Raw genomic sequence first — 100785 nt, 5'->3', positions numbered from 1 at the left:
AAAGTTTGCCATGTAATTCTCAGCCTTAGTCCTGAAGAGCATCTTAACAATGATGCTTGGCAGACAGCGATCGCCCAATATCTCAAAGAAATGGGATTTACCAATAATCAGTATGTGGCTGTAAAGCATACTGACAGAGAAAATCACGAACACATACATCTCGTGACCAGTCGGGTGCGGATGGACGGCTCAGTAGTTTCTGACAGTTGGGATTGGACGCGCAGCCAAGATATAATCCGCAAATTGGAGCAGGACTTTGGACTAGCGGCTGTACCATCTAGTTGGGAGAGCGATCGCCAAGAGCAAACCAAAAGTCAGATAGATAAGGAATTAGAAACGGGCAAAGTTACTGTAAAGCGTCAACTTGCAGACAAGATCGATGCAGCTCTGGTAAATACTGAGTCATTGCCAGATTTTATTGAAAAGCTAAATCTGGCAGGGATTGCAGTTAGGGTTGACCGAGATCGCAAAGGAAAACCGAAAGGGATTGCTTACAAATTTGATGAGGTGAGTATAGCTGGCTCCAGTGTGGGCAAAGCCTATTCCTTGCCGCGTATCTTAAAGCGGATCTCCAGCACCCCCGAACAGGTGATACATCCTAGCGTTGCTACTATGGCATCTCACATATCGCAGGTTATTAGAGAGCAAGTAAAAGTAGGAATGACCATGCCCCAGTTAATAGAGCAGTTGAAACATTCAGGAGTAGATGCTCATGTTAAATACACCCGCACCAAGAAGATTAAAGGTATTTCCTACAGTTTGGGAAATAACAGCATCCAAGGGAATGAGCTAGGCAAAGAGTATAGCTGGGGAGGACTTCAGAAGTATTTACAGGTTAGTTACGATCCAGCGCGCGATCGCTCGATTATTTTGGAGATGCAAAGTGCCGATCGAAAGGCGGTAATTCAGCCTATAGAATCTCTTCGTCAAGCCGAACAGGGTTTATCAGATAGTTTGTTAAATGAGCTTGTGGTTGAGTTAGAAAAACAGCGATCGCTTAAAGCACCCCAACTAACGCAATCTAAAAATATTGTTAAAGCGGACATCCCGATTAACTTAGAGCAGAATAGAAATGACCACGCTCAGATGGTCGCAGCGATCTGTCATCAACTCCTCAATGAGCTAGGGGCTGATAGTTTTGGAGAAATGGGTAAAAACTCTTACGGTATCCAACGAAGCGGAGATACTCTGACAGTTGAGAGATTACGAGGCGATCACCAGATCATCTTGCAGGTTAAGGGGCAGGAAATTGGGTTTGCCAATTTAAGCGAATTTGATATCCAACAATTTGAGCAGGCTTGGCAGCATCGATCTCAAGCACAGCAACAAAATATTGACTCACAAGCCAAAACTGTATGAGCTACCATGAGACGGTTTTAATGCACGTTACAAAATAGCGATCGCACTTGCCATACCCAGAAAACTAGGCGTTGCTGATTTAGGTTTAAAATAAGCAAATCTGAGAAACTGTTAGACTGTCAATCGTTAGCAAAAGAGCATTGACCGCAAATGTCATGAATTATGGTTGGCTACAACTTTTGGGAGGAATCATATTTTTGGTTCTGTATCTATTTTTCTCAGCCAAGACAGAAATGGGAACTAAGTTGTTTATGAGCCAAAATAGCGATAGCCTATTAGAAATCCTTAACTTTCTGCAAATCTCAGGCAAACTAGCCACAGCAGGACAGCCAACCGTCAAGCAGTTCCGAGCAATTGCTGATGCTGGTTATGAGACAGTGATTAATCTGGCTTTACCGACCTCTGACGGGGCGATCACCAATGAAGCACAACTAGTTCAAGCATTGGGTATGGAATATGTTGCCATTCCTGTGAATTGGGAAAGTCCGACAATGACGGATTTAGATAAGTTTCTGCAAACAATGGAACAACGCCAACAGCAAAAAATCTTTGTCCATTGTGCTAAGAATATGCGCGTTTCTGCCTTTGTCTATCTCTATCGTCGCTTGCATCTCAATTGTGATGATGAACAAGCGATCGCGGATTTACATAAAATCTGGCAACCCAACGAGACTTGGCAAAAATTTATTGACACAAAACTCACCTAGGATCGCAGCGTATTTCAATTAGAAATCCATCGGGGTCATAAAAATAAACGCCTCTACCAGTGGGACGAGTAACAGGCTCACCCTCAATTTGGACTTGATGAGATCGCAATACTGCCACCGCTTGCTCAAACAATTCAGGAGCAATATCAAAGGCTAGATGATTAGCTCGTGTAAATTGCCTCTGCGGATCGAGATCGGGCGGCGTAAGTTCTGGTTCCCAAAACAAATCGAGAACTGTACCATCGGGAGTTCTAAAATTAGCTACTTTGCCTGCTGCTACTAAATCGATTAGAGTACTCGGAACCTCTTCACCAATGAGTTGATGCAGTCCCAAAATGCCGCCATAAAAATCACAAGAGACTTGCATATCGCGCACATTCAAAGCAATGTGATGTACTCGTCGTAAAGCTCCATTCGCGATCGTAGATAGCATAGTTGAACTATTGGATGACATAAAATCAGTTCTAGCTAGGTTTACCAATAGTGTAAGACGGTTAGCGCAAAATTTTGTGATTCAACAAGTCTGAAAAGCTTCCTAGAGTCATAACTTAAGATTGAGGAGCGGCAAACTTTGCTAATCGCTTGGCAAGATAAGTATATCTATGCCGATCGCTAACTTGTCTGACCGCTAGTCCGATCGCCTTCGACTCTCCAACGATGATGGCAAGCTTTCGCGCACGAGTCAGCCCAGTGTAAAAAAGATTACGAGAAAGCATCAGAAAATGCTGCATAAACAGAGGCATGATTACCACAGGATACTCACTGCCCTGCGCCTTATGAATCGTCGTCGCCCTAGCGAGAGCAATCTCATTGAGATCGGCGTAATCATAGACCACTTGTCGATCGCCAAATACAACCGTGACTTCCCGCTCCTCCAAATCTACACCCGTAATCGTACCAATGTCACCATTGAAAACCTCACGATTATAGTCATTCACCTGCTGCATAATGCGATCGCCCAAACGAAAGATTGTATTCCCATACTTAATTTCGGGCTTCATGGCATCAGGGGGATTGAGAAGTTGTTGCAAGACAACATTAAGATTGCGCGTACCCACATCCCCTCTAGTCATCGGACAGAGAACCTGCATATCTTGCTGAGGGTCAAAGCCCAGACTGGGTAACAACTCCGTAATAATGTCACAAATACCCTGCTGACCAGCTTCAGCATTGGGCATTTCTAGCCAGAGGCAATCAGATTGAGGTTGATTAGAAACCTTTTCCATATTTGGAAACTTACCCGTATTGATACGGTGAGCATTCTGAATAATTTGACTTGCCTGAGCTTGACGAAATACCTCAGTAAGAGTAATCACTGGGACTTGCTGAGAATCAATTAAATCTTTAAGCACATTACCCGCACCGACACTGGGAAGTTGATCGGTATCGCCGACAAGAAGTAGTTGAGCGCCCAAGGGAATCGCTTTCACCAGAGAAAAGGCAAGAAACAGATCCAGCATCGATGCTTCATCAATACCAATCGCCTGAGCGGTTAGAGGATATTCCTGATTGCGTTTAAAACCCATTGATTTCGGGTCAAACTCTAGAAAACGGTGAATTGTCTTAGCTTCACAGCCAGTGACTTCCTGTAATCGTTGAGCCGCCCGACCTGTTGGTGAAGCGAGAGCAATCTCCTTACCCATCGCTTTCCAGAGTGCGACAATCGTGCGGGTGGTGGTAGTTTTACCTGTTCCCGGTCCACCTGTGAGAATAAGCACCGACGAATTTGCTGCCATCTCCACGGCTTCGCGTTGTTTGGGCGAGAGTTGGATATTTCTTTGGGTGGTGTAGCGATCAATCCAAGCATTGACCCGCTCAGGATCGGGGTGATGTTTGTGTTGCAATAGTTGATAAAACCGTTCGGCAAGATTTTGTTCCGTGTGGAAGTAAGTGGGTTTATAGCAGATGAACTCGCCTTCTAAGCCTTGCATCACTATGCGATCGTTAACGGAGAGATGGAGAACAATTTTAGAGATGGTTTCAGGATCTGGCTGATAGTCTTCGAGGGCAAGCAGTTTAATTGCTTTCTCTTCTAGTTCTGTACGGGGTAAATAGCAGTGTCCTTCTTCGGCGGCTTCCCCTAAACAGTGAAAGATACCCGCAATGCTGCGAAACTCAGAACTAACTTCAATGCCAATATTCCGAGCAATCTGATCGGCAGTAAAAAAACCAATGCCATAGATATCTGTCGCCAGTTGATAAGGATTTTCGGAAACTGTTTGAATAGAATCATTACCATAATGCTTGAAGATCTTGACTGCATAGGTGGTGGATACTCCATGTCCTTGCAGAAATACCATGACCTCCTTAATCGCCTTTTGAGTTTCCCAAGCAGTTTTGATCATCTTCACCCGTTTCTTGGCAATACCAGGAACTTCAATCAGACGGTCAATCTCATTTTCAATGATGTCAAGGGTATCCAAGCCAAAATGAGCGACGATGCGTTTAGCGGTGACTGGTCCCACGCCTTTAATCAGACCACTGCCAAGATATTTCTCAATTCCTGTAATCGTGGCGGGTTTAGTCTCACGGTATTGAGTGACTTGGAATTGGTCGCCAAATTTAGGATGCGATCGCCATGTGCCTTCTAGGGCAAGAGTCTGTCCTGCTTGGATATTGGCAAAGTTACCGACTACGGTGATTAGGTCTTGAGCCTTGGGTACTTTTAGCCGCGCCACGGTATAGCCTGTCTCTTCGGAGTGAAAGGTGAGGCGTTCGATGATGCCTTGGAGGTAGTCGATGTTGTCAGGCATAAGCCATAAGGACGGATGAGTGTAGCGAGCGTAGGTCAAAAATCTAACAAGATAATTAAACACTCAACAATAAAAATTACTCTGTCCTTTTCCTTTGCTCAAGCTGCTCCTTTGCCCATATTCTCATTAGTTCATCAGGATCATTAATTGACCGCTCCCTTAACAATTCTAGGCATCTAGGATGATCGGAGTATTGACTTAGAAGAGACTCCAGTGCAAGCTGGCGAGGGTTATCTTGCCCAGTATATTCACGAATAAATGGATCGTTTTGGACAGTATTGCAAAACAAATCAAAGGTTACAGAATTAGTGGGATAGTATCGAGAAGTTGACAAAATTGCTGCACAGCGCACAGCACGTTCTTCATCTTCTAGGATGCATTTGTGAAGTAATTGCAAGGTTTCAGCATCACACTCATAATTTTGAGGAATTGCCCATGCAGATGAACGCCTGACAGCCCAATTTGCTTCTCCAGCGAGGCTTTTTTTGAGCCACTCTAATGTTTCAGGAGATTTGTTATACTTTGCAATTGCATTTACCGCAGCACTCCGCACAGAGGAATCTTTATGGTCAACAACTTGTTTTTTAAGCCAATCTAATACTTCTGGGAAATTTTGAATAGTACGATTGAGTAATTCAAAAGCTGCTGTAAACCGTAGACGAGCCTCAGAGTATTCAACTTCAGTTTGAATCTTTTGAAGTAACTTTTTGCTTGCGGTAGCAGTTGCCATAGAGTTCCCTGCATCAAATAAGCAATCAGCAGCAAGTAGTAAATTAGCCAATCCTCCTACATCAAGCTCAGTATCATTGAAATATGTATTGTGACGCAAAAATTGATCCCTATCGCATTGTTGCTCGATCAAAAACTCAATTAACATTCCTGCAAACTTTGGATCGATCATTCCGCAAATTAATCGTAAAACTTCGTTCCAAGTGTCATCTTGCCAATGTTGTCCAAACACATCATCACGTAACTGCTCAAAAGACAGCGATCTTGTCTTTTCAAATTGCTGAACAATCTCGAATGCACAGAAATACTCTAGAAAAGTACGATGTACAAAGCCATATATGTCTGCTCCACGATAACAAAGTATAAAGTTTCGTTCTCGTAACTGTTGAATTAGCACACTTGCTTTTTCACGAGGTTCTGAGAAACCCTGCTCGAACAGATAGTCTTTGAGCACTCGTGTCAATCTACCAGCATCAATCGCATTTCCTTTCAGTCCTTCAGTTCCTGCTTGCATTTCATAGGCAACTAACCTCAACATTTCTTGCTTTTCTCGTCGTCCAATCGCATCCATCGGCACTTGTAATCGTTTGTGATCGACATCCCAGTTATGTAGCAACACCCGTGACGCTTGATCGTAGAGTTCGGCTCGGTCACGGGGTAACTCTTGTCTCCGATTTAAAATTGCCATCATTGTCAGCAGCAAAGGATTATCAGCAAGATTTGCAATAGCTTTGGAATTTGCAATTGCTTCTTTCAATCTTTCGGCTAATCGAATTTTATCTGTATCCTCTCCTAGAGCCAAGGTATACCAACGATCAATAAACTTATTGATTTCATTAATTTCCAAAGCTTGAATTGTGAAGTGCCGAAACCCTGAGTTTTGTAAATGTTCAGGGTTATATCCGATGATACGAGAAGTGACTACAATCTGAGATTTGGGATATTTCTGAGTAAAACGAATGATGTCATCGATAACAGTAGATTGACTAGAGCGATCAAATACTTCATCTAATCCATCAAACATTACGAGAGTTGGATAATTTTGTAAATGCTCATGTAATTGATGTTGATCAAACTGCCAATCAACTCCTCTTCCACTATGTAAAAACTCTAGAAAATTAGCAGCAGGAGCGATCGCATATTCTCGTAATTCCAGTAGCAAAGGTAATGATTTGATTTTTCCTTCAACCCATTCCAAAGCTAAATATTGCAATAGTGTTGATTTCCCAGAGCCAGGATCGCCTAAAATGACTGCATGATTAGAACCAAAAATTGCGGTAAGTGCTTTCTGTAAAGGTTGTTGGAAATACTCGTCGCGATAAAGATCTAATTCTTTAAGGGATAAATCAGATTCAATCCGTCCTTGCTCATGGAGTTGACGCTTCAGATCGGTAGGTAATTCATGTCGAGAAGGAGGCAATGCTTCCCTTACGGAAGGCTCGATGAACATATTCCATAACTTCATTCGATATTGCTGATCGGTATTGTCAATCGTATGAAGCTTCAGAACACTATAGCTGCTCTGTAGAATATCACGATATTTGATTACATCGAAACCAGGAGAAATATTACCTTGGCGATTTAGTTTCTCTAGGAGTTCGATTTCTAATAACGCTCTTAGTTCAGGTGTTTCTCTGATAATTTTTTGTACTTTTTTAATGTATTTACCGCCTATAGCAATCCTAAATGATTTGTGGAAAAAAGCCATACTTAAAGACCTTCTCAAAATTAAAGATTTGAAGATGAGTGACCAACTCAAATAATCTCTTCACATTGGCAAAGGTCTTTAGTAAATGGTAGTACTCACGAATAAAGCGTTTTGCTTGCAACCAGACATCCTCAATTGGGTTCTGAGTAGGATCGTTTGGAGCAAAACGGATACAAGTAAATTTCCAATCTGATTCGACTTTGCCATCATTGACTGTGGCTAAAAAATCCTTAACTTCTTGAGAACGATGATAACTCGCCCCATCCCAAAACAAGGCAATTTGACTATTTGGATGTGCCTCGACTAGATAGCGCATAAATGCAACTGTAGATACAGAGTTACCTTTGTCATAGGCTTGAATCAGACATACTTGGGTCTGGAGATTAAGCGCCCCATAGTAAGTTTGCCGTTCGCGCTCATTGGTTATGGGGACTTCTATACGGTCACCAGTCTTACCCCATACATATCCACAAACATCTCCCCATAATAAATGACACTCATCTTCAAACAATACGACTAATTCGCCCGAACTAATCTTTTCTCGATGGGTTTCTAACCATTCCGTGATTTCATCTTTTTTTTTGAACTAGGATTGGGTCTTTTTTGGGATTATATTTTTGGGTCTTTTTCCAGCTAATATCTGCGGCTTTGAAAATCTCATAGTAACTTTGCTTTGATGCAAATATCACTTGATAGCGGTCTTCAATTTCTGACATTAATTCTTGCAGATTCCAGTATTGCTTTTGTTGCAACCACTCAATTATTTCTTGCTTTTGGGCTGAGTCTAAATATCCTTGTGACCCCTGATACTTCAGCGTTAGACCTGCAATTCCATGTTCTTCAAACACCTGCTTCCACTTTCCGACAAAACTAGTGGATACGCATAGCATTTCTGCTATTTTCGCATAGGTCATATTTTGCTGTGTCATCTGTACGGCAAGAGCTCTTTTCAGTTCTTTGCTGTTTGGGTTACTCTCTATAAATTCAGTTAGTTCTGTCAAGTTTTTTGTTTGATTTCTTCCTCTCTATTTTTCCACAACTCATTTAGGATTGCTATATCACTTGCCAGTTAAACTCTGGTGGCATTTCTGGAAAGGGCTTATCTCTGAAGTTAGAATTTTTCCAAATTTCAGTTAATGCAATAGTATCGATTGCAGTGCAGTCTCTCTCAAAAGCTCTACCCAATATAGGCTTTACTAAGTCGTTCTTAACGAATTGAACTAGCGGACGATCGTAGAGATCGCGAATTTCAGCTTCAGAAATTTCCCAGTCTTCTAATTCTTTTTGCACTAATACAAGAAATTCTTTTAATGCTTGGGCAACAGCTTTCTTCGTTACTTCTGGCTTGGTAGACGTAATCCCTTCTTTAAGACAATCTTTGAAAAAATCTTTTACATAATCTTCAGCAGCAGATTGCCCCAACTTCAAAGCTTGCTCAAAGATTGCCTTGCCTAGTTCAGATGCGCCAATAGTAAGTAAGAATTCCAACATATCGCAATCTTAAGAGTAACTGAATGTTTGCCTAATATATCATTCACATTGCATAGGTTCGACCAATATCACTATTTATTTACTGAAAACTGAAACAGTGATCGCCCAATGCTTACTTCAAAAAACAGCCCAGCCACTCAATCAAGAAATGCACCTGCTTATCCCCAGGCAGAAGAGCCAGACTCGTGATCTTAATTCTCCCCTTCTCGAAAGAGAAACGATAATAGAACTCAATTGGGATCTTGGCATGAAGCAACTCCCAAAGCGAATCCGTAAGCTTTGATTCTAGAATCAGATCGCGCCCGTCCTCTGAAGCATAAATGCGAAACACCCCAACCTTACGCGCCACCAACTTCAATTCCATCACCCTAAGCAATACCTGAGTTTCTTCAGGCAAAGCCCCATACAGACCCTCCCAAACCGCAGCCAACTTGAGAATCTCCTCCTTCGACTTCACCTTCGCCAACGTCAAATAAGCATTAATCTTCGTCTCATTGTCCTCTATGTAACTATCAGGAATAAAAGCCACCAAACGCGGCAACTGAAGCTCAGTATCAGCAACTTCAGGTAGAATCTTTCCCCGCAACTCATTAATATATTCCTGAAGCAAATCCATGTATAGCGCAAAGCCAATCACATCTGCCTGACCCGACTGCTCCTCACCCAAGAGATCCCCCAATCCCCGAATCTCCATATCGCGCATCGCTAGTTGATAACCCGAACCAAGCTGACTAAATTCCTGAATCGCATCCAGTCTCCTCTTCGCTGAATCTGTCAATTCAAGATTAGGCGGATACAGCAAATAAGCATGAGCCTGAATCCCCGCCCGACCAACCCGACCGCGTAATTGATACAATTGCGCCAAACCCAACTTATGAGCATCCTCAATCACAATCGTATTCACACGCGGAATATCCAAACCCGACTCAATAATCGTCGTACAGAGGAGAATATCCGCCTCATTGTTATTAAAAGCAACCATCGCCGCCTCTAACTCTGACTCCAGCATCTGTCCATGCGCGATCGCTAATCTCACATTCGGCAACATCGCTTGCAAAGAAACAGCGATCGCCTCAATCCCCTCAATGCGCGGCACAACATAAAACACCTGACCACCACGGTCTAATTCATGACGAATCGCCGTTTTCACCAGTGATGCATCATAGGCAGACAAATGAGTTTGAATCGATCGCCTTGAGGGAGGAGGAGTGGCAATCACACTCATTTCCCGCACCCCAGAAAGAGCCGCATAGAGAGTACGCGGAATCGGCGTTGCGCTTAAAGTCAATAAATCCACATTCCCCTTCATCGTCTTGATTTTCTCCTTCTGCAAAGTGCCAAAGCGTTGCTCCTCATCAATGACTAATAAGCCCAAATCGTGAAACTCGACATCCTTAGACAACAGTTGATGCGTACCGACAATGACTTGAACTTTTCCATCCGCAACCTGTTGCAAAACCTGCTTGCGCTCCTTCGTAGGGCGAAACCGATTCACGATATCCACAGTGAAAGGATAAGCCGCAAACCGAGTTTGGAGCGTATGAAAATGCTGTTGCGCCAGAATCGTCGTCGGAGCTAATAAAGCCACTTGTTTACCCGCACAAACTGCCTTAAAAATAGCCCTCACCGCCACCTCTGTTTTACCAAAGCCAACATCACCACAAACCAGCCGATCCATCGGGCGATCGCTCTCCATGTCTTGCTTGACATCTTGAACAGCTTTGACCTGATCGGGTGTGAGTTGATAGGGAAAAGAATCCTCCATCTCCTGTTGCCAATCTGTATCAGGTGGAAAAGCATAGCCAACTAAATTGGCACGGCGGACATAGAGTTGCAGTAAATCCCTTGCTAACTTGTAAATCTCCTTTTGGCATTTGCTTAGAGCGTTATCCCAGCCCTTTGTATTTGTGATACTGCTTAACTTAGGAGGCTTATTAGAAGCACTGCGATAGCGGGAGAGGATCTTCTCATTTTCTGGCGCGATCGCCACCGCAGTTTTACCATCGGCAAACTCAACAATGTAATGAGGTTGTTTTTCTCCCTTCACTTCAATGGTTTCAAAGCGTGTAAACTTGCCAATTCCATATTTACGATGCACGACATAATCGCCAACATTTAGCTCGTCAGGATTAACTGACTTAGCCGTATTCATCCGTGAGGGATGCACAAAGGTTGGCGATGCTAATAATTGCTGTCCAAATAATTCGCGATCGGTCAAAAGCGCCAACTTGCAACTAGGCAAAACAAAACCTTGCATCTCCGTCAGTCCCGAATATTTCAAAATCACTGGTTTTCCAGCTTTCTGAATTCGCGCAATTGACTGTAAATCATCAGGATTACTGACAAAATTAGCAATGCAGTCATACTCCTTGAGCAAAGTTGGCACGCGCAAAGGTTGTGCCGAAATCAGCGTGACTTGATATTCCGAGTTGAGATATTCACGAATCAGCGCGGCAATCTGGTCAAACTGATGGGGAATTATCGGAATAGAAGTACTCGCAAAATCAAAAATATTGGCTTTGGGTTTAAGCGATCGCTCACTAAGTTGAAGCATCTGAAACTTCTTCGCCTCAGTCATGTACTTAGCAAAGTCCCAATGCAGTTTCGGTGTATCTGTTTGCGATTGATTTTGATAAAGTTCTTCCGCAGCTTCGTACCAACGATCGCTATAGCTCTGACATTGTTCGGGTTCATCAATAGCGACGATAAAGTTTTTGGGTAAGTAATTCAGTAATGTGGCTCTATGAGATGAGTTAAACTCATGTAAATCGACAGTGGCGATCGCGATGCTGGATAGGTCAGTGAAGCTTTTGGGATTAGTGGGGTCAAATTCTCTGATTTTCTCGACAGTGCCACGATTGCAGCTTAGGCGTACTGGTAGATTTCGATTAACGGGAAAAACCTCAAAACTAAATCCTTTGTGGCTCCATTGTTTTGATTCTTTTACTTCTTTGACTTCTGCATATCCCAATCTTGCCAGAGACGCAGCAAGTAATTTAACCGATTGCGAATCACCGATATTGAGATAGATGCTATATTTTTGGAAGGATTGAGTGGATGGTAGATGGGGCTGGAGCGCGTTAATGGTGGTAGCGATCGCTAAATTAGGCTGTGGTTTGGCAAGCAATTCCGCTAATATCTCAATCCTTGTCCAAGCAGTTTCTAAATCGATTTGGGCTGATTCGTAGGAAAATGTATCAAGGGGAGGATATAGATAGACTCGCCATGACATTGACTGGAGTTGTAAAGCCCATCGGGTTGCTTCTTCAACGGTGGCGGTGACGATGAGTAATGGTTTAGCTTGTTGTTGACATAGGTGGGTGCTAATCAGTCCTTTGCCTAAGCGTGATAGTCCTGATAGGGATATGCTTTTGGCTGTTTTGAGCTTGTCGCCTATTTTTGTGGCGATAGGCGATCGGGCTATATTCTCAAGGACTGATGTGAAGGTCATGGGTATAGTCATGAACAGACTAATTCAGGTTCATTGATAAGGCGTAATAGCTTGACAGGTTCGATTGTTTCCATAGCAAAGGTATCGCCTTTTTTATCGGTAAAGTCGATTAGGAATGCTTTGTTATCAAAGGATATTAAAACTGTTCCCATTTGTCCTCGTCGCAGTAGGATTTGCTTATGAGTGACTTTATGAGTAGCGATCGCATCTTCGGTTAAAGCAACAAGGTCATATTCATGGATGTCGTTCATAGTTGTTTTTCTAATCAATAGGCTAATTTCATTGGCTATGATTTGGAGATTGTGGATCATGCTTATTGTAGCAAGGTTGTTATAGGCGATCGCACAAGGTTAAGTTGTCATAGAACGAGAATACCCGTAGATATGCCTAGGTTTTTTGTAAGTGCTGCATTAAATGGTTGTACTATAGCTCTAGGCAAAGTGATTAAGATATAATGCTTAAAATAATCTAACTGAATGATGAATTTTCTGACTGACTCTACTGATATAAATAGACTTCATTTATCCTCAAAGATTAATATAGAGAAACGTAGTCAATTGGGACAGTTTTTAACACCTGCTCCAATTGCTCGTTTTATGGCAAGGCAATTTAATAATCTATCAGGACATATTAGTTTACTTGATGCAGGTGCAGGTGTTGGAGCATTAAGTGCTGCTTTTGTAGAACAATTGTTAGTTAGCACTAATCCGATAGAAAGCTGTTTTATAACTGCCTATGAGATTGAGCCAAGCTTTATTCCATCCTTAAAACAGCAATTGATCGAATGCTGTGTTGCTTTAGAACACAAAGGAATTAAATCTGGTTATTGCTTATATGAAAAGAACTTTATAGAAGATTCTGCTCAAATAAATTCACCACTTCTGACTAAATTTAAAAGCTTATTTAGTCATGTAATTCTAAATCCACCTTACAAAAAAATCAACAGTCAATCATCTGAAAAAAAAGCTCTCTTAAATCTTGGCATTGATACGGTTAATCTTTACAGTGCTTTTGTCTGGATTGCGATGTTGCAACTTGCAGAAAATGGAGAGATGGTTGCTATTACCCCAAGAAGTTTTTGTAATGGGATGTATTTTCGTCCTTTTCGTAAAGCGCTTTTACAAGATATGGGGATTCACAAAATCCATATTTTTAAGAGTCGTTCAACTGCTTTTATCGATGACGATGTATTGCAAGAAAATATTGTTTTTCAGGCTGTCAAAACAAAACTTAAACCTAATTTTATAGAAGTTACTAATCATACTGGAAATACTTTAGATGAATTTTCAGAAATAAGGAAAGCTCCCTACGATCAAGTAATTGATATAAACGATTGTGAGCAGTTTATTCACATCATCACTAACTCTCTAGAAGATGCATTAAGAATACAAATGCACAAAATGCCCTGTACTTTAAACGAACTTGGTTTAGATATATCAACTGGTCCAATTGTTGATTTTCGGCTCAAGGCTCATTTAAGAAGTTACTTAGATCATAAAAATATACCTCTACTCTATCCAGAATCCATCAAAACAGGAGTTGTTAACTTTCCTCCCAAAAATCCTCGGAAAGCGATCGCAATCGAACATAATTCTGCAACCCAGCAATGGTTAATCCCCAAAGGGTGGTACGTTATGACCAAGCGATTTTCAGCAAAAGAAGAAAAACGTCGCGTTACGGCTGCGGTTTGTCCTCCTATGGATGAACCGTTATTGGGTATAGAAAACCATCTTAACTACTTTCATGCTAAAGGGAAAAGCTTGCACCCTGATCTCGCAAGAGGTTTAACAGCTTTTCTCAATTCAACATTATTTGACAATTATTTTCGTCAATTTAGTGGTCATACACAAATCAACGCCACAGATTTGCGTAGAATGAAATATCCTTGTAAAAATACTTTGATGTCTTTAGGGAATCAAATTGATGACTCCATACTCGATCAAAAATCTCTCGATAATCTTGTCCATAAAACTCTGTCAATTATGAGCGAAGTAACTAACGCAATCCAAGCTAGTCAGCGCATTGAAGAAGCTCTTGCTATTCTCAAAAATATCTCTGCACCTAAAGAACAGCAAAATGAACGCTCAGCGCTTTGCTTGCTGGCATTGGCAAATATTCGTCCCGATCATCTTTGGAGTCAAGCGACAGCCCCAAGCCGCAGAATTACCGAAATGATGGATTGGTTTCGTGATTACTACGGTAAACAATATGCACCTAATACAAGGGAAACAGTAAGAAGACAAACGATGCATCAATTTGTACAAATGGGACTAGTAATAGAGAATCCAGATCGTCCAGACAGACCAATTAATAGTCCTAAGTGGTGTTATCAACTTCATCCACAAGCTCTTTATCTTTTACAATCGTATGGTTCTGAGCAGTGGGAAGAATCTCGGCAGAATTATGCTATTTCAGTCAGAAATATATTGCAGGATAAGGAACGAAATATATCGATGATTCCAGTTACATTACCTGATGGCAGCTCAATTCAGCTTTCGGCAGGCGGACAAAATTTATTAATAAAAAACATCTTAGAAGAGTTCTGCCCTAGATTTACACCGAAAGGAATCGTTTTATACGTTGGTGATGCGGGAGAGAAATTTATTGTTAATGCGACTCAAAGATTTAAAGAACTTGGTATCGAACTCGATCCCCACGGTAAAATACCAGACTTGGTAGTGCATTATGAAGATAAGGGCTGGCTTGTATTAATAGAAGCTGTAACTAGTCACGGTGCTGTTAATCTAAAGCGTCGCAATGAATTAAAGCAAATTTTTCATTCCAGCCGAGCTGGATTAGTTTTTGTTACCGCATTCCCAAGCCGAAAAGAAATGACAAAATATCTAGCCGAAATTTCTTGGGAAACGGAAGTTTGGGTAGCTGATCAGCCAGACCATATGATTCATTTCAACGGAGAAAGGTTTCTTGGTCCCTATGAATAACAGACAGCATTCAAAGCAGGGATTAATCCGCGCATCACCGCAACCTGCATCGCCTTAGCCTTCCGCACCGAGCCATGACGATAAACCTGCATTAACTCATTCAGCTTCTTAACTTCCTGTGCATTAAGCAATCCTTCACTATTTCGATCTTGTAAATCACTAAAAAGCCTTTGCTGATGTCCACCCATTTGCAAATTACAAAGAGCCACAACCTGTTCATCAGGCAAAGTATCTATGGGAATCTCATTAATAGTGCGATCGATCCATTCGATCAGCATTTCTTCAATCCCCTGACGATTGAGCGCAGCAATTTCCTTAACTTTTTTAACCAAAGGTTCGGGAAGTTCTAAGGTGATCGACTCAGACATATTGCCTCGTAGACAACACTAAATTTTGATTGATTAAGTACAGTATAATCCTATCGAATCTCTATGCTTATCAAGACAACTTTTTAGGACTAGGCTTAGCCACTTTACCCGATCGCTTTAGCTTACGCTGAGAAGTTTTCTTCTCCTTCCCAGTAGCAACCTTACCCAAATTCGGCTTAGCCGCCTCATCCAGATCACCAAACTTCTTCGACCACCACCTCTCCTGAGAAGACCAGAAAAAGACCACATCCGCATGATCCTTGCGTTGACGCGCCTGAACATCGGTACACTTCAACATCACCTTCTCCACACCATCTTTATGGTAGGGAAACTTAGCTAAAGGCTTGCCACAGACAGGACAAGCAAAACTAGTCACCTCCGCTGTCACTGCATTCTCACCCTTCGGTTGAGGAATCTCCCATTGATTACGGCGATCACTCCAAAACATCACCAGATTCTCACAGCCATGCTCACATTTGAGAAAATGCCCACCACTCACCTTTTTAGAAGGAATCTTACTGAGAGGATGGCTACAAGTAGGACAAGCCACATCTGAAAGCTCATTTTTACGATTACTTGGCTGTAAATCTGCACCGAGATTCGTATAAGCACGCGCCAACATCGGCTGAAAATAAGACTGATGCCAACCAATTAAATAGCTTTGCCACTCCAATTTACCCACCGAGATTTCATCCAAAGTCGTCTCCATCCCTGCGGTAAAATCGGCTCTGAGCAAGTCAGGGAAAGTTTTATGCAACACATCATCCGTAGACATCCCCAAAGCCGAAGGTTCCAGCACCTTACCATTGAGTAACACATAGGTGCGATCCTTCAGCGTCTTGACGATCGCCGCAAACGTACTCGGTCTACCCACACCCTGACGTTCCAGTACCTGCACTAACTTCGCCTCGCTATACCTAGCAGGAGGTTGAGTTTGTTTCTGCGTAAAACCAGCATTCGCCAAAGCTAAAGTCTGACCGCTCGTTAAAGCAGGAATATGTTTATCCTTACTCAAATCATTCCAATAGCGCGTATAACCCGCAAAGGTGAGAATACTGCCCCTAGTCTGCCAGAGCGTCGAACCAGCCTGAATAATCACCCGACTTTTTTGAATCAAAGCATTCGCACATTGAGAAGCCACGGCTCTGCGCCAGATTAACTCATACAGTTGATGCTGTTTGGCACTGAGATGGTCTCTCACCGTTTTCGGAGTAATACTCAAATAGGTAGGACGAATTGCTTCATGGGCTGATTGAGCATTCGCCTGTTCGCGATGACGAGTAGTTTTCTTAGGGACATTATCAGGATCGTGTTTCGATAGCCATTCCTTCACCTCCGCACAAAACTCAGGCGCGAGACTAGTGCTATCAGTGCGGTGATAGGTAATCAAACCCTTACGTCCGTTCGGCAAATCCACACCCTCAAACAACTCTTGAGCCACCTTCATCGTCTCTTCAGGCGATAGCCCTAATCTCACGGAAGCTGCTTGCTGAAGCGAACTGGTGATGAAAGGCGGTAACGGTGATTTCTGAGCAGTGACACCCGTAGCTTCACGAACGACATGGGGATGATTACGGGCAACTTGAATAATTCTTGTAGCTTCCGCTTCCGACAATACCCGTTTTGACTCAACTATAGATTCCGTATTCACTTCCGCCGCATCATCGGTGACATCCTGATCGTCAAGTACAGGCTCAATCTCACTACTACCCGCATAGAAAGCCGTGAATCCTTCAGCATATTCCGTCCATACCGACCAGTAAGTAATCGGCACAAAGGCATTAATCTCCCGTTCACGCTGACAGACAATATGCAAAGCCACCGACTGCACCCGACCTGCCGAGCTACCGCCACTAGTACGACGCACAAGTGGAGAAACCTTAAACCCAATCAACCGATCCAAACATTGTCTAGCGCGTTGCGCCGAAATCAAGTTTAAATCTAACTGATGAGCATTAGCGATCGCCGCCTTAACCGCCGTAGGCGTAATCTGGTTATAGACAGCGCGTTTAGGATTACGCAACTTGAGTTGCTGTTGTAAATGCCAAGCAATCCCCTCACCCTCGCGATCTCCGTCGGTAGCAAGCACCACTTCTGAAGCATTCTTAACAGCAGCGCGAAGTTTAGCGACGACCTGTTGTCCTTTGCCTTCAGTCAATTGGTAACGACATTCAATTTTGTTGGTATCTTTGTGCATGGTAAAGCCCAAGCTATCTTCACCATCTTTGGCTAGTTCCGTAAAGTGACCAAAGGAAGCTTCCACTTGCCATTCACTGCCAAGGATTGCTTGGATGGTTTTGCACTTGGATGGAGATTCAACGAGTAACAGCTTTTTCATGTTTTTGTACCTATGTAAACTTTACCACCAAACAGACTTACTTATGATTTTCAATAGGTTTAGATTGTTGTACGTTTAACATCTTCACAGCCCTAGCAATATTTGCGGCATCAAGATCGGTAACATGGGACTCTAAGACTTTCCCCTGCGACTCCACAAGGATCGGATTAACAGGACGATCTTTTGCCTTTAATGTCATTGTATCCGAGGCTTTTTCGAGACGGAACTTGTAATTCCCCTTGCCATCAGGACGCTCAAAGATAAGATTATTACCATCATCTTTGCCTTTTACTTGCAACAGTTCGCGACAATCCCGCGCCAGTTTCAGATCTCGCTCTGCATCGGTAACTTGATTAGGAGAACTGGGAATATCAGCAGTTTCAACAGATTCAGACTTACTGTCTGAGCTATCCCTACGCAGATTACTCAAACTATCAAACATTGTTAGAGCCAAATTCTGAATCTGCGTTGCATAATTGCTTTGGTTCTGGTCTTGAGTAACAGTATTTACCTGTTGAGCGTCAGCAGCACCCGAATTAGGATCGCTACCTTTGTTCCGCACCTGAGATGGTTGCCACTCTTCATCAAATACATCATCTTTATCGATCATCGTTAAATCCCTCAAAGTAGCAGAAGACATTTCTCGTTCAGCGATCGCTAAAATATGGACGCTATGCAGTTCCACAACTTGGTTAAACACAGCCATAAACTGATCCATATTCAGATCTGGATTCGCAGTAATCATCGCCTTTTCCTAACGCTCTAAATCAGGGCTGGATTGTTCTAGCATCGGCTGAGGCGAATTCATCCGTTTAAATGCTTGCTGGAAGTTGTTTAAATCAGTTGGAGTCATCGCATTAAGAGAAATTTGACCTTCAGTAGTCCGCAAAATATCTTCGCCAGTATGGTTATTGACAATCGCAATATCACCATCCTGATTCCTTTGAAAATCATAATACCCACCCTTGAAAGACTCCTGACCAGTCTCATTGAGAACATTTTCAACCACCACCACACCCCTAGCCCCAGCAGGAGCTAGATCTCCCAGCTTATCGATCGCCGCGAGATAACCCTGATTCTGAGTCAAACTTGCCATATCCACAGTGGTTGTTTTGAAAGCAGTTTTAGTAAAGTCAATCTGTTGATTAACAGTAGTCCGATCCTCCGTAAACACAGCCCGATCGCTTTGCAGTTCAAACTTAGCGATCGCCTCACCATCAAGGTTAGAAATCTCATAAAGATTGTCCTGAGATTGAATGCGATAATTTTCTGCCTCATACTTGCCATTGACACCCAATTTTGTAACTAGGGCAACCGACACCGCCGCCATCACCTGTTGTCTGAAGTCATCAAACGACAGAGGATTAGAACGTCCCAACTCATCGCGGTCACTGATACCATCGCCATCGGTATCAATGCTGCGAGGATTGAGTCCCATCCGCAGTTCATCCACATCAGTAATCCCATCCCCATCCAAATCGCGACGCAGTAGCTCTGCTAACTCTATTTTCGGGAGTTCTCGCCAATCCACATCGATATAGTTCTGTTGCACAGGAACTGGCAATGGTGACTGCGATGATTGAGGAAGTGGCGGCAGATTACTACCAGATAGCGGTGATGGCTGAATGGGTGAGTTTGGTAACATCGCCAAATCAGGATCGCCTTTATCGCGAGGATTACTCAAGGTGACAGTCAAAGACTGTGAATTCTCAGACTTAGCCGAGCGATCTGGTGCAGCCTGATATCTGCGCCACCAATCATCCGCGATATCCTGATCCCATTGCCGAGATACCCGATCCCATTCCGCATCACTGAATCCCGATGATGGAGACTCAGAATGTTGTTTATTGCCCTCAGAATTGGGCAATAGCTCTTCCTGCTTGGCTAGCAATTGCCTCAGCAGTTCCGCCAGAGCTTCAATCGTAGTTTGAGCGATCGCCAATTGCTGAGCATTAGCCTGAGACGCTTCCGATGACTGAATAAAAACCATAATTTACCTCTATAAACCTTCAGCCCAAGCAGGGACAGTGGACTTGAGGGCATTAGGAGCATCTTTCGCTGGCAAAGGAAAATGCTCTTGAAAGTAATCCTTACGGGAAGCGATCGCCGCATCCGTAATTGGTACTTGATGTCCTTGCTGCACTAATTTAAGCTTCAGTGCATCCCATTTGGATTTACTCTTGTCTGCCCTTTCTGCATCAACTTTAGGGATTTTGATATTGCAACGCCGAGGCACATTCGCTTCTTTCTTAGAGCTATAGCCTGGGGAAATGAGAACACAATTACCTTGCGGTAACTTCAGAAAATCCTCTGGAGCAAATAGTTTGCGTGTACGTTCTTGCTCCGAGGTACTGGTGCTAGTCCTACCACCACCAGAACTACGGGATTTGGACTTGTACTTCAAATGCTCATCACCAAGGTAATCAGAGAAAATCTTCGCTGATTCAGGTTCAAGTGGATTAAAAATCGCCTTAGTCGCACAGCCGCCAAAGATTGCCCTTGATACCTCCTTGCCATAGGTTTCTTCGAGCTGCACTAAATTCTGAAAACCCAACATACAGGACAAGCCATCCTCACGGTGAACGTTCAGCCATTGAACAAGGCTCGGCAAATAAAGCGTTGGCAACTCATCGATCGCCACTAGCAGAGGATCTTCACGCTTAGCGGACACCACATTACGGGTAACAATCATATGCAACACCGTCGCCAATAATGGTGCAACCACATCCTGTTTTTCGCGCTTCATACCGATAATCAGCAATTGCTTGCCTCTCAACTGCAAAGGAATCGTCGTCTTGCCACAGAACACACTGAGGATATCAGGGGACATAAACCGACTGAAGAGAATACTTGCCGTCGAGATTACAGAAGCAACAGTTTTCTCAGAATCCGCCATCGAAATCAACTGCCCAAAGCTAGTTTCCACCCAAGTTGGTAAGTTCGCATTCTGGACTCTGGCAGGAAGATTATTCGCGCCTAATGCTTTGGCACAGAAAATAATATCAGGATAGGGAGTTGTCTTGGCAAGCAGCAGCACTGCTTGAATTAGCTGGTCGCCACTGTTAGTAAAGAAAGGATCTTCATTACCTTTACCGCCTGATTTGAAGTTGCGATTCAGGACGATCGCTACCTGTCGCGCCATATCCACATCCGCAGCATCACGAATGAAATCGAGGGGATTACAGATGCCACTTTCAGGAAAGCTAGGGGCAAAAATGCTGACTTGATAACCCGCCGCCGCCGCCACTCCTGCAATCCGTGAGGACTGTTCAGCATATTTGTAATCGTAGAGAATAATCGGAAACCCCTGATCGATCGCACTGCGAATCGCAGGATCGATCACGCCATAGGTTTTACCCGAACCCGTACCACCGAGTACGGCAATGCCACGATTAGCATCGGGCAGCCAGATCGTCCGATCCGCTTGCGATACCTGAATGACTTTTGGCTTTTGTCCCGCAACAGGTGCTTCATGATTGGGTGTCGCCACCCCTGGACGAGAAATCAATTCGGGTGGAAAAATCAATTTAGGCTTAACGATAAACAGAGACAGCTTATTGCGTTCGCGGCGATTAATCTGTTCCTTCGCCTTTTTCCTTGCCGCCGCAATCTCCGCACCGTTCGCCCAGTGAGCATTAGCCAACTTATTTTTACTATTGCCACCACCGCTCATGCTCAAGAAAACCATACCGATCGCACAAGCGGCAATAATTCCACCTGTGGGTGTGAATAGCTGATGAGCAATGGCAGCGAATTCAGGAGGCAAACCATTGGCTGAAGACTTCTTCTCTGCTGAGGTCGCAGAACTGTCAATCTCTTGAGAATGCGAGATCTCTACTGGAACTAGGCAAGTGATTAAAATAGCGATCGCCAGCAAAAAGAGTCTCTTGGGGAGGTTCTTTTGACTAAACCAAAACATTAGAAAATTCATGGCAATCTATTTGCTGAAAGGTTTGCTAATGGAAATAGATGAATTAACCGCCGCGTTACTAGGAACAGCATAGGGAATCGCACTTTTTTCTTGAAGAACAACCAAGGGCAATGGCGGCGTAATGTAGGGAGTACAACCTAAATCCACAAACCATGACCGCTGACACCAACGAAACCTCAGACCGAGGGTAATTGTGCCTGATGCCTCATCTAGAGATTCAATAGTGACGCGAAAAGCATCGCCAAAGGGGTGATTGCCTGCGGGTCCGCGATTACCAAATAGACCACCTAGAAAGCCATAGCCATCGGGGACTTGCTGCGATGCAGTCATCCATTGTTTGCCAGTATAGTAACCACCTGCAAAGTCTGTAACCTCAATATGAGGACAATCAGTATTGCCATCACAACCCACCGCTTGAAATCCAGACTCGGTAACGCCACCACTAATCGGATTAATCCGATTCTTCTCCCTATTGCCAAGGGCAATATCCACCATGCCAAACCTGACATTGGGCAGTAATGAGGGAGCATTAGGAAATTGGGAAAGACTGAGTTTACCTAAACCCGTAGCATTCAAATCCGATAAAACCACGCCCGAAGCACCTTGAATATTGCCTAAAGGCAATTGAGCAAATCCCGCAATCGATTCGAGGCTATAGCTATTCAGCCGATCGCCGAGACTGCCCAAGGATAAATTGCCAAGATCGGGGAAAGTATTGACTAACTGCCCCACAGTCATACCAGACATTTCACCACTCAGATTGGCGAGATTGGCAGATCCAGATTTCTGAGTAACCAGATCGAGAATGGGTTGGACTTGGCTCATAGACCGATCGCGAAGATCTGGCAGCGACTGCAACAAACTATTAATCGTCTGCTGGGAGGTCAGTTCGCCCAGTTGACCAAGACTGACATTGCTCAGTGAAACACCAGCACGACTAGCGATCGCCTGTAAGCTCATTTGCTCCAGCCCCAGAGACTGAAGCGAACCTACTGTAAGGTAGCGATCTGGGCTGACGAAACTACCGATCGCCAGATTGGTTAGTGCCGATGGAGAAAGTAGTTGCGATAGCTGTTGCTGCAATTGGGCGGTAACTTGAATTTTGGGTAAATTCTCGAAACTGATTTGCGTAAAATCAGGAATCATCATCGATTGAGCCTTCCCAATCGGCTGGGTGGACATGGGCAAAGATTGAGCCGTAGCAAAATCAGCATTGAAAATAGCGATCGCCGTAGAGGAGATCGCTAACGCCGTTATTTGGATGATACGTTTATACAACATGATTAGAAATCCAACGAGGTTTTATTCGTTTGAGCAGGGGTATTCGGTGTAAGCGGAGCAAGTCGAGGGATTTGAGCATCGGGAACGACTTCCAAAATGCTGTAGGCAGGAGTGGGGACATTCAGGACTAATTGAAACTGATAGAGATTTCTCAGCCCCCCTGCACCTGTAGTGATCACAGTTAGGGATGTGAGATCGCCTCTTGCCGAAGCAGGTAAATTCATATCCAAATCAATCGGTTGAGCGAGTTGCCGCAGATTAATTACCGTTGCCCCGCAATTGCTGTCTTTTGCACCGTCCTTACAGAGGGGACTGTCATAGTCCATGACCACCTTAGAAGGATTGCCCAACCACACCTTTTTGATAATCTCGCCCGTCTTGATGAAGCTGATATTGAGAGACTGCATCGGCGATAGGCTAACTACCGAGGTCACGCCGTTTACACCCATCGCCTGACTGACACCAATTTGTCGCTTGGCAGGAAAGATCGTCTCGGCCTGAGCGATCGCGGGCAGAGACAAGACTAGAATAGCGACTATCCCTGAGATGGCATATTTTCGACATGGCAAAAAGTTCATAACCATAGAACTGGATCGTTGATAGAAGGTTGGTATTAGCTAGAAAGTCACAGTTTGATTGACAAACACTTGCAGTTCCTTACCTGCGGGGATAAAGAAGACATTGGGACGTGTTTTAATCTCCTCGATCGCCTGTTGACTGCGACGATTCAAGGTTTCCGAGAGAACGCCAAAGCCACCACTAATCGCCGCACCGAGATAGTTGGGGGGTGGTGCAGTACTGACCGTGGCACTACCGCCAATGGACGAGATGCTACTGGTAGTTGTGGGACTATTGGTAAGTTTGCCAACTTCCGCTAAGGCTGAAGTAATAAAGGTGGCTGCATCCATACCGCTAATTTCTGACCCGCGATCAAAGTACTTGTCCGCGACTAAAGGCGAACCTTCTGCACCACGCAAGGTAATCGCATTAGGTGGTGGAATCAACTCGCGACCATCGATCGCTATACCCACCACATCTAATTCAGCTAGTCCTGACTTGGCCTCAAGGGGACGCGCAGTGACAATTAAAACTGCATCCGCAGGAATTACAGGCTTACCATCCGCTGTCGTGATTGGTTCTTGGAGAGTGACAATGAATTTAGGAATGAGTCTCGGGTTATTACCCATAATCCGACTGCCATCGGTGGAAAACACAACTGATGTTTTCAATGCGGCTTTAGCTGTTGTCCCAACCAGCAAAGTATTAGCAGGTGTAGCCTTTGGCAAAGATTTTTCCGCTTGAGCGAGATAGTTGGTAAGCGAATTTACAGGAGGCTTCTCAATCGTAGGGATTGAAGAATTATTCACGGTAGTGGGGCTGACCGCGATCGCTTTCGGCATTTCCGTAGGCGCAGCCAGATTGCCATAACTGCCAATACTTGCCAGTCTCTGCCATTCATCGGCGGGATTTTTAGATTCAGGGGTACTAGCCGAAAAGTTCCGTGGAGGAAGCATCACAGGGGTTGGCTGTGACATCACTTGTCGCATCGGTATTGGCTCAAGGGGCGGAGCCGATAGATTTCTCACGGGTGAGACTGGAGGTAATTCAGTCTGCTTTGCAGCATTGGTTTCTGATAGCGCTTTAGGAGCAACTTTAGAATCTGACTTTGGTGAATTCGTTGGACTTAGTGTTTTCAACTTGCCACCCGAAAGCTGACTGCCTAAAGCTAAATCAGTCTTGAACTTGGCAATTTCCGCATCCTTCGGATCGACCATTGGGTTCAGGAAAAGCTGCTGGTCATCACTGGTAACTGTTAATTGCTTCGCATTAGATGGCGACATGATGCTATTCATGAATAGCCCCACTAGCAGAAATCCTAGAGAACCGACCCCACCAACCAAAGCAATCTTAGAAAAAGGACTACCAACAATACCCCTAATTGTCCGATGTTGCTCTGGATCTGGGGCTTCACTGAAATCATCAATTGCCAAGCCCACATCATGGTTAACATCGGGTTGAAACCCAGTTAACCGAGCAAAGTCAATTTCATCAGTTACGCTTACTGATTGTGGTTCTTGAACTTCGGTAATCATCACAACTCCTTCAAGTATCGACAGAGAAAAGTTATTTCAAATCATTTCGGGTGAGATCTCGCATGGCATAGATTTCTAGTCCAGAGGATTTCACTTTGAAAATGGCTTGCTCCAGAGGTGAAGCATCGGCTTTCAGATTCGGCACATCGATCGCCTGAATAAAGATTTCCTTGTTAAAGGGAACCGATTCACCTACTTGATTGAGGGGACTAAAAGTAACCAGATTTGCCACGAAATTAACTTTCCATTTCCCTTTTTCAATCTCTTCAGGAGCCGTAATCGTCTGCGGCACTAAAATTACCTTGCTACCACCTGAAAATACTTCTGTTGGTGTGAGTTCGGCGATCGAGGAGAGCAATCCTTTACGGAAGTCTTCGGAAAAAGCAAAGCTGGCTTGCCATGCAGTGGTAGTGATTTTCTTTTTCAAGCCCTTGTCCGCCGTAACTTCCACACCAGTATCTAAAAGTGGCTTCCCATTTTGACTAGCATCAGAGGGCAGTTCTCCTGTCCATGTCATCAGTGCCATCACCTGCTGAGTGACAAACTGCTTCACCACTTCAGGGGATCTGGTTTTATTCTCGCTGGCGATCGCCGTAATCGCTTTCCCGCCCGACAACTGTACGAGCGTAGGTGGTTTCTGGGAAGTAAGGGAGGCATATGCCCCAATCAGCGCCATCAGTCCTAAGCTATTGAGCGCCGATAAGCCAAGGATGCCGAACAAAATCGATACCACCAATACGTCTTTAGGAGTTTTGGCTTTACCACGGTGGGATAGACCAGCAGGAATAAAGCGATGGAAAGCATTAGTTTCATCTGTTTCTGGTTTTGTTTCTGTATTCACTTCTGGATTTGGATATGAGTTCATGGGAATTACCTAGAGATGCGTAGACCGATATTTAAACCTGCGGAAGCGGCTGCGCTTGCCGCCGAGAGAATGGCGCTAAAGATTGCCATGCCACCACCTGCCGATAGGGATAGCGCCAGAATTGGTGCAAGGAGTCCAAGGGTGATGGCAATAGAGAGCGTATCCAGTTGTGCGGAAGCGGCGATCGCTGTGGCGGCAAGTCCTGTGACAATGTTCAAGCTCAGCTTAGCCATGCCCAATGACCAGAATCCTGTCATCCATGCATAGAGTGGCTTTGCGCCAATGGGCAGTAAGGAAGCACCAACCGCCAGAGGACCAAGTAAACCTGTGAGTAAAAATCCGACCTCAATCAGAGCCTGAAAAGCGGACTGCATCGCCACCATAAAAGTCTCAATTGCCGCCAGCATGATTGACCTTGAAATCACTGTGCCGGGGAAGAGATTGGTAACAGCTTCGAGAGGGTTTTCACTTGCCTTCGCAATTTGTTTTTGTAACTTGCCAACCAGAGCCGCAGCAACCGCACCATAGTTAGATTGATAATTACCGAGCAAAGCCTGAGCTTTGGTATTCACCTCCTGTAAGCAGACTTGCATCTCTTCATTTTTGGTGAGTCCATTGCATTGCTGACGGTAAGCAATAATTTGCTCTTGAGTTACTGAGAAATCAGCTAGGGCCGATAGGGTTTTCTCTAGTTGGGCAGTTGAAGTAATTGCCCCTAAGACCGAGTTATTGGCATTGTTAATTACTGTCCGCATCCCATTGGTGAGTCCGATCAAGTTTTGACCACCATTGGTGAGCAGCACAATCACAATTACTGGCCAGATTAATTCCCCAAACTGCCGATAGCTCTGGTCATCAATCAGGTTTTTGGTGAATTGGATTGTCCATAGCAGCAGCGAAGCCACGGCAATGATTAATCCCAGATTGGTGAGTGCTTGGTAGAGAGTGCCATTGAAGGCAAGTTCCCAAGTGTTCTGCCAAGCGCCTTGCACCGCTAGCGATACCTCTTCTGAATTGTTGACAATCGCTTGAGCAATCAGCATAGGTTATCTCGCTATCTTAGAAAGGTATAGGGCATCCGTTGTTGAACTGTGGAGTTACGCTCGATCAGCCGATCTTGCCGATCGCCCTTGAGTGAGGCGTTAATCTGGTCGAGATTGAGCAAAGATGTTGCGCCCTGTTGGGTTTGTTGCACTTGCAGCGCTAACTGTTGAGCATCGATCTGAGCGCGTTGGCTATTCTGTTCCGCTACCTGTGAGTTCTGCTCCGATAGCAACCCCAGTTGATTAGCAACATTACCGACCTGACTCGCATTGTTACCAAACTGGGAAGCAATATTGGCAAGGATTGCCGAATTACCAGCATTCTGTTGCGCCACGATCTTGAGAACATCCTGTGTCGATAGGGCTGCTTGTGCTTGCTGCGACAAGCCATCTACCTGTTGGGAACGGGATAATGAGTTCTGAGCAAAGGTAACCGAGTTCGCCGCGATCTGCTGGGAGACATCAGCGATCGCTGTACTATTTTCTGCACCTGTCGCCGTATTCAAAGATAGCTGCCCGACCTTCTGGGCATTGACGAGCATATCTTCAAGGGTTTTCTTCAGCCTTGCTTGCCCCTCTTCTCCCAATACATTTTGGATCGAGGTATTCGTAATTGCCGAGGTGACGACACCTTGATTGATCAATGTGTCATTTAGCCCTGCACTGTTAAAGGTTCCCTTAATCTGGGCAAAAACAGTAGCTTCGGCTTTACTTGGATCTGGTAATCCCAGTTGCCCGATTGACTGAGTAATGGCGGCTTGTACCTGTGGTAAATATTGCCCCAGTAGTTTGTCCATCTGAGCTTTTAAGAAATCACCAGAGTTGATCGAGGTAATCAGTTGATTGACCTGTTGGATTAATCCTGTGAGTTCGGGTGGTAATGGCACTTGAGCATCCGCAGGGTGGGGACTCAGGAGCAAAATCGAACAGGTTGCGAGGCTGATGACTGAAATCTGACGGGGTTTTCGTTTGTTCATGGCGGTGTGAGGAGTTTCTAGAGATCAAGAATTAAGCAGCCAATTCGGGTAATTTCAGCTTGCGCCCATCCCTCAAGGCACTTGCCATCTCGCGTGAAAAAGCAGCTAGCCCTTTGTAGGGATCTGCCATCGCTAGCATGTAAGCGGTACGCGCTTCTTGTTCGTCGGGATTGTTTGCCACCACGCCCAGTTGGATATAGCTAGGGAAAAAGCGCACGAAGGTGTAAATACCCGCATCATCCAGCAACCATTGCGAATAGATCGCCTCGCGTTTGGGGAAGAACCGCTCCTCCGCATTCTGGGCAATCACCTCTCTGGGATATTTGAGGATGCTTACAAAACTATCTACTGCCGATGGTTGGATGCGTCCAATCAATCTGGTGGATAGGTTTTGAAGGATTTTTGGCGCAGAGGGCGATCTGGCGATCGTGTCAGGGTCTTGGGCGGAAATAATTACCTTGATTCCAGCCTTAGCTCCATTGGCACAGAGCCGCGCCACCATTTCCGAGATCGTGGGATATTCAAATAAAATCGGTGCTTCATCGATGAATAGGATGCTGGCTGGGGATGATAAAGCACGTCTCAGGGCTGCCGAATATGCCGATAAAGCTAAGATTGCCGCATCCTCAGCTTCCGATAGGTTTCGCAGGGCAAACACCAACAGTCTCGCATCGCTGCGAAAAGTGGATGGACGGGAAATGGCGCGACCAATTCTGGAGTTAAGCCAGAATCGTAGCTGAATCACAATTTGATTCGTCGCCTGATCGATCTGTTCGCTATCGGCAACATCAGATGTAATATCCGCTTTACCGATCGTCAAAAAGTAATCGAGAAAGTCCGACAGCGTGGGCATATTGCTCCATGCTTCTGTACCAAATCCATCGGCGATCGCCTTGTCATATCTGGCTTTAATTTGCTCGTCGTCAAAAAAGGCATTGACCACAGGCACTAACAAAGCCCTAATCAATTGCCGCAACTGTCTTTCTGATGAGGAGAGGTCATGCTGACTTGCCCCGAACACCATCGTCATCAATGCTGATTCCACGAAGGATTTGAAATCCCGCAGCCTTTCCTCTGCTTGCTCGGAGTCAAAGGCGCGTAAATCTGGCAGTTCCAGCAAATTCGAGGACTCTTTGCTAATGTCAAAATAGGCTCCCAGTTCACCGATGAAATGGGTATAGTCCGTAAACGTACTCGTACCATCGGGCTTGGGGAAATCTAGCGCCACAATTTGCTGTTCGTGGCAGAGGGCTTGGGATAAAACCGCCGATACCAATACCGACTTACCCGCACGGGTAGTGGCGAAGATGCCAATATTGCGATGCTTTCTTACATCGATATAAAGAGGCATCCCGCCTTCTTCCGTAATCAATTCAAAGCCAGTCTCATCAACAGATCTGGGCATCACACAACCCGTAAAAGCAACTGCTTCATCTGATAGATAGACATGACGACGGGGGAAGGGTTGAGCCAGCAGATTACCCATTGTCACGGGCAAGGTTTGTTTCCACATTAGCCACGCATATTCAGTTTCGCGTTCTACCCAAGCAGGACGTTGGAAGCAACTGCAAAAATAGCGACAAGCATCATCAAGGGCAATCAAATTAGGGCGACGGATTAAGACTGCTACAGCCACGTTAATTGGCATCGCTCCTTCATAGAGAGCTTCCTGTGCTTTGACCGCTTTTTGCTGTTTCAATGACGCATTAACATTGATGTTATTCAAGGAAGCTGATTGTTCTTGCGAGACGATGCTTTGCTTCGTAACCCGTTGCATATTTGCTTTGACAATCGTTTCATTTGCCCTTGTGAACTGACAAAACACTTCCGTATTTGCCACAGAATCGCGGGCGATCGCTTCCCAGAGATAGCGCATCTGCTTACCCTTAGATACCCAGCCTCCTGGTTTATCCATGAAGGTGAGTACGCCGATATATTCACCCTTGAGATGCACGAAACCATTGTCAGCAAAGGGAATTGAATCGGGACGCTCTAACAATAGTGTTTTTAGATGCACTTGGGTATTGATACGCTCTTCCACACCCCGCTCGGACATCACCAACAACTGCGGAATCGTAGGAGGATTGCTGCTATTAAATTGCCGCCAGAGATGCTCCCATAGTTCATGCTCAGTAAGTGGGCGCAGGTCTAAACCCATGCGATTAACCAGAATCTGTTCCCAGTTCAAGAAGCCATCGGTAAATGCCTTCGCAAAGGCTATCTCATGACGCTCCTGCTCGATTTCCTTTTCCTGACCCATCAGTTGTTGCGATAACCTCTGTATCCAAGCCAGTGCTTTTTCCAGCACATCATTACCTCCAGCCGTTGCACCTCGCAGGGTATAGGTGGCATAGAGTCTCAAGAATTTTGGTTTGCGTAGTCCTGACTTTGCTAACTCCTGCACTCTTTGCTTTTCACCCATAACCAGAAACTTGAGTTGCGGCGTATCCGCTTGTTCGTATAGTTCTTGGAGTTGTTGTTGGCGATCGCTGTCTGAGCTAACTGAACCAAAATGCACCGTCAGTTTTTCACCATCAGGAATATCCTTTAAACCTGACTGAATCGCCTCAAATAATGATGATTCCTGTTCGGTTGAGAGGGTGGTGTGAATCCCCTTGGACTCCCAACCAAATACAAACTGCAATGACTCTAGCGACGATTGACCTTGCTTGAGGACAAAGCAACTGACGGCGCGACCGCGCAGCTCGAACTTGAGCAGACATTCTACGGCAAGCTCTTTTTCAAAGTGCTTATATCGTTTTTGATTAACGCTCTGCATACTTCCTAACCTCCTGCTTACGCATCCCTCTGTACTGATAAACACCTCGCGTCCATCGCGGCACAGGGATAAATTTTGATAAAAACCGATAGGGTTTGGAACCTGTCAAGATCCACCATGTTGCATCACCCCAAGATACGATTAGCAATACCCATAACCAAGGCAGGTTCAGAACCACGTAGCAAATCATGAACAGGGTAAAGCTGATAATCGACCAAGGAATGATTAGCTCAGTGGGAAATGGTCCAATCTTGGGACTTGCACCTAGAATGGCATTAACCTTACGAAATTTGTATTCTTCTGCCATAGCTTTAGGCTGCACCCGTGATAATGCCTGCCAAAATATCGCCCATTGTTACCGTCACCACCAAAATCAACGGGGTTCTAGCCATTTGCTGCCAATCATCATCATTTCTGGCGGATTGAATCACTTTTACTAATCCAATCCCCAGATAGATCACAAATAAGGCTCGCAACACATTAAAAATCAAAGCAACTAGTCCTGTATCAATCCCAGGAATTGCACCCGTCATCCATGTCTGAGTCCTATTGAAAAACTGGGCTTGAGCTGGCTCTACTGTGAGAATTAGCAGTAAACCAATCACAAAACCAATGGCGATACCCAGTAATAAAACGGGACTGTACTTAGAATGCCGAATCATTTGCTCGAATTTGCTATAGAGCATTAGCAATACCTTCGGGAAGGCTAACAGCAAACCAATCAAGGCTAGTAAAGCCGTGAGATACATTCCTTTAGAACAAGTAAAGATGATAACGATTCCCACAATCGCAGCAGTCAATGCGGCTATCTGAGGATTTTGGATTTTGTCGAGGAAGTTACTGCGGTGGAGACTATAGGTAACTCTCATGGAATTATTTGGATAAGTTTTCATAGTTTCTCGCTAGGAAAAATTTGAGACTTGTGCATAGACTGGCAAAAGGCATAGGCAGCAAGGCGATCTCTTTGTCCTTGAAGCTCTGCTTTTGAAGAGCATTTTGATCGATAGCTCTTTTCTCGTCAATAGTCACACATCATACGCACAGCAGATTTAGGCTGTATTTGGAACATCACGATCGCCGCCGCCGATCTGCTAGGGCATCATTTAATCCGCCTTGCAGGTATTGCTTCCGCAATCGCCACAGACGAGTTCTTTTAACCCGTAGCACTCGCATTACTTCTGAGATATCCACACCGTCATGCAGGGCTAGCAATACCTGTGCGCGATTAATGGTTGAGGCATGACCCTTACCCTTTAGGCAGAGTGCTACACATTGACGATAATCGGTGTTAGTGAGGGTGATTTTTAGTCTTTCCATGTTTCAAATAACGTTTTGTAAAGTTTGGCGTGGGGCTACTTTTTTTGCTAATCATTACTTTTGTCGGACAATTATTTGTTAACTTTCCTGACTAGAATGTTTTATGTAACACAAACTTTATAAGCATAATCTTCTCAACTAAGTTCTGAAAATATTTCATAGGGAAGATTCAGCATATTTTGTAGTTATTGTTGAAGATTAGAAAGGAAAAATCAAACAATACGAGAGACTGGTCATGCCGATCGCTAGTTTATCGGTAAGCGATAATTGGAAAGTGGTTCGCAAAATGGAGAGGATTTCTCATGACAGCAAATTTAAAAGGTAAAGTTGCCTTGGTAACAGGGGCTTCACGGGGAATTGGAAAAGGTATTGCTATTGGTTTAGGCGAATCTGGTGCAATGGTTTATATCACGGGGCGCAGTGTGAATCAGACAAATTCTATAGATTCTATTTCTGGTAGTTTACTAGAAACCAAAACCGCCATAGAAAAAGCGGGTGGAATTTGTATTGCAGTTCCCGTTGATCATAGTGATGATGAGCAAATTAAATCTCTATTTGAGCAAATTGATCTCGAACAAAATGGTCAATTAGATTTATTGGTAAATAATGCTTATGGTGGCGTGCGATCGCTAATCTCATCTAATGGTAAACCATTCTGGGAAGCAGATCTTAGTCTCTGGGATGCTTGCAATCAAGTCGGCTTGCGAAGTCACTATGTGGCAAGTCATTTTGCTGCGAAGATGATGACCCAACGCAAACAAGGTTTGATTGTGACGATATCTTCTTGGGGTGGATTGGCTCCGATCTTTGGCGTTGCCTATGGTACTGGTAAATCAGCTTGCGATCGCCTTGCATCCGATATGGCAGTCGAACTAAAGCCGTTTAATGTTGCTTCGATTTCACTTTGGCCGGGGATTGTTGGCACTGAACAGTTTCATCAGTTGGCGGATGCAAACCTTGAGGGTAATGAGAATAATCTTGGTGTTGCAGCGATCGCAGATAAATTTAATTGGGAAACTCCTTTATTTGTCGGTAGAGTTATTGCTGCCCTATGTAATGACTCGAACCTGATGCAGAGAAATGGGAAGGTTCAAATTGTGGCGGAACTAGCAAATTATTACGGAGTAGTTGATGAATATGGTCATTGCCCTGCTTCGTTACGATCCCTCAGATTTTTATTGCCACAAGGTTTACCGATGCTTAAATCTAGAGCCAAGTTAATTCCATCTCTTCGAGTTCCATGGTGGTTAATCCTTTTAGCAATTCTTAAGTCCCCAAAAATTTGAATATAATCCTAAATCATTGGGATGGTCTTTCGGCTCCAAACTTCAAACTCCATCTTGAATTTCAAAGTAAATAGTTCAAACCAATAGACTTGCAATGAAAAAGTTATTAACCCAATGGATAGATCGAATTTTATCTGCACCAGAAACAAATTTATTTTTATTTGCCTTTTTACTGCACTTTGTTTATGAAGTTTGGGAATCACCTTACTTTGATTTCTACGCGATGCCTTCTTTGTCTGATAAGGTAAACTACATTACTCACTGTACTGTAGGAGATGGAGTAATTACTGTGGTTAGCGGATGGATGGTAGCTGGGTTATATCGATCGCGCAAATGGATACTCAGAAATACTTGGAAATCAACATTGCTATTTACGGCTCTAGGTTGGATATACACCCTCATTTCGGAAATTTACCGCGTTCACATTGCCAAGCTTTACGGCGTTTCCATGCTAATCGTGCCAGTTATTAATATTAGCTGGCTACCGCTTCTGCAATGGGTAATCCTGCCACCTCTGATTTTGTATATGACTAAACTTCATATGTTGGGCTATGGGCAAGAGAGATAAACAGTATTTATCTTCAGATAACTTTATTAATAGGGAAATTACAAGACAAAATTGACTTTTTTTAGACAATTTCATCATGGCTTCATTTTCTTAATTTATTGTCAGACTATTAGCTAAATATTTACAAGCAAATACAGACTGAGTTAGGAAAACCGAATCTTGCATCAATACATTAAAAAACCGATATTCTCCCTAGAATGCTTTACAATCGCTTTTCTTATTGGGATTAGCACTAGTATGACATTTTCCTTATTCTGGGTAAAAGAGACTGCTGCTGAACCTTCGATAACCAATTCCCCTGCACCCTCTAAAAACTCCGACAGTCAGGGATATATAGAGACAATTAAGCTAGATCAGAAAGCTGATCCCTTACAGCTACCAACAAAGCCTGAAGAGGTGAAGCTACAAGTTGTACAACCAGTTACCTTAGAACAAGCAATCCAAATAGCCCAAAAACATAACCGTGAGTTACAAATCGCTGAACGTACCCTTCAACGTAATGAAGCGGCGTTAAGGCAAGTCCAAGCAACTCAACTCCCTGCGCTTAATTTAGAAACAGAATTTGCCAACGAGCGAGATGCGAAAGATACTCTTGATGAGTTGAAAAAAGGTGAGATTGAGCAAACAGGAAACTTACTGACAGGAAGGCTCGAATTGAGCTATGACCTATTTAATGGTGGAAGACGATCCGCAAAGATTGCAGCAGCAGAAGCTTTAGTGCGCTCTGACCAATTAGAAGTAACCCGTCTAAAGGAGCAAATTCGACTAGAGATATCTAATGCTTATTATGATCTACAGGAAGCCTCAGAGCAGGTAAGAATTACCCAAGCAGCAACCCAAAATGCTCAAAAAAGTCTGGTTGACGCTGAAGCATTAGAAAAAGGAGGCAGGGTTTCAAAATATGATGTTCTTAAATCAAGAGTTCAACTGGCTAATGCTGAACAAGAATTTGTTCAAGCACAGAGTGCTTTAGAGATTGCACGTCGGCAATTGTTACCTCTACTTGGTTTAGTAGAATCTATTGATTTCACAGCCTCCGATCCAGTGCAGCCACAAGAGCAGTGGCAACAGTCTCTGGAAGAGAGCATCATTCTTGCTTTCAAAAACCGTCCTGAATTAGAACAACAACTTTCACAACGTCAAATTAGCGAACAGCAACGCACTATTGCACTTAGTGAAACGCAGCCTCAAATTGGTCTATTTGCCAACTATCAAGTGCGAGACAACTTGAGCGATCGCTTCAACACAGTAGATGGCTATGCTGTTGGCATCAGATTGCGTTGGAACTTATTTGATGGCGGGGCAGCCTTAGCAGGGGCGCAACAAGAAGAAGCAAATAAGGCGATCGCCGAAACTCGTTTTGTTGATACCCGAAATCAGATTCGCTTTCAAGTAGAGCGAGCTTACAAAACATTACAGGCAAATACTAAAAATATTAAGACATCAGAGTCTGCGTTAAAACAGGCAAAAGAAGGTTTAGAAATAGCCCGTTTGCAGTTTAAGGCAGAAGTAGCTACTCAACTTGATGTAATCATTGCTGAAAATGAACTTACTCGTGCAGAAGTAAATCGCATCAAAGCTATTCTTAATTACAATCGTGCTCTAGCCGCTTTACAGCGTGCAGTAAGCAATAGCAACTCATCAAAAGAGGTTTCCAAATAATAATTTAGACCTAAGATTTTCTGGACTAATCCTCTACAGTGATCGCACCGTGAAACATACCCATGCCACAGCTAAACTGAAACATTCCCACAGTTTGAGGCGTAAACTCTACAAGTGTAGTCTGATTAAGAACTAGATCTTGAGCAATATGGAAATCAGGAAAGAGAACTTTTTCTAGGCAACTACTGGGATCGCGACGATCAAACTGCAATCGCACAGGCTGACCGCGCTTAACTGTCACCAACGAAGGTACATAGCCACCATCGACGGTAATTGTGACTTCTTGAATGCCTTCATTAACTTTTGCTTGTTGGGATTTGGGCTTGCTGCCTAAAAACCACCATAGTTGAGCAACCATTAGAGATAGACCACCGACAGCGATCGCCATTTTAAGCGCTATAGGCTGTTCAATCGATTGAAATCCTTTCGAGCTTGAATTATGATTTGTCATCTCCTCTGCTGACATGCTGGAAACTATGACAAAAGATAAACCAATACTTACTAGAATACTGATCACTTGATATTTTTTCATGGTTGTTTCTTTTAGTTAGTTGAAGAAGGACGAAAGTTTCTCAGTCGTAAAGCATTTGTAACAACAGAGAGAGAACTAAGTGCCATTGCGCCACCCGCAATAATCGGATTAAGCAACCAGCCAAAGAACGGATAAAGAATCCCTGCGGCGATCGGAATACCTGCCACATTGTAGATAAAGGCAAAGAAGAGATTTTGTTGAATATTACTAATCGTGGCGCGACTGAGCTGAATCGCAGTCACAATTCCTTGCAGATCGCCAGATATTAGGGTGATATCGCTAGCCGCGATCGCTACATCTGTTCCAGTACCGATCGCTAAACCAACATCGGCTTGAGCTAAAGCAGGAGCATCATTAATGCCATCACCAACCATCGCCACAACTTTACTTTCAGCTTGCAACTCTCTAATTTTGGCAACTTTCTGATCGGGACGGACTCCTGCAAATACTCGTTTAATGCCAACTTCACGGGCGATCGCCTCCGCCGTTGATTGATTGTCGCCAGTCAACATTACTACTTCTATTTTCATCCTTTGTAAAGCCGCAACTGCCACTTGAGATGAAGGCTTGAGCTTGTCCGCAATGCCAATTAAGCCACAGGCAGCATTGTCAACCGCAACCAAAACAACAGTTTTTCCGCCTGTTTCCCATGAGTCTTGGTATTGATGAATCTCACTAGTATCAATCTTTAACTCATCCATCCATCGCCTCGTTCCGACCTGTACTAAAGAATTATCTACCTTGCCTTGCACACCACTACCTGCGATCGCCAGAAACTCAGTCACTTCAGAAATAGTCATATCCTTTTGCTTAGCATGGTTCACAACCGCTTCTGCTAAAGGGTGCTCAGAATTACGCTCGATCGCGGCGACAAGCTTTAATAATTCATCATCATTCTTATTGATAGAAAAGATATCTGTAACAACGGGTTTACCTTCAGTCAAAGTTCCCGTTTTATCTAAAACGATAGTCTGAATTTTATGAGCAAGTTCTAAACTACCTGCATCTTTGATTAAAATTCCGTTCTCTGCACCTTTACCAGTTCCTACCATGATCGAAGTGGGAGCCGCTAAGCCCAGAGCGCAAGGACAGGCAATAATCAGTACACCCACAGCAGAAATTGTGGCTAGGGTGATGTTGCCCATAATCTCAAACCAGACAATAAATGTGGCGATCGCAATCGAAATTACAACTGGCACAAACCAACCTGTCACTTGGTCGGCAAGTCTTTGAATTGGCGCTTTAGAACCCTGAGCGTCTTTTACTAACTGGACAATTTGCGAAAGAACTGAATCTTTGCCGATGTGACTAGCTTTGATTTGCAAACTTCCAGATCTATTTATCGTTGCGCCAATTACGCGATCTCCAACCTTTTTCTCAATGGGAATACTTTCTCCTGTAACCATTGACTCATCAACGGTGGAGTTACCTGCTATCGCCTCACCATCGACGGGAATTTTCTCTCCAGGGCGCACCAGCACGATATCGTTAATTTGCACGTCTTCAATAGGAATGTCTGATTCTTGACCATCGCGCAAGACTCGTGCCGTTTTTGCTTGCAATCCGATTAACTTACGAATCGCCTCCGAAGTTTCGCCCTTAGCGCGATTCTCGAATAATTTACCCAAGAGAATCAGGGTAATTACAACTACTGACACTTCATAGTAAACTTCAGGCTGCAAGCCCTGAGAGATGAAGAAACTAGGATTGAAGGTAACAGTAAGTGAATAAGAGAAAGCTGCGAGTGTACCTAATGCAATCAGTGTATCCATCGTAGCTGTATGATTTTTAAAGGCTTTCCAAGCCCCCGTATAAAAAGAACTACCACACCAAACCTGCACGGGGAGAGCCAGAGCAAGCTGAAACCAGCGATTATGCAACCAATCGGGAATCAAAGGGATCTGTAGCCCTGTCATCATAGGTAGCACACCAGTTACTAGAACTACGCTAATCACCCCACCCACCCACACTTTACGGGTTAAATCTTGATTTTCAGTCAGTCTGGATTTCTTGTCAGAGTCAGCATCTACTTGATCTGGCAGAATCGCTTCATATCCAATATCTTTAATTACCTTCTGAATAGCAGAAGCAGAGGTTTTTTTCTCATCGAATTCAACCACCGCTTCTTCGGTAGCAAAATTAACATTACTACTAACAACACCAGATATAGAACGAGTCGCCGATTGAATACTACTGGCACAAGAAGCGCAGTGCATTCCGTGTAAGTTAAGTGTAACTTTACTCATTTTGAATCCTTTTTACCTGAATGTTTTGTTTTATCGACTTAGCAATTTTGAGCGGAGTCTAGCGTAATACTACTGATTCTGATTTTTTTGGGAATTGCTTGACTGGCTAGTTGGTTGAGGGTTTGATGGTTGTTGGTTAGAGCGTCCTAGCCACCAGCCTAAACCTCCTCCTGTAAAAAAGATAATGGCAAGTGGAATAGCGCAACAGGCGATCATCATCCACATCATCATTTTCATCCCAGATTTATCAGAATCTTTCGATTCGCTACTTTCTTGATTATTTGGCTCTTTACGATTCATTGAATTTATCCTCTAAATTAATTTACTTGATAGCCAGCCGTCGTAATTGCATTCTTAATAGCAACTTCAGGAAATTCAGTTTCCACTAATACAATCTTGTTTTTTGGATCGCCCTGAATAGAAGCATTCGCATCGACTGTTTTAATCGCATTAGTGATAGTGCTTACACAGCCCCCACAGGTCATGTCAGGAACTTTTAATTGGAGTTTCATAGTGTTAAATAGTTATTTTTAAGTGGTTTAGTTATGAATTGATTGAGCGATGATCTACACAATCAACTGTTTCTTCAGTCAGTACAGTTACTGGATGGAGAGCGCATTTAAGATAACGGTTATCGCTAAAATATTGACAGCGATGACATATAACCTTGGGCGATGGTTTGAAGCCAAATGAAGCCCGCTTTCGCTTAACAATAAAAATATAGATGGGAACAGCGATCGCTGAGAGTAGCACAAGATTAAGGATAATAAAGAAAGCTATATCAGCAAGACGAGGTTCAATCGCTTTCTGGCTTGGAAGGATTGAATTAGATGGTTGAATTGCGATCAATTTTGGTTCCATGTGAGTTCTTCTCTAAACATAGAATCTGTTTTTAGTTCGCTTTTGGTAAGAGCTGCTTGAAGTTTTGCTTCATCTTCATGGGATAACGAAGTTTGTAAGACTTTTCCCTCGAATTTGCTCAAATCTTCCAAAACTCTGTCGGGTGTAGATTTTCTCACCAAGATAAAAATTGCCGAAGTTCCAGATTCGATTGTATTACCTAGTTCTTGAATGAAATTATCATCAATGCCAACATCTGTTAATGCGCCAGAAAGTGCCCCAACCGCTGCACCCAAAATTCCTAGCAAGGGCTGGAAGAACAGCAAGCCGATTAGCAGCCCCCAAAAGCCGCCATTTAATGCGCCAGAAGCGACAAGTTCTTGAGTTTGGTTAACCTTAACTTTGCCATCTTTATTTCTGACGACAATAGCTGCGTCTTCCAAGTCAATAAGATACTCTAGTTCAAGTTTCCTCAAATCAATAAGAACCTCATCCGCTTTGAATTCATCTTTAAAACCGATAACAATTAAGTCACTCATTTTCTTTTCCTGCAAATTAATTTTAATAGTTAAAATAGATGTCTCAGTTATCCTTCGATTCGATAATTTCTCATCATGCCAGCATCTTCATACTCCAAGTTATGACAGTGGTATGTATACAATCCACAGTATTTCTCAAATTTCATGAGCAGTTTCACTCGCTCACTCGGCACTACCATAACCGTATTTTTTATTCATGAGTGCGTAGTTTTTTCTGAGTATAGCGACGACCCCACGGGAAAAATGCAGGGGTTACGGCGGCATAACTGGCATACGTCTCACCAAATTCTGCCAAAGCATCGCCTTCTTCTCGGTGTGCCAATCGGACGTACATCGTCACTAAGACGGGAAACATAAGCAGTGTCACGATCGTGGGCCATTGCATCAAAAAGCCCAACATAATCACAATAAAGCTCATGTATTGCGGATGACGGATTTTTGCATAAGGGCCTGCAACCGCTAATGTATGACTTCGTTGGGCTTTGTAGAGAACTTCCCAAGCATTGCCTAAATAGAACAGTCCACCAAAAATCAAAACGCTGCTCAGAATGTGTATCGGATTCCAATGGGGATCGCCTTTCCATCCCAGCAATGTTCCCCAAAGATGTCCAGCGTCATGGGAAAAGAAGTTCAGTCCTGGATAGCGAGTTTGCAGCCAGCCTGAGAGCAAGTAAATCGTTAAAGGAAATCCATACATTTCTGTGAACAAAGCCACAATGAATGCTGAGAATGCTCCGAACGATCGCCAATCTCTAGGATTACGCGGCTTAGTGAAACTAAAGGCAAAGATGATAAATACCAGAGAATTGATAATCACCAAACCCCAAAGTCCATAAGCAGGAACCTCACTCATGTCTTGCATGATTCCCTCTCCTCGAAGTAAATTTATTTGTAGAGTCCGTACGATCGCTTTCTCGACTATTGCCGCTGTTACTACTTCCATCTCTTCCATTTCCTCCGTGCATGAATAGATGCATGAGTACAAAGATGATTACAAAAGAGTATGGTAAGAAGCTCGATAAATGTACTAAATGTTCTGTAATCAGGAAGTAAGCCACAATCCCAATCGAAACATATAGCACAAGTCTAATCGGTAAGCTCAGACCAGCTTGAGGACGATGAGGTTGGGGTTGATTTGATGAACCATGCTGATGCATAAAAACCTCAATTTGTGTAATCACTAAGAATCAAATTAGATCCAAAATTCGGCTCCTAAATTGAAAGGCAAATGGCTATAAATAGTTTATAATCTCTTGCTCTTTCATTAACTCAGAACAATGATTGATTACTAGATTGAGTTGATTAACTACAGCATAAAGCGATATCAAATATAATAATTCTCAATCAAATACTTGCTTTATTTTTCAATCAAATAGAGTGCTAAATTCAGCTTACTATACAATTATGAAATGACGATGAAATTTTAAATATCTGTATCAGATAAGGTGAACTACTTTAGCTCAAGGTTTCCCAAGTTTTGCCAGCATTTTGAGATTTAAAAATTTGATTTTTTTCGTTAGCAGCATAAAGAATTTGGGAATTGCTAGGAGCGACTGCTAGTTTGACAATCACTCCATCTGTTTCCGACCAAAGTTTCTCCCAGTTCTTACCGTCATCATTGCTACGATAGATACCAGAATTTAGTTTATCAAAGCGATAGCCATACATGATTGTGTGATCGCCTTGCTTGACCAAATTCAAAGCCAGAATTGGCGCAGTTTGAGTTTCACTGATCGCAGTCCAGTCATCTCCACGATTTACGCTCTCATACATACCTGAACGAGTGGTCGCAAAGACGCGATCGGGCTTCTCAGGATCGACAACGAGATCAAAAGGAGCATCAGTTAGTCCTGTCATCTTAGGTTGAGTCCAAGTTTTACCACTATCGGAACTGACAAATAAACCTTTTGCACCCGAACTAGCCCAACCATAAAGAACTTTAGGATTACTAGGAGAGATACCTAAAACATGAAAATCCACTCCTTCCATTGAGATAAACTGCCAATCTTCACCTCCATTCTCACTAATCCGAAAACCAAGATTTCCACCACTTGAAGGGTGTCCACTAGAGTAAAAGCGTTGACCGTTAGTGCGATCGCCAGTAAAGCCCATATAGTCTGATCGGTCTTTGCCAACCCAAAACCATTGTCCTGATTCAGCACGTTGCAACAGTCCATTATGGCTAGCAACATAGATAATATTTGGATTTTCAGGATTAATGGTTAAACCATGAATGTGGTTATCGGCTTGCCAATTTTGGGCAGGAGTTAGGGTGACATTATTAGCTAATTTTGGCAGATTTTGGGGATTGCTTGGCTGACTAATTGGTTGAGTGCCAGTTGTTTGTTGATTAGAGCGTCCTAACCACCAGCCTAAACCTCCTCCTGTAAAAAAGATTAAAGCGATCGGGATAGCACAACACGCGATCATCATCACCATCATCATTTTCATCCCAGACCTACTGGAATCTTGCGGTTCTTTCAATTTTCCGCTTTCCTGATTATTTTGCTTCTGATCATTCATTGACTGTTTTCTCCAAATTTGCTTTTAAGCTCATTATTCAGGCGCATTAAAAACAATAGAAATTAGGAGAGGCGGCGCAAAGCGCCGCCTCTCCTAATTTCTATTGTTTTTTATACCAAACTTGCTTCCATTCTTGCATTTGTTTGATTTCTGCTTGCTGAGAAGAAATAATATCCTGTGCAAGCTTCTTGATTTCGGGACGAGTTGACTTAGCTAAAGCATCTTTCGCCATTATCACAGCACTCTCATGATGAGGAATCATCGCATTGATAAAGCGTAAATCAAATTCGGCATCCTTTGCACCTAAGTCTTGGCTCATCATCATGCCTTTCATTTGTTCATCGCTCATCTCCATCATATGTCCCATTTGGGCATTGTATGCCATTGGCTTGTTGCTAGCGTTGGGATACCATTGTTTACGCCAAGTCTGTAGTTCATTAATTTCTTTAGCTTGAGCAGCAATAATATCATCAGCTAGTTTTTTAATTTCAGGACGCTGTGATTTTTGTTGAGCTTCTTTTGCCATTTCAACTGCACCTTTGTGATGCGGAATCATCCCATCAATAAATCGCAGGTCAAAGTCAGCATCGGCTGGTCCTAAATCCATTGTCATATGCGTATTGCCCATATTATGCATATTGTCCATGCTAGGCATAGCCGTCTTAGACTCAGGTGTAGAGCTAGGTTTAATCACAACAGTAGAAGTAGAAGCAGATGTTTCTGGAGTTGTTGTGGAACAAGCCGCTAAAGCTCCAGTTGCAATCGAGATAATTGCTACTAGACCCAAACTGTGAGATAGGATGTTCAATTTAGTAAAATTCATAGAACTCAAATTTTTTAGTCACTAAATAGTTTAAAGCGAGACAATGAAATCAAGATGAAATCAAACTATTTTCTAGGTAGTTCTATTTTAAATAAGTAGCTGGGCAGAATTAAAAAGCCGAGTCAAAACCTGTGGCTCACGCGCAGCATGAGCCACAGGTTTTTCTGTATTTAGAAAACGACCACTACAACTTAAAGTTAAATCGCCCGTTTACCTTTTCACCTTTAATATCTGACAAAATCGCAACTTTATACTCACCCGTTGCTTTACTTGGCAGCGCAACTGTGTAGTGCTTTGCAGGAGCATCATATTTTAGATCGAGATTCTTTTGAGTACCATCAGGCAATTGTACCTGTGCAGTTACCTTAGCATCAGGAATTGCCTCATGATTGTCGCCCTTTTGCAAAAAGAAATCAAGATGGATTGCATTCTCTTCTTTCTCTGGAATTAGCTCCAAATGGTAGATTCCTGATTCAATAACTTGTCCTGCTTGCTTAGAATTATCATTCTTAGTTTCAGGTTTTGCCATGCTAGGAGCAGAACTAGCTTTAGGTGTCTCATCGGACTTAGCTACTGTAGTTGCAGGTGCTGAGCTTGTCGCCGTTGGGGTACTGTTACTACAGGCGGCTAGTACAACTAAACTAGCCAAACTGAGACTGAGAAGGATCGGTTGAAATAATCGCATAAATTTCCTTAAGTGATAGATTCTTGGATAGATAGCACTTCAACCTGTCTATCCAAATTAGATTTGGGAACGATGTATTTCCCAAATTGGGAATACAAAGCTGGTAAAACCAGCAAGGTTAGGGCTGTCGAAGTAAACAACCCACCTAAAACTACAACCGCTAACGGTTGTAGAATCTCTTTGCCTGCGCCAGTGCCAATAACTAAGGGAGCCATACCTAAAGCCGAAGTAAAAGCTGTCATTAGAATTGCCACTAGCCTTTCCATTGAACCTTCTTTGATCACTTGGGATAAAGACATTCCTTGTGCAAGTTTTTGGTTGTAGTTATCCACTAGCAATAGACCATTGCGAACTGCCACTCCAAAGAGCGTAATAAAACCTACGAGAGAAGCAACGGAGACAATACCACCCGCGATCGCGATCGAAAAAATCCCACCCACAATCGCTAGAGGTAAATTAATCATGATCATCACCATGCCAGCGAAAGATTTAATCGCAAAGTACATCAAAATAGCAATTATGACTAATGCTAATCCTCCAAATACCAGTAAGTTCTGAGTTGCACGACTTTCTGATTCAAATTGTCCACCATACTGAATAAAGTAACCTGATGGTAAAACAACCTGTTGCTGTACTTTTGTTTCAATTTCGTTCACCACTGAGCGCAAATCTCTACCCGACACATTGGCAGAAACTACTAAAAAGCGAGATACATTCTCTCGATTAATCGTATTTGGACCGTCACCATAGGTAACTTGAGCAACTTGAACAAGAGGAATTTTTTGCCCTGTAGGAGTATCTATTAATAAATTCTGAATAGCCTCAAGGTTACTGCGGCTATCAGGTTTTAACCATACTAATAAATCAAACAATTGTTGATTTTTTAACACTTGAGAAACTACTTGACCATTCAAAGCGGTTTCTGTAACTTCGGAAAGCTCCTTAATCGTAAGACCATAACGCGCCGCAGCCGAGCGATCAAACTTAATCTGCAATTGGCGAATCGGAATCTGCTGCTCTAATTGTAAATCAACAACACCATTAACTCCTCGCATCGCTGTTTCTACTTCTTTGCCAATTGCGCGTAGTTCCGATAGGTCAGAGCCAAAAACTTTCACAGCGATCGCACTGCGTACTCCTGATAAAACCTCATCCATGCGATGGGAAATAAAACCACCCACACTGGTCGCCACGCCGGGTAATTTATTGAACTCTTCGCGGATTTTAGCGATACTTGCTTCGCGATTTTGAATTCCTTCGTCACTTAATTCCACATCAAGGTGTCCTAAGTTTACGCCTGCCGCATCGGCATCCCCAGGCGCTCTACCTGATCGCATCTGAATCGCACTAAAACGGGGATCGTTCTTGAGAGCATTTTGGATAGCTAATCCCATGTCATTGGTAGCACTAAGAGAACTTCCAGGATAGAGAAGCATCGTATTGACAAGCGATCGCTCTTGAAATTCTGGTAAGAATGTTCGCCCAAAGGAAGTCATCACAATTAAGGAAGCGACAAAAGCAGCAATTGCAGGGATGAGAATCATTTTGGGACGACGAATTGCCATGTCAAGAGCAGGTAAATACAATCGTTGGCTAAAAGCTGATACCCAAGTATCATCAGGTGGCAATTGGCGATGGGCTAATAAAATTGCACAGAGAGCTGGAGAAAGAGTCATAGCGACTAAAGTTGAAGCAGCGATCGACACCAGATAAGCGACTCCCATTGGGGTAAAAATCCTGCCTTCTACTCCACTCAAACTAAAAATGGGAGCAAATATAACCACGATAATTATCGTTGAAAAAAGGACGCTAGTCCGCACTTCCACCGAAGTATCATAAACTACATCAAAATCATGCTTGGGATTACCTATAGCTTGATTTTTTCGCATCCCCCGATAGCAGTTCTCCATATCCACAATCGAATCATCGACCACCGAACCAATCGCTACGGCTAATCCACCTAAGGTCATCGTGTTTATGCCCTGTCCAAACCAATTTAAAATCAACATCCCAATCAAGACTGAAAGCGGAATTGCACTTAATGTAATTATTGCCGTGCGCCAGTTCATCAAAAACATCAACATAATCACCGAAACAATTATGATGCCATCCCGCAGAGAATCACGCACATTTTCAATTGCTGACTCAATAAAACTCTCTTGGCGAAATGTAATTTGAACTTTTATATCTTTTGGCAATCCTAATTCCAATTCAGCAATTGCTTTTTCAACAGCTCTTGTGACTGTAGGCGTATCGGATTGAGGTTGTTTATTCACCAGCAAAATTACGGCTCTCTTGCCATTAACACTACCATCTCCCCGAGCCAAAGCAGCACCTAGCTTTACTTCGGCTACATCACTTAGTTTTATAGGCTGTCCATTTCTCGCCTTAATTACTGATGCTCCTAAATCTTCTATAGATTCAATTCTACCGATACCCCGAATTATTTCCTCACGATCAGTAGAAATTAAAAATCCTCCCGCCGCATTGTTGTTTGCTTCCCTTGCCGCTTGTGTAGCTTCCGCTAAAGAAATATTAAATTTTGTCAGTTTGTCAGGATCAACCAATACCTGATACTCACGCACATCACCGCCATAGGCAATTACTTGGGACACACCTGAAACTGCTAAAAGTCGATTAGTCACGTTCCGATCAACTAATCGACGTAGTTCCATTAGATCAGTCTTGGGCTTTTGACTTTCATTTTGCTCATCAATAGTAAAGGCATACATTAAAATCGTCCCAATCGGTGAAGAGACAGGAGAAATCTGCGGTTCACCTGTTCCCTGTGGTAGTTTGGAACGAGCTTGTTGTAATCTCTCCGCCACTAATTGACGAGCCTGATAGATATTTGTATCTGCCTGAAAAATTACCCTAACAACTGAAATTCCCACCGCAGAAGCAGATCGTACTACCTCCACCCCAGGGGTTCCATTTACTGCACTTTCAATCGGCAGTGTAATTAATGATTCAACTTCTTCGGGGGCTAGCCCATCAGCTTCGGTTTGAATCTCCACTTGAGGTGGAGCGAAGTTAGGAAATACATCTAGAGGCATCTTTGTTAGGTTATAACTTCCTAAAAAGGTAATGATCACTGCACAAATTACTACTAGCCAGCGCTGGGCGATCGACCATCTGAGAATAGAATTGAGCATGATTTAAAGTATTGAAGATATGATAAAGCCAAAGTAAGATTATGTTGCCATAGAATTATGAAACCACAATGAAATTAGCTGAATTAGCAATTTATTAAGGTTTGCAAGCAAACAAGAGATTTCATCCTGATTTCATTGCTCTAAGTCAAACTAGATGTAAAAGTAATGGCTAGATATACATTAGTCCCTTCAATCAAGTCTCTATGCCATTAGTTCCTAGATTCCTTTATCATGGCTCATAGCCCAAATAAAAGTATATGAATTCCATTAATCGACGTAGGTTTCTCTCTTTAAGTGCTGGTACTACTGGATCTTTACTATTAACCCAGTGCAGTTGGGCTAATACTTCAAGGCAACTTACTCAAAAAACTAATGGTGCTGAAGTATTTACAACTAATTCCGACGGTTTATTAGATGTGGCTTTAGAAGCACGTCCCAGTCTCATCAAATTGGGGCAACAGCAGGGCAACTTATTGACCTATAACGGACAAATTCCAGGACCAAGATTAGAAGCAAAAGCTGGGGACTCTGTACGCATCCGCTTCACTAACAAGTTATCTCAAGCCTCAAACCTTCATTATCACGGGCTGCACATTCCGCCCACAGGCAAAGCTGACAATGCTTTTCTTTCCATTCCCTCTGGTGAAACTGAAACCTATGAATTTACCCTACCAAAAAATCATCCTGCGGGAACATTTTTCTATCATCCTCACTTGCATAAAATGGTTGCAGAACAGGTGTTTAGTGGCTTAGGTGGAATCTTTATTGTGCGTGGTGCATTGGATGAAATTCCTGAAATTCGAGCCGCTAAAGAAGAGTTTTTGTTTTTGAAAGATTTTTCCCTTGATGCGAACGGTCAAATTCCTGTCCCTAATCATATGGAAGCTATGCGCGGACGAGAAGGGTCAATTCTTACCGTTAACGGACAAGTAAATCCCACATTTTCTTTGGCTTCTGGCGGTTTGTTGCGCCTTCGGATTATCAATGCTTCAACATCCCGTTTTTATCGTCTCAGCCTCGAAGATCATCCGTTTTATTTGATTGCTACTGATGGTGGCGCGATCGCCGAACCTGTTGAACTAAAAGAACTGCTGTTATCTCCTGGTGAGCGTGCAGAAGTATTAGTTCGAGGCGATCGCACTCCCAAACAATATCGATTGCTAAATTTACCTTATGATCGCGGTGGATTTTCGATGATGGGCAGCATGAATAATGGCAACATGATGGGTAATCCTGTAACTGAAGCTAGCACAACCCAAGTTATTGCCACAATCGCTTACAAAGACGCGCTAGCAAAACCACTCCCATTACCACAAAAACTCATTCCCGTTGAAGTATTGCCTCAACCAATCGCAACTCGCCGCATCGAAATGTCAATGGCAATGGGAACAGGAATGGGAATGCAAATGACATTTCTATTTAATGGCAAAACCTTTGATATGAATCGCGTGGATGCCGCCGTAAAATTAGGGACTACTGAAGATTGGGAGATCGCAAACGTAGATCCTGATGGCATGGAACACCCATTTCATTTACACATCAATCCTTTCCAAGTCATTGATCGCAATGGCAAGCCTGAACCCTACCGATCATGGAAAGATACATTACGAGTTGGTGGAAAGGAAACAGTACGGATTCGGATTCCGTTCCGCGATTTTGTGGGAAAAACTGTATATCACTGTCATATACTTGACCATGAAGATCTTGGCATGATGGGGATTGTGGATATGCAAGCATAGCTTAAAGACTAAATAATGTTCAAAGTAAAAATAAAGCTCTGGTAAGATTAAAGTTGAAAATGATTATCAATTTTTATTGCCATGACCGCTAAATCAAAAGCGCAACCCGCAAAAACTGATGATGTCGCGAATTGTGAAGTTCATCTGGTGCATTTAGATAAAGTGGTTGCCTGTCAGTCGAATATTGCTACTCTCGATCAAGCACAACAGATGGCAGATTTTTTTGCGGTTTTGTCTGATCCGCACCGATTGCGTCTTATATCTGCTCTTACAGGGCAAGAATTATGTGTTTGTGATTTGGCTGTGGCGATGAAAATGAGTGATTCGGCGGTGTCTCATCAACTGCGGATTTTGCGATCAGCGAGATTAGTAACTTACCGTAAGGAAGGGCGTAATGTTTACTACAGACTTGTAGACAAACATATTGTCAATCTCTACAAAGAAGTCGCAGAGCATTTGCAGGAGATTTAATTCTAATATTCAGTGACTTTTAGCTTACATCTGATCAAATTTACTGTTAATCTATTGAATAGTTATTCAAGTATTCATGTATGACAAAAAGTTGTTGCGGTGACGATGAGCCTAGAAGTTCTCACAATCATGACCATGATCACAATAGTGCCGATTCTTCAGGACTTAAGGGTGAGGTAATTACAATTGCAGCGACAATCGTACTATTCACCGTTGGTCTCATTTGTGAAGAAATCCTACATCATATGAGCTACTGGTTTGTAGATTATGTCCTATTTACAGTTGCTTACCTATTGAGTGGATGGAGCGTTCTCACAATTGCAGGAAAGAATATTTTGCGTGGGCGATTCTTTGATGAGAATTTCTTAATGACGATCGCTACATTAGGAGCATTTGCCATACATAAGCTACCTGAAGCCGTTGCGGTCATGCTGTTCTACAAAATCGGTGAATTGTTTCAAGACATGGCGATCGGTAATTCGCGGCGATCGATCAAGGCTCTTTTAGAAGTGCGCCCCGATGTCGCTTTTCGTCAAACCGAGTCAGGCGTGGAGCAAATTTCTCCAGAATCTGTATCTGTAGGTGAGGTCATCATCGTCAAAGCAGGAGAGAAAATCCCCCTTGATGGTGAAGTCATTGCAGGTAATGCTCAACTAAATACAGCGGCGCTAACGGGAGAATCTGTCCCTCGTACTGTGGACATTGGCGATACGGTTTTATCGGGCATGATCAATGAGACTGGATATCTGACTGTGAGAGTGACCAAGGTTTATGGTGAATCTTCAATCGCCAAGATTCTCGATTTAGTCGAAAATGCCAGTAGTCAGAAGGCAGAAACCGAGAAATTTATCACGAAGTTTGCCCGCATCTATACGCCGATTGTGGTGTTTATCTCTTTAGCAGTGGCAACGATTCCACCATTGGTAATTCAAGGGGCAACTCAATCCGAATGGTTCTATCGCGCCTTAGTTATTCTGGTAATTTCCTGTCCTTGTGGTTTGGTGATTAGTATTCCATTAGGATATTTTGGTGGTGTCGGTGGTGCAGCAAAGCGCGGTATTTTGGTTAAAGGTTCCACTTTCCTAGATACCTTAGCGGCGGTGAAAGTGGTTGCTTTTGATAAAACAGGAACTTTAACTCAAGGCAACTTTAAGGTAGCTAAGATTGCTCCTAGCAATGGATTTACCGAATCAGAACTACTTGAGATTGCCGCAAAAGTGGAAGCGAGATCGAATCATCCTATTGCTAAATCGATTTTGGAAGCTTATGGGAAAGAGCCTGATCTGTCTGATATGGGTGAGTTTGAAGAGATCGCTGGTCATGGTGTGCGATCGCAAATTAACTATCAAACTGGCAATCAAATTATCTTTGCGGGTAACGAACGCCTTTTACAACGTGAACATATTGCTTACACAATTCCTTCCAATCAAGGCACGATTGTCCATCTAGCAGTTGACCATGTTTATGCTGGCTATATTCAGATTGCTGACGAACTCAAAGGTGATGCAGATCAGGCAATCAAATCGCTAAAACAACAGGGTATTTATACAGTCATGCTCACAGGCGATCGCGACAATGTGGCTAAGATCATTGCCGAACGTTTGGGCGTAAATCGCTACTACGCTGATCTCTTACCTGAAGGGAAAGTTGATGTCCTCGACAAGCTCTTAAAAAATGTCAAAAAGGGAGAGAAAGTTGCTTTTGTTGGGGATGGCATCAATGACGCGCCTGTTCTCGCAAGATCTGATGTGGGGATTGCGATGGGTGGATTAGGTTCGGATGCAGCGATTGAAACTGCGGATGTGGTGCTGATGACTGATGCTCCTTCTAAGGTGTCGGAAGCGATCGTGATCGGACAAAAAACACACCTTATCGTTCTCCAAAATATCTACCTCGCTATGGGAATCAAGGGGTTATTCATTGTCCTTGGTTCCTTTGGTGTGGCGAATATGTGGGAGGCAATTTTTGCTGATGTCGGTATGGCTTTGTTGGCGATCGCCAATGCGACTAGGGTTTTGAAATAGTACCTATTACTCTTGTATGAGCCAATTATTAAATAAAGTTCTCAAATAAATTTCATCTAATTTATGTTCAAAAAGATATTCATTACTTTTTTGGTGTTTTTCATGTCTGGGAATACGGCAGCGTTTTCCCACGTAATCTCGCCATCAGACAAAACTAAACCTAGGGTTACAGATTTAGTCAAACATGGTAGAGAGTTGTGGGATAAAAAGGATATAACCAGTGCATTAGCTGACTATCAACTAGCCGCCACCATCGAATCTAAAAACGCCAAAATCCAAGCAAGTATTGGCTTTCTGTTTACCCAACAAAGTAAATTTCCAGAGGCGATCGCCGCATTTCAACAAGCCATCCGTTTAGATAACAAAGATGTAAAATCTCTAATTGGTCTAGGTTTCATATATACCCAGCAGAAAAACTTTACAGAAGCATTGGGGTTTTATCAGCGAGTGATCGCCATCGATCCTAAAAATATTGATGCTTATCAAAGTATTGGCTATATTTTCGATAGTCAGAATGATCTTGCAAATGCGGCTAGAGCATATCAACAACTGATTACCATTGCTCCAAGCAATGTGAAAGCATATCTTGATCTAGGTCATGTTTTTGAAAAGCAGCAGAACTTCCAAGCTGCCTCAGATATCTATGCCAAAGCTGTCCGCCTTGCCCCCGCAAATCCAGATGTTTTATTTACTAGCGTAAGTTTAGACCGCGCAAAGATTACAACAGAAGAAGCGATTGCGAGATATCAGCAGATTCTTAAAATTAATCCTCGTCATCTTGAAACAAATTTAATGATCGCCCAAGCTCTAACTACACAAAGCAAATTAGATGAGGCTATTGGTTTTTATAAAACTGCTGCCAAACTTAAACCCAATCCACTTATACATCAAGTAATCGCAACTTTATATACTAGGCAAAACAGACTTTCTATGGCAATCATCACCTATCGTGAAATCATCAAAAACGATCCTGAAGATGCCCTTGCCCACTTTAATATGGGTAAAATCTTGGTACAGCAAAAACGTAACCAAGAAGCTTTGCAGTCATTTCAACGGGCAGAAGAACTATATACCCGCCTAGGTGATCTTAAAGCTATAAATGAAGTCCAAGCAGCCATTAAAGATCTCAAATAGTCAATTTATTAATCAAATCTGAATTAGAAATTATGAACGAAAATATTCCTGAAGAGACCATCTCATCCACCGCTCAAAAAGTCAAAGAACTCCGCAAGAAACAGCGATCGCATAGTTGGTTACAGCGATATCAACGCCCAATCATGGCTGGGATATCAGCTCTGGGATTAGTAATTACTATATATCTCACCTTTGTCAGTTTTTCCCAATCATCGGTAGCCTGTCCGACCAATGCCTGTGATGTCGTGCTTACTTCTCCCTATGCCAAAATTTTCGGCTTGCCGCTATCGCTATTTGGTTGCTTGGGATATGCCAGTATGATTGCCTTTGCGATCACCCCCTTATTAGTTAAGCAAGAACAAAAAGAACTTCGTACCAAGCTAGATAACTGGACAGGATTACTACTCTTTATGGGTGGCACTGCCATGATGATATTTAGTGGCTACTTGATTTATTTGTTAGTTACGGTAATTCAAGCTGCTTGCATTTACTGCATCGCTTCTGCACTTCTATCCACCAGTTTATTTGTATTCTCCGTCATCGGTCGTAAATGGGAAGACATCGGCAAATTATTCTTCACAGGTGCTATCATCGCTACGCTCACAATTGTCGGGACATTGGTTATTTATGGAAGTGTGAATAAACCGATCGTTAGTGCAACTTTACCCATTGATGCAATTACAGGTAAACAAATTATCCAAACACCGACAACAAGACCTAAAAAGGGAATCGGCTGGGAAGTAACAACAACTTCAGGCAGCGCCGAAATTGCCCTAGCTAAACATCTCAAACAAATCGGGGCAAAAATGTACGTTCTCTATACCTGTCCCCATTGCTATAAACAAAAGCAATTATTTGGTAAAGAAGCTTTAGCCGAATTGAATTGGATTGAATGTTTACCTGATGGGAAAAATGCCCAGCCTCAACTATGCGAAGCAGCCAAGATTCAGACAGTACCTACATGGGATATCAATGGCAAGTTTTATCAGGGTGAGCAATCACTTCAAAAGCTTGCTGATTTGTCAGGCTATCAAGGCGATCGTAATTTTCTTTATATGCTGCCTGATCATTAACTCTCAAAAAAATACTCAAAAATGCTGTTTATAGCATTTTTGTTTTTGAATAGATTCTTGTTTCAACTTCACACAACATAAAATCCTAATGCTTAACTTCTTACCATTTGCATTTGAGTTTACATCTCCGGGTCCGATCGCTTTTGGAATCGGAGCACTTTCGATTCGTTGGTACGGAATGCTAATTGCCTCCGCAGTTGTTATCGGCACACTATTAGCCCAAAAACTTGCGAAAAAACGTGGTGTTGATCCAGATATAGTCGGCAATCTCGTAATTTGGTTGGTGGTTGGAGCTATTCCCTGCGCCCGTCTATACTATGTTTTATTTGAATGGCAACGCTTCCAAAATCAACCTTGGTATAAGGCTTTTGCAATCTGGGAAGGCGGCATCGCGATTCATGGTGCAATTATTGGCGGTGCAGTTGCCACAATTATTTTTTGCCAACGCCAAAAAGTCTCAGCATGGTTAATGGCAGATATTATTATGCCTGCGCTGATTTTAGGACAAGCGATCGGGCGTTGGGGCAATTTCTTTAATTCTGAGGCTTTTGGTAGACCCACAGATCTCCCTTGGAAATTATTTATTCCCGTTGATCGTCGTCCTCCTGAATTTGTAAGTGAGTCTTACTTCCATCCCACATTTCTTTACGAATCAGTCTGGAATATTGGTGTGTTCGCGATCCTCATGTTTCTATTCTTCAGATTTCCCAAAATTAGAACTGGGACATTAACCATGACTTATGCGATCGCCTATAGTCTAGGACGCTTTTGGATTGAAGGATTGCGTACAGATAGCCTGATGTTTGGATCACTGCGTACTGCTCAAATTTTCAGTCTTGTGGCGATCTCATTAGGTATTGCGGGTTTAGTTTGGCTATACGGACTGCGGCGGCGTTTTCCCGACACAGTTTCCCAAAAAGTTTCTCAAAAAGATAGTCACACATAAAAAATACTGACTCTTGCATAGTGATCGCTCTAAAAAGCATTTGACTTATCAGACTATTTTTTAAAGCGATCACAACTTTGGATATACCTTAGACGCAGCATTAAGTTTTTTCCTTCCACAAAATACTCATTACTCATGCTGGTATAGTTTGAGATGCTTATCAGTTCTAGTGAATAACAGTCACTAGAGAAGACGGGGAAAGTTTGGTGCAAATCCAACGCTGTCCCGCAACTGTAATAAAAGTAATCATCTTTTTTAGTCAGAATACCCGCTAATGAGCAATCTCAAACTCTTATTTCATTTGCGAGGTACAAAATGAAAAATTCCGTTCAAACAATATGGTGGCGGACTGAGCAGTTCGCTATGTCAGTGCAAGTACAAGCAGCTTTATATGTTGTCTTGTGGGCGCTAATAATCTGGTCGGTTTACTTTACAACATATCCTGCGGTACATGACTCGGTTCATTCACTGCGACATCACACACTTGGTGTGAGTTGCCATTAATGTTTGAGTTCAGTACTTACAGGAGTTTTTAATTGTGTTATCAAAGTTTAAATTATCAACATTCTTGATGGGCTTCACCTGCTTCATCATTATTACAAGTACCGCATTCATTGGAGTTTCTCAATCATCCCTACCCTCTGTGCAATTAGTGACAACGCCGCCGATCACGCAAGTGACTCCACTAGAGGCGGAAGCCACAAAATACTTAGGCTCAGGAAAATATGATTCACCTGTCCAGTTAAAGTTACAGGCGCAAGATGCCGCAGGTAAGTCATTACATAATGCACAGTTTCATCTACAAATCCTCACTCCTGCACCAACACCTTGGTTTACGACAGACTTTCCAATTGTCGAGGGAACAAAACTGTTAGACATTGTTGGAGATGCTCCTACAGGTGAGTTTTTGGTGCAGCAGGTTTTTCCAATTCGCGGTGAGTATCGGTTGAAGATTAATGTCAATCCAACTGTAGCTGATGCGTTTACCCCAATTGAGCAGACTTTAAATCTCACAGTTCCTGAAAATCCCTTGAAGTTTCGCTACTTTCCCGTTCTTATTGCAGTATTGTTAGTGATCGGGTTTGGTGGTGGTTGGATTATCGGTGGCGGGCAAAAGACTAAGATTCAAGCTGGAGAAATTGCCCCGCAACCAGTTCGATTACTTCTCAGTGGTGTGACTGTTTTAGCGATCGCCGCCCTGCTGTTCTTTAATATCAATGCCGAATTAGTCAAAGCACAGTCAGGCATGGAGTCAGAGAAATCTACTGCTAATAATTCTAGTTTAATCGAATCTCAAGGACTAAGACTGGAGCTAACTGGAGATAAATCCACTACAGTTGGACAAATGGCAGCTTTTCAAGCAAAAATTACCGACAGCAAAACTAATCAGCCTGTCAGTGATGTCATTGTTGCGATTAAGTCCACACAACTAGAAAATAACTGGGTAGCTTTTGGCTATCAAGGTGTTGCTGATTCTAAGGGTTTACTGACATGGCAAGAGCAATTTTTTGATGGTGCGCCTCACAAAGTTGAAGTTAAAGTATCACCTAGCCCAACTAGTAACCGTCAATTCCAGTCATTCCAAGTGATCCAAGAAATTGATGTAGAAGGGATTGCCCCGCCGATGCTAGTTCGATTTATCGGGTTATTTTACTTCACTGCTATTTTGGCATTGGGGTTGATTGGAGGATTATGGTTACAGCAGAAGTCAGAATCAATCTAAATCAGATCGTATGACTATTCAGTATTGGCTAAAGTCAAATCTCATAGCGTAAACCCCAAAAGGGAATGGCGGCGCTTCGCGCCGCCATTCCCTTTTGGGGTCTGATTTTGTACCAACACTGAATAATGAAACGATTATGAAAACTGTTTATGGCTGTGATATCATAAATAATGAAACGATTATGAAAAACTGTTTATGGCTTAAGGCTGCTTAACCGTAGTATTTTTTATGGAACCCAATTCAATTCGGCGATCTCTCCTTGGAGCAGGCTTACTAGGGGCTGGAACTCTTTTCGGTAAGTTGTTTCCTGCCAATGTTTTTGCTCAGTCCTCCGACCTGTCAAAGGGCGATCAAAAAGGGATGGATATGTCCCAGTCGGGCATGGTGCATGGCGGTAACATGATGGTCGGAGATGTAGATTCGACTAAGAATGGATTTGACCCGCGCAAAATGTTAACCGATTGGGATGGAGGGAAAGTCTCGCAGTTGTCTAATGGTCAAACACTGCGGGAATACAACATTGTTGTAAAAGAAAAAGAAATTGAAATTGCCCCTGGCATAAAGTATCCAGCTTGGACATACAACGGTCGAGTACCTGGACCAACAATCCGAGTCACAGAGGGCGATCGCGTGCGGATTAATTTCAAGAATGCTGGATCTCATCCCCACACAATTCACTTTCACGGCATTCATTCAGCGCGTCAAGATGGAATTGCTGGAACACTCGAAGCATTCCCTGAGATGGAAGTCACCTATGAGTTTGAGGCAAAACCATTTGGCTGCCATTTATATCACTGCCACTCGGTTCCATTTAAACGCCATATGCATAAGGGAATGTATGGAGCATTTATTGTTGACCCTGATCCTCAAAAGCATCTCGAACAGGAAGCGGTGGCGAAATCTCGGCAACTAGGAACCCCTGAAAATGCTAAGTGGCAAGAGTTTGTCATGGTGATGAATGCTTTTGACACTAATTTTGACGAGAAGAATGAAGTCTATGCAATCAATACAATTCCCTTCGAGTTTATGAAGCGTCCAATTCGGGTTGAACGCGATCGCCCGATTCGGATTTACCTGATCAATGTGGTTGAATTTGACCCGATCAATTCTTTTCATCTCCACGCTAATTTCTTTGATTTCTACGATCACGGCACAACGCTCACCCCGACCCATCGCATAATCGATACGGTATCAATGATCCAAGCCCAGCGAGGCATTTTAGAATTTTCTTTTAAAGATTTTGAAGCTGGAAAGTATATGTTTCATGCCCATCAGTCTGAATTTCTGGAATTAGGTTGGATGTCTGCTTTTGAGGTAATGGTATGAATGAGCAAAAACAAAATACTTGGCTTTGGGTGATTCTTCCCCTAGTTTTGATTACTGCATTAATTGGCATTTTTCTAACGACAAATCCTTTAGCACTGTTGAAGAGTGCTGCACCACCCGTAGAAAAACTCACCGTAGAACAGACAATTTTAGATGAGACAGGCATTTCTCTTTCGGTTCGTGCCGATGGTTCACAACCCATGCAAATTGCTCAAGTGCAAATCGATGGAGCATATTGGCAATTTACGCAAGATCCAGCAGGTGAGTTACCTCGGCTTTCGAGTGCTTGGATTCGACTGCCTTATCAATGGGTCGAGGGAGAATCTCATCATATTAGTTTGTTGACGAATACGGGCGTGACGTTTGAACATAAAATCGAAGTCGCGGTGCAAACTCCCATGATTTCGGGCAATCGCTTGTTGAGCTTTGCCTTATTAGGGTTGTATGTCGGTATTGTACCTGTTGGTTTGGGAATGATGTTCTACCCTGCCCTAAAAGCATTGAGTGGTCAGGGAATGAAATTTTTATTGTCACTGACACTTGGTATGTTGGTCTTCTTGTTTGTTGATACCCTTTTGGAGTCAATTGAGAAAGCCACGAAAGTCGCTACGGCTTTCTCAGGCAGTACGCTAGTTTGGTTGATTACTGCGGCTAGCTTCTTAACAGTCTTTATGATTGGTAGACGGGCTGGTAAAGCTCCAGAAGGAACTAAGTTATCGACATACATGGCTATAGGCATTGGTATTCACAACCTAGGTGAAGGATTGGCGATCGGGGCTGCTTTTGCAGTTGGAGAAGCGGCTCTAGGATCTATGCTTGTGATTGGTTTTACGTTGCATAACATTACTGAAGGAATTGGTCTTGCGGCTCCGCTCATTGACCTCCGCCCAAAACTCGGAACCTTGATTAGTTTAGTCGCTTTAGCGGGGTTACCTGCGGTGATCGGCACTTGGATCGGAGCATTCGCGTTTATGCCGATTTTCGCCGTGCTGTTTTTGAGTATTGGCGCAGGAGCCGTATTACAAGTAATTGTCGAGGTTGGGTCATATCTAACTCGCACTGCCCAAAAGCAGGGTAGTTCGTGGTTATCTAAATCGAGTTTGGCGGGATTTGGTCTGGGGCTAGCCGTGATGTATGGAACGGCGCTGTTGGTGAGTGCTTAAGGTAGGGTAAGTGAATCATGAATAAACTGCCTTGTTCCTGCTCACTCTTGACAGTGAGATGACCTTGGTGATGATGCACGATCGCCTGCGCGATCGCCAAGCCTAAACCCGTCCCTCCAGTTTTGCGAGAGCGATCGCCATCTCGATAGAAGCGATCAAAAATTCGATTTTGCTCAGCTTTAGGAATGCCATTTAAACAGCAGGATTGAAATTTTTTTGGAGATGAATTTTGCTCAAGACTAGACAGCACAAGTAAGTCAGCAATTAAATTACTCAAGCGCCTTCCCTGCTTTTCTACTTTGTAGAGCATAGTTTGCGTATCTTCGGGATTAGCTTGTGGTACTCGTAAGATTGCTTCGATAGTAGCAAGGAGACTGGCGAGGGGCGATCGCAATTCATGGGCAGCATTGGCGGTGAACTGTTGCTGTTGTTGATAGGATTCATAAATCGGTTGCATTGCCATTTTAGAGAGCCACCAACTAGAAATCGCAATCAAAATCAAAGCGATCAGCAATCCAATCGCCAAAATTAGTTTGATTCGCTGTACTTCCGCTAAGTTAAGTAGGTCTGAACATCTAATCAAATCACATTATCTATCAATATGATCGCTTGTACTTAAAGGCTCACGCAGGATCACCATTTTTGTACCCGATCGCCTTCCTAACCAAAACGAAGCCGCAACAATCCCGCCGCCGCCAATTCCGCCCGCTAAGATGATTGCCCACCAAGCAATTTGTCCATTTGCAGAATTAGGTGCAGATACCACAGCATCAACTTTCTCATCTTTGGGCTTATTATCTCCACGTAGAGATTGGGCATATAGTTGACTAGCACGTTGAGTCACAATGCGATCGCCTTCAAATAATCCGCTTTTAACTTCTACTAAGTCACCCGAAGTCCGTCCTAAAGTCACATCAACGGGCTGATAAGACTTGCCATTTTGCACAAATACTAGCTGCTTGCCATTGGCTTCTACTACTGATGCAGCAGGAATCGCTAAGGTTGGCACAGAAACGTTATCTGTGAGGATTTCGATATTGGTAAACATCCCTGCCTTTAACTGCCCCTTCACATTGCCAATCTCAGCTTTCACTGGAACAATACGGCTTTGTCCTTCTACAGTCGTACCAATCACCGTCACCTTTCCTTGAAAAACCGTAGTCGAAGGCTGTCCTGCGATTTTCACCTGTACGGGTTGACCAATACGGATTTTACTTATATCTTTTTCGTTAATATTCGCAGTGGCAAGAACCCTTTGATCATTGACGATGGTCATTATAGGCTTTCCTGCTGCATCAACTGATTCTCCAATTGTCGCTTCGCGATCGCTGACAACTCCATCAATTGGTGCAGATATCGTAATCGTGCCATTAGAGTTTGCACTAGCATCTAACTGATTCAAACGTGCCGAGTAAGCTGCTGTACTGAGATCGACTCTAATCGAAGACACTTGTACATCAGCTTCTGCTCTTTCTAGCTGTGCTTGGGCTTCTAGCAAAGGTAAGCGACTTTGCGCCTTAGTTAATGTAGCTCTTGCAGCAGCAAATTTTGCTTCCGATTCTTGTAACTGTCGTTTGGCGATCGCACCTTTCTCTAATAATTCTTTATCGCGCTCATAACGCTCCTTATCTAAATTTAATTCAGTCTGAGCCTGACGGATATCTGCTTCAACCAGTAGCTTCTGACGTTCAAGATTTTGTCGAGCTAAACGTAAATTTGATTCAGAAGTCAAAACATTTCCACTTGCTTCTGCCTGTTTCTCTAGCGCCCCAACTCGTAAATCAGCTAGTTCTGGACTAGATAGAATCGCAACAGGTTGACCTGCCTGAACTAAAGCCCCTGGCTCTACCAGCAAATTAACAATTGTTCCCTTAATCGGAGTGGTCACTTTTACTTGTTGGTTCGGTAAAGTCTCAATTTGTCCTGTAGTTTGAATACTAAATTTTAGGGGCTGTTGCTTTACAATTTCTACTTTAATTCCAAGAGATTTAGCAACTTCATCCTCTACAGTTATTCCCGTAATCTGAGTTGTGTTATTTCCCTTAAATTCATCTCCATGTCCAGCATGAGCCAGTGCGATCGCAGGATTAGATAGCAAGATCACACTAAGAAGTACCTTAACAATGGGAGTGCGAAGTCTTGGGGATATGCTCATTTACTTAACCTAGTTTTTGTACTTAAAATTTATTGCGTTTCCTTTTGAATAAAGCATCTCACAACAAAATGAAATAGGAATGAAATCTTTAAAATTAGCAATGAAAGCATTTGCATTGCTACCTCTTTCATTGCTCAAGCAACAGTTAGTTCTTATTTGTTCGCTAGAATATTACTGAAAATATTTAGTAATGCAGATTGCCAATCAAATTCCCATACCCAAGTAAGTTAATTTATGTAGATTATCGTCACGTTGCGTCAAACCTAATGCTTCCAATTGAGTTCGGCTTGGTTTACCTGTATGAACGACCCTTCCATCAATAGCAATTGATGGAACAGCTTTTATATGATACTGCTGAAATCGATTTGGTTCTTTCTGAATGTTATAAACATTTACTGTAAAACTGTTGCTAGCAAATTCTTTAACTAGTTTTACAGCGTCATCACAAAGTGAACAATTTCCAGTAAAAATTTCAATTTTTCGGTTTGTCATAAGAATTACTAAAAATTTCAACAAAAATTTACTTTCTAAATCTACAAGTCTCCAGTTGGATAGAGGGCTAGAAGATTTACAAAACTTAATTAAACCAGCCGACGTTTTATATTTAACGATGTGGTGATTGCCAAATCATTACTAGGTAATGGTGCAGCAACCTCATCAATCAGGCTACAAAGTTTAGGCGTATCGGGCTGATCCAAAGAACGCTCAGCCCATCGATCACGGTACTGTTCCAACTCCGCCTTAAATTCATGAAGATGCTGAATTTCTCTATTAACTTGATCGATCTTTTCGTTTAGAAGCTTTTTAACAGTTACACAAGCTGGATTACCTTGTTCACAAGTTACTAGAATCTGCTTAATGTCTGTAAGAGAAAATTGCAGGGCTTGAGCCTTTTTAATAAATTGGATTTTGCAAATTGCTGCATCCTCATAGTATCGATAACCATTTTCTGACCTTTGAGATGGCTCAATCAGTCCCAGACTTTCGTAATAGCGTAAAGTCCCAACTGACACGCCTGTCTGCTTGGCAAGGTTTCCAATCTTTAACATTTTACTATTCTCATGCTTTTAATACTGTGGATTTACATGAACAATCAATTATGTGACTACATCTCTTGACTCTATAGTCGGCTAGAGGCTCTAAAGTACCTAAAGTCTTAAAAAGACAAATCTAAACATTCTCATTTTGGAAATAAGTACAAATGCCAAATCAAATTAAATTCAGAATTCTAGTTGGTTCCTTGCTTGCAGGTGTAGCAGCGCTGACTCTAGTTGCAGGATCTGCAAGTGCAGAAGATAGTGGATGTGCCTGCTGTAAAAAAATGGGTTCAATGCCGATGCCGAGTTCTATAAGCAAATAATTCTAAAGTAAGGATTCACACAACCGCTTCCTTACCCATGCCTAAAAGAGTAAAAGCTTAGCAATGCTAAGCTTTTACTCTTTTAGGTTAGTCTACACAAATCAACCCGTTATTCGTTACTTGCCGTAGGTTTGAATGCGAACAAGTCCAAGTGAAATATCAGCATCTAAATTTGCGAACTTTGCAGAAACAGGAATTTGATGGATCAAGTCTTTTTTGTTCCAAGCAATTGATATATTACGCATATAAAAGTTTAGCGTTGTACCAGTGGCAACTGGCTGAGCAAAAGAGACCACAGCTTTGTTACCCTGCGGCGTGACGGTTGCTCCTACAGAACGATTGAGTTGATCGACTACATCAATAGTGCCACCACCCTTAATCTCTTCGGGTAAGTCGATAGTCACACTTGAAAGCGTATGTCCTTGTACATGAACTTGGAAGAAATAGGTAGAACTTGATGCACCTCTGTTATTTGGTAATGCTCCAGTTGCGTCAATGTGCGGTGCGGATAGATTAGGTAATGAAGGAGTAGCAAAAGTGGCGGACACAGATGCAAATGTTGCTGCTAATAGTGTGCCGAGAAACATTGATTTTTTCATGATTGACTCTTTATTTGATTGCTTATATTTCAACTATGACGGATTGTTATGAAATGATGATGAAATGTCCTAACAAAAAATAAAAGGAATTTTAGTTGTGAATGTACTACCTTGTTTCAACTCACTCTTGATTTGAAAAGCTAGATCAATAGTGGGATTTAGCCATCACTGTTGCGATCGCTAAATTCCACTATTGATCTAGCTTTTCTCAAAAAATCAATCCATTAGTTGTCATAGATTTGAATACGCACAAGTCCAAGTGGAATGTTCGCATCTAAATTTGCAAATTTTGCAGAAACAGGAATCAGATGGATAAAGGTTGTTTGATTCTTATCAACCTTCATATCACGCATGGAAAATTTTAGAGTTGTGCCAACGGCAATTGGCTGGGCAAAGGAGATTACAGATTTATTGCCTTGTGAAGTAATCGTTGCTCCTAATGAACGATTAAGTTGATCAACTACATCAATAGTTCCACCAACCTTAATCCCTTCAGGTAAGTCAATGGTCAGACTCGAAAGAGTATATTTTTGTACATGAACTTTAAAGACGTAGGTAGGTCGTGACGCACCTACATTATTGGGTAGCGCTTCAGATGCATCAATGTGCGGTGCAGATAAATTAGGTAATGAAGGAGTGGCGAAGGTAGCGGACACAGATGCAAATGTTGCTGCTAATATTGTGCCGAGAAACATTAATTTTTTCATGATTGACTTTTTAATTCAAATGCTGACATTTCAACTATGACGGATTGTTATGAAATGATAATGAAATGTCCTAACAACAAATAGAAGGAATTTTAATCGTGAATGTACTACCTTCGCTAAACTCACTTTTGACTTGAATATCTCCACCATGAGCTTTGGCGATCGCCATGGCGATCGCCAGTCCTAGTCCCGATCCACCTTTTTTACGAGCGCGATCGTTACTTACTCGATAGAAGCGATCAAAGATGTTGGGTAAATCGCTAGAACTTATACCAATTCCATTATCCTGAATTTGGATAATCGCATGGTGATCGACGTGATCAAGAGATACTTCAACTTTGCCATGCTCAGGCGTGTAATGAATCGCATTGATCAGAATATTGAGAATCAGTCGATAGAGTTGATCTTCGTTACCATTGACATAAATTGCAGATTCATTAGCAACTTTTAGCTTTAGATCGATATCTGACTGAATGGCAAGTGCTGAGACTTCTTCAACTAAATCACTAACAATTTCATTCAAACAGCAAGTCTGCTTTTGTAAAGCAATTAGTTGTAAATCCATCCGTGAAAGGAGAAGTAAATCTTGAACTAATTCTGAAAGACGCACCGTTTGGCGATTGATTGTTTGTAAAACATCTCTTGACTCTAGTTCTGAAATTGGATCACTACTAAGAGTAGATTCAACTGTAGCTCGAATTGCTGCAAGCGGAGTCCGCAGTTCATGGGCAGCATCAGCCGTAAATTGCTGGATTTGACGATAAGAGAAATAAACTGGTTTCATCGCTATACCTGCTAAATACCAACTTGCGATGCTCACAATCAGAAAAGCGATTGGTAAACTGACGATCAATATCAGTTTTGATTGTTCGAGATGATGGTCATAGTCAGCCAGCGATCGCCCTACTTGCAGATATCCCCATGATTTCCCACGATTATTTTTAAGTAAAAGTGAGATTTGGTGATAGCGATTTCCCTCTCGATCCTCAATTGTTTGCCAAGCATCTTGTCCAATTTTAGGGACGATTCCTATCGGTGGTTTTCCGACTGTGGCGATCAAGGTTCCAGAACGAGTCAGAAATAATGCATAAAAACTTTCTTGCTGGATTGCACCCAGAATATGTCTTGTGGAAGATTCTTGATCACATTTCTCGTTGATCACACAAAGATTAGGCAGAGTTTGTTGTACATTCGGATTGATGCGATCGCTTTCTATTAGCAGAGGCTCCAAACTATCATGCAATGTTCCAGCTATAGACTCTAACTCACGATCAACCGCTTGCCAATGAGCATGAGCCATCACCTGATAAATACCAACTCCTGATAGAGTCAAAATGATTCCCATCACTCCTGCATACCAACCTGCAAGATGTAAACGCGCTCCAAAAAAGATTTTATTGTGATTCATGAATTCAAGCGATATCCCCAACCATAGATTGTCTCAATCCCGATATCACAATTATATTCTGCTAATTTCTTTCTTAACAGACGAATCTGTGCTGCTACGACATTACTAGCAGGTTCGGATTGAAATTCCCATAGTCGATTCATAATCTGGTCACGGGTAAGAATCTGATTAGGATGCTGCATAAAGTATTCCAATAATTGAAATTCTTTAGTTGTCAGCATGAGACCTTCAACGATCTCACTTTGATTGGCAATCGCAATTGTTGACTTTCCATAATCAAGAATCAAATTTCCCACCTGTAAGATTTGTAGCTGAACTTGAGTGGGTCTTCGTAGCAATGCTCTCAGCCGCGCCATTAGTTCAACCATTCCAAATGGCTTAACAAGGTAATCATCCGCCCCTGAATCTAAACCCATCACCCGATCTTCAATCTGATCTTTCGCTGTCAACATTAACACTGGCAGTGAATTACCCTGCGCTCTCAATCGCTTACATATTTCCAGCCCTGATAAACTTGGCAACATCCAATCGACAATTGCCAGCACATAATCTACTTCAGAACTCGTAAGATATTTCCAAGCTTCTGCACCGTCCTGTACCCAATCAACAACATATTTTTCTTGCTTCAGGCTCCGTTGTAGAGCCTTACCAAGATCCTCTTCATCTTCAACTAGCAAAATTCTCATATGATTTTCAATCTTGAGGATGAGCGGTGCTTCGTTCCGTCTATCCTACAACTCTAAATTTATACTGATGTTAAATAAGTCATACTGATATTAAAGCTAATGCAAACACGCTCTTCATCGCTGAGATTTGGTTCCACACCATGATTTAACCAACTTGGGAAAATTATCATTTTGCCTTCTGTTGCTTTATAGGTAATTTTTTGGAGCGTCCAAGGAGTCAGTTCGGTAAGTGCTGGCATAAACATATGAGCAACATCACGAGAATCTTTAAAGAAAATACCGCCACAGTTTTCGGCAGCTTTCACATAATAGACTCCACTAAGTACTGAATTCGGGTGATTGTGGACAAAATTAAAAGCAAACTTTGGATTTACAACTGCCCAACAATTCCCAAGAATCATTGTGAACTTTTTCAAGTCAAAGCCAATTTCTTCTCCAGACTCTAGCGCATTAGTTACAATGATTTGGCCAATATCTTGGAATTCTGGACGTTGATGTAAATAGTCTTTGCTATGCCATCCTATTCCATTTGACCAACTGACACCTTGATTATCTTTTTGCTTTTCAACACAAATTGCTTGAAGTAATTTTTTGTTTAGCTGCTCATAATTTGGAATATCAAAGTGCCAAATCGGAGTAGGAAACCAGTCATCTCTCTGTCTTACCATTATTTATACAAGTCTCACATCTATTTGATTCACTTTTTTTCGTACATTTTTTAGTTTTTTTTAATATATACATTGACATCGTATTTTTTACTGTAAGCCAAGAAAATGAAATCAGGATGAAATTTCATATCATATAAGAGTGAATTTTAAATTGGGGTTAGGGAGTTATACTTCTCTCGGTTGATTTTGTTGAAAGCTTGTAGGTTAATATTTTTAGACAAAGAGGTACTTCTACACATATCTTGGCTCAACCTCGTTTTGGTTTGATTGCAAAGTTTCGCGAAGCGTCACCTTTTAAAATATTTTGGTTTACCCCTTGACTCTCCACCCTACTAGAGAATGCATGATACATGCAGATGATTTGTGGACTTGATTTTTCAAGAGTTTGAAGAGGTAAACATGGAAACTAGTACATTGAAGTTACGAGGGATGAGTTGTGCTTCTTGTGCCAATAGCATTGAAACAGCGATTAGTAATGTCACAGGTGTTGAGCAATGTAATGTCAACTTTGGTGCAGAGCAAGCCACTGTCACCTATAACCCTAGATCCGTTGATGTGAAGCGTATACAACAGGCGATCGCTGATGCAGGTTATTCTTCGCAACTGTTGAAAGAGGAAAATCCCTTAGTTGATGATGACGAGGAACAAGCAGCAAGACGTAAGGAAGAGAATGATCTCAATCGCAAGGTGATGATTGGTAGTGCGATTAGTCTATTTCTGGTAATTGGTGGATTACCAATGATGACAGGATTGAGTTTGCCCTTTATTCCTGCATGGATGCATAACGCTTGGTTGCAATTGGTTTTGACTATCCCTGTGCAGTTTTGGTGTGGTGCAGCCTTCTATATTAATGCCGCGAAAGCTTCCAAACGTCACGCCGCTTCAATGGATACGCTAGTCGCCACTGGTACGGGAGCCGCCTATGGTTATTCTATTTTTGCCACGATTAATCCAACATTTTTCACTTCGCAGGGTTTAACTGCCGACGTTTATTTTGAAGCATCAGCCGTGATTATCACCTTGATTCTGCTCGGTAAACTCTTTGAGAATCGCGCCAAGGGAAGTACCTCTGAGGCAATGCGAAAGTTAATGGGTTTACAAGCAAAAACGGCGCGAGTAATTCGGCATGGTCGGGAAATGGATATTGCGATCGCGGAAGTGCAACTTGATGATGTGATCTTGGTGCGTCCTGGGGAAAAGATTCCTGTTGATGGCGAGATTATTGAAGGAGGCTCTACTATTGATGAAGCGATGGTGACTGGTGAAAGTGTCGCCGTGAAGAAGCAAGTCGGTGATGAGGTAATCGGCGCGACTATCAATAAAACTGGTAGTTTCAAGTTTCGCGCTACCCGCATTGGCAAGGATACTTTTTTAGCGCAAATTGTAAAATTGGTACAGCAAGCCCAAGGTTCTAAGGCTCCAATTCAACGCCTTGCCGATCGCGTTACAGGTTTCTTTGTACCAATCGTAATTGCGATCGCCATTTCTACTTTTATCATTTGGTACAACTTCATGGGCAATGTCACCCTCGCGGTGATTACCACTGTCGGCGTGCTGATTATCGCCTGTCCCTGCGCTTTGGGCTTAGCAACACCCACATCGATCATGGTCGGAACTGGTAAAGGTGCAGAAAATGGAATTCTAATTAAGGGCGCGGATAGTTTGGAACAGGCTCATAATTTGCAAACAATTGTTCTTGATAAAACAGGAACGATTACCCAAGGCAAGCCTAGCGTCACCCATTTCGTAACTACCGCAGGAATGCCCGATAGTAAAGTCTTAACTTTGCTCAGTATGGCAGCCTCTGTGGAACGCTATTCTGAACATCCTTTAGCAGAAGCAATTGTGCGTTATGCCAATGCCCTCAATGTGGAATTGACTGATGTTCAAGATTTTGAAGCGATCGCAGGTAGTGGCGTGCGTGGCTACATTGGTGATCATCTAGTTCAAATTGGAACCTATCGCTGGATGCAGGAATTAGGAATTACGACAGATTCCTTAGAACAAACTTGGGATACGCTAGAAAGAAAAGGTAATACTGCAATCTGGATTGCGGTCAATGGCAAAATTCAAGGCGTTATGGGCATTACCGATGCGATCAAACCTTCCTCAGTCAAAGCGATTCGTACCTTACAACGCATGGGCTTAGAAGTAGTCATGCTTACAGGCGACAATCGCCGCACTGCCGAAGTAATTGCCCATGAAGTTGGCATTGATCGCGTGTTTGCAGAAGTCCGTCCTGACCAAAAAGCAGCGCAAATTCAGCGTTTACAAAACGAAGGAAAGGTTGTCGCAATGGTCGGTGATGGCATCAACGACGCTCCTGCTCTTGCTCAAGCAGATGTCGGCATTGCAATCGGTACGGGTACGGATGTGGCGATCGCTGCTAGTGATATCACTCTTATTTCGGGCGATTTACAAGGCATTGTCATTGCGATCCAACTATCGCGCGCCACCATGCAAAATATCCGCCAAAATCTCTTCTTTGCATTCATCTATAACATCTTAGGCATTCCTATCGCCGCAGGGATTCTCTTCCCATTCTTCGGTTGGTTACTCAGTCCCATAATTGCTGGCGGCGCAATGGCATTTAGTTCTGTTTCTGTGGTGACTAATGCTTTGCGATTGAAGAATTTTAAGTTTAGCTCATAGCCCATTACTAAAGGAAAAAACTATCATGTTAAAAAAAGCTACATTTTTGGGAAACCTCGTTGGCATTGGCTTTCTATTTGGAGCCATCTCTGGGGCGATCGCCTCTGAAAAAATGCCTGATGATCACAATATGCAGACTGAGACGCGCAAAAACACTCAACTCAAAGCGATTAATCAACCACTGACTAATAAAATAGTAGTAACTGCTGTTGGTATTAGTTTAATCGGTGCAGAGCTTTGGTGGTTTCTCCTCAGCAAGCCTAAGTCAAAAAAAGCCGAATCTGAATCTGGCATTCAAGAAGTAACCGTCGTCGTTGATGGTGGTTACGAACCTTCGCGAATTGTGGTCAATGCGGGTCAACTTGTCCGTCTCAACTTTCTCCGCCGCGATCCTAGCAGTTGCCTAGAAGAAGTACGACTCGCTGATTTCCACATCGCCCAACATCTAGAACTAAATAAAACCACAACCATCGAATTCACGCCGCCCAAGGCAGGAAACTATGAGTTTGCCTGTGGCATGAATATGTTTCGCGGTGCGATCGAGGCAAAATAATAGCTCTCTCCAAAAAAGAGTAGGTGCTAAGCACCTACTCTTTTTTTGTTTTACCCCTTGACTCTCCACTCGAATAGAGAATGTAGAGTTGTTTTCAGATAGAGAAGTCATCATTCAGTTTCTCTTTCCAGTCAATCAATAGAGGTTATTTAAAATCATGACTATTCAACTCAAAACACCTACTCTTGCTTGTTCTAGCTGTGTAGATACAGTTACAGCCGCAATTAAGAACGTTGATGCTGATGCAGAAATTCAAGCTAACACCAAAACAAAACTGATTGTTGTCGAAACTCAAGCATCTGAATTGGCAATTCGAGAAGCTTTAATTAATGCTGGCTATCCAGCCGCCTAATCCTTTACAGAATATGCGTTCAAATCTGAACGCATATTTCTATCGTTCTTTAACCCGCAAAATTATTACAAATTAAGGAATAACTAAGTAGAGAAGCAAAAAAAAAGTTAAGATAGTAATGTTGAGTAACGCGCAAAAAGATGCCAGCCGCCCTAAAAATAAAACTGAGTATAGAAGAAGACAAAAGACTGCTGGAAATCAGCCAAAGTGAAGAAACAGGAAAACGAGTAAAGCAAAGAGCCGAAGCCATACGGATGAGCAGTCATGGATGGAAAGTAGCCCAAATATCTGCATATTTTGAGTGTCATGAACAAACAGTCAGAGAAATCATCCAAAGATGGAAACAAAATGGAGAAAAAGGGTTGTATGACTTACCGAAAACAGGTAGACCAAAACAATGGCAAGAAGAAGACCTGAAATATTTAGAAACCTGTCTTGAAAAAGATGGTCAGTTATACAACAGTCAGCAATTATCCGCCAAGCTTCAGCAAGAAAGACAAGTAACACTAAGTAGTGACCGAGTTAGGAAACTACTAAAAAAAAGGGATGGGTATGGAAACGGGCGCGAATTTCCCACCAAGACAAACAGGATCAATCAACCAAAGCAATTAAACAAGCCGATTTAGATTTCTTAGAGTTAGCGGCAGCAGCAGGCGACATTTGTTTAAAATATTTGGATGAGACGGGATTTAGTTGTTGGTCGGCTGTGCAATATGGCTGGATTCGGCAGGGACAGAGCAAACGCCTTGAACAAACAGTCTTGCGTGGGAAACGGGTCAGTTTGATTGGAGTCTTGGAACCTGAAGTAAGTTTTGATGGCGCTTATCTCATCGGTAGTATCACCAGCAAAGAATATATTGAGATCATGGATAGACAGGCTGATTTAGCTGCGGATTTATTCATGATTAACCGTATTATTACCGTCATTGGTCAAGACAATGGCTCTACTCATACCTGTAAGGCGGTACAACTAAAAATTCCTGAGTGGCAACGTAAAGGCTTATTTTTATTTCAATTACCTCCCTACTGCTCTGAGATGAATCCCATTGAATTAGAGTGGTTACATTTAAAGCGTGACTATATTTCTGGGCAAATGTTTGACTCTGAGGATAATTTGATTTGGGGTATAGAAGATGCTCTTCATTCCCGCTACGATTCCCTTGGCTTTGATACTTCCTATTTTGAGTTTTCTTATGCCTAGCTACTTACAATGAACAAACTAATTTCCGCGATCGCACTGACTTCTATTTTGGCATTGACTCAAGCCTGCTCCTCATTGTCCAACATATCTAATGCTGAAGAATCAAAACCTGTTGTCAAAGACAATCATGACAATACTAATAAGCATGGAGAACACGCTGATGACAGCAAAAAGACATCACCAGAAGCAACTATTGCCAAGGCAAAGTTGAACACTCCACTCAATATTCTTCCTAACACCACTGTGCCATTATCAATCGATGTTCACAACCTCAATGGCAAAGCAATTGAAAACTTTGAGGTCTTTCAAAAGAAGCTGATGCATTTGATTGTTGTCAGTGACGATCTTCAGTTTTTTGAGCATCTTCATCCCAACTATCAACACAATGGAAAATTTAAAGTGTCGGCAAACTTTCCACAGGCGGGAAGCTACACCTTATTTAGTGACTACAAGCCAGCACAGTCTCCAGAACAAATTTCCGTTCTAAAAACCCAAGTTGTTGGTGAAAGCCCATCTGCTACACCGATTAACTTCGATCACACTAAAACATTTGGAACAGCACAAATCAACTTGATCAGTTCTCAAGATCACATCAAAGCTAGTGAGGAAGTGACCTTGACTTTTGATCTAAAGGATACTGACACTAATCAGGCGCTTACTGATTTGCAGCCCTACTTGGGAGAAAAAGGACACCTTGTCATCATTAAAAAATCAACACCATTGACTGCATCTGATTATATTCATGCCCATGCATTAGCTGATAGCTCTGTAGGGAAAGTTACTTTCGTGACTAAGTTCCCCACATCAGGAGAATATAAACTCTGGGGACAGTTTAATCGCAATGGCAAAATTGTCACGGCTGATTTTGGGATTCATGTGCGTGATTGATAAAATAGTTGTGGCAATTCTAAATTAGGTTGCAAAATAAGAATACAGCAAAGCTAGAGTTAGCTAGTACAAACCAAAAACCAAGAAACGAGTTGCGGCGTGAAGCGGCGCAACTCAGCTTCTGGTTTTATATCCTAAGCAAAACTTTCTTTGCTATAGAAATAGGCACAAAACGAGGAAATATATATGTCAGCCCAAGAGGAACGTAAACAAATCGGGGCGATCGCCAAAGAAAGCGGAATTCCCATTAAAACTATTCGCTATTATGAAGAGCTAGGGTTATTGGAATCTTCAGGACGTACTGAGGGCGGATTTAGATTATTTACAACAGATGTACTTAATCGCCTTAGCTTTATTAAACGCGCTCAAGGACTGGGCTTAAGCCTTTCAGAAATCAAAGAGTTTCTTTTTATTCACGATCAAGGCGAATTACCCTGTGATCATGTCAAGGTAAAACTTCAAGATAAAATTGCTGAAGTTAATCGCCAGATCCAACAGCTATTGACTCTTCAATCTAATTTAGAATCTCTACTGGTTGGTGAACCGATTCTCTCTGAGAATTCAGAAATTATCTGTCCCATTATTGAAGTTGTCAAAGTAAAAGAATCGACACAACAAAATATTATTCCGTCTAGCAGGAGATCAAGTAGTAAATGGGCAAAAACCAACGTTAAGACAATACAAACCCTCAAGTCCTAATATCTTCAAGTCTTTAGAAATTAGGAGACTTGTGCTTAAATAAATTTTACCAAGATATTTGGACAAACACATCAGCCTGTCTAAAGCCCATAAAATTCAAGAGATGATTGACTAAAACACCAACTTAGACTCTAAAGTTGGTGTTTTTTACACCACTTTTATTGCTTTTTTGTAGAAAGCTATTTATCTCTCTTGTAGGCTGAGCAAGGTTTTTAATCTTAACGTTGGTTTTTATCAATTTACTACTTGTTTCCAGAAACATCAAGAAAAGATCTAATAGGGGTCAACGCACGAAAAGGAAATTTTTGTACGCTAAGGCTATATTCCTTTGCTAGCCTATCTTCTAGCTAATAGAAAATATTCCACTTAGAATTCAAGCTTTAAGGAGTGCAAAAAGTCTACTTTCTGCACTGTGCAATGTCTTCACTGTATATTCTTGTTTTCAGCCTGATTTCATTGCAAGAACCTTTGCCAGAATCATAGTGTATTTAATATTGATATCAGTTAAATTTTTGCACTTAGCGTACACATTAATCCGTTTCGTGCGTTGACCCCTAATTGGAGTGTATTAATTTCATAGACAGAGTATATTCAATACTCTGTCTATAAAAACTGAGGGTTGATTCCAGATCGGCTGTAAAACGGTTCATACACCTTTCTTAAATCAATCGCTGAAAGTATTGCTATATATTACTTTTAATCCTGTTGTGATACAGTTTTACACGAATCGTTGCCATACTCGAATATTTTCCTACATCCTTTCCTTTTTAGGACTACCTTTTTCTGAGGTAGAGTCATGATTAATTGAGTTTAAAAAATCATCAATAGAGGACAGATTTTACTCTATTTACATGACTATCCTCAATAATTAATTTGCGACTCTCAATGCTCCAATCTCTCCGACGCTTTCAAAAAAGCACGTTTCGCCGCAATCTTATTTTTGCGATTCGTATAACGTCTAAAACTCCTAACATCACGATGGCGCGTCAACTCCATCGCCAAAGACGGGTCTAACTCATACTTCACAATCAAATTCGTCGCAAATGTATGCCGTCCTCGATGCGAATGCAAATCAATCCTCGTTTTCTCAGCCAGATCGTCCATCACATGACGAATTCCCCAATAGGTTAAGCGCTTACCTTGACTACGATTGGAGCAAGATACAAATAAAGGACTTTCATCCGACAACTCTCCTTCTTTCTCCTTCCTCCAATCCAAATAAGCATCCAAATCCTGAATACCCAACTTTGTCAAAGGCACTTCCCCCTTACTATCCCACTTCGCTTCTTTAATCACCAATTCCCCATTCACGTAATCTTCAATATTCAAACGACAAACCTCCTCCGCCCGCAACCCATGCAACAAAATCGAAAACAAAGCCCGATCGCGCAACACCACCTTACCTAACGAGATCGCCTCATAAATCCGCAACACCTCCTCATCTTCCAAATCCTTTGCCACAGGATCTGGCAATCTTTCCTGCTGAATGCCAATTGTCGGATCAGCCGTCACATATTCCGAGAGCAACATCCACCGATAAAAAGATTTCAGAGTCCGCAACACCCGATTCACCGAACTCAGCGCCAACTCACGCTCTTTCAGCAAAAAAGTTTTAAACTGCGTCACTTTACGACGACTCACATCCACCCAAGCTAAATCGCACCAATCCATAAATATCCGCAAGTCTGCTTGATAAGCTTTACGACTCTTAGGCTGCAAAGACCTTGATGCTAAAAATTCATCAACTCGTGATTGGCGCAAGTCTGTGGCGGAGATCGCTTTGGGCGGTTCACTATAAACAACTAAAATTGGTTCTGGAATGGACATATCTATATCAATTGATTAGTTATCTATCCACGAATCACAATGATTTCTCGACCTGCGGGACTGATGACATTCTCAGTAGTAGTCCGATCGCTTATCGGCGGCAACCCAGAACGGCGATCGAATATTACCAACCAACCTGTATCCAAACTCAATCCCGATAAATATTTATCCAACTGCGATAATCCTTCCTTAATTGGATCAGGCTTCTTATCGCGCCATACCTTCAACTCCATTCCCAAAGTCACCTTACCATAGCGCAAACAAATATCCATACGCCCAGAACTGATCGCATATTCTCTCTCCAAAGTACCACCACCATTAACAACCCGATGCAGAAAAGCCATCAATACTATATGTGGAGCAATCTCTGGATAGGGCGTGCTTCCAAACAATGGTTCTCCATGCTGTCGCCAGAATAATAAGAACGCTTCTAACAAGCGCTCAGGCAAAAATTCGCCTTGCTTGCTTAGCCAGATTGGTCGAACATATCCTATTGACGCAGTTGTTACATAGGCAAGCACTCTTGGTATGACTTCCTGATAAATAGGATTAGCAATAGCCAGACCATCTTGATTGGTACAAAGTCCCAAATCTAAAACGTAGCGAATATCATCCTGTGGCACATCTGGCAATTCCTGCCCCGCAAGAATAGGCTGAATCACTGCTCTGACTCTATCTTCTCTCAACCTTTCTGCAAGACTATCCAGATGCGTATCTTGTCTCTTAATCAAGATCTCTTTTGCTTGACTTACTAACTCAACTGTAATTGGAGTGACTGGGTCTTGTGCAATATATTCAACTATTTCCTTAGCGATCGCATTCACTAACCAAGGCTGTCCCTGTGTCAAATGAAAGGCTAAATCAACTGCTTCTGGTGTAAATATTTGTCCTGTGGCTTCCGTATGTTGGTGATAGAGATTCCTCACATCCTCAAGGGTGAAATTACTCAAAGTAAAAGAGCGTACTTTGATATTGAAAGGGCTAGAAGTATTTAGGCGATCGCTTCCCCCTGACGCATATTTATAATCCCGCACATCACGCATCCCCACCAACGCAACCGACTGCGGAAATCCCTGGGGACGATTAGGAAAACCAGATCGGATTTGTCTTAATACAGAAATTAACGTTTCGTTGCTCAAGGCATCAATTTCATCCAAAAAGACAACTAATGGACGGGAAGATTGTTCAGCCCAGTTGCTTAAGTTTGTACCAATTCTCGCTCCTGCTTCGGCATCTAACCACTGGTTAGGTTGCAAATCTTTGGGCAACCGAAACCGTATCGATTGCTTCCACTCACCTAAAATAGCCAGTTCAGCTGCTCCCAAATCATCAGAGAAAGCGGCCCCCACTTCCAGAGATAACATTACCGCCGTATACTGACCGCTAGCAGTTAGTTCTTGGGCAAGTGCCAACATCGCTGTAGTTTTACCCACCTGCCTTGGTGCATGGATCACAAAATAATTTTCTTGAGCAATTAGTTGTTTGATTTCAGGCAAGCGATCTGTGGCTGACAACATGTAGTGAATGTCAGCCTTACAAGGACCAGCAGTATTAAACCATTTTTTCATAACGACAGCTAACTAACGGGCAGACACCTCTTCAATATATAACAACGCGCCAAGCAAAGCCCTGAAACCTTGAAAACACGTCAGCCAAAATAAGCATAAATACTCATTCGTTTAAATCATAGAACAAATAATGTATGATTATTTGCTCTAAGATGTTTCTAAGACAAGTTGAAGATTAAAGCATATATTTAAAATTATTTTTGACATAGGTTTAAAAACTCGTATGTTGAACCCACTTATCTTGAATTATTCGTCAGTACTAAAGGCTGTCTCTAAAGTCCATACTGGAGATAGCTTGTAGTAAAAAACATTAAGAAAGCAGACTGCCTTTATCACTAAATCTGCCTCCCTTAAAGTTCAACGCTTTTAACTATTTACCAAAATCATAGTGAATAATTCAAGTTAAAGTAGTATTTATATGTGTATAGTCAAGATTAGAATTCTGCAATAATTTCAGGATATGTTTTTGAACTCACATAATTAATATATACATAGGGGTAGCTACAGGATACATGGAAAAACCTGCAAGATAACCATCAAAGCTATATATAGAAAGGATTTAAAAAATATGTTTTTTGCCTTTCGTGTTAAAAAAAATCAACGGTATAATGCGCGTTTGCGACCGATCTTGCAGGTTTTTCCATGTATCCTGTAGCTACCCCATTCAAAACTTACGAAAATTAGAAGCTTGTGGATTAGTTGAACGGGGTGCGACCTCTACTTGATAACCCGTTACGGTGTAAGGATTCTGGCTTCCCCTAATTAAGGAAATAATTTTGAATGGATTTGATGAAAGCTCTGCTAGGCAAAGATTTCGCTAATTTGAGAAGGTATCATATGATTGGATTTTGGACAAATGTTGTAGGTAGCGTTTTTTAGCCTGTGATTTGAGATCTAAACCACCACTAATAGCGTAGTTTTTAACTTTGTCCAAAGTCCAAATATGAAGGTCGCACCCGTTATAGTTGGCTTTAAATCTAGAATTCAAGCTATGCAAATCAAAATATCCGTGTACTTTATCTCAAAAAAACATATCAAATACTCATATTATAGTTAGAATAATTAAAAATATAGATTTTTGGGTTGTAAAATGAATTTTAGTAGTCCCGAACATACAAGATGTGTGTGGGAACAGATTAAGCCAATTTTGCGCGATCTCCAAAAGCCTGAAGGATCAAGATTTCTGGGGAATAACAAATTTTCCTCAAATTCAGTCAATGCTCTGCTTGATGCATTAGCGGAAAATTTATCAAATATAGGCACAATATCAATTGACAGACTAAATCATCGGTGGGGCGATCGCCAAAATCGTAACTGGGTAAAAATCATTACCTTTTTATTATCTGAGTATGCCTATTACAACGACTCAGAAGCTGGTTTTTGGGATAGCCTTTTTGTGAGACTAAGAATCAGCGATCCTCAAGGGGCAAAGCCAACTTTTTATAATATCCTCAGAGAAGGTTTTGTTTTACTTGGCGTGGTTAGAGCTAAAGGGGGCTACAAATATATTTCAACGCTATATTTACAAAGCGGTATTCCACAAAGAACTCTGCCCCATTTTGCTGAGTTGCTGAAATATGTTGCCAATAATTTGGGTTGGTGGAATATTGTTCATCGCTACAACGAAATCGACCTTGCCCAAACCTTGTATGATCTTGCCGTAGAAAATCATTCAACAAGAAAAACTCTTAGACGTTTTCTTAAGAATTGCTTAGATGATGTCACCAGTGAATCTGACAAGCCGTTATCTGGTCAACTTCTCAAATATATTGCTACAGTTGCCTTAGAGCTACAACGTAGGCAAAAAGATCCTAGCATTCTCAAAAACGAGAAAGAAAGAGAGAAATGTCTACAAGGATTAAGCTTGCCCTACAACTTCTTTCTCAGAAATTGGGATAATCTCGCATCAGTCTTAACACCTCGACAGGTAACATCAACAAGAGCAAATCAAGTAATTCGGCAAAGAAAGCGTGAACTTGCATTACGTCTAGATACCTTAGAGCTAAATCTTCAGCTTGCTTTACCAGAGCAGAGTCTATGGCGGAAAGAATGGAGAAACTTAAACAATAGCTTCTGTCGAATTCCTCAGACTAAATGGGAATCTAACATTAACTATCCTAATAGTCTAGAGGTTCCTGAGCTATGCGTTAACTTGCATGATTTAAGCGATCACTGGACATGGCAGCTCAAAGACGCAAATAAATGCGATTTAATCGAGTGGCATTGTGAAGGAATTAACGATAATTTTCCACTGCTAATTTTTGATGCAGAAACAGGCGATCGCCTTAACCTGAATTCAGAAAATCCACAAATCACGGGGATTAATGAATTAGTTTGTTATTTCCCTGCTCATACCAATTTGCAGACAAATAGCGACATTGAAGTAACCGATGCTTGTTTTCCCTGTTTAATCCAAAACTGGCAAGCAAAACAGATCCGACTAAACGGGCGATCGGCAACTTTTAAAATGATTGGAGAAAACATTGATATTTCTGTGAAATGGCAGGTCGCAAGCAGTAGACAGCCAACTATGAGAGGATTGCAAATCAAGGGCAAGAAACCAATTTATCTAGAAGCACCACAAATTTATTATCCCTTGGGTGATTCAGTGGAGGCTATCCGTATTCAAATTGAAGATATGGATCTTCAAAAAACTATTACTGAACCTGATGAGAAAATCTCAGTAAAGCTGATGACTGGTGAAGCATGGCAAGAGATCAAACTGAATCAATGTAAGACTACGGGCAATTATGAAGTCAGACTTTGGCAGGGAAATTGGAGTTGGTCAGCAGCATTTACGATTCAGTCTCAAAGCCAAATCTCAGCAAACATCAATACGCAACCAATTCAAATTCAAAGTTCAAGGCATCCCGAAATACCTACGATCTTGCCAATTCGATGTCATGGCAGGAGTGACTTTTGGGAAGAACAGATTACAATTCAAGGGCTATGGTCCTTTGAGCCAGTGATCTTTGTCCTATCTGGCAGTGAGGAGAATCAGAAATACAATTATTCTACCCAAGCAGATCAAACAGGTTGTTTAAATTTGTCTCTGATGTCTTTGCGGGAAGTTTTACTAGATAGCGATCGCTATACTTTAGAATGGGTCAGACTTGGCAATTCTCAGAAATTAATCGAGATATTAACAGAAGTGGAATGAGGTAAAGATTATGCGATATATGCACCAAATTCTTAGAGGACAAAGAAACTCCGTTATCGCCGAACTTGAGAGACAAATTAGACTGGCTCAACTCAATGTTAGAGTTATCATCCCAGAAGAGAGAGATTTAAGAACAGAGTTTTATATTGAAATCGACTCAGAACTATTAGCTGGTGATGTTCGCCGTATTTTAAGGCTAGCTTGTAAAGAGAGAGATTGGAAAATTGCTGGAGGTTTAATTGAAGGAAATATCTCAAGATCAACGGGTAAAGAGAAAGATAAGCTACCGACTGGAAAAGTGATTGTTAATTCAGTTAACCAAGATATTGCTGTCAAGATAGTTACTATACTTAGTAATCATCGATCACCTGTTACTCAATCAAAACCTCTCACTCTCACAAAAAGACAAATTTTATCTGTCCTAGAATCTAGCCTTAGTCCTGATTATCCACAGGATAAACTAATCAAAGAATTAGAATCTTCACTTAGGGAACTAGAGACAAAGGGAGAGATTTATGCAGGTGTCGGCAATCGCTTTTGTATTGCCCATCCAACTGTGCTGTACGAAGAAGCATTATTTATAGGCGATCGCGCTTACTTACCCCTTGCTCATCAAGTATTGGGAAATCCCGTCACGGAAACTAATGAACTGGTATTCCCAGATCTGAGTTTTGAAGTTCTCCAACAAAAGTTTTCAGAACGTGGAATTAGCTTGACTACGATCGCGCAAAGTCTGCAACATTTGCCAGCGCCAAGTCTCCCATTAACTCCAATGCTGCGCGGATATGATGTTGAAGATCCATTTGTAAATCATGATTATGCTGGAATTCTGCACTATGTGCCACAGTGGGGAGAACAAAGCGATCGCTGGCGAGAGCCGAGCCGTAGTACAATCTACAATCCTGACTTATTAAGACTTCCTACGGGTGAATATTTATGGCATGAGCAGGGAATATTCTATCAACTAGAGAAAGATGCGGCAATTTTAGCAATGTTCACATTAGATCGAGAATCTGGACAGCCGATTAGGGTTGTGTGGGACAGCGATCGCGGTCATCTGGATCTCAAAAGTGTGAACTTGCCTAGCGGCTATGCTCAATGTTTATGGCGACTCTCGAATCCAACCGATACCGATAATCGCGATCGCTATGTCGAACCTAATCGGCGTAGACAAGTTGAACAGATTTTGAAAAAACTAGGTTGTCAAACTATCTAAATGGGAGAACTCATAAAAGGTGATCGAATTCAGGAGTTTTATCCAGTTCTCTAAATCCTCAAATCCCTTGTAAACATTTAACTCATCACAAAGAAATGTCTAACTACCTTAACCCCATTGCCGCTACTGAAGAACCCCGCCGTGATTTTATCCGTTATCTGTTAACAGAGTATTCTCTCAGAGATTCCCATTTGCGTTACGGCTTTAAGCAATTGCTAGATCAGGTTAGCAATGTCTGGCAAACACCCTATTTAGAAGGTTCTCAACCCTATGAATCGGGGCAGAGCATTCGACAATTAGTAGGGCAGAAGGTTCTACATTCAAACACTGTCAATCTTTTACCAAGCGATCGCCTATTGTATCAACACCAAGAATCGGCAATCAGAGCCGTGGTTGAACAAAATCAAAATATCATCGTGGCAACGGGGACAGGTTCAGGGAAAACAGAATGTTTCCTAATACCGATGTTGGATATGTTGCTCAAGGATCAAAGTTTAGCGAGTGGGGTCAGAGCATTAATTCTCTATCCGATGAATGCACTGGTTAATGATCAGGTAAAACGCTTACGTCAGTTACTCTGCCAACAAGATCAACCTAAAATTCGCTTTGGTTTTTATACCAGTCGCACTGAAAGAACTGACGATAAAGCCACAAATTCTCTCAGAGATGAACTGAGAGGTTACGAAAAAAGTGAACTATTACAGCTTCTACCCGTTGCACAACAAGCAGCAATGCAGGGGAGATCGCTTGATGATTTAGTACAAGCAGCCATCGAGAGAACAAAACAAGTACAAGCTATTTCCCGTGAAGAAATTTGGACAAATCCGCCCCATATCCTTGTTACCAACTATTCCATGTTGGAATATATGCTGATGCGTCCCAGAGAACGCACAGATATTTTTGAGAGATCGCGTAGCACTTTCAAAATGTTGGTAGTTGATGAAGCTCACAGCTATAACGGTTCAACGGGTACAGAAGTATCCATGCTAATCCGTCGCCTCAAAAGCGCAGTGGGTAAAGAGGAAAAAGGCACAATTCGTTGTATTGGTACAAGCGCAAGCTTAGGCGATCGCTCCTCAGACCCTCAAGTTCTTGAATTTGCGGGACAGCTTTTTAGCGAAAATTTTGCACAGGTAATTCGAGGCGATCGCCGTCAAGCGGATGATAGATTGGGTAAGCCTTATCCACTAGGTCTAGCCGCAGAAGATATTTATGAACTTTGGGCAATGCTACCGAAAGATTTATTACCTCTCACTGCTCCTATTGACGAATGGAGAAAGATATTAGATGTACTTGTTCCCCATGAGATTTTAGAATTAGCTCAAACTCAAGCAAATCATGAGGTTCATAAATTCTTATGGTATGCGATCAAACAACATCCTAGCATTCATAAATTAATTCAAATCCTGAAAACACCACAACCTTGGGATCAAATTTGGCGATCGCGTGATCTTTGGCAATATCCATTAACACTAAATGGCGAAATCTCTGCTGAAGTTGAGCAACAACTGAAACAAGCTCTAGCCAACTTAATCCAGTTGGGAACTTTGGCAAGGAAAAATGAGAATGATTTACCATTACTGCCAGTCAGATTACATTTACTATTCCGTAGTATCGAGGGACTATTTGCCTGTGTAAATCCTGAATGTTCAGGAAAAGTACGCGACCCGCATAATCCTAATCCTAATCGTTATGGCAGACTTTATTTGAGCGAAAAAACTAAATGTGAAGATTGCCAATCACCTGTAATCGAGATTTCTAGTTGTCGCAAATGTGGACAGGCTTATAGCTTAGTCAGGCTTGACGGTAATCAGCTTACAACTTTACCGCGATCGCTTGCTGCTATAGAAAACAAGGACAATGTCTATACTCTTACTTCAGGCAGTTTAGATAGCATTACCGAGGATGAGGAAGAAGAGACAGAATTTCCAGAGCCTAATCCTGAAGGTCAAAACAGCCTGAGTTTTTCTCAATTTATCCTGTATGAAGAAAATCATGGTATGGGTTGGCTAGGACAGCCAATTTTGAACTTACCAGAGGTAACACCCAAAGGGAAATCAAAAGCTAAATCTAAATCATCTTCAAAATCAAGCCCAAATCTTCCACCTGTCAATGGCAAACAATATCCTTTAGTTCTGCATCTCGATAAAGACAACAAAGTGGGATACTTATCCAAATGCCCTGCCTGTGGTGCGGGACGAAGTGATACTCCTAGTTTACGGCGTTTTGCATCCAGTACAGACGCACCTCTCGAAGTGATTATTGATAGTCTATTCGGGCTATTACCTGAACCAAGTCAAAATGATGAAAATACAAATATTGCGACAAAGCGTAAACTCTTGACCTTTTCCGATGGTCGTCAAGATGCCTCATTCTTTGCCTCTCACTATCAGCGCACCCATACCGAAGCACTTTATCGTCAAACTGTATGGCAAGCTTTTCAGAATGACAAAAATAGTGATGGAATTGCTTCAATTGGTGGTGTAGAACAAAAGCTCTATCAACAATTTTTACAAAATTCTATTCCGCATCCCGATCGCAATAGTGAATGGCATCATCGTAGCTATATCCTAAATGATGTGAACCCATTAGAAGGTACTACAAAAAATCCTTTGGAGTGTGAAACGCGATCGCACCAACGTGCCAAAGAGTTATTACTAAGAGAATTTGGGCTGCCATCAGCAAGACGTTTTTCTATCGAGGCTTTGGGCTTACTCGCCTGTCATATTTATATTAGTGAAGAGCAGATTCAAGCAACTGCAAACTATTTCCAAATTAGCAATACGGAGGCAAAAATATTCTTACTAGGGTTAACCGATATCATCCGTCAGGCGGGATTAGTCGATCTCAAAAATCCCTCTGATTACTTTCCTGAACTAGGTGGCGTTGCTGGCGGACGACCACCAGCTTTAAGTGGCGGGAAGCTAAAGAGTTATCTGAAACTACAAAAGGCGGCTGGGGATGATGCTAATGCAGTTTCTTTACGATCTTATCGAGCCAGTAACAATCGCATTATTAAAAGTTCTTTGTTTCTGTATTTCGAGAAAGTGTTTCCCAATTATTCAGAAGTAGAGAGCAATAACCATCTCTATTGGCTGTATGAAAATGTTTTTAGAAATAAGTTGTTAAGTCTAACTGGACAAGAATCTCGACTCAACTGGCAATTATTAAATCTCTATGAAACCAATGAAGACTGGTATCAATGCCAAACCTGCCAGCAAATCTTCCATATTCCTGAGCTAGGAACCTTGCCAGACATCAGCAACCATTACACCTGTCGGGCGAATAAATGTAATGGCAGATTAGAAGTTTTTTCAGGGAATCAACTAGCCGATCATCACTATCGCTATTTAATCGGCAAGCGATCACCTATTGCCATCCGTGCCGCCGAGCATACCGCCCAACTTGGTACAAATGAACTAGCGCAACGGGAAAGCCTATTCCGTCAGGGTTGGATTAATCTCCTAAGTTGCTCTACAACATTGGAAATGGGTGTAGATATTGGAGAACTCCAAGCCGTAGCTTTACGAAATTTTCCGCCCCATGTTAGCAACTATCAGCAACGTGCAGGACGCGCAGGCAGACGTACCGATGGTGTAGCAGTCACGCTGATGTATGGTCAACGCCGTCCCCATGATCGCTATTATTTCGAGCGTCCTGAAAAGTTAATCGCAGGGAAAAATCTGATCCCAAAACTAGATCCTGCTAATTTCAACATCCAAGAGCGTCATATTCGTGCTGAATTATTAGCAGCATTTTTAAGGGAGAATCTGACCACTGCCCTCGCTGCGGAAAACGTGAAAATTAGCGAATTCTTTGATCTACCAATCACTACATTTATACCATTAATCAATGGAACTATACCTACAGGTTCAATCTGTGCAGAATTTCAAAACTGGTTAAACTCTGATGCCGCTAGAGCGATTACACAACTATGGCTAAATCGGTTAGGAAGTACTTCCACAGAGACACCTAACATAGTTCTTAGTAACTTCAATACAAGGATTATTCATGATCTGATTGCATCACAAATTTCCGATTGGAACGCTTTGGCTAACGAACGATTAGCACAACACCAACGATTAACCGATCCGTCAGAAGTTCAGAATATTCAAAGTATCGCGAATCGCATGGCATCTATTCAAAGAGAACTTGAAAAAATAGGCGATCGCCGTCTCCATGATGAATTGGCAAGAGCAAGTATATTACCGATCTATGGATTCCCGATTGACGTAGTGCGCCTAATGACTAATGAAAGCAGTGGCTACCGTCAAAATGCAGGGCAAAACAGACATCGACTAGAACGTGATCGCCGTCTGGCTCTGGGAGAATATGCCCCCAGTCAAGATGTCGTTGTCGATGACCGCGTACATACCAGCGTTGGCGTATTTCGAGCCGACACTTTAGAAAAACGATACTACTGGGTTTGCGAACATTGCAATCACTTTCAATCACAGCAGCAAGAAGCAGTTGTAAATCCTTGCCCAACCTGTCAAAGAGTTCCTTCATCTGCGGCGAAAGCGAAAACGAGACAGTACCGAGTTCCCACCGCTTTTGTGACCGACCAAACCCAAGCCCCTCGCGTAACTCCCTACGAAAAGCCAATGCGTCAACCCACTTCACAGGTGTTTTTAGCGCAGGACGGCAGTAAACCTGAAACATTCGGTGCGTCTAGCGAGGCTTATAGCCTAACCTGTAGCCAAAATGGAGTATTTTTCTTAGCAAATAAGGGTAAGAGCGATCAAGGTTTTGCCATCTGTAATTTTTGCGGGCGTGATCTCAACCATGATCAAATTAAAAAAGGAAAACATACTCGTCCTAATGATGGCAGGGAATGTACGGGAGGATGTACCCGCATCCATTTAGGTCATGAGTTTCGCAGTGATTTATTAAAAGTTCGATTTAGTCATATTCCTAATCAATACCGATTATTTCAACAAGTCACCCATCTCGCTGATGGTCATGAAATTGCTACCCAAACGGAAGAGACTACAACTAATACAGGCTTTTGGCGATCTCTACTCTATGCTTTGCTTGCTGCCGCCGCACAGGTGATTGACGTGCCACGCAATGAACTTGATGGCTTATTTCAACCCATCCAAAATAGCAATGGTATCGCCGAAATCGTGATCTATGACAATGTGCCAGGAGGTGCAGGCTATGCTCAACAAATTGCCAGACAGTTTCAGGCAATTTTACAAAGAACATACGAATTAGTCCAGTCTTGCGATTGCGGTAGTAGCTGCTATGACTGCTTACGCACCTATTCTAATCAGATTTTCCATGCAGAACTCGATCGCTACGCAGTTATAGAGTTTCTCAAACCATTATTAGAAAAAATAGAACCGAATGAAACACTAACAAGTTTTGCTCCAGATGCTCATCAAGTTGCTTTGCTCAAAGTCAATAGCAATTTCCTGAGCTATTGCCGTCAGGCGGTATCAGCTATTTGGTATTTACCTAGTTTTGATGAATCCAAAACAGGGCTAAATTGGTTCAAGCATTTAGAGGTTCTAATTAAAGATTCAGAAAATCCAATAAAATTAATTCTCCATGAACTTCCTCGACCTAATTCTGATGAGCAATTATTTCTCAGAAAGCGTCTTGCTCAGTGGATTGACCAAAAATCACTCGAAGTTCATCAAACTGATAATCATGGTAAATATCCTGAACTAGTTATGCAAATGCGTTCGCAAAGTCCCATTGCGCTTAAATTACATCCAGATACAGAAGAGATCACATGGCTTGAAACTCGTAGTAATCAAGGTTACGAATTTGTGAGAGCGCGTTTAGAAAACTTGCGATCGCATTCAGTTCTCGCATCACAACTCAATGATCCTGATACTCAAGTTATCTATCCCAATCCTCAAGATTCCCAATGGCAAAATCTGACACTCAAAGAACTTCGCGATCAATTAGGTTTAACAACAATCCTACAAAATCAACAAATCAAGCGAATTACCTACAGCGATCGCTATTTGCAACCCCAAGAAGCAGAAATTCTCGCCGATCTCTTACAGGGTATTTGGCTACAAGCTAAGGTCCAAATATCAGTGCGTATTCTTGAGCAGAAAGAGCAGCCACCAAACCGACGTGCGGAAATTGAGAAAGCTTTAAGCCCAATCAAAGCCACAGTTACACAGCAGCCATTACGCGATCGCCAACATTTTGATCATGGGAGATCACTAGAAATTTACAGACAGGACCGTAAGCATTACCGAATTCTATTAGACCAAGGAATGAGTTTTCTCAAAAAAATATCACCATCAGTCTATGAAGTAGCCAAACCAACCTATGTAGTTATCAGCGATCATTTATGATCTGAGTTGTTTGAGGCTATTTGAGCGAACTAATCGGGGTAGCTACAGGATACATGGAAAAACCTGCGAGATCGGTCGCAAACGCGCATTATACCGTTGATTTTTTTAACACGAAAGGCAAAAAACATGTTTTTGAAATCCTCTCTATATATAGCTTTGATGGCTATCTTGCAGGTTTTTCCATGTATCCTGTAGCTACCCCTACATAGGGGTTTGACATGATTAATCCGTTCAGCAGTTTCCTTGAAAATTCGCTACATAAAAGTTACGAGAGCAAACTTCGTTTTAGTATTTTAGCTACGACTTATTTTTTATATCGTTAATTATTTTGAGCTTCATCTGAGAAAATGATGTAGCTTTTATGGACGCTCACATAAAGCTCTAACTATTAAATTTGTTACCCATGCACCATGTAATTGGTTGGCAGGCAGTTCCTGTAGCCCTCTAGATAGCCCAATCATACGTCTACCTAAAAAACGAGGGCAAACATAGAAAATTCGTTTGAATAAGTCATTAAGAGCAAGACTAGTTGTGCGAGGGTCATTAGCTCTAACAGTAAGCTTAAAAGTACATTCAATAAAACGATCAGAAATTTCATCACTGACTGGCTCTTTTGGCTCCTGATTGTTAATTAATTTAGCAATTTCAACTAATTCATTTTCTAACTTTACGCGAAGTTCTTCATTAATAGTATTTGCTGTATGATCGCAGGCAACTGTTAAAGCGAACAAAGCTGTAGAAGGCTCTAAACTATAAAGTTCAATGAAATTAATTTCTCTAATTAAGTTGTCAAGTTTACCCACAAGATCGTTGTAAATTGGAAAATCTCCAATCAGCCAAGTAATTAAAAGCCATTTTTCACTAGAAAGTGGTTCGCTTATTAGAGCATCCAATGCACTTGTTAGAAGCAACTTCAGATGATCCGATGAAACTTGGTGTCCCAATTCCTCCCCAAGTAGATACCCTAAGCAATCACTACGATTTCCACCAAGAAATGACTCTATACTATCCTGAGCAAGTGTAATGTCATGAAATAATTCTGGGTTGAGAAATTGCTGCTCATCCAAGTTTTTAACTGCAAAATCAATCACTTTTTCAGAAATTTTTGCTGCTTGCAAAATCGCTGGGTCTCTATCCTTTAAAATAGTTGCTAACCCATGAACGATTAAATTCATTCTATTTAGGTGACGAAGGTGAAGAACGTTGTTCCAAAACTCTGGATCTCGATCAAGAATATCAGCGCTGATTTGTCTTTGATGGCTATGCTCTTCCAATCTTTGAATAAATTCCTCTAAAATGACTTCAGGATTGTATAGCAAATTATAAAGCTTACTTGTATGAGCCCAAATCATTACTAAGCGAGTTGGTGCTGACCATGCCCGCATTTCATGCCAATAACTGAACTCACGGTTGAGTAGATCAAGAACTGCCCTAAAGAATTTGAATTGGAGATTACCTACATCACTGTAAAGTTCGTCAAGGAGATTCTGAGCAAGTTTAGTTGAGTTAGGAACAAGTAGAGCTAAGTTAATTAGATGTAATTTACATACTGGGGAAGTTAACCGTGCTGTTAATCTATGTAAAAGAGGCTCGCGAACACTATTTGACAATTGTTGAAATGCCTCTTCGAGTGGCAGTGGAAGCTTTACTGGCATACAAGAAAAGCGTTCTATACAAGTTTCAAGGTCTTCAGATTCAAGCATAGATTTTGCAGCTTGATTGAGATAAGCATGAAAATTAATGTTTTCCGATGCATAACGATCTAGGTAAAAATGTCGAAGTAATCCAACGGCAGAAGGAGGAATTAAGTCATCCGTTGAGAATTCAGATCTCTCGTAGACTTTATTCTCAAGAGACAAGTAGAAAATTGCCGCTGATTCACTGTGCCAATGATTTGCTTGGTTAATGCGTTTGCGTAGATCCAAAGTTGAAACTATTTCATTAACTACTTTCTCAAAAGTAGAATTATCACAATCAAACCAAATTCGATGAGATCGCAAAACCTGCTCACGTACAATAGGATTTTCTGATGCAAGTAGCATCAAGTTATCTTGCCATGCATAGACATTTGAATTTGACTCATTCATGAATTGAAATTCAACAGATATGTCAGTTTGATTAATTGTACAAACCCTGAATGAAACTTCAGGCTGAAAGGTTTTGATAGTTGATTCTTCACCATTGATGGCTGAAGCGACTGTGCTAAAAAACTCTGAAGCAGGAAATATTAATGGAGCAGGCAACTCTAGGAACTCTATATTAATTGAAGCCGCTAACTGAATTTGAAGATAAGACATTAAGTCAGGATCGGTTTTTAGCTCATCTTGTAAAACACTGGGCAGATCTCGAAAGAGATCCTTGAGCATGAGTCGATTGGCAAGTTGCAATGACTCTTCTTGTTCACGATCTTGTTCACGTCCTAAGTGAAACATAATTTCTTTGATTTGCTGTGCAACAGAGGAGATTAATTCTGGATTTGCTCGAAAGCGCATTTCTGAAATTCGCTGTTCGATCCACTCAAAATATTTTTGGCGACGGCTAGAAGTCGCATGAGCACTTTCACTCTCAATTCGCCATAATTGAATACCTCGGAAATAAAGTTCGCTAATATCAAGGCTAATCAAATCCAGTGCATCGCTGTTAGGGTCACTGTTAGGGAAGAGATGTTGAACCCCAAACATTCCTGTATATAAGTTTTGGAGTATCCAATCCGAATAGGCAAATGCTGTTTCTACTGTAACGCTAGTATCTTCCCAAATATTGATGATTGAGATTTGTACTGCACGTAGGCACTCAAAAACAAACATCATTTCACCATCAGGATTTGGCGATTTTTCTGGTAGAGGAGGACGTTGGAGCCTCTGAGAATCTAGGAGGCATGAAGCAATATAACGACGAATAATCTCCAATTCCTCAGTCTCTCGAACTCTTTTGTCAGAAACCTGTGCTTGTTTGAGGTGATAAAGAATTTCTTTGCTCGCAATAGAAATATACCGAATGTTACTTTTACGAAGTTGGAGTATTTTCTCGTAATATTGTGACTCGCTAAGATCGTCATTGCCCCTTAAAGCTTCTAAAATCTCTAAAACACCGATAACAGGAACACTATTATCTCGATTAGGGTATTTGCTAAAGAAGCGTTCATCAATCCAGATAACATCATTAGACTGAGGTGTATATCTGAAAAGATCGTAGACGGTTAATCCGTTTGCATCCCAAGAATTTAAGGGTTCATGCTCTTGTTCAGATACGGTTTGTGGAGTTGCAAGCATCTTATATTTGCCTTGTAGTAATCCAGTCGAGACTCGCTGTGTCAGATCTCTCAGCCATTTAAGTACTTCTGCCGAATGATCACTACTCGTGATTGTTGCTTGTGCTTCTTGGATGAACTGTGGTGATACAAACACTCTAAAAGCCCGACATATCTTTACTAGCAAACCCGACCCCGCAAGAAGTATTGCTAGTTCAGAGTTTATAAATATCGGAGCATTATGGTCTGGTAACTGTGGCGGTAAATTTGCATATCTTTGATCTCCGAGATCTTGTAATGCAGTTTCATATGCACTGCTAGATAAGGTTCCTTTCTTGTTCAGTAACTCAATTAGAGTTCGACAGTTGATCATCCGTTGTCGATCAGCTTCATCTAGAACAGATGACTGCATAGCGCTGTTAGAATCTAGTCTCTGCAATGGTAAAAACTCAACTACTAGACCATCTGCTGTACGAGCTTGCTCTAGCAAAATTGCTGAATGTTCTCCCAATTGTTCAACTAACTCATTAGAACTTGGTAGCAAAGATTCTGAATGTTGCTGAAGTTGGCTAGCCTGATGCAACCGTAAAATTTCACGATAAGCATACAAACGAGAAGGCTGATGAGGTTGAAAATACTCACATTCTTGCAAGAGAGCCTTGGGTAACGACTGTGAAATATGAATTGGACTAAATCTGCGCTCTACAGCATCTAAAATCCCAAGATGAGCAGCTAGCAAGAAAGCCGAAATATCAAGATGCAGTCTCCATTTGGTAGTTGAGTCTACAAAAAACTCTGGAAAGGGTCGCGCACCATATCGTGCTAAAATCGCTACTTGAAAATAGGGATTTGAATTGCTGGCATTTGTTTTTGGTAAAACATGGAAAACTTTGGTAAGTGGGAATCTCAGAGTTTGAGCAATCAAATGAATTGGGAAATCCGATTCATCGTATTTTTTGTATATTTCTTGGGTGTTATTTGCCCAATTCTGCTGCATTTCTAGAAGCTCATTCAGTTCAACAGAATGAAATGGACTTTCACTTCCTCCAGCAAGTGCGATTATTTGTGCTCGGTGAATAAATGGTGGAAGTTCGCGATCTAGCTCTAGGTAGTATCCCAAACTGATGACTTCGCCTAATATCTCTGGTGTAATTTCTAAGCCTATAGCACGTTGCCATAATTCACGAGCTAGATTTCGATCTTCTGACAACAAACATCGTGCAATTCGCAATAAAGATAAGGGATATACATTCTCTTGCTTCAGAAGACGAAATGCGTTAATTGCTGCTCCTCGCAGGTTTCCTTGATTTAGTTGGAGTTCAATTAAAGTGGTTAACGTTTCGGCTGTTTCGTGCGATCGCACTAGCTCTTCTGCCTCAGTAACCCCCTGCGAAATCAATCCTAGTTGCGCTAGACAGTAAACCTTAATACGACCAAAAGATGTAGGCAAAGTACCACTAGGAAAAAGTTGCTTATGGTCATTCAACAAACTTAAACATAGTTCAGCACGATTACTCTGCCAAGCACATTCTGCTGCAAGACTAAGGGCAGTCAATGTACCTACTGAATTAACTAAATCCTCAGCTTTATCTGCAACATATGTCCAATTCTGTAAACTAGCCTGAAGCTGGCAAAGCTCTAATAAATAAATGGCACTTTTGCTTTCTTGCCAACAAGACTCTAAACACTGAACAAGTATCTGCCCATCACCATCTATTCTTGCCTTTTTCCGTAGAATTGATACTCGAAGACTGCGCTGAATTTCAGGGCTATCTATAGGCTCAATTTCTTGAAGTGCATTCTCTATGTCACCACTTGCCGCTAAAGCCTGCACATGCCAGAAGAGCCAAGGCTTTTCATTCCCAGTTCGCACAAAAGCATCTTTCTCTCTCGTTAAGAGTTCTAGGGCTTTTTTGGGAGTATCTTGATATAGGTAGATTTCCAATAAGGCAATAATACGCTCTAAATCAATGTTTTCATTCTGTAACAGCGTTTCTAAAGCTTGCTGACTTGGAGACAAATCAATGTCATAGTTAAGGACCATTTTCCAGGTAATTGCTTGGGGATTAGTGGGATCTTCTGAGAGCAATGTAGAACAGAGTTCTTGTGCCTCTGATTGTTGCTCAGGATCGTTTGTCAAACAAGCTAGATGCCAAACTTGCCAATATTTTCGTTGGTGTTCTCCCAGTTCCGATTGATATGCTAGTCGTTGAAATTCTTCTGCTGCTTTGCGTAAATATTTTAAGCTTTCATCATCACGCTTAATTAACGACCACTCAACTGGATGTGGATAAGTGGTTAATTGTCGAGGAATAGCACTTGAAAGCGCACTAAAATAGTTGATAGTCGCCTCTGTCGCTCTTACTTTTTCCCAGTTAGGTTTTTCGTAAAGTGCTTGTTGAATCTTGACCTGAGCACCTGCAATATCACCATTTCCTAAAAGTGCTAAAGCATGAATGCGATTGGTTTCAATATCTGGCTCTAAACCTTGAGGGAGATTTTGCAGTGCGGCAATTACTTGTGATGTATGTTCAAGATCTAATAGTAATCCTAATTTAAGATTAAAAAGATTAATCGTTGATGTGTTGTCAATTAATCTCAGAGCAGCTTCTGCACCTTCAGACTGGTAAGCAATTAGTACTTGTAGAAGTGTGTCATCTCCTTTTGGATCTAGAGCATATGCTTCTTCTGCTAGAGAGCGTGCTTTATCAGCATTTTGCTCAACGTTAATTGTATAACCTGATATAGCTTGAAGAATTCTTGCCTGTAATGGTTTATCGAAAACATCCCAATGTTCATCATTCCTTAATGAATCAAGGCAAATACGAGCTTCACGTAATTTTCCTTGATGATATAGTTCCCGATATTCATCCAAGCGTAGTGCTTTTACTTTAGATATGTCGGATGACAGGCGATCAATTTTGGAAGAAAAAATACCAATTGTAAGCTCAGAGATTCTAGATGTATGCTGTGGCTGTAAACCACAAATTGACTCTACTAAATCCTGCGATCTTAAGTAACGCAATGCAATTGCATGATGAGGAGAAAGTTTTTGACGTAATGTTCGAGCTTCCCAGACTTCATATTTTATTTTATGACGTTGAAAGAGTTTGATTTGATTAGAAATCTCATCTTGGCGGTCAGTAGTTTCTAATTCAGAGGCAACAAAAAGAATGAATCGTCTAACTTTATGTTTCTTCCAGTAATCTAGATGCTTAAAAAACGCTTCTGATACTTGTCGAATTTTAAGCGGAGGAAAATCTTCATAGCATTTACATTGTCCTACTTCAATATATTTACCATCATCCGAGCGAGCTAATAAATCAATGCCGCGTTGCATTTGTCCTCTTGTCCCATAGGTATTACATGTTGCAATACCAGATTCTGCGGCAAATAAGTCTTGACACATTTCCTCGAAGGCATATTCATCCATCTCATAAAATCTTGGCGGCAAACTGGGATTATATCTGGGGGATAGCATTTTAATTAAGGTAAAGTAAAGAGACTATTTTGAGTTTTTACAGAATTGTTAAACTAATTGCCAAGAGATACTCAAAAAGAGGATCGCCAAAGGTCATCAACCGTAAAGATGGATGCTCATCAAAGGTATCAGGGTGGAAAGTAACCTGATAAGACTTTTGCTGTAATTGCATTGTCCAAACCTTGTCTCCTGAATCCTCAAAGGTGATTCCAGATTTTTGCAGTAGAAGCGATCGCGTAAACATTTGCTCGATCGCTTCAGCGTCAAAGGGCGATCTCGGTATAGGTTTCCGCAATTCGGCAAGATCGGCTTCGACATCCATTGCCACAGCTTCATCAAGTGCTAGTTGTATGGATGGAGCATCAGGAGCTTCAAAAAATTCTGATAGTAAAACATCTTCCTCGAGTGGGTCTGCACTCATTACCGCTTTTTCGATAAAAGTAGGTACGCGAGCAAGTATAGGCTGTAAATTTCCGACAACGTTTTTAAATGCTTTGATACGATCGCGTAATTTGAGATAAACCTTTGCTTCTACCGTGCCGTCATAGTAAAAGTTGTGGATTCTGACCGTTGCAAATTTTTGACCAATGCGATCGATTCTGCCAATACGTTGCTCTACACGCATGGGATTCCAAGGCATATCGTAGTTAAATAAAACACCGCAGGTTTGCAAGTTTAGTCCTTCACTGGCTGACTCAGTACAAAGTAAGAGCTTGATTTCTCCATCGCGAAATCGCCTTTTGATTTCTTCTTTTTTGACAATCTGCCATGTACCATCGCGATTGAGTTCACCACCACGCCCTGAATAACAAGCAACCTGTGAGCCGTATAGCTGAATCAAGGTATCGCGTAAATAGTCCATCGTGTCGGTGTATTGCGTAAAGACGATCGCACTATCACGCTCTAAGGATTCTTGACGTAGTTTTTTGATAAATTCAGAACGTTTGGTATCTTCTCCAGTGTTATCAAATTGTTGCAATAAGTCTTGTAGATATTCAATTTCTTTAGGATCGATAGGCTCCATATAGGACTCTAAGCCTTCGATAATCGCATCATCAGCATCGTCAATATCTCTAAGATCGTCTTCTCCAAACAGGCTACCTTGTTGAGTCAATAGATACTCTAGTCTCCGTTGTAAAGATTTCTTGATCGCATAAAAAGAACTGGTCAAGCGCTTGCGATATAGCGTCATCAGAAACCCTAGCGCCTTACGGTTTTCCTTTTGAGCGAGACGGTAAAAATGGCGTACATAATCGCTGACTTCACGATATAAATGGGCTTCCCGTTCTTGTTCTAGGGTAATTGCATTATCAAATACCTCTCTCGTTGGTACAGATTTATCTAAGAAGCCACGTTTGTAATATTCGCGCAAGGTATCGCGGGTATGGCGAAACATCAGGTCTTTAATTGGGGTATTGGCGGCGAGAAACTTTTTCGATTCACTGATGAAATTATCGTCAGCTAGGTATTTTTGAGGATTAGTTATCTTCTGACCAGTTTGCCAAATATCTTCGATTTGGTATGACAACAGGCGATCGCTAGTCTCTAATGCTTGCTGAATCTTACTGCAAGGCTTGCCTCCATTGGCAAAGTAATCGACAGACATGGTTTGCCAAAAGTTGAGATTATGCTTGTCGGCGGGTTCGGATAGGGTCGCAAAGTAATCACAAAAAGCATCGGCAAATTCCCAATGACCTTTTAAACCAAGCAATTTAATGAGGTCAAACATTTCCACCGCGTCGATCTGCATTGGGGTAGCCGAAAGAAGCAAGAGAGCTAGGGTATGCGCTCTAAGTTGCGCCATTAATTCGAGTAGACAGTTGGGAGTATCCTTACGATTTTGAGGACTTTTACGCCTTGCATGGTGTGCTTCGTCCAATACTACTAAGTCCCAAGGTTCAGACTCTAATAACTCTTGCATTCGCTCTTTGCGGCGTACCAAATGACTAGAGGCAAGGACTAAGTTTTTCTGATTCCAAGGATTGCCTGTAACTGTGACTGATTGTTTGTAAGGATCGATAAGTTCGTTTTTGCCATACGACCAGAAATGCAAATTAAATTTTTCACGCATTTCTTCTTGCCATTGAGGTTGAACGCTGGCAGGAGCCAAGATTAAAACCCGTTTTACTTTTTTGGACAGCAGTAAGTAACGCAATACTAAACCCGTCTCAATGGTTTTACCTAAGCCAACTTCATCGGCAATTAGGGCATTACGGGGAAACTCGGCAGCCATCCGACGCAAGATTTTCATTTGGTGCGCCCAAGGTTTGACAGGAATGGACTTAACGGAAAAGTCTAGACAACCTGCATGGTCATGAATATTGGCAAGTTGAATAAATTGTTCGCGTTCCGCTTGTATTTCTTCTTTAGAGATTTGGATTTCTACTTGAGGTGGTGGTGTAGTTTCTTCAGTAGGCAGTTCTAATATTTCTGGCTTTGTTGCGATCGGACGGTCATCAAATTCAGCTTGTCGATTCCAGTCTGGCTTTTGGGTTGGAGCATAGCGCAATAGCTTTTGTTTTACGGCTGTGGGAATTTCAAATACTCGCACATTGGGAAGTTCATCTTTCCATAGACGTTCAAAGCGATCGCTTTCATGTTGTACCCGTTGTAAATCTCTACCGCCATCCCATGAAAAGAAGACATGAAACGATTCACGATTGGCTTGCCAGCCCCCGATTGACTCATTGTTAGAGCCATTAAAAGCAAGACAATCCCCATTCGCGTCAGAGATAATACCTACCTTTTCGTGAAAGAGATGTTGCGGATCGAGAACTCGTTCGGATGAGTCAGGTTGACCGCTTGGCTTGAGTGGTATGGCAATGCGAATGTCGAGATATTCATTTTGAATTAACCAACTAAGGATTTCAAAATGCTTGAGTTGGGCAAAGTTGCTCGGTGGGGTGAGTTCAGTATCTAGGCGACTGGTCAAAGCATCACGCAAGGCGTAACCCTGTTGGACGGCTTGCAAGTCTTCGGGTGAGAACTGACAACCCATGATTAGGCGCATTCTGCCTTGATTTTCCAGTAATGCACCAATGCCTCTAGCTACGCGACTGAGAATACTGCTATTGAAAAATCCTGCTTTGCGATCGTATTGCAGGGCGCATTCGAGGGCAGGAATATAGAAGTCAGTGATTAAGTTATCTTCATCACTGCCATATCCGATTTTCCAATGGCGATCGCTTAGTTTTTTACTCATTACTTTGACGAAATTGAATCGAGGCTAATTGGGTGGGTGGGTTAATTGGATAATGCTTGTCTTCATAGGCTTCAACCAAGATCGCCAACATTTCCAACTCATTAGCTTCAGATGTACCAGCCTTAGCATTCATTAGCAATGCAATTTTCTCTAGTACGCGATCGTATTCAGATTCAGTCTTGATGCTTTGTTTCATAAAAACATTTAAAATAAGTTTTTCTCGCACTCTTGGAAAATGTAGTGCAATGCTCCCAAGGTTAGGGCTGCATCGTCTGCAATATAGCCTCTACTCTCATAAACTTTACCTGACAGGTCAAGTTTATAAAACATCCATTCTCTTGCATTCGTCACTATTCCCAATACATCAATCAGCTTCCCCGATTGTTTGTTTTGCCATTGGCAAGCTTGCATTTCCACTAAGCATTGTGCTAGTCCCTGTTCAAAGTCGTCTTTTTTTGCTTCGACAATACAAACAAATGGAGCTTCTAAATAGTCTTTTTTCTGAGCGATCAAATAGTCAGCGTTACCAATTAATAAGTCACTTTCTAACCTGCCGCCTTTCCAAATCTTAAGCTGGTCGAAATCTTCCATTGCTTCTTCACAGAAGGCATCGATCAGCAATTTTTTCGATTCTTCGTAGCTGCGGAGGTCAAAACGCTTCTGTAATCGCTCTAGTCTTTTTTTGAAAAAATCAGTTATTGGGAGTGGTTGACTTTCAAATTCCCAAGGGAGCAATGTAATAATTCCTAACTGTTTATAGGCTTCACCAACACTAAAACTAGAGAAATTTTTCTTTTTGGATTTTGGAATTTTAACTGTTGCCATAATCTAGTCCTCCTGTAATTCTGTTGTATCAAAATCTAAACCCATCTGACCACTTGCATAGTCAATCTCTGGCTGCACATAACTAACCTTAGCTTTAATCTCATCCATAGCAAGCCACAGGTCAGCAAGGGCTTTTTCTTCAGGAATGCGTTTGCGCGGATCGCTGATGTGGGGGATGACGCGCAGGGCTACTTCCCATGCTCGCATAAACATCTCATTGCTGACTAAGCCTGTAGCTTTCATGAAGCGGCGGACGGGTTCGATGGTTTGTTCTTCGAGGTAGATAGCGATAATCGCGTGCAGTCCATCAATGAGATAACGTGCCGAAAACTCATTGTCAACGAGGGAGAAAGCGTGTTTTTTGTAGCGTTGATCGGGGCTGAGGAGCTTGCAAGTACCGCTTTTGATGTCGAGGAGTTTGTAGGTTTTACCGAGGTCGGCAACATTGAAGCCGCCAACGGCGAGGGCAAGCTGTCGGGCATCATCAAAGGGAAACTCACGGGCTTGGAAGGCATCCCAAGCGAGGAAATACCATTGCGTCAGTGGGTCAAATCCTGCGGTGTCAGTTTGGGCAAGTTTGCGGAAGCGGTAATTGGCTACAGCTTTACGGGCTTCGGCAAAGGCTACTTCAGGTCGAACTTCTTCACCTGTGCTGTCGAGGATGGGATAGTTGCGGGAGAAGACATTAAGGGCAGGACCAAAGGCGCTGAGATAAAGGTCTATGCCTTGAATCTCATTAGCTTCAAATTCGGGGGCGCGTTGTTCGACTAGGTTGGCGACTTCGGGGCGGAGATCATCCCACCATGCTTGTCCTGCGTTGGGGTCGCGTTTGCGGCAAATGAGCAGGACGGTACTAGAGACGCTATTTTTCTGAGCTTGGTGCAGGTTTTGCGGGTTTTCGGTGCTGACTGCCCAGCTTGCGGTGATTTCAAATCCTGCGACGATTAGGGATTGGGCGAGAACATCCCATGCGCCAGAGTCTTTGTGGTTAAACTGCACGGTCATTACGCCGTTGTCTTTGAGAACTCGGTAATATTCACCGAAGGCACTTTGCATTTTGGCTTCATAGTCGCGATCGGCGAGTTCTTTAGGGCTGACTCCCATATCTCGGAAGCGAGAGGGATTGGCGACTGCTTCGCGATCTTTGTCAGTGAGTTCGGTGTAATAGAGGTCTGGGAATATATCGCCTAAGATTCTCTTTTGCCAAACATAGAAAAAGTCAGATAATTCTGCATATTGAATTGTGGAGTAATAGGGCGGATCAGTGACGATCACATCAATGCTCTGATCGTCTAAATGAAATAGACTATCTGCTGAGGCTGAATCAATTTGAAAGGTTTTTTCGGTATGACTTTCTATTTCTTGAAAGCTGGATGAGTTTATTTTAGTGCCAAGTATTTCACAAAGTTTAGAATAGTTTTTAGAGCCATACTGACATGATTGCCATAAATATTCTTTTCCAGATGGTTCCGCATAATTCCACATCAAATTTAAGGAATGCTGACTAGATGCTTCTTCAGTTGTTCCTAGTGCAGGATTAACCCTACTTAGCCGAGAGTTTTTGTCAACACATCTATCCAAAATTAGAGTTAAATAAGTAAGGATAGCCTGTAATTTTTCCTCGCCTAATTCCTCTCTAATCTTTTCCTTAGCCTCATTAATAATCTCAACATAAGTCGCCAAAGTTAAAAGCTGGCGAGGATTAAACATATCCTTCCAAGTCGGACAAAAAGTTCTAATTTGCTCATCTAAATCTTGTCCCTCTGGAACTATTTCATTAGGAATTAAACTATCAAAACAATCAGTTTTCTCTTGTGACTTCTCAGAAACTAAACTAAAAGCCTCTAAATCTTGCTGAATAGGAATCCGAAATTCTAATCCACCCTTACCCCTTTTAAAAGCTACTGCATAAAGCTGATACCCCATCTGTTTATCTTTAGCAGCTTGCATAACAAATTGATTCTCAATAACAGAATCACAATTTGGACATTTTCCAACGCCTCTAGCGATTGTAGAAAAATCATCAGGATCGTAATCACCATCAGGAGTTTGAATAAAATTACTTTTACTCTTTTTACCCTTAATCAATTCAAAATCAACCCGTTTTTCTGCAAGATTCGGAATCGGTTTAACCGCATACCAATCAGTTGTAACCTTTCTCTCTTGACCTTTACCAGCATAATTACTCGTTTTACTCAGCCACCAATTCGGACTAAGCGGCACAACCGACTGACAACTCGGACAAACCACAGTATGCGCCCAGAGATAATTTTGCACCTTCTCCCCATCCTGAGACGGAAAAAAATCCTTTAGCCGCTCCTCCGCCTCATCACCAACCCACTTCACCCACTTATCAATATCCTCCTGCAACGCCGCCCCAAACTGTAACGGAAAAGCGATCGCTGCCTTCATCGTCACCACCGCCACAGGATTCAAGTCAGACGCAAACACCCGCAACCCATATCGCGCCGCCTCAAAAGGTATCGACCCACCACCCGCAAACGCATCTAACACCGCAGGAGTCTTATCTCCCCACATCTGCTCACAAAGCTCCTGCACGCGCTTCACCCGCTCAGGAGTTGGCGGCGTTTTATATAGCCTTGTACGTTGGTGGCGATCGTTTTTTTCTTTCTCAGTCTCGCGCCGATCTGTTCTCGCCTGATCCAACCCCAACAAATACTCAAACTCCTCCATGCTGATATCCGCAGGCAACAGCGAACCCAACACACTCGCCCGACTAAAAGACAACGGCTTCCGCGAATACCACCGATGCAAACCCTTAAACGGATTGCCCCCGTTTTCATAGTAAACCTGCTCGTTCAGAAGCTTCACAGGCATAATCTTTTCAATAAAAACGGGTTTGCGTTTTGGCTCAGTATCAGGCATGGATATTAGTTACGATAATCATACTTTTGACAGATCTATTGACATTATCAGCTAAACTGAGCGTATATACCTGTGTTACCAAACGTTTTGCTCTGTGAAAGCTGATCTGCTCAAAAGAATGTTTAGGGCGATCGCTACTGATGATGAAGTAGCGGTCGAAAAGCTTTTGGGCGCAATTGTCGAAGAAGAAAGGCACAATTGTGAAGTAAGTGTATGAATATGGCTCAAGCAAAGATGAAAGTAAACTTAGTTGGTAGGGTTAAAAATATGACCCTACCAACTAGCAAAGCATTGATGCCACTTTATGAGGCTATTGTAAATTCCATCCATTCAATTGAGGAAGCAGGTATCTTGGATGGCTGGATTCGGATTACTATTGAACGCAACGAATCCCAAGGAAACCTAGTAGACAATTCACGAAACATCTATCCAATCACAGGTTTCAAGATTGCTGATAACGGAATAGGATTCAATAATGATAATTTTGAATCATTTCTCACTTCAGATTCTGCTCGGAAAATTGAAAAAGGCG

The 100785-nt window shown here is 42.1% G+C and carries 80 protein-coding genes and 1 riboswitch (1 of these 81 cut by a window edge); of the genes, 28 read left to right on the top strand and 52 right to left on the bottom strand.

Features of this window, described 5'->3' with window-relative positions; all coding sequences use genetic code 11:
* Together H6G05_RS06890 and H6G05_RS06885 are read left to right on the top strand one after the other, a co-directional pair.
* Positions 1-1359 (top strand): relaxase/mobilization nuclease domain-containing protein (locus tag H6G05_RS06890; RefSeq protein WP_190577457.1); only part of this gene is annotated, 1359 nt, incomplete at its 5' end.
* Between the two features lie 155 nt (positions 1360-1514).
* Positions 1515-2066, top strand: coding sequence for a protein tyrosine phosphatase family protein (locus H6G05_RS06885; RefSeq protein WP_242025310.1), 552 nt, complete (start codon positions 1515-1517; stop codon positions 2064-2066).
* Here the strand turns inward: H6G05_RS06885 and H6G05_RS06880 are convergent.
* The 8 genes from H6G05_RS06880 to H6G05_RS06850 form a co-directional block, all read right to left on the bottom strand.
* The gene (locus H6G05_RS06880) at positions 2059-2520 is read right to left on the bottom strand and encodes a VOC family protein (protein WP_190577456.1); all 462 of its coding nucleotides are present in this window, start codon (positions 2518-2520) and stop codon (positions 2059-2061) included. The genes H6G05_RS06885 and H6G05_RS06880 overlap by 8 nt on opposite strands.
* Before the next feature lie 94 nt (positions 2521-2614).
* Positions 2615-4819, bottom strand: a complete 2205-nt coding sequence (gene recD2 / locus H6G05_RS06875; RefSeq protein ID WP_190577455.1) for an SF1B family DNA helicase RecD2 — start codon at positions 4817-4819, stop codon at positions 2615-2617.
* A gap of 76 nt (positions 4820-4895) precedes the next feature.
* Positions 4896-7256 carry an NACHT domain-containing protein gene (locus tag H6G05_RS06870; RefSeq protein ID WP_190577454.1) on the bottom strand — a complete coding sequence of 787 codons (2361 nt, stop codon included), beginning with the start codon at positions 7254-7256 and terminating at the stop codon, positions 4896-4898.
* Complete coding sequence (locus H6G05_RS25965; protein WP_408962466.1) at positions 7231-7767, bottom strand: transposase; 537 nt, start codon at positions 7765-7767, stop codon at positions 7231-7233. The genes H6G05_RS06870 and H6G05_RS25965 overlap by 26 nt, the downstream gene beginning before the upstream one ends.
* Before the next feature lie 58 nt (positions 7768-7825).
* A complete protein-coding gene (locus tag H6G05_RS25960) occupies positions 7826-8257 on the bottom strand; it encodes a helix-turn-helix domain-containing protein (RefSeq protein WP_408962465.1) in 432 nt (143 codons plus the stop codon).
* A 52-nt stretch (positions 8258-8309) separates the two neighbouring features.
* Positions 8310-8747 (bottom strand): hypothetical protein, encoded by a 438-nt coding sequence (locus tag H6G05_RS06860; protein ID WP_190577452.1) that lies wholly within the window; start codon positions 8745-8747, stop codon positions 8310-8312.
* A gap of 112 nt (positions 8748-8859) precedes the next feature.
* The gene (mfd, locus tag H6G05_RS06855) at positions 8860-12210 is read right to left on the bottom strand and encodes a transcription-repair coupling factor (RefSeq protein ID WP_322096331.1); all 3351 of its coding nucleotides are present in this window, start codon (positions 12208-12210) and stop codon (positions 8860-8862) included.
* Positions 12207-12449, bottom strand: a complete 243-nt coding sequence (locus H6G05_RS06850) for a DUF4926 domain-containing protein (protein ID WP_190577451.1) — start codon at positions 12447-12449, stop codon at positions 12207-12209. Before H6G05_RS06850 ends, mfd begins: the two co-directional genes overlap by 4 nt.
* A 225-nt stretch (positions 12450-12674) precedes the next feature.
* On the opposite strand from H6G05_RS06850, the gene H6G05_RS06845 reads away from it, so the two are divergent.
* Positions 12675-15140, top strand: coding sequence for a BsuBI/PstI family type II restriction endonuclease (locus H6G05_RS06845; protein ID WP_190577450.1), 2466 nt, complete (start codon positions 12675-12677; stop codon positions 15138-15140).
* Here the strand turns inward: H6G05_RS06845 and H6G05_RS06840 are convergent.
* The 15 genes from H6G05_RS06840 to H6G05_RS06770 all read right to left on the bottom strand — a co-directional run bounded on the left by H6G05_RS06840 (position 15131) and on the right by H6G05_RS06770 (position 32132).
* The gene (locus H6G05_RS06840; RefSeq protein ID WP_190577449.1) at positions 15131-15508 is read right to left on the bottom strand and encodes a hypothetical protein; all 378 of its coding nucleotides are present in this window, start codon (positions 15506-15508) and stop codon (positions 15131-15133) included. The genes H6G05_RS06845 and H6G05_RS06840 overlap by 10 nt on opposite strands.
* Before the next feature lie 70 nt (positions 15509-15578).
* Positions 15579-17846, bottom strand: coding sequence for a type I DNA topoisomerase (gene topA / locus H6G05_RS06835; protein WP_190577448.1), 2268 nt, complete (start codon positions 17844-17846; stop codon positions 15579-15581).
* Positions 17847-17883: 37 nt separating this feature from the next.
* Positions 17884-18591: a hypothetical protein gene (locus H6G05_RS06830; protein ID WP_190577447.1), complete on the bottom strand. Its 708-nt coding sequence runs from the start codon at positions 18589-18591 to the stop codon at positions 17884-17886.
* A 9-nt stretch (positions 18592-18600) separates the two neighbouring features.
* Complete coding sequence (locus H6G05_RS06825; RefSeq protein WP_190577446.1) at positions 18601-19836, bottom strand: hypothetical protein; 1236 nt, start codon at positions 19834-19836, stop codon at positions 18601-18603.
* Positions 19837-19845: 9 nt separating this feature from the next.
* On the bottom strand, positions 19846-21777 hold the full coding sequence (locus H6G05_RS06820; protein WP_190577445.1) for a type IV secretory system conjugative DNA transfer family protein: 1932 nt from the start codon (positions 21775-21777) through the stop codon (positions 19846-19848).
* Positions 21778-21783: 6 nt separating this feature from the next.
* Positions 21784-23058: a hypothetical protein gene (locus H6G05_RS06815; RefSeq protein WP_190577444.1), complete on the bottom strand. Its 1275-nt coding sequence runs from the start codon at positions 23056-23058 to the stop codon at positions 21784-21786.
* Positions 23059-23060: 2 nt separating this feature from the next.
* Positions 23061-23636 (bottom strand): hypothetical protein, encoded by a 576-nt coding sequence (locus tag H6G05_RS06810; RefSeq protein ID WP_190577443.1) that lies wholly within the window; start codon positions 23634-23636, stop codon positions 23061-23063.
* 39 nt (positions 23637-23675) lie between these two features.
* A complete protein-coding gene (locus H6G05_RS06805) occupies positions 23676-25151 on the bottom strand; it encodes a TrbI/VirB10 family protein (protein WP_190577442.1) in 1476 nt (491 codons plus the stop codon).
* A 31-nt stretch (positions 25152-25182) separates the two neighbouring features.
* The gene (locus H6G05_RS06800) at positions 25183-26016 is read right to left on the bottom strand and encodes a hypothetical protein (protein WP_190577441.1); all 834 of its coding nucleotides are present in this window, start codon (positions 26014-26016) and stop codon (positions 25183-25185) included.
* Between the two features lie 5 nt (positions 26017-26021).
* On the bottom strand, positions 26022-27059 hold the full coding sequence (locus tag H6G05_RS06795; protein WP_190577440.1) for a hypothetical protein: 1038 nt from the start codon (positions 27057-27059) through the stop codon (positions 26022-26024).
* 11 nt (positions 27060-27070) lie between these two features.
* Positions 27071-28036 (bottom strand): hypothetical protein, encoded by a 966-nt coding sequence (locus tag H6G05_RS06790; RefSeq protein WP_190577439.1) that lies wholly within the window; start codon positions 28034-28036, stop codon positions 27071-27073.
* A 31-nt stretch (positions 28037-28067) separates the two neighbouring features.
* Positions 28068-30815: a hypothetical protein gene (locus H6G05_RS06785; RefSeq protein WP_190577438.1), complete on the bottom strand. Its 2748-nt coding sequence runs from the start codon at positions 30813-30815 to the stop codon at positions 28068-28070.
* Complete coding sequence (locus H6G05_RS06780) at positions 30802-31122, bottom strand: hypothetical protein (RefSeq protein WP_190577437.1); 321 nt, start codon at positions 31120-31122, stop codon at positions 30802-30804. The genes H6G05_RS06785 and H6G05_RS06780 overlap by 14 nt, the downstream gene beginning before the upstream one ends.
* Positions 31123-31126: 4 nt before the next feature.
* A complete protein-coding gene (locus tag H6G05_RS06775; RefSeq protein ID WP_190577436.1) occupies positions 31127-31708 on the bottom strand; it encodes a hypothetical protein in 582 nt (193 codons plus the stop codon).
* Positions 31709-31883: 175 nt separating this feature from the next.
* On the bottom strand, positions 31884-32132 hold the full coding sequence (locus H6G05_RS06770) for a helix-turn-helix domain-containing protein (protein ID WP_190577435.1): 249 nt from the start codon (positions 32130-32132) through the stop codon (positions 31884-31886).
* Positions 32133-32434: 302 nt separating this feature from the next.
* On the opposite strand from H6G05_RS06770, the gene H6G05_RS06765 reads away from it, so the two are divergent.
* From H6G05_RS06765 to H6G05_RS06755, 3 genes are all read left to right on the top strand, one after another.
* Positions 32435-33418: an SDR family NAD(P)-dependent oxidoreductase gene (locus tag H6G05_RS06765; RefSeq protein ID WP_190577434.1), complete on the top strand. Its 984-nt coding sequence runs from the start codon at positions 32435-32437 to the stop codon at positions 33416-33418.
* Between the two features lie 94 nt (positions 33419-33512).
* Complete coding sequence (locus H6G05_RS06760) at positions 33513-33986, top strand: hypothetical protein (RefSeq protein ID WP_190577433.1); 474 nt, start codon at positions 33513-33515, stop codon at positions 33984-33986.
* 237 nt (positions 33987-34223) lie between these two features.
* A complete protein-coding gene (locus tag H6G05_RS06755; protein ID WP_190577432.1) occupies positions 34224-35648 on the top strand; it encodes a TolC family protein in 1425 nt (474 codons plus the stop codon).
* Positions 35649-35673: 25 nt separating this feature from the next.
* Here the strand turns inward: H6G05_RS06755 and H6G05_RS06750 are convergent, their stop codons facing one another.
* The 13 genes from H6G05_RS06750 to H6G05_RS06690 form a co-directional block, all read right to left on the bottom strand.
* Positions 35674-36180, bottom strand: coding sequence for a cupredoxin domain-containing protein (locus H6G05_RS06750; protein ID WP_190577431.1), 507 nt, complete (start codon positions 36178-36180; stop codon positions 35674-35676).
* An 11-nt stretch (positions 36181-36191) separates the two neighbouring features.
* Positions 36192-38426, bottom strand: coding sequence for a heavy metal translocating P-type ATPase (locus H6G05_RS06745; protein WP_190577430.1), 2235 nt, complete (start codon positions 38424-38426; stop codon positions 36192-36194).
* Between the two features lie 69 nt (positions 38427-38495).
* Positions 38496-38726: a hypothetical protein gene (locus H6G05_RS06740; RefSeq protein ID WP_190577429.1), complete on the bottom strand. Its 231-nt coding sequence runs from the start codon at positions 38724-38726 to the stop codon at positions 38496-38498.
* Between the two features lie 17 nt (positions 38727-38743).
* Positions 38744-38938: a heavy-metal-associated domain-containing protein gene (locus tag H6G05_RS06735; protein ID WP_190577428.1), complete on the bottom strand. Its 195-nt coding sequence runs from the start codon at positions 38936-38938 to the stop codon at positions 38744-38746.
* A 31-nt stretch (positions 38939-38969) separates the two neighbouring features.
* Positions 38970-39287, bottom strand: coding sequence for a hypothetical protein (locus tag H6G05_RS06730; protein WP_190577427.1), 318 nt, complete (start codon positions 39285-39287; stop codon positions 38970-38972).
* Positions 39272-39805, bottom strand: a complete 534-nt coding sequence (locus H6G05_RS06725; protein ID WP_190577426.1) for a DUF1269 domain-containing protein — start codon at positions 39803-39805, stop codon at positions 39272-39274. The genes H6G05_RS06730 and H6G05_RS06725 overlap by 16 nt, the downstream gene beginning before the upstream one ends.
* A 47-nt stretch (positions 39806-39852) precedes the next feature.
* The gene (locus H6G05_RS25955) at positions 39853-39984 is read right to left on the bottom strand and encodes a multicopper oxidase domain-containing protein (RefSeq protein WP_408962464.1); all 132 of its coding nucleotides are present in this window, start codon (positions 39982-39984) and stop codon (positions 39853-39855) included.
* 11 nt (positions 39985-39995) lie between these two features.
* Complete coding sequence (locus H6G05_RS06715; RefSeq protein WP_242025307.1) at positions 39996-40748, bottom strand: methyltransferase family protein; 753 nt, start codon at positions 40746-40748, stop codon at positions 39996-39998.
* Complete coding sequence (locus H6G05_RS25950; RefSeq protein ID WP_190577425.1) at positions 40651-40962, bottom strand: DUF2933 domain-containing protein; 312 nt, start codon at positions 40960-40962, stop codon at positions 40651-40653. Before H6G05_RS25950 ends, H6G05_RS06715 begins: the two co-directional genes overlap by 98 nt.
* Positions 40963-41260: 298 nt before the next feature.
* Positions 41261-42328: a F510_1955 family glycosylhydrolase gene (locus H6G05_RS06705; RefSeq protein WP_190577424.1), complete on the bottom strand. Its 1068-nt coding sequence runs from the start codon at positions 42326-42328 to the stop codon at positions 41261-41263.
* A gap of 100 nt (positions 42329-42428) precedes the next feature.
* On the bottom strand, positions 42429-43151 hold the full coding sequence (locus H6G05_RS06700) for a DUF305 domain-containing protein (RefSeq protein WP_190577422.1): 723 nt from the start codon (positions 43149-43151) through the stop codon (positions 42429-42431).
* Positions 43152-43335: 184 nt separating this feature from the next.
* The gene (locus H6G05_RS06695; RefSeq protein ID WP_190577421.1) at positions 43336-43836 is read right to left on the bottom strand and encodes a hypothetical protein; all 501 of its coding nucleotides are present in this window, start codon (positions 43834-43836) and stop codon (positions 43336-43338) included.
* Positions 43837-43844: 8 nt separating this feature from the next.
* Entirely contained in the window at positions 43845-46991 is a 3147-nt protein-coding gene (locus H6G05_RS06690) for an efflux RND transporter permease subunit (protein WP_190577419.1), read from the bottom strand.
* A 257-nt stretch (positions 46992-47248) separates the two neighbouring features.
* On the opposite strand from H6G05_RS06690, the gene H6G05_RS06685 reads away from it, so the two are divergent.
* From H6G05_RS06685 to H6G05_RS06640, 10 genes are all read left to right on the top strand, one after another.
* On the top strand, positions 47249-48730 hold the full coding sequence (locus tag H6G05_RS06685; protein WP_190577418.1) for a multicopper oxidase family protein: 1482 nt from the start codon (positions 47249-47251) through the stop codon (positions 48728-48730).
* A gap of 81 nt (positions 48731-48811) precedes the next feature.
* Positions 48812-49201, top strand: a complete 390-nt coding sequence (locus H6G05_RS06680; RefSeq protein ID WP_190577415.1) for an ArsR/SmtB family transcription factor — start codon at positions 48812-48814, stop codon at positions 49199-49201.
* Between the two features lie 80 nt (positions 49202-49281).
* The gene (locus tag H6G05_RS06675; RefSeq protein ID WP_190577413.1) at positions 49282-51225 is read left to right on the top strand and encodes a heavy metal translocating P-type ATPase; all 1944 of its coding nucleotides are present in this window, start codon (positions 49282-49284) and stop codon (positions 51223-51225) included.
* A gap of 102 nt (positions 51226-51327) precedes the next feature.
* Positions 51328-52359: a tetratricopeptide repeat protein gene (locus H6G05_RS06670; protein ID WP_190577412.1), complete on the top strand. Its 1032-nt coding sequence runs from the start codon at positions 51328-51330 to the stop codon at positions 52357-52359.
* A gap of 32 nt (positions 52360-52391) precedes the next feature.
* The gene (locus H6G05_RS06665; protein WP_190577410.1) at positions 52392-53432 is read left to right on the top strand and encodes a vitamin K epoxide reductase family protein; all 1041 of its coding nucleotides are present in this window, start codon (positions 52392-52394) and stop codon (positions 53430-53432) included.
* An 88-nt stretch (positions 53433-53520) separates the two neighbouring features.
* Complete coding sequence (gene lgt, locus H6G05_RS06660; protein ID WP_190577408.1) at positions 53521-54378, top strand: prolipoprotein diacylglyceryl transferase; 858 nt, start codon at positions 53521-53523, stop codon at positions 54376-54378.
* Between the two features lie 144 nt (positions 54379-54522).
* A riboswitch (cobalamin riboswitch) is annotated at positions 54523-54668 on the top strand.
* Between the two features lie 25 nt (positions 54669-54693).
* The gene (locus tag H6G05_RS25800) at positions 54694-54882 is read left to right on the top strand and encodes a CbtB domain-containing protein (protein ID WP_190577407.1); all 189 of its coding nucleotides are present in this window, start codon (positions 54694-54696) and stop codon (positions 54880-54882) included.
* Positions 54883-54916: 34 nt separating this feature from the next.
* On the top strand, positions 54917-56101 hold the full coding sequence (locus tag H6G05_RS06650; RefSeq protein WP_190577405.1) for a hypothetical protein: 1185 nt from the start codon (positions 54917-54919) through the stop codon (positions 56099-56101).
* Positions 56102-56329: 228 nt separating this feature from the next.
* Positions 56330-57427, top strand: a complete 1098-nt coding sequence (locus tag H6G05_RS06645; protein WP_190577403.1) for a multicopper oxidase domain-containing protein — start codon at positions 56330-56332, stop codon at positions 57425-57427.
* Positions 57424-58590 carry a ZIP family metal transporter gene (locus H6G05_RS06640; RefSeq protein WP_190577397.1) on the top strand — a complete coding sequence of 389 codons (1167 nt, stop codon included), beginning with the start codon at positions 57424-57426 and terminating at the stop codon, positions 58588-58590. The genes H6G05_RS06645 and H6G05_RS06640 overlap by 4 nt, the downstream gene beginning before the upstream one ends.
* Here the strand turns inward: H6G05_RS06640 and H6G05_RS06635 are convergent.
* The 9 genes from H6G05_RS06635 to H6G05_RS06595 all read right to left on the bottom strand — a co-directional run bounded on the left by H6G05_RS06635 (position 58517) and on the right by H6G05_RS06595 (position 66173).
* Positions 58517-59173, bottom strand: coding sequence for a sensor histidine kinase (locus H6G05_RS06635; RefSeq protein WP_242025305.1), 657 nt, complete (start codon positions 59171-59173; stop codon positions 58517-58519). The genes H6G05_RS06640 and H6G05_RS06635 overlap by 74 nt on opposite strands.
* A 6-nt stretch (positions 59174-59179) precedes the next feature.
* The gene (locus H6G05_RS06630) at positions 59180-60745 is read right to left on the bottom strand and encodes an efflux RND transporter periplasmic adaptor subunit (protein WP_190577395.1); all 1566 of its coding nucleotides are present in this window, start codon (positions 60743-60745) and stop codon (positions 59180-59182) included.
* Positions 60746-60949: 204 nt separating this feature from the next.
* Positions 60950-61237 (bottom strand): thioredoxin family protein, encoded by a 288-nt coding sequence (locus tag H6G05_RS06625; RefSeq protein WP_190577394.1) that lies wholly within the window; start codon positions 61235-61237, stop codon positions 60950-60952.
* An 89-nt stretch (positions 61238-61326) separates the two neighbouring features.
* Positions 61327-61794: a heavy metal-responsive transcriptional regulator gene (locus tag H6G05_RS06620; protein WP_190577392.1), complete on the bottom strand. Its 468-nt coding sequence runs from the start codon at positions 61792-61794 to the stop codon at positions 61327-61329.
* 427 nt (positions 61795-62221) lie between these two features.
* Entirely contained in the window at positions 62222-62704 is a 483-nt protein-coding gene (locus H6G05_RS06615; RefSeq protein WP_190577390.1) for a hypothetical protein, read from the bottom strand.
* 224 nt (positions 62705-62928) lie between these two features.
* Complete coding sequence (locus H6G05_RS06610) at positions 62929-63411, bottom strand: hypothetical protein (protein WP_190577388.1); 483 nt, start codon at positions 63409-63411, stop codon at positions 62929-62931.
* A 70-nt stretch (positions 63412-63481) separates the two neighbouring features.
* On the bottom strand, positions 63482-64819 hold the full coding sequence (gene rppB / locus H6G05_RS06605; protein WP_190577387.1) for a two-component system sensor histidine kinase RppB: 1338 nt from the start codon (positions 64817-64819) through the stop codon (positions 63482-63484).
* Entirely contained in the window at positions 64816-65505 is a 690-nt protein-coding gene (rppA, locus tag H6G05_RS06600; protein WP_190577385.1) for a two-component system response regulator RppA, read from the bottom strand. The genes rppB and rppA overlap by 4 nt, the downstream gene beginning before the upstream one ends.
* Positions 65506-65564: 59 nt before the next feature.
* Positions 65565-66173 carry a TIGR02466 family protein gene (locus tag H6G05_RS06595; RefSeq protein ID WP_190577383.1) on the bottom strand — a complete coding sequence of 203 codons (609 nt, stop codon included), beginning with the start codon at positions 66171-66173 and terminating at the stop codon, positions 65565-65567.
* A 399-nt stretch (positions 66174-66572) separates the two neighbouring features.
* On the opposite strand from H6G05_RS06595, the gene H6G05_RS06590 reads away from it, so the two are divergent.
* The 7 genes from H6G05_RS06590 to H6G05_RS06560 all read left to right on the top strand — a co-directional run bounded on the left by H6G05_RS06590 (position 66573) and on the right by H6G05_RS06560 (position 72518).
* Entirely contained in the window at positions 66573-68825 is a 2253-nt protein-coding gene (locus tag H6G05_RS06590) for a heavy metal translocating P-type ATPase (RefSeq protein WP_190577381.1), read from the top strand.
* 25 nt (positions 68826-68850) lie between these two features.
* Positions 68851-69378, top strand: coding sequence for a cupredoxin domain-containing protein (locus H6G05_RS06585; RefSeq protein WP_190577380.1), 528 nt, complete (start codon positions 68851-68853; stop codon positions 69376-69378).
* A gap of 157 nt (positions 69379-69535) precedes the next feature.
* Entirely contained in the window at positions 69536-69730 is a 195-nt protein-coding gene (locus H6G05_RS06580; RefSeq protein ID WP_175356928.1) for a heavy-metal-associated domain-containing protein, read from the top strand.
* A gap of 140 nt (positions 69731-69870) precedes the next feature.
* Complete coding sequence (locus H6G05_RS06575; RefSeq protein WP_190577378.1) at positions 69871-70356, top strand: helix-turn-helix domain-containing protein; 486 nt, start codon at positions 69871-69873, stop codon at positions 70354-70356.
* Positions 70299-70931, top strand: a complete 633-nt coding sequence (locus H6G05_RS06570) for a transposase (RefSeq protein WP_190577462.1) — start codon at positions 70299-70301, stop codon at positions 70929-70931. Before H6G05_RS06575 ends, H6G05_RS06570 begins: the two co-directional genes overlap by 58 nt.
* A 9-nt stretch (positions 70932-70940) precedes the next feature.
* Positions 70941-71819 carry a hypothetical protein gene (locus H6G05_RS06565; RefSeq protein ID WP_190577376.1) on the top strand — a complete coding sequence of 293 codons (879 nt, stop codon included), beginning with the start codon at positions 70941-70943 and terminating at the stop codon, positions 71817-71819.
* A 186-nt stretch (positions 71820-72005) separates the two neighbouring features.
* The gene (locus H6G05_RS06560; RefSeq protein ID WP_190577375.1) at positions 72006-72518 is read left to right on the top strand and encodes a heavy metal-responsive transcriptional regulator; all 513 of its coding nucleotides are present in this window, start codon (positions 72006-72008) and stop codon (positions 72516-72518) included.
* Positions 72519-73400: 882 nt separating this feature from the next.
* On the opposite strand, the gene H6G05_RS06555 is transcribed toward H6G05_RS06560, so the two are convergent.
* Entirely contained in the window at positions 73401-74345 is a 945-nt protein-coding gene (locus H6G05_RS06555; protein ID WP_190577373.1) for a tyrosine-type recombinase/integrase, read from the bottom strand.
* 23 nt (positions 74346-74368) lie between these two features.
* Complete coding sequence (locus H6G05_RS06550; protein WP_190577371.1) at positions 74369-75913, bottom strand: AAA family ATPase; 1545 nt, start codon at positions 75911-75913, stop codon at positions 74369-74371.
* 1090 nt (positions 75914-77003) lie between these two features.
* On the opposite strand from H6G05_RS06550, the gene H6G05_RS06545 reads away from it, so the two are divergent.
* The 3 genes from H6G05_RS06545 (at position 77004) to H6G05_RS06535 (ending at position 86609) form a co-directional block, all read left to right on the top strand.
* Positions 77004-79073, top strand: coding sequence for a hypothetical protein (locus H6G05_RS06545; protein ID WP_190577369.1), 2070 nt, complete (start codon positions 77004-77006; stop codon positions 79071-79073).
* A gap of 10 nt (positions 79074-79083) precedes the next feature.
* Positions 79084-80289 (top strand): hypothetical protein, encoded by a 1206-nt coding sequence (locus tag H6G05_RS06540; protein WP_190577368.1) that lies wholly within the window; start codon positions 79084-79086, stop codon positions 80287-80289.
* Between the two features lie 95 nt (positions 80290-80384).
* Positions 80385-86609: a DEAD/DEAH box helicase gene (locus H6G05_RS06535; RefSeq protein WP_190577366.1), complete on the top strand. Its 6225-nt coding sequence runs from the start codon at positions 80385-80387 to the stop codon at positions 86607-86609.
* Positions 86610-86968: 359 nt separating this feature from the next.
* On the opposite strand, the gene H6G05_RS06530 is transcribed toward H6G05_RS06535, so the two are convergent.
* Genes H6G05_RS06530 through H6G05_RS06510 form a run of 5 tightly spaced genes read right to left on the bottom strand, consistent with a single transcriptional unit; the run spans position 86969 to position 100253 of the window.
* Positions 86969-93340, bottom strand: a complete 6372-nt coding sequence (locus H6G05_RS06530; protein WP_190577364.1) for an HTH domain-containing protein — start codon at positions 93338-93340, stop codon at positions 86969-86971.
* A 37-nt stretch (positions 93341-93377) separates the two neighbouring features.
* The gene (locus H6G05_RS06525) at positions 93378-96542 is read right to left on the bottom strand and encodes a helicase-related protein (RefSeq protein WP_190577362.1); all 3165 of its coding nucleotides are present in this window, start codon (positions 96540-96542) and stop codon (positions 93378-93380) included.
* Positions 96535-96738, bottom strand: coding sequence for a hypothetical protein (locus tag H6G05_RS06520; protein ID WP_190577360.1), 204 nt, complete (start codon positions 96736-96738; stop codon positions 96535-96537). Before H6G05_RS06520 ends, H6G05_RS06525 begins: the two co-directional genes overlap by 8 nt.
* 8 nt (positions 96739-96746) lie before the next feature.
* Positions 96747-97367, bottom strand: a complete 621-nt coding sequence (locus tag H6G05_RS06515; RefSeq protein ID WP_190577358.1) for a hypothetical protein — start codon at positions 97365-97367, stop codon at positions 96747-96749.
* 3 nt (positions 97368-97370) lie between these two features.
* Positions 97371-100253, bottom strand: coding sequence for a DUF1156 domain-containing protein (locus tag H6G05_RS06510; protein ID WP_199310364.1), 2883 nt, complete (start codon positions 100251-100253; stop codon positions 97371-97373).
* Positions 100254-100347: 94 nt separating this feature from the next.
* Between H6G05_RS06510 and H6G05_RS25575 the strand changes: the two genes are divergently transcribed.
* Both H6G05_RS25575 and H6G05_RS06505 read left to right on the top strand, forming a co-directional pair.
* Positions 100348-100470: a hypothetical protein gene (locus tag H6G05_RS25575; RefSeq protein ID WP_277874743.1), complete on the top strand. Its 123-nt coding sequence runs from the start codon at positions 100348-100350 to the stop codon at positions 100468-100470.
* Positions 100467-100785: the start of a Shedu immune nuclease family protein gene (locus H6G05_RS06505; protein WP_190577357.1), read on the top strand. The gene runs 1712 nt beyond the window's last position; the window shows 319 of its 2031 coding nt (coding positions 1-319); it begins with the start codon at positions 100467-100469; its stop codon lies off the right edge, out of view. The genes H6G05_RS25575 and H6G05_RS06505 overlap by 4 nt, the downstream gene beginning before the upstream one ends.

This window comes from Phormidium tenue FACHB-1050, from assembly GCF_014696925.1.
Classification (GTDB): Bacteria; Cyanobacteriota; Cyanobacteriia; order Pseudanabaenales; family Pseudanabaenaceae; genus Pseudanabaena.
Note: the sequence above shows the minus strand (reverse complement) of the source record. Positions and strands in the feature narration are given on the sequence as shown.

What these genes read in the sequence shown, in the direction of transcription:
- H6G05_RS06885 (WP_242025310.1), top strand. Translation starts at nt 1,515, where the DNA reads ATGAATTATGGTTGGCTACAACTTTTGGGAGGAATCATATTTTTGGTT.
- H6G05_RS06880 (WP_190577456.1), bottom strand. Translation starts at nt 2,520, where the DNA reads ATGTCATCCAATAGTTCAACTATGCTATCTACGATCGCGAATGGAGCT.
- recD2 (WP_190577455.1), bottom strand. Translation starts at nt 4,819, where the DNA reads ATGCCTGACAACATCGACTACCTCCAAGGCATCATCGAACGCCTCACC.
- H6G05_RS06870 (WP_190577454.1), bottom strand. Translation starts at nt 7,256, where the DNA reads ATGGCTTTTTTCCACAAATCATTTAGGATTGCTATAGGCGGTAAATAC.
- H6G05_RS06860 (WP_190577452.1), bottom strand. Translation starts at nt 8,747, where the DNA reads ATGTTGGAATTCTTACTTACTATTGGCGCATCTGAACTAGGCAAGGCA.
- mfd (WP_322096331.1), bottom strand. Translation starts at nt 12,210, where the DNA reads ATGACTATACCCATGACCTTCACATCAGTCCTTGAGAATATAGCCCGA.
- H6G05_RS06850 (WP_190577451.1), bottom strand. Translation starts at nt 12,449, where the DNA reads ATGAACGACATCCATGAATATGACCTTGTTGCTTTAACCGAAGATGCG.
- H6G05_RS06845 (WP_190577450.1), top strand. Translation starts at nt 12,675, where the DNA reads ATGATGAATTTTCTGACTGACTCTACTGATATAAATAGACTTCATTTA.
- H6G05_RS06840 (WP_190577449.1), bottom strand. Translation starts at nt 15,508, where the DNA reads ATGTCTGAGTCGATCACCTTAGAACTTCCCGAACCTTTGGTTAAAAAA.
- topA (WP_190577448.1), bottom strand. Translation starts at nt 17,846, where the DNA reads ATGAAAAAGCTGTTACTCGTTGAATCTCCATCCAAGTGCAAAACCATC.
- H6G05_RS06830 (WP_190577447.1), bottom strand. Translation starts at nt 18,591, where the DNA reads ATGATTACTGCGAATCCAGATCTGAATATGGATCAGTTTATGGCTGTG.
- H6G05_RS06825 (WP_190577446.1), bottom strand. Translation starts at nt 19,836, where the DNA reads ATGGTTTTTATTCAGTCATCGGAAGCGTCTCAGGCTAATGCTCAGCAA.
- H6G05_RS06820 (WP_190577445.1), bottom strand. Translation starts at nt 21,777, where the DNA reads ATGAATTTTCTAATGTTTTGGTTTAGTCAAAAGAACCTCCCCAAGAGA.
- H6G05_RS06815 (WP_190577444.1), bottom strand. Translation starts at nt 23,058, where the DNA reads ATGTTGTATAAACGTATCATCCAAATAACGGCGTTAGCGATCTCCTCT.
- H6G05_RS06810 (WP_190577443.1), bottom strand. Translation starts at nt 23,636, where the DNA reads ATGAACTTTTTGCCATGTCGAAAATATGCCATCTCAGGGATAGTCGCT.
- H6G05_RS06805 (WP_190577442.1), bottom strand. Translation starts at nt 25,151, where the DNA reads ATGATTACCGAAGTTCAAGAACCACAATCAGTAAGCGTAACTGATGAA.
- H6G05_RS06800 (WP_190577441.1), bottom strand. Translation starts at nt 26,016, where the DNA reads ATGAACTCATATCCAAATCCAGAAGTGAATACAGAAACAAAACCAGAA.
- H6G05_RS06795 (WP_190577440.1), bottom strand. Translation starts at nt 27,059, where the DNA reads ATGCTGATTGCTCAAGCGATTGTCAACAATTCAGAAGAGGTATCGCTA.
- H6G05_RS06790 (WP_190577439.1), bottom strand. Translation starts at nt 28,036, where the DNA reads ATGAACAAACGAAAACCCCGTCAGATTTCAGTCATCAGCCTCGCAACC.
- H6G05_RS06785 (WP_190577438.1), bottom strand. Translation starts at nt 30,815, where the DNA reads ATGCAGAGCGTTAATCAAAAACGATATAAGCACTTTGAAAAAGAGCTT.
- H6G05_RS06780 (WP_190577437.1), bottom strand. Translation starts at nt 31,122, where the DNA reads ATGGCAGAAGAATACAAATTTCGTAAGGTTAATGCCATTCTAGGTGCA.
- H6G05_RS06775 (WP_190577436.1), bottom strand. Translation starts at nt 31,708, where the DNA reads ATGAAAACTTATCCAAATAATTCCATGAGAGTTACCTATAGTCTCCAC.
- H6G05_RS06770 (WP_190577435.1), bottom strand. Translation starts at nt 32,132, where the DNA reads ATGGAAAGACTAAAAATCACCCTCACTAACACCGATTATCGTCAATGT.
- H6G05_RS06765 (WP_190577434.1), top strand. Translation starts at nt 32,435, where the DNA reads ATGACAGCAAATTTAAAAGGTAAAGTTGCCTTGGTAACAGGGGCTTCA.
- H6G05_RS06760 (WP_190577433.1), top strand. Translation starts at nt 33,513, where the DNA reads ATGAAAAAGTTATTAACCCAATGGATAGATCGAATTTTATCTGCACCA.
- H6G05_RS06755 (WP_190577432.1), top strand. Translation starts at nt 34,224, where the DNA reads ATGACATTTTCCTTATTCTGGGTAAAAGAGACTGCTGCTGAACCTTCG.
- H6G05_RS06750 (WP_190577431.1), bottom strand. Translation starts at nt 36,180, where the DNA reads ATGAAAAAATATCAAGTGATCAGTATTCTAGTAAGTATTGGTTTATCT.
- H6G05_RS06745 (WP_190577430.1), bottom strand. Translation starts at nt 38,426, where the DNA reads ATGAGTAAAGTTACACTTAACTTACACGGAATGCACTGCGCTTCTTGT.
- H6G05_RS06740 (WP_190577429.1), bottom strand. Translation starts at nt 38,726, where the DNA reads ATGAATCGTAAAGAGCCAAATAATCAAGAAAGTAGCGAATCGAAAGAT.
- H6G05_RS06735 (WP_190577428.1), bottom strand. Translation starts at nt 38,938, where the DNA reads ATGAAACTCCAATTAAAAGTTCCTGACATGACCTGTGGGGGCTGTGTA.
- H6G05_RS06730 (WP_190577427.1), bottom strand. Translation starts at nt 39,287, where the DNA reads ATGGAACCAAAATTGATCGCAATTCAACCATCTAATTCAATCCTTCCA.
- H6G05_RS06725 (WP_190577426.1), bottom strand. Translation starts at nt 39,805, where the DNA reads ATGAGTGACTTAATTGTTATCGGTTTTAAAGATGAATTCAAAGCGGAT.
- H6G05_RS25955 (WP_408962464.1), bottom strand. Translation starts at nt 39,984, where the DNA reads ATGGTAGTGCCGAGTGAGCGAGTGAAACTGCTCATGAAATTTGAGAAA.
- H6G05_RS06715 (WP_242025307.1), bottom strand. Translation starts at nt 40,748, where the DNA reads ATGGAAGTAGTAACAGCGGCAATAGTCGAGAAAGCGATCGTACGGACT.
- H6G05_RS25950 (WP_190577425.1), bottom strand. Translation starts at nt 40,962, where the DNA reads ATGCATCAGCATGGTTCATCAAATCAACCCCAACCTCATCGTCCTCAA.
- H6G05_RS06705 (WP_190577424.1), bottom strand. Translation starts at nt 42,328, where the DNA reads ATGAATGATCAGAAGCAAAATAATCAGGAAAGCGGAAAATTGAAAGAA.
- H6G05_RS06700 (WP_190577422.1), bottom strand. Translation starts at nt 43,151, where the DNA reads ATGAATTTTACTAAATTGAACATCCTATCTCACAGTTTGGGTCTAGTA.
- H6G05_RS06695 (WP_190577421.1), bottom strand. Translation starts at nt 43,836, where the DNA reads ATGCGATTATTTCAACCGATCCTTCTCAGTCTCAGTTTGGCTAGTTTA.
- H6G05_RS06690 (WP_190577419.1), bottom strand. Translation starts at nt 46,991, where the DNA reads ATGCTCAATTCTATTCTCAGATGGTCGATCGCCCAGCGCTGGCTAGTA.
- H6G05_RS06685 (WP_190577418.1), top strand. Translation starts at nt 47,249, where the DNA reads ATGAATTCCATTAATCGACGTAGGTTTCTCTCTTTAAGTGCTGGTACT.
- H6G05_RS06680 (WP_190577415.1), top strand. Translation starts at nt 48,812, where the DNA reads ATGACCGCTAAATCAAAAGCGCAACCCGCAAAAACTGATGATGTCGCG.
- H6G05_RS06675 (WP_190577413.1), top strand. Translation starts at nt 49,282, where the DNA reads ATGACAAAAAGTTGTTGCGGTGACGATGAGCCTAGAAGTTCTCACAAT.
- H6G05_RS06670 (WP_190577412.1), top strand. Translation starts at nt 51,328, where the DNA reads ATGTCTGGGAATACGGCAGCGTTTTCCCACGTAATCTCGCCATCAGAC.
- H6G05_RS06665 (WP_190577410.1), top strand. Translation starts at nt 52,392, where the DNA reads ATGAACGAAAATATTCCTGAAGAGACCATCTCATCCACCGCTCAAAAA.
- lgt (WP_190577408.1), top strand. Translation starts at nt 53,521, where the DNA reads ATGCTTAACTTCTTACCATTTGCATTTGAGTTTACATCTCCGGGTCCG.
- H6G05_RS25800 (WP_190577407.1), top strand. Translation starts at nt 54,694, where the DNA reads ATGAAAAATTCCGTTCAAACAATATGGTGGCGGACTGAGCAGTTCGCT.
- H6G05_RS06645 (WP_190577403.1), top strand. Translation starts at nt 56,330, where the DNA reads ATGGAACCCAATTCAATTCGGCGATCTCTCCTTGGAGCAGGCTTACTA.
- H6G05_RS06640 (WP_190577397.1), top strand. Translation starts at nt 57,424, where the DNA reads ATGAATGAGCAAAAACAAAATACTTGGCTTTGGGTGATTCTTCCCCTA.
- H6G05_RS06630 (WP_190577395.1), bottom strand. Translation starts at nt 60,745, where the DNA reads ATGAGCATATCCCCAAGACTTCGCACTCCCATTGTTAAGGTACTTCTT.
- H6G05_RS06625 (WP_190577394.1), bottom strand. Translation starts at nt 61,237, where the DNA reads ATGACAAACCGAAAAATTGAAATTTTTACTGGAAATTGTTCACTTTGT.
- H6G05_RS06620 (WP_190577392.1), bottom strand. Translation starts at nt 61,794, where the DNA reads ATGTTAAAGATTGGAAACCTTGCCAAGCAGACAGGCGTGTCAGTTGGG.
- H6G05_RS06615 (WP_190577390.1), bottom strand. Translation starts at nt 62,704, where the DNA reads ATGAAAAAATCAATGTTTCTCGGCACACTATTAGCAGCAACATTTGCA.
- H6G05_RS06610 (WP_190577388.1), bottom strand. Translation starts at nt 63,411, where the DNA reads ATGAAAAAATTAATGTTTCTCGGCACAATATTAGCAGCAACATTTGCA.
- rppB (WP_190577387.1), bottom strand. Translation starts at nt 64,819, where the DNA reads ATGAATCACAATAAAATCTTTTTTGGAGCGCGTTTACATCTTGCAGGT.
- rppA (WP_190577385.1), bottom strand. Translation starts at nt 65,505, where the DNA reads ATGAGAATTTTGCTAGTTGAAGATGAAGAGGATCTTGGTAAGGCTCTA.
- H6G05_RS06595 (WP_190577383.1), bottom strand. Translation starts at nt 66,173, where the DNA reads ATGGTAAGACAGAGAGATGACTGGTTTCCTACTCCGATTTGGCACTTT.
- H6G05_RS06590 (WP_190577381.1), top strand. Translation starts at nt 66,573, where the DNA reads ATGGAAACTAGTACATTGAAGTTACGAGGGATGAGTTGTGCTTCTTGT.
- H6G05_RS06585 (WP_190577380.1), top strand. Translation starts at nt 68,851, where the DNA reads ATGTTAAAAAAAGCTACATTTTTGGGAAACCTCGTTGGCATTGGCTTT.
- H6G05_RS06580 (WP_175356928.1), top strand. Translation starts at nt 69,536, where the DNA reads ATGACTATTCAACTCAAAACACCTACTCTTGCTTGTTCTAGCTGTGTA.
- H6G05_RS06575 (WP_190577378.1), top strand. Translation starts at nt 69,871, where the DNA reads ATGCCAGCCGCCCTAAAAATAAAACTGAGTATAGAAGAAGACAAAAGA.
- H6G05_RS06565 (WP_190577376.1), top strand. Translation starts at nt 70,941, where the DNA reads ATGAACAAACTAATTTCCGCGATCGCACTGACTTCTATTTTGGCATTG.
- H6G05_RS06560 (WP_190577375.1), top strand. Translation starts at nt 72,006, where the DNA reads ATGTCAGCCCAAGAGGAACGTAAACAAATCGGGGCGATCGCCAAAGAA.
- H6G05_RS06555 (WP_190577373.1), bottom strand. Translation starts at nt 74,345, where the DNA reads ATGTCCATTCCAGAACCAATTTTAGTTGTTTATAGTGAACCGCCCAAA.
- H6G05_RS06550 (WP_190577371.1), bottom strand. Translation starts at nt 75,913, where the DNA reads ATGAAAAAATGGTTTAATACTGCTGGTCCTTGTAAGGCTGACATTCAC.
- H6G05_RS06545 (WP_190577369.1), top strand. Translation starts at nt 77,004, where the DNA reads ATGAATTTTAGTAGTCCCGAACATACAAGATGTGTGTGGGAACAGATT.
- H6G05_RS06540 (WP_190577368.1), top strand. Translation starts at nt 79,084, where the DNA reads ATGCGATATATGCACCAAATTCTTAGAGGACAAAGAAACTCCGTTATC.
- H6G05_RS06535 (WP_190577366.1), top strand. Translation starts at nt 80,385, where the DNA reads ATGTCTAACTACCTTAACCCCATTGCCGCTACTGAAGAACCCCGCCGT.
- H6G05_RS06530 (WP_190577364.1), bottom strand. Translation starts at nt 93,340, where the DNA reads ATGCTATCCCCCAGATATAATCCCAGTTTGCCGCCAAGATTTTATGAG.
- H6G05_RS06525 (WP_190577362.1), bottom strand. Translation starts at nt 96,542, where the DNA reads ATGAGTAAAAAACTAAGCGATCGCCATTGGAAAATCGGATATGGCAGT.
- H6G05_RS06520 (WP_190577360.1), bottom strand. Translation starts at nt 96,738, where the DNA reads ATGAAACAAAGCATCAAGACTGAATCTGAATACGATCGCGTACTAGAG.
- H6G05_RS06515 (WP_190577358.1), bottom strand. Translation starts at nt 97,367, where the DNA reads ATGGCAACAGTTAAAATTCCAAAATCCAAAAAGAAAAATTTCTCTAGT.
- H6G05_RS06510 (WP_199310364.1), bottom strand. Translation starts at nt 100,253, where the DNA reads ATGCCTGATACTGAGCCAAAACGCAAACCCGTTTTTATTGAAAAGATT.